109 protein-coding genes (2 of these 109 cut by a window edge) are annotated in these 111690 nt (G+C 73.2%); 68 read left to right on the top strand and 41 right to left on the bottom strand.

Annotated features, from left to right (window positions below; all coding sequences use genetic code 11):
- Positions 1-844 carry the 5' portion of a DegT/DnrJ/EryC1/StrS aminotransferase family protein gene (locus ACZ50K_RS17950; protein ID WP_468903751.1) on the bottom strand. 431 nt of this gene lie to the left of the window's left edge, so the window shows 844 of its 1275 coding nt (coding positions 1-844); its start codon is at positions 842-844; its stop codon lies beyond the left edge, outside the window.
- A 160-nt stretch (positions 845-1004) separates the two neighbouring features.
- Between ACZ50K_RS17950 and ACZ50K_RS17955 the strand changes: the two genes are divergently transcribed.
- Together ACZ50K_RS17955 and ACZ50K_RS17960 are read left to right on the top strand one after the other, a co-directional pair.
- Positions 1005-2513 carry a GMC family oxidoreductase gene (locus tag ACZ50K_RS17955; protein ID WP_468903754.1) on the top strand — a complete coding sequence of 503 codons (1509 nt, stop codon included), beginning with the start codon at positions 1005-1007 and terminating at the stop codon, positions 2511-2513.
- Positions 2514-2571: 58 nt separating this feature from the next.
- Positions 2572-3813 (top strand): DegT/DnrJ/EryC1/StrS aminotransferase family protein, encoded by a 1242-nt coding sequence (locus ACZ50K_RS17960; protein ID WP_468903756.1) that lies wholly within the window; start codon positions 2572-2574, stop codon positions 3811-3813.
- Positions 3814-3822: 9 nt separating this feature from the next.
- Here ACZ50K_RS17960 and ACZ50K_RS17965 read toward each other — a convergent pair whose 3' ends face one another.
- Complete coding sequence (locus ACZ50K_RS17965) at positions 3823-4650, bottom strand: inositol monophosphatase family protein (protein WP_468903759.1); 828 nt, start codon at positions 4648-4650, stop codon at positions 3823-3825.
- 62 nt (positions 4651-4712) lie between these two features.
- Here ACZ50K_RS17965 and ACZ50K_RS17970 point away from each other — a divergent pair, with 62 nt between their 5' ends.
- From ACZ50K_RS17970 to ACZ50K_RS17980, 3 genes are read left to right on the top strand one after another with little or no spacing between them, the layout of a single operon-like run.
- Entirely contained in the window at positions 4713-5687 is a 975-nt protein-coding gene (locus tag ACZ50K_RS17970) for an aminoglycoside phosphotransferase family protein (protein ID WP_468903762.1), read from the top strand.
- Entirely contained in the window at positions 5684-6736 is a 1053-nt protein-coding gene (locus tag ACZ50K_RS17975; RefSeq protein WP_468903765.1) for an inosamine-phosphate amidinotransferase 1, read from the top strand. Before ACZ50K_RS17970 ends, ACZ50K_RS17975 begins: the two co-directional genes overlap by 4 nt.
- A gap of 36 nt (positions 6737-6772) precedes the next feature.
- Positions 6773-7375, top strand: a complete 603-nt coding sequence (locus ACZ50K_RS17980) for a dTDP-4-dehydrorhamnose 3,5-epimerase family protein (RefSeq protein ID WP_468903766.1) — start codon at positions 6773-6775, stop codon at positions 7373-7375.
- Positions 7376-7447: 72 nt separating this feature from the next.
- Here the strand turns inward: ACZ50K_RS17980 and rfbD are convergent, their stop codons facing one another.
- From rfbD to ACZ50K_RS17995, 3 genes are all read right to left on the bottom strand, one after another.
- Complete coding sequence (gene rfbD, locus ACZ50K_RS17985) at positions 7448-8353, bottom strand: dTDP-4-dehydrorhamnose reductase (protein WP_468903769.1); 906 nt, start codon at positions 8351-8353, stop codon at positions 7448-7450.
- 64 nt (positions 8354-8417) lie between these two features.
- The gene (rfbB, locus tag ACZ50K_RS17990; RefSeq protein WP_468903770.1) at positions 8418-9407 is read right to left on the bottom strand and encodes a dTDP-glucose 4,6-dehydratase; all 990 of its coding nucleotides are present in this window, start codon (positions 9405-9407) and stop codon (positions 8418-8420) included.
- An 84-nt stretch (positions 9408-9491) separates the two neighbouring features.
- A complete protein-coding gene (locus ACZ50K_RS17995; protein ID WP_468903773.1) occupies positions 9492-10559 on the bottom strand; it encodes a glucose-1-phosphate thymidylyltransferase in 1068 nt (355 codons plus the stop codon).
- A 597-nt stretch (positions 10560-11156) separates the two neighbouring features.
- Here ACZ50K_RS17995 and ACZ50K_RS18000 point away from each other — a divergent pair.
- From ACZ50K_RS18000 to ACZ50K_RS18055, 12 genes are all read left to right on the top strand, one after another.
- Positions 11157-12098: a ParB/RepB/Spo0J family partition protein gene (locus ACZ50K_RS18000; protein ID WP_468903775.1), complete on the top strand. Its 942-nt coding sequence runs from the start codon at positions 11157-11159 to the stop codon at positions 12096-12098.
- 71 nt (positions 12099-12169) lie between these two features.
- Positions 12170-13093, top strand: a complete 924-nt coding sequence (locus ACZ50K_RS18005; RefSeq protein WP_468903777.1) for an APH(6)-I family aminoglycoside O-phosphotransferase — start codon at positions 12170-12172, stop codon at positions 13091-13093.
- A gap of 335 nt (positions 13094-13428) precedes the next feature.
- The gene (locus ACZ50K_RS18010; protein WP_468903780.1) at positions 13429-14475 is read left to right on the top strand and encodes an inosamine-phosphate amidinotransferase 1; all 1047 of its coding nucleotides are present in this window, start codon (positions 13429-13431) and stop codon (positions 14473-14475) included.
- A 44-nt stretch (positions 14476-14519) separates the two neighbouring features.
- Positions 14520-15365: a glycosyltransferase gene (locus tag ACZ50K_RS18015; protein WP_468903782.1), complete on the top strand. Its 846-nt coding sequence runs from the start codon at positions 14520-14522 to the stop codon at positions 15363-15365.
- Between the two features lie 10 nt (positions 15366-15375).
- The gene (locus tag ACZ50K_RS18020) at positions 15376-15975 is read left to right on the top strand and encodes a streptomycin biosynthesis protein StrG (protein ID WP_468903784.1); all 600 of its coding nucleotides are present in this window, start codon (positions 15376-15378) and stop codon (positions 15973-15975) included.
- Positions 15976-16099: 124 nt separating this feature from the next.
- The gene (locus tag ACZ50K_RS18025) at positions 16100-17218 is read left to right on the top strand and encodes a dTDP-dihydrostreptose--streptidine-6-phosphate dihydrostreptosyltransferase (RefSeq protein WP_468903786.1); all 1119 of its coding nucleotides are present in this window, start codon (positions 16100-16102) and stop codon (positions 17216-17218) included.
- A gap of 77 nt (positions 17219-17295) precedes the next feature.
- A complete protein-coding gene (locus tag ACZ50K_RS18030) occupies positions 17296-18360 on the top strand; it encodes a Gfo/Idh/MocA family protein (protein ID WP_468903789.1) in 1065 nt (354 codons plus the stop codon).
- The gene (locus ACZ50K_RS18035; RefSeq protein WP_468903792.1) at positions 18357-19730 is read left to right on the top strand and encodes an alkaline phosphatase; all 1374 of its coding nucleotides are present in this window, start codon (positions 18357-18359) and stop codon (positions 19728-19730) included. The genes ACZ50K_RS18030 and ACZ50K_RS18035 overlap by 4 nt, the downstream gene beginning before the upstream one ends.
- A 94-nt stretch (positions 19731-19824) precedes the next feature.
- Positions 19825-20967, top strand: a complete 1143-nt coding sequence (locus ACZ50K_RS18040) for a DegT/DnrJ/EryC1/StrS family aminotransferase (protein ID WP_468903794.1) — start codon at positions 19825-19827, stop codon at positions 20965-20967.
- Between the two features lie 103 nt (positions 20968-21070).
- Positions 21071-22021: an aldo/keto reductase gene (locus tag ACZ50K_RS18045; RefSeq protein ID WP_468903796.1), complete on the top strand. Its 951-nt coding sequence runs from the start codon at positions 21071-21073 to the stop codon at positions 22019-22021.
- Between the two features lie 9 nt (positions 22022-22030).
- A complete protein-coding gene (locus ACZ50K_RS18050; RefSeq protein WP_468903800.1) occupies positions 22031-23266 on the top strand; it encodes a glycosyltransferase 87 family protein in 1236 nt (411 codons plus the stop codon).
- Between the two features lie 140 nt (positions 23267-23406).
- Complete coding sequence (locus ACZ50K_RS18055; RefSeq protein ID WP_468903802.1) at positions 23407-25023, top strand: MFS transporter; 1617 nt, start codon at positions 23407-23409, stop codon at positions 25021-25023.
- Here the strand turns inward: ACZ50K_RS18055 and ACZ50K_RS18060 are convergent.
- Complete coding sequence (locus ACZ50K_RS18060) at positions 24995-25795, bottom strand: helix-turn-helix domain-containing protein (protein WP_468903804.1); 801 nt, start codon at positions 25793-25795, stop codon at positions 24995-24997. The two genes, ACZ50K_RS18055 and ACZ50K_RS18060, sit on opposite strands and share 29 nt — an antisense overlap.
- A 119-nt stretch (positions 25796-25914) precedes the next feature.
- On the opposite strand from ACZ50K_RS18060, the gene ACZ50K_RS18065 reads away from it, so the two are divergent.
- Genes ACZ50K_RS18065 through ACZ50K_RS18075 form a run of 3 tightly spaced genes read left to right on the top strand, consistent with a single transcriptional unit; the run spans position 25915 to position 28280 of the window.
- Positions 25915-26394, top strand: coding sequence for a GNAT family N-acetyltransferase (locus ACZ50K_RS18065; RefSeq protein ID WP_468903806.1), 480 nt, complete (start codon positions 25915-25917; stop codon positions 26392-26394).
- A 56-nt stretch (positions 26395-26450) separates the two neighbouring features.
- Positions 26451-26960 (top strand): SigE family RNA polymerase sigma factor, encoded by a 510-nt coding sequence (locus ACZ50K_RS18070; protein WP_468904002.1) that lies wholly within the window; start codon positions 26451-26453, stop codon positions 26958-26960.
- A gap of 54 nt (positions 26961-27014) precedes the next feature.
- On the top strand, positions 27015-28280 hold the full coding sequence (locus tag ACZ50K_RS18075; RefSeq protein WP_468903808.1) for a hypothetical protein: 1266 nt from the start codon (positions 27015-27017) through the stop codon (positions 28278-28280).
- An 18-nt stretch (positions 28281-28298) separates the two neighbouring features.
- On the opposite strand, the gene ACZ50K_RS18080 is transcribed toward ACZ50K_RS18075, so the two are convergent.
- Entirely contained in the window at positions 28299-30011 is a 1713-nt protein-coding gene (locus ACZ50K_RS18080) for a bifunctional 3'-5' exonuclease/DNA polymerase (protein WP_468903810.1), read from the bottom strand.
- Between the two features lie 49 nt (positions 30012-30060).
- Here ACZ50K_RS18080 and ACZ50K_RS18085 point away from each other — a divergent pair, with 49 nt between their 5' ends.
- The 3 genes from ACZ50K_RS18085 to ACZ50K_RS18095 all read left to right on the top strand — a co-directional run bounded on the left by ACZ50K_RS18085 (position 30061) and on the right by ACZ50K_RS18095 (position 33696).
- A complete protein-coding gene (locus ACZ50K_RS18085; RefSeq protein WP_468903813.1) occupies positions 30061-31254 on the top strand; it encodes a DUF2786 domain-containing protein in 1194 nt (397 codons plus the stop codon).
- Between the two features lie 55 nt (positions 31255-31309).
- Positions 31310-33349 (top strand): FUSC family protein, encoded by a 2040-nt coding sequence (locus tag ACZ50K_RS18090; protein ID WP_468903815.1) that lies wholly within the window; start codon positions 31310-31312, stop codon positions 33347-33349.
- A gap of 101 nt (positions 33350-33450) precedes the next feature.
- Positions 33451-33696 carry a DUF397 domain-containing protein gene (locus tag ACZ50K_RS18095; RefSeq protein WP_468903818.1) on the top strand — a complete coding sequence of 82 codons (246 nt, stop codon included), beginning with the start codon at positions 33451-33453 and terminating at the stop codon, positions 33694-33696.
- A 102-nt stretch (positions 33697-33798) separates the two neighbouring features.
- Here the strand turns inward: ACZ50K_RS18095 and ACZ50K_RS18100 are convergent, their stop codons facing one another.
- Positions 33799-34317 (bottom strand): ATP-binding protein, encoded by a 519-nt coding sequence (locus tag ACZ50K_RS18100; protein WP_468903820.1) that lies wholly within the window; start codon positions 34315-34317, stop codon positions 33799-33801.
- Positions 34318-34588: 271 nt separating this feature from the next.
- On the opposite strand from ACZ50K_RS18100, the gene ACZ50K_RS18105 reads away from it, so the two are divergent.
- The 6 genes from ACZ50K_RS18105 to ACZ50K_RS18130 all read left to right on the top strand — a co-directional run bounded on the left by ACZ50K_RS18105 (position 34589) and on the right by ACZ50K_RS18130 (position 40139).
- Positions 34589-35467, top strand: coding sequence for a helix-turn-helix domain-containing protein (locus ACZ50K_RS18105; RefSeq protein WP_468903822.1), 879 nt, complete (start codon positions 34589-34591; stop codon positions 35465-35467).
- 71 nt (positions 35468-35538) lie between these two features.
- A complete protein-coding gene (locus ACZ50K_RS18110; RefSeq protein ID WP_468903823.1) occupies positions 35539-36996 on the top strand; it encodes an aldehyde dehydrogenase family protein in 1458 nt (485 codons plus the stop codon).
- A 106-nt stretch (positions 36997-37102) separates the two neighbouring features.
- Entirely contained in the window at positions 37103-37615 is a 513-nt protein-coding gene (locus ACZ50K_RS18115) for a DinB family protein (RefSeq protein ID WP_468903825.1), read from the top strand.
- Between the two features lie 54 nt (positions 37616-37669).
- Positions 37670-38284, top strand: a complete 615-nt coding sequence (locus ACZ50K_RS18120) for a PadR family transcriptional regulator (protein WP_468903828.1) — start codon at positions 37670-37672, stop codon at positions 38282-38284.
- A gap of 98 nt (positions 38285-38382) precedes the next feature.
- On the top strand, positions 38383-39351 hold the full coding sequence (locus ACZ50K_RS18125) for an ATP-binding cassette domain-containing protein (protein WP_468903831.1): 969 nt from the start codon (positions 38383-38385) through the stop codon (positions 39349-39351).
- A gap of 41 nt (positions 39352-39392) precedes the next feature.
- A complete protein-coding gene (locus ACZ50K_RS18130; protein WP_468904004.1) occupies positions 39393-40139 on the top strand; it encodes an ABC transporter permease in 747 nt (248 codons plus the stop codon).
- A 15-nt stretch (positions 40140-40154) separates the two neighbouring features.
- Here the strand turns inward: ACZ50K_RS18130 and ACZ50K_RS18135 are convergent, their stop codons facing one another.
- Positions 40155-41408 (bottom strand): ion channel protein, encoded by a 1254-nt coding sequence (locus ACZ50K_RS18135; RefSeq protein WP_468903833.1) that lies wholly within the window; start codon positions 41406-41408, stop codon positions 40155-40157.
- A 111-nt stretch (positions 41409-41519) separates the two neighbouring features.
- On the opposite strand from ACZ50K_RS18135, the gene ACZ50K_RS18140 reads away from it, so the two are divergent.
- On the top strand, positions 41520-42278 hold the full coding sequence (locus ACZ50K_RS18140) for a MerR family transcriptional regulator (protein WP_468903835.1): 759 nt from the start codon (positions 41520-41522) through the stop codon (positions 42276-42278).
- Between the two features lie 102 nt (positions 42279-42380).
- Complete coding sequence (locus tag ACZ50K_RS18145) at positions 42381-43079, top strand: DedA family protein (RefSeq protein ID WP_468903837.1); 699 nt, start codon at positions 42381-42383, stop codon at positions 43077-43079.
- Between the two features lie 91 nt (positions 43080-43170).
- Here ACZ50K_RS18145 and ACZ50K_RS18150 read toward each other — a convergent pair whose 3' ends face one another.
- Together ACZ50K_RS18150 and ACZ50K_RS18155 are read right to left on the bottom strand one after the other, a co-directional pair.
- Positions 43171-44817, bottom strand: coding sequence for a threonine/serine exporter family protein (locus tag ACZ50K_RS18150; RefSeq protein ID WP_468903839.1), 1647 nt, complete (start codon positions 44815-44817; stop codon positions 43171-43173).
- Between the two features lie 177 nt (positions 44818-44994).
- Positions 44995-45489 (bottom strand): inorganic diphosphatase, encoded by a 495-nt coding sequence (locus ACZ50K_RS18155; RefSeq protein WP_468904006.1) that lies wholly within the window; start codon positions 45487-45489, stop codon positions 44995-44997.
- A 134-nt stretch (positions 45490-45623) separates the two neighbouring features.
- Between ACZ50K_RS18155 and dacB the strand changes: the two genes are divergently transcribed.
- The 6 genes from dacB (at position 45624) to folE (ending at position 53083) form a co-directional block, all read left to right on the top strand.
- The gene (dacB, locus tag ACZ50K_RS18160; RefSeq protein ID WP_468903841.1) at positions 45624-47111 is read left to right on the top strand and encodes a D-alanyl-D-alanine carboxypeptidase/D-alanyl-D-alanine endopeptidase; all 1488 of its coding nucleotides are present in this window, start codon (positions 45624-45626) and stop codon (positions 47109-47111) included.
- An 88-nt stretch (positions 47112-47199) separates the two neighbouring features.
- Positions 47200-48339 (top strand): zinc-dependent metalloprotease, encoded by a 1140-nt coding sequence (locus ACZ50K_RS18165; protein ID WP_468903844.1) that lies wholly within the window; start codon positions 47200-47202, stop codon positions 48337-48339.
- Positions 48340-48534: 195 nt separating this feature from the next.
- Positions 48535-49569, top strand: coding sequence for a tRNA lysidine(34) synthetase TilS (gene tilS, locus ACZ50K_RS18170; RefSeq protein WP_468903846.1), 1035 nt, complete (start codon positions 48535-48537; stop codon positions 49567-49569).
- A 40-nt stretch (positions 49570-49609) separates the two neighbouring features.
- Entirely contained in the window at positions 49610-50149 is a 540-nt protein-coding gene (gene hpt / locus ACZ50K_RS18175; protein ID WP_468904009.1) for a hypoxanthine phosphoribosyltransferase, read from the top strand.
- A gap of 183 nt (positions 50150-50332) precedes the next feature.
- Positions 50333-52360 carry an ATP-dependent zinc metalloprotease FtsH gene (ftsH, locus tag ACZ50K_RS18180; protein ID WP_468903848.1) on the top strand — a complete coding sequence of 676 codons (2028 nt, stop codon included), beginning with the start codon at positions 50333-50335 and terminating at the stop codon, positions 52358-52360.
- Positions 52361-52471: 111 nt separating this feature from the next.
- Complete coding sequence (gene folE, locus ACZ50K_RS18185; protein WP_468903849.1) at positions 52472-53083, top strand: GTP cyclohydrolase I FolE; 612 nt, start codon at positions 52472-52474, stop codon at positions 53081-53083.
- A gap of 52 nt (positions 53084-53135) precedes the next feature.
- On the opposite strand, the gene ACZ50K_RS18190 is transcribed toward folE, so the two are convergent.
- The 6 genes from ACZ50K_RS18190 to ACZ50K_RS18215 all read right to left on the bottom strand — a co-directional run bounded on the left by ACZ50K_RS18190 (position 53136) and on the right by ACZ50K_RS18215 (position 57989).
- Positions 53136-53627 (bottom strand): DUF3180 domain-containing protein, encoded by a 492-nt coding sequence (locus tag ACZ50K_RS18190; protein ID WP_468903851.1) that lies wholly within the window; start codon positions 53625-53627, stop codon positions 53136-53138.
- A gap of 49 nt (positions 53628-53676) precedes the next feature.
- Positions 53677-54276, bottom strand: coding sequence for a 2-amino-4-hydroxy-6-hydroxymethyldihydropteridine diphosphokinase (gene folK / locus ACZ50K_RS18195; protein ID WP_468903853.1), 600 nt, complete (start codon positions 54274-54276; stop codon positions 53677-53679).
- Positions 54273-54632 (bottom strand): dihydroneopterin aldolase, encoded by a 360-nt coding sequence (gene folB, locus ACZ50K_RS18200; protein WP_468903855.1) that lies wholly within the window; start codon positions 54630-54632, stop codon positions 54273-54275. Before folB ends, folK begins: the two co-directional genes overlap by 4 nt.
- A gap of 102 nt (positions 54633-54734) precedes the next feature.
- Complete coding sequence (locus tag ACZ50K_RS18205) at positions 54735-55178, bottom strand: nuclear transport factor 2 family protein (RefSeq protein WP_468903857.1); 444 nt, start codon at positions 55176-55178, stop codon at positions 54735-54737.
- Between the two features lie 25 nt (positions 55179-55203).
- Positions 55204-56076, bottom strand: coding sequence for a dihydropteroate synthase (folP, locus tag ACZ50K_RS18210; protein WP_468903859.1), 873 nt, complete (start codon positions 56074-56076; stop codon positions 55204-55206).
- A 17-nt stretch (positions 56077-56093) separates the two neighbouring features.
- Positions 56094-57989, bottom strand: a complete 1896-nt coding sequence (locus ACZ50K_RS18215) for a phosphatidylglycerol lysyltransferase domain-containing protein (protein ID WP_468903861.1) — start codon at positions 57987-57989, stop codon at positions 56094-56096.
- 151 nt (positions 57990-58140) lie between these two features.
- Here ACZ50K_RS18215 and ACZ50K_RS18220 point away from each other — a divergent pair, with 151 nt between their 5' ends.
- Positions 58141-59250: an alpha/beta hydrolase gene (locus ACZ50K_RS18220; RefSeq protein ID WP_468903863.1), complete on the top strand. Its 1110-nt coding sequence runs from the start codon at positions 58141-58143 to the stop codon at positions 59248-59250.
- 31 nt (positions 59251-59281) lie between these two features.
- On the opposite strand, the gene ACZ50K_RS18225 is transcribed toward ACZ50K_RS18220, so the two are convergent.
- Positions 59282-60262: an ABC transporter ATP-binding protein gene (locus tag ACZ50K_RS18225; protein ID WP_468903865.1), complete on the bottom strand. Its 981-nt coding sequence runs from the start codon at positions 60260-60262 to the stop codon at positions 59282-59284.
- Between the two features lie 147 nt (positions 60263-60409).
- Between ACZ50K_RS18225 and ACZ50K_RS18230 the strand changes: the two genes are divergently transcribed.
- From ACZ50K_RS18230 to ACZ50K_RS18245, 4 genes are all read left to right on the top strand, one after another.
- Entirely contained in the window at positions 60410-61102 is a 693-nt protein-coding gene (locus tag ACZ50K_RS18230; protein WP_468903867.1) for an ABC transporter permease, read from the top strand.
- 5 nt (positions 61103-61107) lie between these two features.
- Positions 61108-61791, top strand: a complete 684-nt coding sequence (locus tag ACZ50K_RS18235; protein ID WP_468903869.1) for an ABC transporter permease — start codon at positions 61108-61110, stop codon at positions 61789-61791.
- Positions 61792-61815: 24 nt separating this feature from the next.
- Positions 61816-62820 (top strand): ABC transporter substrate-binding protein, encoded by a 1005-nt coding sequence (locus ACZ50K_RS18240; protein ID WP_468903871.1) that lies wholly within the window; start codon positions 61816-61818, stop codon positions 62818-62820.
- A 104-nt stretch (positions 62821-62924) separates the two neighbouring features.
- Positions 62925-64055: a hypothetical protein gene (locus ACZ50K_RS18245; RefSeq protein WP_468903872.1), complete on the top strand. Its 1131-nt coding sequence runs from the start codon at positions 62925-62927 to the stop codon at positions 64053-64055.
- Here the strand turns inward: ACZ50K_RS18245 and ACZ50K_RS18250 are convergent.
- Positions 64052-64657 (bottom strand): TetR/AcrR family transcriptional regulator, encoded by a 606-nt coding sequence (locus ACZ50K_RS18250; protein WP_468903874.1) that lies wholly within the window; start codon positions 64655-64657, stop codon positions 64052-64054. The two genes, ACZ50K_RS18245 and ACZ50K_RS18250, sit on opposite strands and share 4 nt — an antisense overlap.
- 241 nt (positions 64658-64898) lie before the next feature.
- Between ACZ50K_RS18250 and ACZ50K_RS18255 the strand changes: the two genes are divergently transcribed.
- Complete coding sequence (locus ACZ50K_RS18255) at positions 64899-65213, top strand: imine reductase family protein (RefSeq protein ID WP_468903876.1); 315 nt, start codon at positions 64899-64901, stop codon at positions 65211-65213.
- 73 nt (positions 65214-65286) lie between these two features.
- On the opposite strand, the gene ACZ50K_RS18260 is transcribed toward ACZ50K_RS18255, so the two are convergent.
- From ACZ50K_RS18260 to ACZ50K_RS18270, 3 genes are all read right to left on the bottom strand, one after another.
- Positions 65287-65496, bottom strand: coding sequence for a hypothetical protein (locus ACZ50K_RS18260; protein ID WP_468903879.1), 210 nt, complete (start codon positions 65494-65496; stop codon positions 65287-65289).
- Between the two features lie 70 nt (positions 65497-65566).
- The gene (locus tag ACZ50K_RS18265) at positions 65567-66418 is read right to left on the bottom strand and encodes an arylamine N-acetyltransferase family protein (protein WP_468903881.1); all 852 of its coding nucleotides are present in this window, start codon (positions 66416-66418) and stop codon (positions 65567-65569) included.
- A 41-nt stretch (positions 66419-66459) separates the two neighbouring features.
- Positions 66460-67602: an NADH-quinone oxidoreductase subunit D gene (locus tag ACZ50K_RS18270; RefSeq protein ID WP_468903883.1), complete on the bottom strand. Its 1143-nt coding sequence runs from the start codon at positions 67600-67602 to the stop codon at positions 66460-66462.
- Between the two features lie 82 nt (positions 67603-67684).
- Here ACZ50K_RS18270 and ACZ50K_RS18275 point away from each other — a divergent pair, with 82 nt between their 5' ends.
- Entirely contained in the window at positions 67685-68167 is a 483-nt protein-coding gene (locus ACZ50K_RS18275) for a PH domain-containing protein (protein WP_468903886.1), read from the top strand.
- Positions 68164-69549: a PH domain-containing protein gene (locus ACZ50K_RS18280; protein ID WP_468903888.1), complete on the top strand. Its 1386-nt coding sequence runs from the start codon at positions 68164-68166 to the stop codon at positions 69547-69549. Before ACZ50K_RS18275 ends, ACZ50K_RS18280 begins: the two co-directional genes overlap by 4 nt.
- A gap of 31 nt (positions 69550-69580) precedes the next feature.
- Here ACZ50K_RS18280 and ACZ50K_RS18285 read toward each other — a convergent pair whose 3' ends face one another.
- A complete protein-coding gene (locus ACZ50K_RS18285) occupies positions 69581-70255 on the bottom strand; it encodes a response regulator transcription factor (protein ID WP_468903889.1) in 675 nt (224 codons plus the stop codon).
- 14 nt (positions 70256-70269) lie between these two features.
- Entirely contained in the window at positions 70270-71469 is a 1200-nt protein-coding gene (locus ACZ50K_RS18290; RefSeq protein ID WP_468903891.1) for a sensor histidine kinase, read from the bottom strand.
- A gap of 179 nt (positions 71470-71648) precedes the next feature.
- Here ACZ50K_RS18290 and ACZ50K_RS18295 point away from each other — a divergent pair, with 179 nt between their 5' ends.
- Positions 71649-72605, top strand: coding sequence for an SAM-dependent methyltransferase (locus tag ACZ50K_RS18295; protein ID WP_468904012.1), 957 nt, complete (start codon positions 71649-71651; stop codon positions 72603-72605).
- Between the two features lie 72 nt (positions 72606-72677).
- Here ACZ50K_RS18295 and ACZ50K_RS18300 read toward each other — a convergent pair whose 3' ends face one another.
- Positions 72678-74225 carry a M28 family metallopeptidase gene (locus ACZ50K_RS18300; protein ID WP_468903893.1) on the bottom strand — a complete coding sequence of 516 codons (1548 nt, stop codon included), beginning with the start codon at positions 74223-74225 and terminating at the stop codon, positions 72678-72680.
- Positions 74226-74355: 130 nt separating this feature from the next.
- Entirely contained in the window at positions 74356-75480 is a 1125-nt protein-coding gene (locus ACZ50K_RS18305; RefSeq protein WP_468903895.1) for a DUF5937 family protein, read from the bottom strand.
- 128 nt (positions 75481-75608) lie between these two features.
- Here ACZ50K_RS18305 and ACZ50K_RS18310 point away from each other — a divergent pair, with 128 nt between their 5' ends.
- Positions 75609-75806 carry a hypothetical protein gene (locus ACZ50K_RS18310; protein ID WP_468903897.1) on the top strand — a complete coding sequence of 66 codons (198 nt, stop codon included), beginning with the start codon at positions 75609-75611 and terminating at the stop codon, positions 75804-75806.
- An 87-nt stretch (positions 75807-75893) separates the two neighbouring features.
- Here ACZ50K_RS18310 and ACZ50K_RS18315 read toward each other — a convergent pair whose 3' ends face one another.
- Positions 75894-77033, bottom strand: coding sequence for a threonine aldolase family protein (locus ACZ50K_RS18315; RefSeq protein WP_468903899.1), 1140 nt, complete (start codon positions 77031-77033; stop codon positions 75894-75896).
- 146 nt (positions 77034-77179) lie between these two features.
- Here ACZ50K_RS18315 and ACZ50K_RS18320 point away from each other — a divergent pair, with 146 nt between their 5' ends.
- The 5 genes from ACZ50K_RS18320 to ACZ50K_RS18340 are packed head-to-tail and all read left to right on the top strand — an operon-like array spanning position 77180 to position 82828.
- Positions 77180-78202 (top strand): Rossmann-like and DUF2520 domain-containing protein, encoded by a 1023-nt coding sequence (locus ACZ50K_RS18320; RefSeq protein ID WP_468903901.1) that lies wholly within the window; start codon positions 77180-77182, stop codon positions 78200-78202.
- A complete protein-coding gene (panC, locus tag ACZ50K_RS18325) occupies positions 78199-79215 on the top strand; it encodes a pantoate--beta-alanine ligase (RefSeq protein WP_468903903.1) in 1017 nt (338 codons plus the stop codon). Before ACZ50K_RS18320 ends, panC begins: the two co-directional genes overlap by 4 nt.
- On the top strand, positions 79212-80996 hold the full coding sequence (locus ACZ50K_RS18330; protein ID WP_468903905.1) for an L-aspartate oxidase: 1785 nt from the start codon (positions 79212-79214) through the stop codon (positions 80994-80996). The genes panC and ACZ50K_RS18330 overlap by 4 nt, the downstream gene beginning before the upstream one ends.
- Before the next feature lie 44 nt (positions 80997-81040).
- Complete coding sequence (nadC, locus tag ACZ50K_RS18335) at positions 81041-82015, top strand: carboxylating nicotinate-nucleotide diphosphorylase (protein WP_468904015.1); 975 nt, start codon at positions 81041-81043, stop codon at positions 82013-82015.
- A 3-nt stretch (positions 82016-82018) separates the two neighbouring features.
- On the top strand, positions 82019-82828 hold the full coding sequence (locus ACZ50K_RS18340; protein ID WP_468903907.1) for a type III pantothenate kinase: 810 nt from the start codon (positions 82019-82021) through the stop codon (positions 82826-82828).
- A gap of 52 nt (positions 82829-82880) precedes the next feature.
- Here ACZ50K_RS18340 and ACZ50K_RS18345 read toward each other — a convergent pair whose 3' ends face one another.
- Positions 82881-83192, bottom strand: coding sequence for a hypothetical protein (locus tag ACZ50K_RS18345; protein WP_468903908.1), 312 nt, complete (start codon positions 83190-83192; stop codon positions 82881-82883).
- On the bottom strand, positions 83189-83440 hold the full coding sequence (locus ACZ50K_RS18350) for a hypothetical protein (RefSeq protein ID WP_468903910.1): 252 nt from the start codon (positions 83438-83440) through the stop codon (positions 83189-83191). The genes ACZ50K_RS18345 and ACZ50K_RS18350 overlap by 4 nt, the downstream gene beginning before the upstream one ends.
- A gap of 122 nt (positions 83441-83562) precedes the next feature.
- Between ACZ50K_RS18350 and ACZ50K_RS18355 the strand changes: the two genes are divergently transcribed.
- From ACZ50K_RS18355 to ACZ50K_RS18380, 6 genes are all read left to right on the top strand, one after another.
- Positions 83563-84315: a GntR family transcriptional regulator gene (locus ACZ50K_RS18355; RefSeq protein WP_468903912.1), complete on the top strand. Its 753-nt coding sequence runs from the start codon at positions 83563-83565 to the stop codon at positions 84313-84315.
- Positions 84316-84403: 88 nt separating this feature from the next.
- The gene (locus ACZ50K_RS18360; RefSeq protein WP_468903914.1) at positions 84404-85012 is read left to right on the top strand and encodes a hypothetical protein; all 609 of its coding nucleotides are present in this window, start codon (positions 84404-84406) and stop codon (positions 85010-85012) included.
- 13 nt (positions 85013-85025) lie between these two features.
- Positions 85026-85190 (top strand): hypothetical protein, encoded by a 165-nt coding sequence (locus ACZ50K_RS18365; protein WP_468903916.1) that lies wholly within the window; start codon positions 85026-85028, stop codon positions 85188-85190.
- Positions 85191-85318: 128 nt separating this feature from the next.
- Positions 85319-85798: a BlaI/MecI/CopY family transcriptional regulator gene (locus ACZ50K_RS18370; protein WP_468903918.1), complete on the top strand. Its 480-nt coding sequence runs from the start codon at positions 85319-85321 to the stop codon at positions 85796-85798.
- A gap of 9 nt (positions 85799-85807) precedes the next feature.
- Positions 85808-86356 carry an amino-acid N-acetyltransferase gene (locus ACZ50K_RS18375; protein WP_468903920.1) on the top strand — a complete coding sequence of 183 codons (549 nt, stop codon included), beginning with the start codon at positions 85808-85810 and terminating at the stop codon, positions 86354-86356.
- Between the two features lie 153 nt (positions 86357-86509).
- On the top strand, positions 86510-86851 hold the full coding sequence (locus ACZ50K_RS18380; RefSeq protein WP_468903922.1) for a histone-like nucleoid-structuring protein Lsr2: 342 nt from the start codon (positions 86510-86512) through the stop codon (positions 86849-86851).
- On the opposite strand, the gene ACZ50K_RS18385 is transcribed toward ACZ50K_RS18380, so the two are convergent.
- Positions 86833-87375: an SCO3374 family protein gene (locus ACZ50K_RS18385; RefSeq protein ID WP_468903924.1), complete on the bottom strand. Its 543-nt coding sequence runs from the start codon at positions 87373-87375 to the stop codon at positions 86833-86835. The two genes, ACZ50K_RS18380 and ACZ50K_RS18385, sit on opposite strands and share 19 nt — an antisense overlap.
- Positions 87376-87839: 464 nt before the next feature.
- Here ACZ50K_RS18385 and ACZ50K_RS18390 point away from each other — a divergent pair, with 464 nt between their 5' ends.
- A complete protein-coding gene (locus tag ACZ50K_RS18390) occupies positions 87840-90365 on the top strand; it encodes an ATP-dependent Clp protease ATP-binding subunit (protein WP_468903926.1) in 2526 nt (841 codons plus the stop codon).
- A 361-nt stretch (positions 90366-90726) separates the two neighbouring features.
- The gene (locus ACZ50K_RS18395) at positions 90727-91284 is read left to right on the top strand and encodes a M23 family metallopeptidase (protein ID WP_468903929.1); all 558 of its coding nucleotides are present in this window, start codon (positions 90727-90729) and stop codon (positions 91282-91284) included.
- 37 nt (positions 91285-91321) lie between these two features.
- Here ACZ50K_RS18395 and ACZ50K_RS18400 read toward each other — a convergent pair whose 3' ends face one another.
- The 7 genes from ACZ50K_RS18400 to ACZ50K_RS18430 all read right to left on the bottom strand — a co-directional run bounded on the left by ACZ50K_RS18400 (position 91322) and on the right by ACZ50K_RS18430 (position 97662).
- Positions 91322-92539 (bottom strand): LamG domain-containing protein, encoded by a 1218-nt coding sequence (locus ACZ50K_RS18400; protein WP_468903930.1) that lies wholly within the window; start codon positions 92537-92539, stop codon positions 91322-91324.
- 59 nt (positions 92540-92598) lie between these two features.
- Positions 92599-93912: a two-component system sensor histidine kinase CseC gene (cseC, locus tag ACZ50K_RS18405; protein WP_468903931.1), complete on the bottom strand. Its 1314-nt coding sequence runs from the start codon at positions 93910-93912 to the stop codon at positions 92599-92601.
- On the bottom strand, positions 93909-94610 hold the full coding sequence (gene cseB, locus ACZ50K_RS18410; protein ID WP_468903933.1) for a two-component system response regulator CseB: 702 nt from the start codon (positions 94608-94610) through the stop codon (positions 93909-93911). The genes cseC and cseB overlap by 4 nt, the downstream gene beginning before the upstream one ends.
- A gap of 15 nt (positions 94611-94625) precedes the next feature.
- Entirely contained in the window at positions 94626-95252 is a 627-nt protein-coding gene (locus ACZ50K_RS18415) for a hypothetical protein (protein WP_468903935.1), read from the bottom strand.
- A 23-nt stretch (positions 95253-95275) separates the two neighbouring features.
- Positions 95276-95833: a SigE family RNA polymerase sigma factor gene (locus tag ACZ50K_RS18420; protein ID WP_468903937.1), complete on the bottom strand. Its 558-nt coding sequence runs from the start codon at positions 95831-95833 to the stop codon at positions 95276-95278.
- 183 nt (positions 95834-96016) lie between these two features.
- Positions 96017-96958 (bottom strand): HhH-GPD family protein, encoded by a 942-nt coding sequence (locus tag ACZ50K_RS18425; RefSeq protein WP_468903939.1) that lies wholly within the window; start codon positions 96956-96958, stop codon positions 96017-96019.
- A 65-nt stretch (positions 96959-97023) separates the two neighbouring features.
- Positions 97024-97662, bottom strand: a complete 639-nt coding sequence (locus ACZ50K_RS18430) for a phosphatase PAP2 family protein (protein ID WP_468903941.1) — start codon at positions 97660-97662, stop codon at positions 97024-97026.
- A gap of 177 nt (positions 97663-97839) precedes the next feature.
- Between ACZ50K_RS18430 and ACZ50K_RS18435 the strand changes: the two genes are divergently transcribed.
- The 3 genes from ACZ50K_RS18435 to ACZ50K_RS18445 all read left to right on the top strand — a co-directional run bounded on the left by ACZ50K_RS18435 (position 97840) and on the right by ACZ50K_RS18445 (position 100261).
- Positions 97840-98628: a hypothetical protein gene (locus ACZ50K_RS18435; RefSeq protein ID WP_468903943.1), complete on the top strand. Its 789-nt coding sequence runs from the start codon at positions 97840-97842 to the stop codon at positions 98626-98628.
- Positions 98629-98801: 173 nt separating this feature from the next.
- Entirely contained in the window at positions 98802-99275 is a 474-nt protein-coding gene (locus ACZ50K_RS18440; RefSeq protein ID WP_468903944.1) for a hypothetical protein, read from the top strand.
- A gap of 54 nt (positions 99276-99329) precedes the next feature.
- A protein-coding gene (locus ACZ50K_RS18445) for an IS5 family transposase (RefSeq protein ID WP_468904017.1) occupies positions 99330-100261 on the top strand; the annotation gives its coding sequence in 2 pieces (ribosomal slippage) (positions 99330-99665 and positions 99668-100261; 930 coding nt in all).
- Between the two features lie 15 nt (positions 100262-100276).
- Here the strand turns inward: ACZ50K_RS18445 and disA are convergent.
- Both disA and radA read right to left on the bottom strand, forming a co-directional pair.
- Entirely contained in the window at positions 100277-101401 is a 1125-nt protein-coding gene (gene disA / locus ACZ50K_RS18450) for a DNA integrity scanning diadenylate cyclase DisA (RefSeq protein ID WP_468903946.1), read from the bottom strand.
- A gap of 235 nt (positions 101402-101636) precedes the next feature.
- Positions 101637-103046, bottom strand: coding sequence for a DNA repair protein RadA (gene radA, locus ACZ50K_RS18455; protein WP_468903949.1), 1410 nt, complete (start codon positions 103044-103046; stop codon positions 101637-101639).
- Between the two features lie 189 nt (positions 103047-103235).
- On the opposite strand from radA, the gene ACZ50K_RS18460 reads away from it, so the two are divergent.
- The gene (locus ACZ50K_RS18460) at positions 103236-105035 is read left to right on the top strand and encodes an RNA polymerase sigma factor (protein WP_468903952.1); all 1800 of its coding nucleotides are present in this window, start codon (positions 103236-103238) and stop codon (positions 105033-105035) included.
- A gap of 50 nt (positions 105036-105085) precedes the next feature.
- Here the strand turns inward: ACZ50K_RS18460 and ACZ50K_RS18465 are convergent, their stop codons facing one another.
- The gene (locus ACZ50K_RS18465; RefSeq protein ID WP_468903954.1) at positions 105086-105904 is read right to left on the bottom strand and encodes a DUF3109 family protein; all 819 of its coding nucleotides are present in this window, start codon (positions 105902-105904) and stop codon (positions 105086-105088) included.
- Between the two features lie 73 nt (positions 105905-105977).
- On the opposite strand from ACZ50K_RS18465, the gene ACZ50K_RS18470 reads away from it, so the two are divergent.
- From ACZ50K_RS18470 to ilvD, 4 genes are all read left to right on the top strand, one after another.
- On the top strand, positions 105978-106931 hold the full coding sequence (locus tag ACZ50K_RS18470; RefSeq protein WP_468903955.1) for a Ppx/GppA family phosphatase: 954 nt from the start codon (positions 105978-105980) through the stop codon (positions 106929-106931).
- A 130-nt stretch (positions 106932-107061) separates the two neighbouring features.
- On the top strand, positions 107062-107898 hold the full coding sequence (locus ACZ50K_RS18475) for a sugar phosphate isomerase/epimerase family protein (RefSeq protein ID WP_468903957.1): 837 nt from the start codon (positions 107062-107064) through the stop codon (positions 107896-107898).
- Entirely contained in the window at positions 107895-108551 is a 657-nt protein-coding gene (locus ACZ50K_RS18480; RefSeq protein ID WP_468903959.1) for a TetR/AcrR family transcriptional regulator, read from the top strand. Before ACZ50K_RS18475 ends, ACZ50K_RS18480 begins: the two co-directional genes overlap by 4 nt.
- 108 nt (positions 108552-108659) lie before the next feature.
- On the top strand, positions 108660-110513 hold the full coding sequence (ilvD, locus tag ACZ50K_RS18485) for a dihydroxy-acid dehydratase (protein WP_468903960.1): 1854 nt from the start codon (positions 108660-108662) through the stop codon (positions 110511-110513).
- Between the two features lie 55 nt (positions 110514-110568).
- Here ilvD and ACZ50K_RS18490 read toward each other — a convergent pair whose 3' ends face one another.
- On the bottom strand, positions 110569-111690 hold the 3' portion of the coding sequence (locus tag ACZ50K_RS18490) for a serine/threonine-protein kinase (RefSeq protein WP_468903962.1). The gene runs 1086 nt beyond the window's last position; 1122 of the gene's 2208 nt are visible here — the last part of the coding sequence; its start codon lies beyond the right edge, outside the window; it ends in the stop codon at positions 110569-110571.

The raw sequence follows: 111690 nt of genomic DNA on the forward strand, positions 1-111690 counted from the left end.
GGACCCGGCGGGCGTTCTGCTCGTCGAGCAGTTCCAACTGGTCGAGCAGCACGGCCGCGTGGAACTCCGAGAGGCAGTTGTTGCTGCCCATCAGCCGGCCGGTCTCCTCCAGTTCCATCTCGCCCACGGCCACCGGGTCCCGGCGGACCACCCGGCCGTCCGCGCGCAGGTGCTCGGCGCGGATCGCGATCTCCGTGTCCCCGGTGATCAGCGCACCGCCCTCGCCGCAGGTCAGCAGCTTGCTGCCCTGCATGCTGAACACCCCGGCGGTGCCGTGGGTGCCCACCGGGCGGTCGCGGTAGGCGGCGCCGTGGGCGTGCGCGCAGTCCTCGATCAGCGGGAGTCCGTGCCGCCGGGCGATCTCCAGCAGCGCGTCCAGGTCCGCGACCGCCGAGTAGGCGTGCACCAGCGTGATCGCCCGGGTCCGGTCGCCGATCGCGGCCTCCACGGCCGCCGGGTCCAGGCAGTACGTGTCCGGGTCGACGTCCACCAGCACGGGCACGGCGTTGACCCCGAGCACGGCCGAGGCGGAGGCCACCCAGCTGAGCCCGGGGACGATCACCTCGTCGCCGGCGCCGACCCCGCAGGCCTCCAGCGCGATGGCCAGCGAGGCGGTTCCCGTGGATATCGGCACGCACAGCGGCGAACCGCAGTAGTCCGCGAATGCGGAGGCGAATTGACGCTCGTACGAATCCCGGCCCTGATAGGCGCAGCTGATGGTCCAGCGGCCGCTCGTCAGGACGTCTTCGAGGCTTTTCAGCGCACGCTCACCCGGTTGTGGCCAGCGTGGCCATTCACGGTCGGACAGGCGGGGGCCACCGGAGATCGCAAGTGCATTACCCATGATTTCCCTCGATTTCGAGAACGCGGCGGATGAGACCGGAATTTACGCACTCCCGCCAGCCGTACGCCACAGCACCCGGAGGTGTTCGACCGAGGAACTCACCCAGTCGAACGGCTGGGTACGCTGCGGCGAACCGGCCGACTGGGCGAGGGAGTCAGTGATGTCCGGAAGTCCCCAAGCGCACGCCGACGGGCCCCGTCCGTCCCGCCCGTCCCCGCTGCCCCGGCACGCGGGCACCGTGATCGCCGGTGGCGGGCTCGCGGGCGTGGAACTCGCCGCCGCGCTCGCCGACCGGGGCGCCGAGGACGTCCTGCTGCTGGAGGAGGGCCCCGGCGAGGACCTGGCCCACATCCATCTGGCCCACCCCCAGGCCACCGCGACGGAGATCGTCTTCGCGCCGGAGCGGGACCCGCACTTCCACCGGCCGTGGCGGTCCGCGCACCCCCCGCACTACACCGGCATATCCGGGCTGCGCCGCCGGCTGGGCGGCCGCTCCCTCTACTGGCACGGGGTGGTGCTCCCGCTGGAGGACTGGGCGCTGCGGGCGCCCGACTGGCCCGCCGCCATCGTCGCGGAGCTGACCGCCGGCAGCGGCGGCGGGCCCTCCTGGTACGACCGGGTCACCGCGCAGCTCACCGCATGGAGCGGCGGCAGCCTGTGGGACCCGGCACAGCCCGACCGGACGCCGTTCGGCGGCCGGGAGTTCCGCCCGCTGCCCCGGGCCTGCCGGCGGCTGCCCGGCACCGACCGCTGGGAGGCGTACACCGCGCTGGACGCCTGGCGGCGGCCCGACGGATCCACCGCCCCGCCGCCCGGGGTCCGGGTCCGCTGCGGGACCGAGGTGCTCGCCGTGGACGTGCGCGAGGGCCGGGCCCGCGGGGTCCGGGTGCGTTCCGCCGACGGCTCGGTGGCCACCGTCGCCGCCGACCGGGTCGTGCTGTGCGCGGGGACCGTGGAGAGCACCCGGCTGGCCGCCCGCGCCCTCGGCGAGGCGGGGGCCCTGCCCGGCGGACGGCTCGGCGGGCTCGCCGACCACATCGTGCAGGGCTTCGTGGTGCGGCTGCCGGCGGACCGGCTGCCGCCGCCCGGTTCCTACCACCTGCCGGCCGACCCGGTGCTCCGCTCCTATCTGCGGATGGACGTGCACGCCGAGGGGGAGGGCCTGGCCCTGCTGGACGTACGGGTCACCGGGGAGCAACTGCCCAACGAGGACAGCGTGGTGGAGTGCCCGCCGGCCGGGGATCCCGAGCGGCGGGCCCGGGTCCGGACCGCGCTGCTGCCCGAGGACCACAAGATGATCGCCGGACAGCGGGAGCTGCTCGGCGAGTTCTGGGCGGCGGCGGCCGGTGAGCTGGGGGTGGCCGCGGCCCCGCTGGAGTTCACCGCCTTCGGCGACACCGACCGGGACAACACGCGGGTGCTGCCCGAGCGGACCCGCCGGCAGTCCGCCGGCCGGCCCGGCACCTGGTCCAGCCTGCTCGGCACCGAGGACCACGAGGGCGGCAGCCTGCCGCTGGGCCGGCTGCTGGACACCGGGCACGCCTTCACCGACCTGCCCGGCCTGTACGCCGCGGGCCCGGCCGTCTTCCCCCGGCTGGGCGCCGCCAATCCCTCCCTGACCACCATCGCGCTGTCCCGCCGGCTGGCCGGTCTGCTCCCCGGAGCCTGACCCGCGCCGAGCGCCCCCGGCCCTCTCGGGCCCACCGACCACCCTTGGAGGAACCACCGTGCCGGGTCCTGGATACCGCTTCTTCGGCGACGAGGAGCGCGCCAACGTGATGGCCGTGCTCGACCACTGGTACGCGGCCCGGGAGACGTTCGGCGACCCCGGTGAGGGGGAATGGGTGCGCCGGTTCGAGCGGGCCGCCGCCGAACGCTTCGGCGCCGCCCACTGCCTGGGCGTCAACAGCGGCACCTCGGCGCTGATCGCCGCCCTGGTGGGGCTCGGCATCGGACCGGGCGACGAGGTGATCGTGCCCGGCTACATGTTCGTCGCCTCCATCGCGGCGGTCCTGCACTGCGGGGCCGACGTGGTGCTTGCCGAGGTCGACGAGTCCCTCACCCTGGACGTGGCCGACGTCCGGGCCAGGATCACCTCCCGCACCCGGGCGGTCATGCCGGTGCACATGCTGGGCGCCCCCGCCGACATGACCGCGCTGCGGGCGCTGGCCGACGAGCACGGGCTGCTGCTGCTGGAGGACTGCGCGCAGAGCGCCGGCGGCAGCCACCTCGGCCGCCCGCTGGGCACCCTGGGCGACGCCGGGACGTTCTCCCTCAACCACTACAAGGTGCTCACCGCCCTGGAGGGCGGGTTCGTGCTCACCGGGGACCCGCTGGTCTTCCAGCGCGCCTACTCCTTCCACGACCAGGGCTGGTTCCCCTACCGCCGGGACCGCGGCGAGGGCGACGCGCTGCTCGGCATGAACCTGGGGCTCGGCGAGCTGAACGCGGCCGTGGCGCTCGCCCAGCTCGGCAAACTGGACCTGATCCTCGGCCGGGTCCGCTCGGTCAAACGCCGGCTGGTGGAGGCGATCGGCGACCTGCCCGGGGTGAGCCGCCGGACCCTGCACGATCCCGAGGGGGAGTGCGGCACGGTCGCCGTGTACGTCTTCGAGGACCCCGGGCACGCCCGGGAGGTGGCCGGACGGCTCGGCACCCGGGTGCTCCTCGACTCGCCCACGCACTACTACGGGGGGCTCCCGGCGCTGACCGCCTACGGCCGCGGGGACCACGCGGTGGTTCCGTCCCGGGCCCCGGGCCGGGCCCCGGGCGGTATCGCGGGCGGGCCCGCGGGCGCCTTCGAACCCGGGGCGCTGCCCCGTACCGACAGCGTCCTCGGCCGCTCGATCGCGCTGGCCACCGGGGTGTCCGACGACTACCTCGGCCCGGGCTACGGGGTCCATCCGGACTCCTCGCCCGCCGAGATCGAGCGCGCGGCGGACGGGTTCCGCCGCGCGGTCAAGGCCTAGCTGCCGGGCCTAGCTGCCGGGGGGCCGGGCCGGCTCCTCCGGGACGCCCGCCTCGCGGAGGAGGCGGGCCAGGGGGGTGGCCAGGTCCGGGGCCGCGTAGACCAGCCAGCGGGCGTCCAGCCGGCTCCGGCCGAGCAGGTCGTCGACGCTGCCGCCGGCCTCCCGGACCAGCAGGGCGGCCGGCGCCCGGTCCCAGACGTGGCCGCCCTCGTCGACCACCGCCTCCACCCGGCCCTCCAGCAGGTCCGCGACCAGGCAGACCGAGGACTCCACCCGGTGCGTCCGGCCGAGCACCGGCTCGGCGGGGGAGTCCGGCATCAGGAACCCGCCCACCCGGGCCCGCGCCAGGGGCACCTCCGCCCGCGGGACGCGCAGCCGGCGGGCCGCCGACAGCGGCTCGCCCCGCACGGAGGCGAAGGCGCCCCAGCCGCGGACCGCCCACCACAGGCTCCGTTCGGTGGGGCGGCTGAGCACGGCGGTGCTGAGCTCGCCGTCGACCTCCAGGGCCACATGGGTGCCCCAGCCGCGTTCCCCGGCCAGGAAGGGGATCGTGCCGTCGATGGGGTCCAGGATCCAGCGGCGGCGGGGCCCGGTGCCGTCGGAGGTGGCGGTGCCGCCGTCGAGCGCACCGCTCTCCTCCGTCAGGACCGCGTCCCCCGGGCGCTCCGCCGCCAGTACGGCCAGCAGGGCCCGTTCCACCGCGAGATCGGCCTCGCTGACCGGGCTGCCGTCGTCCTTGCGGCGGGTGGCCGGTTCGCGCCCGAAGAATTCCATCGACAATTCATCGGCTATTTCCGTGAGCCGGTGCGCGAGGCGTACATCGCTGTCATCCGTCATGGCCGCACCGTACGCCGTCGGACGTCCAATTGGCATTCCGGGCACCGGTGTTAGGCTTTGGCATGCTCTTGGAAAACAAGCTCGTGGAACGCCGGAGCATCCTCCGGCTCATTGAGGAAAACTTCCGTGATCATTTTCCGAGCGACCGGGAATTACCGGATCCGGAGTTCTTCCCGCTCGGCGAGGACAGTTGGTCGTACCGCTGCGGGCCGCTGTGGATCAGCGTCCGGCGCGATCTGGAGGGCCACTTCCCCGGAGCGTACGAAGTGTCCCTGCTGCTGCGCGAGAGCGGGAAGGACTACGTCCTCGCCCCGCTCGCCGGACGGAACGGCGGGGTGGTCCACCGGATCGCCGGACTCCCGGTCGTCGCCTTCCCCTACCTGGAGCGCGCCACCGCACCCCCCACCTCCCCCACCCCCGACCAACTCGACCTGCTCATCAGCCGGTTGCGCGAGGTGCACGCCTTCGAGCCGCCGGCCTCCCGGCCGGTGGACGTGCCCACCGAGGACTTCCGGTTCCCCTTCGGCAACGACCTCGACAAGGCGCTGCGGACCGCGCTGGACGGCGGCGCCGAGGAGTGCGGGCCCTACGGCCGCCGGCTGGCCGAACGGGTGCGCGACTGCCGGCCCGGCCTGGACGCGCTGCGCGAGGAGGCCGCCCGGGTCGCCGGGGAGTGCGCCGCCCACTGGCGCGGCGAGCGCCCCGCGCTCACCCACGGGGATCCCAGCCTGGCCAACGTCCTGTTCGGCTCCGGGGTGGACATCATCGACTGGGGCGGAGCGATGTGGGCCCCGCCGGAACGCGACTGGGCACCCCTCAGCCGGGTGTTCGGCACCGCCCCCGAGGGCCGCCCCGGGTTCCTCCGCTTCTACGAACTCCGCTGGCAGCTGGCCGAGATAGCCGAGTACGCCACCCGGTTCACCGGACCCCACGCCGGGGACGCCGACGACGACGCCATGTGGGGCCGGCTGCTGCGCTACCTCCCGGAACCCGGGCCGGGCACCGGGACCGGACCCGGGCCGGGGTCCCGGACGTGAGCCTGGTCGGCGTCCACACCGAATGGGACCCGCTGGAGGAGGTGGTCGTCGGCACCGCCCTCGGCGCCCGGGTCCCGGCCGCCGACCGGTCCCTGCTCGCCGTCGAGTACGCCGAATACGCCGGCCCCGACCGCTGGCGGGAGGTCCCCACCGGCCCCTACCCGGACCGGGCTCTCAAGGAGACCGAGGAGGAACTCGAAGAGCTCTGCGAGGAGTTGCGCGGACTCGGGGTGACCGTCCGGCGCCCCGCCGCCCGGGACAGCGCCGCCCCGGTCCGCACCCCCGACTGGGAGAGCGAGGGCTACCACGACTACTGCCCCCGGGACGGCCTGCTCACCGTCGGCGACACGGTCATCGAGACCCCGATGGCGCTGCGCGCCCGCTTCCTGGAGTCCCTGGCCTACAAGGACCTGCTGGTGGAGTACCTCGCCAGCGGCAGCCGCTGGATCTCCGCCCCCAAGCCCCGGCTGGACGAGACGATGTACGACCCGTCCGCGCCGCCCGGCGGCCGGCTCGGCGGCCGGGAGCCGGTGTTCGACGCGGCCAACGTGCTGAGGCTGGGCACCGACCTGCTGTACCTGGTCTCCGACAGCGGCAACGAACTCGGAGCCCGCTGGCTGCAGTCCGCCGTGGGCTCCGCCTACACCGTCCACCCGTGCCGCGGTCTGTACTCCTCCACCCACATCGACTCCACCCTGCTCCCGCTGGGTCCCGGCCTGCTGCTGGTCAACCCGTCCCGGGTGACCGGCGACAACCTGCCCGCCGTCCTGCACGGCTGGCGGCGGATCGCCTGCCCGGAGCTGGTCGGCCTCGGCTACGCGGGGGACGTCCCGCACTGCTCCCGCTGGATCGGGATGAGCCTGCTGGTGGTCCGGCCGGGGCTGGTCGTGGTCGACCGGCGGCAGCGGGCGCTGATGCGGGTGCTGGAGCGGCACGGGGTGGACGTGCTGCCGCTGCGGCTGACCCACTCCCGGATGCTCGGCGGCGGGTTCCACGGGGTCGCCCTCGACGTCCGCCGCACCGGAACCCTCCAGACCTACCGCTTCTGAAGCCCAGCAGTGAATCCCAGCAGAAAGGGGGCGCACGTGCGTCCGCTCAGTGTGCAAGGCGCCTGGCTGTCCGAGACCCACGCGCTCGACGACGACCGGGGCGAGTTCCACGAGCTGTACAGCGCCAGGGTGCTCAGCGGGGTGCTCGGCTACGACCCCGGGGTGCTCCAGGTGAACCGTTCCGTCTCCCGGCGCGGGGTGCTCCGCGGGGTGCACTTCGCGCAGCTCCCGCCCGGCCAGGCCAAGTACGTCACCTGTGTCAGCGGTGCCGTGCTGGACGTGGTGGTGGACATCAGGACCGGCTCCCCCACCTACCGGGCCTGGGAGGCCGTCCGGCTCGACGACCCGTGCCGCAGCCTGTACGTCGAGGCCGGTCTCGGGCACTCCTTCATGGCGCTCACCGACGACGCCGTGGTCGTCTACCTCACCTCGCAGGGCTACGCCCCCGGCCGGGAGCACGGGGTGAACCCGCTCGACCCGGACCTCGGCATCGTCTGGCCGGAGGACATCGAGCCGGTGCTCTCGGACAAGGACAGCAAGGCCCCCGGGATCGCCGAGCTGGAACGCCGCGGCCTGCTGCCGAGCCACGAGGAGTGCGAGGCCTTCCACCGGGGCCTGCGGGAACGCCGCCGGGGCTGAGTACGGGCCCGGGTGCGGGTGTCGGGCGCGGGGCCGGGCACGGCCGGGCGCGGGGCGGTCGGCGGGCGCCGGTCAGCGGGCCGGCCGGCCGGCGGCCGCGCGGAGCGCCGGGAAGGCCTCGGCCAGCGCGCCGCCCCAGTGCCGCAGCGGCTCCAGCCCCGCCTCCGCCCAGCGGGGCTGGGCCAGCACGCTGAACCCGGGCCGCAGGGCGGGCCGGGCCAGTGCCGCGCTGCTGGTGGGCCGGATCCGGTCCGGGTCGGCGCCCAGCATCCGGAAGGTCTCGCGGGCCAGCGCGTACCAGGTGGTGGCCCCGGTGTTGGTGGCGTGGTAGATCCCGGCCGGGGCCGCCCCCGCCAGCGCCGCCGAACCCAGCACGGCCAGCCGGTCCGCGAGGTCCGCGGTCCAGGTCGGCTGGCCGTGCTGGTCGTCCACCACGGCCACGGTGTCCCGCTCGGCCTCCAGCCGGATCATCTTCATCACGAAGTTGGGCCCGCCCGCCCCGTACAGCCAGGCCGTGCGGACCACGTAGCCGGTCTCCGGCAGCGCCTCCAGCACGGCCCGCTCCCCGGCCAGCTTGCCGCGCCCGTAGACGGTGTGCGGACCGGTGGGTCCGTCCTCCCGGTGCGGGCTCGCGCCGGTGCCGGCGAACACGTAGTCGGTGGACAGCTGGAGCAGGACGGCGCCCAGGGCGCGGCAGGCCCCGGCGAGGTGGAGCGGCCCGTCGGCGTTGACCGCCATGGCCGGGGCCGGATCCGACTCGGCCGCGTCCACCGCGGTCCACGCCGCGCAGTTGACCACCACGGCCGGCCGGTGGCGGGCCAGCGCGGACCGTACGGCCGGGCCGTCGGAGACGTCCAGGGCGCGGCGGCCGAGCGCGGTGACGGAGGCCCCCCGGCGTACCAGCAGGGAGGTGAGCTCGCGCCCCAGCATGCCGGACGCACCGGTCACGAGCCAACGCGGGCGGGGGTACGGGGACATGCTGTAGGTCTCCGAGGGGTGCGTGCCGGGCGGCCGGGCGGCGGACGGGAGGGGGGCGCCCCGCTCAGTCGGGCAGCGAACCGACCGGGATCAGCGGTTCCCACCAGGAACGGTGCGCGTGGTACCAGGCGACGGTGGCGGCCAGCCCGTCGGCCAGGCCGGTCCGCGGGGCGAAGCCCAGTTCCCGCCGGATGCGGGTGGAGTCCACGGCGTACCGCCGGTCGTGTCCCTTGCGGTCCTCGACGTACTCCACGCTGTCCCAGCCGGCGCCGCAGGCTTCGAGCAGCAGCCCGACCAACTCCTTGTTGCTCAGTGTGGCGCCCCCGCCGATGTTGTACACCCGGCCGGCCCGGCCGCGGGTGCGGACCGCCTCGATGCCGCGGACGTGGTCGTCGACGTGCAGCCACTCCCGGACGTGCAGCCCGTCCCCGTAGAGCGGGACCCGGTGCCCGTCCATCAGCAGGGTGATGAACCGGGGGATCAGCTTCTCCGGGAACTGGTGCGGGCCGTAGTTGTTGGAGCAGCGGGTGACCCGCACGTCCAGGCCGTGGCTGACGTGGTGGGCCAGGGCCAGCAGGTCGGCCGAGGCCTTGGAGGCGGAGTAGGGGCTGTTGGGGCGCAGCGGCTCGTCCTCGGTCCAGGAGCCCTGCTCCACGGAGCCGTAGACCTCGTCGGTGGACACCTGGACGAAGCGGCCGATCCCGTGCCGGGTGGCGGCGTCCAGCAGGGTCTGGGTGCCGTGCACATTGGTCCGCACGAAGACGGAGGCGTCCAGCAGGGAGCGGTCGACGTGGGACTCGGCGGCGAAGTGCACGACCTGGTCCTGGCCGGCCATCACCCGGTCGACCAGGGCGGCGTCGCAGATGTCCCCGTGCACGAAGCGGTAGCGGGGGTGTCCGCGCACGGCCGCCAGGTTGTCCGGGTTGCCGGCGTAGGTGAGGGCGTCCAGGACGGTCACCACCACGTCGGGCGGCCCGTCGGGACCGAGCAGGGTGCGGACGTACCGGGAGCCGATGAAACCGGCCCCGCCGGTGACGAGCAGATGGGTGGTCAAGGCGACGGGCTCCGCTTCTGGTCGGGATCGGGATCGGGATCGGGTTTGGTTCGGTTCGGTTCGGGCGGCGGTCGGGCGGTCGGGTCAGGAGGAGATCTGGGCCCTGCTGTGGTCGCCGAGCACCAGCCGGTGGGCGTACGGCACCGGGGGCGCGGAGGTCACCTGGACGTGCCGGCCGATCAGCGAGGCCTCGATCCGCCGCACCCCGGAGATGGACGCGCCGCGCAGCACGATGGAGAACTCCACCTCGCTGTCCTCGACCACGCAGTCCTCGGCGATGGAAGTGAACGGTCCCACGTACGAGTTGGCGACGACGGTGCCGGCGCCGATCACGGCGGGGCCCACCACGCGGGAGTTGCGGACCTCGGCGCCCTCCTCGATCCGGACCCGGCCGATCAGGTCGCTGTGCTCGTCCACCCGGCCGTCGCAGCGGGTCTCGACGCCCTCCAGCACGAGCCGGTTGACCTCCAGCATGTCGGCGACGTTGCCGGTGTCCTTCCAGTAGCCGGTGATCTGGGTGGACCGCACGTCCTGGCCGGCGTCGATCAGCCACTGGACGGCGTCGGTGATCTCCAGTTCCCCGCGCCAGGAGGGTTTGACGGCCGCCACCGCCTCGTGGATCGCGGGGGAGAAGAGGTAGACGCCGACCAGGGCCAGATCGCTCTTGGGGTGGGCGGGCTTCTCCTCCAGGCCGCGCACCCGCCCCGAGGGGCTGAGCTCGGCCACGCCGAACGCCTGCGGGTCGGGCACCCGGGTGAGCAGCAGGTGGGCGGCCGGGCGGGCCGCCCGGAATTCCCGCACCAGGTCCTCGACTCCGCCCACGACGAAGTTGTCGCCGAGATACATGATGAAATCCTCTTCGCCCAGGAAGTCCCGGGCCACCAGGACGGCGTGGGCGAGCCCCAGGGGTTTCGCCTGGGGAATGTAGCTCACGTTCAGACCGAATTTGGAGCCGTCTCCCACGGCGTCCATAATCTCGTCCGAAGTGTCGCCCACGACCATGCCCACGTCGGTGATGCCGGCCTCGGCGATCGCTTCCAGGCCGTAGAACAGCACGGGCTTGTTCGCGACCGGTACCAGTTGTTTGGCGGATGTGTGGGTGATGGGCCTGAGGCGTGTTCCGGTGCCTCCTGCCAATACCAGGGCTTTCATGTCGTTCTCCCCGCGTGGTCGTCCGTGGCGGATGGATCCGGCCACTGTGGCGTGATCACTTGGATGGGGTGCGCCGGTTGGGGGACGCGCCGAGTAATCGACGGATAGCGTCGGGATTCCGGTGCGTGGCCGAAAGAAAAGGGTTGCAATGGGTTGCGAGGGGCGCGAGGCGATGGCCGCGTGCCGCCTGGGGCCGCTCCCCGGGGTCTTCTTCGCTGGTGGCGGCCGGTAGACCCGGCTCCTGACCTTGCATTTTAAGGCTGCTTTTCGGCCATTTGACGTCCGCTTTACCCGGATGAACACCGCTATATGGATGCTAGGATACGAAGTGCAAATGACCGCTCTTTATTGCCGCGAATACCCGTAATTGAAGGGTGTGTAATGGAGCATATTTCAGGGAAGAGTCCCGAGCAAGCCCGTGAGCAGCCGGTGGGAAGCGTGGGCGCGCCCGACGAGGGGGAACTGAAATTATCTGACGTGGTGCTCGTTCCCATCGAATCCCTACGGCCTTCGGATTCCCCCCGGAGCGCCGGCGAGGACATCGAGCACATCCGCACTCTCGCAGCCTCGGGCGCGGAATTGCCGCCGATCGTGGTGATGCCCGGGACGCGGCGCGTCATCGACGGAATGCACCGGCTGCGGGCCAGCGAACTGCGCGGGGCCACCGAGATCGCGGTCCGGTATTTCGAGGGCGAGGAGAAGGAGGCCTTCGTCTTCGCGGTGAAGTCCAACGTCACCCACGGCCTGCCGCTCTCCCTCGACGACCGGAAGGCCGCGGCGGCCCGGGTCCTCGACAGCCACCCCTTCTGGTCCGACCGGGCCATCGGCCTGGCGACCGGGCTGTCGGCGAAGACGGTGGGGACCCTGCGGTCCTGTTCGAGTGTGGGGGTTCCGCAGTCGAACGTGCGGATCGGCAGGGACGGACGGGCCCGGCCGCTGGACCCCACCGAGGGCAGGAGGCTGGCGAGCCGGCTGATCCAGGAGAACCCCTCCGCCTCGCTCCGGCAGATCGCCGCCCAGGCCGGGGTGTCCCCGAGCACGGCCTCCGACGTCCGCAAGCGGCTGGCCCGCGGCGAGAGCCCGCTGCCCGAACGCGACCGCGACCAGGCCAAACAGGGGCCCGTCGAGGAGCCGCCGGCCCGTGCCGAGCGGGCCGAGGGGATCGGGCCCTCCCACGTCATGGTGCTGCGCCATCTCAGCCGTGACCCCTCCGTCCGGCTGACCGAGGACGGAAGGGCGCTGTTACGTTGGCTCAACGTGGTGGCCGTGCGCAACCAGGACTGGGAGCGCTTGTTAGGCAACGTGCCACCCCATTGCGTCAAGGTCATCGCCGAACTCGCCCGCGGCTGCGCCGACATCTGGCACCGGGTGGCGGAGGAGCTGGAGCAGGCCGAGGCCGAGGAGACGTCGGCCGGACCCGTGCGTGACGTGCCCGTACGCGACCCGGCGGTACGGCCGTCACTGGCCGCCGTGCGCCTGGGCCGGGCAGCTCCGCCGGCCTCCCGCACCCACGGCCTGCGCGCCATACCCGCGACGTAACCCGCGCGATGTCCGCGACGTAGCCCGCGCGCGCACGGCCCCCGACAGACCAGAACCGTAAGGATCCCCCCATGAGTTCATCCGACCCCATCCACGTCCCGGACGCCCTGGCCGAGGCGTACGAGAGAAGCGGCGGTGAGGAGGGACGCGCCTGGATCGCCGGGCTGCCCGCCCTCGTCGCCCGGTGTTCCGACCGCTGGGAGCTGAGGAGAGACGGCGCCATCGGCTCCGGAGAGGCCTCGGTGGTGGTGCCGGTGCTGCGCGCGGACGGCACCCGGGCCGCACTGAAGCTCCAGATGCCCCGCGAGGAGACCGCCGCCGCCACGATCGGGCTGCGCGCCTGGAACGGGAACGGCATCGTGCGGCTGCTCGACCACGACCCCGGGTCCAGCACCATGCTGCTGGAGCGGCTGGACGGTTCGCGCACCCTGGAGTCGCTGGAGGACGACGACTCCGCCCAGCGGGTCCTCGCCGGCCTGCTGGCCCGGCTGCACTCCGTCCCGGCACCCGCCGGGCTGCGCTCCCTCGGCGACATCGCGAGCGACATGGTGAAGGAAGTCCCCTCCGCTGTCGACTCCCTGACGGACCCGGCCGACCGGAAGCGGCTGCGCGACTGGGCCTCGGCCGTCGGCGAGCTGCTGGCCGATCCCGGCGACCGGATGCTGCACTGGGACCTGCACTACGGGAACGTGCTCGCCGCCGAGCGCGAGCCGTGGCTGGCCATCGACCCGGAGCCGCTGGTCGGCGACCCGGGCTTCGACCTGTGGCCGGCCCTGGACACCGGCTGGGAGCTGGTCGAGGCCACCGGCGACCCGCTGAGAGTGGTCCGGCGGCGCTTCGACCTGCTGACCGAGGCCCTGGAGCTGGACCGCGGCCGGGCGGCCGGCTGGACCCTGGCCAGGCTGCTGCAGAACACCCTGTGGGACATCGAGGACGGCCGGACCGCGATCGCCCCGTCCCAGACCGCGGTGGCGGACGCCCTGCTCGACCGCTGATCCCGGCCGGTCCCGCACCGACCCGTCCCGACCCCCACCGCCCACCGCCGGACCGTTCGACTGCCGACCGCCCGCAGTCGAACGGTCCGGCGTCGTTTCCGCACCGTGCCCGCGCCGCTGGACGCATGCCGGAGCGGAACCGCGCTGCTAGCCTTCGTCGAGTCCGGGGGAGCAGGCGACCACGGTGGACCGCAGATGTCGCCCCTCGCCCCACTCGCACCCACCCCCCACCCCACTCCCACCCCACGCGCACCCGCGCCCTGTCGGGCCGAGCCGGGCCGAGTCCTGCCCGCCGCCCCGCGTTTTCGTCATGTTTCGCCCGATTAAGGAGAGCCATGAGCCTTGTAAGCGTGCACAACGAATGGGACCCGCTGGAGGAGATCATCATCGGGACGGCGGTGGGCGCCCGGGTGCCCCGCGCCGACCGCAGCGTCTTCGCCGTGGAGTACGCGGGGGACTACGGCAGCCAGGACCAGATCCCCTCGGGGGCCTACCCGGACCGCGTGCTGAAGGAGACCGAGGAGGAGCTCCACGTCTTCGCGGAGGAACTGACCAAGCTGGGGATCAAGGTCCGGCGGCCCGGCCCCCGCGACAACTCCGCCCTGATCAAAACCCCCGACTGGGAGACCGACGGCTTCCACGACTACTGCCCGCGCGACGGCCTGCTGTCCGTCGGCGAGACCATCATCGAGACCCCGATGGCGCTGCGGGCCCGCTTCCTGGAGTCCCTGGCCTACAAGGACATCCTGCTGGAGTACTTCGACAGCGGCTCCCGCTGGCTGTCCGCCCCCAAGCCCCGGCTGACCGACGCCTCCTACGACCCGGCGGCGGCCGCCGGGGAGCGGCTCACCGACGTGGAGCCGGTGTTCGACGCCGCCAACGTCCTGCGCTTCGGCACCGACCTGCTCTACCTGGTCTCCGACAGCGGCAACGAACTGGGCGCCCGCTGGCTCCAGTCGGCGGTCGGAGACGCCTACACCGTCCACCCCTGCCGCAAGCTGTACGCCTCCACCCATGTGGACTCCACCATCGTGCCGCTGCGCCCCGGGCTGGTCCTCACGAACCCCTCGCGGGTGAACGACGAGAACATGCCGGACTTCCTGCGCTCCTGGGAGACCATCACCTGCCCGGAGCTGGTCGACATCGGCTTCACCGGCGACAAGCCGCACTGCTCGGTGTGGATCGGGATGAACCTGCTGGTCGTACGCCCCGACCTGGCCGTGGTGGACCGCCGGCAGACCGCGCTGATCAGCCTGCTGGAGAAGCACGGGATGAACGTGCTGCCGCTCCAGCTGACCCACTCGCGGACCCTCGGCGGCGGCTTCCACTGCGCCAGCCTCGACGTCCGGCGCAACGGCTCCCTGGAGACCTACCGCTTCTGAGGCTCGGCGATCGACTCCACTACGGCTAAGGGAGGTTGGCACACGTGATCGGCTACGGGGTCTGCGTCGGCCCGGGCAACCTGTTCGAGCGGACATGCCTGCCCGGCATCGAACGCGTCCGGACACCGGGCAGCCCGGTGTTCACCATGCGCAACCAGCGCTCGCTCTTCTCGGCCTACAACGCCATGTTCGACCAGGCGGCGGCCAATTCCGACATCACCGGGCTGGTGATGCTCCACGACGACGTCGAGCTGCGGAAGAACCCGGCCGACGTCGCCCAGTCGGTGTTCGAGGACGACTCCGTGGGCATGCTCGGCTCGGTCGGCGGCTCCGACACGGTCTCGCTGGCCTGGTGGAACGAGAAGGAGACCCGGCGCGGCCGGGTCACCGACTACGACAAGGTCCACGACTACGGCTCGGACCGCTACGAGGTCGACGCCGTGGACGACGTCATCCTCTGCGTCAACCGCTGGACCATCGAGAACGTCCGCTTCCCCGAAGGCCACTACCGCGGCTTCGAGGGTCTGGGGGTCATCCTCGCCACGCTGGTGCGCGCCGCCGGCAAACGCGTGATGGTCCAGGACCTCCAGGACGTCATGCACCACAACGACGGCCGCGCCTTCAACGGACTGAAGGACTGGCGGCACAACGAACTCCGCTGGCAGCGCGAGTTCTTCGACCTCAGCCCCGTCGAGCGGCTGGGCAACCACCTGGAACGCCTCACCATCCCCGCGGTGCCCCTGCGGCTCGCCGCCCGGAGGCTCGCCCTGCGTGCCGCCGGCCGGTCCCACGAGGTCAGCGACGGGGAGACGGGCGACCCGGTGATCGACGAACTGGTCGGCGGCTGGTACCGGAAGTGCACCCGGCTGCGCGGCCGCATGCAGGTCTGAGGAGGCCCCCATGGCGAAGTACACACGGCTTCGGTACGACGTGAGCAAGGTGCTCCTCGCCGACCTCGTCCGCGAGGTGATGGACGTGGACGACCTGGAGGGCCTGGCCGCCAGCGAATGGCTGGCCACCCGGGAGACCGACCAGAGCACGCCGTACCACAAGCGTTTCTACGACAACGCCGACATCATCCAGCCCGCCTACCGCACCCTGGCCCGGGAGCTGCTCGGCGACACCGTCGACGAGGTCTACCTCCAGCGGGTCCCCACCTTCCGGGTGCACCTGCGGAACTCCGTCGCCGTCGGCTCCTGGCACCGCGACCGCGACTTCGGGCACGACCCCGCCGAGGTCAACTACTGGGTGCCGCTGACCAGGGCGTACGGCAACAACACCCTGTGGATCGACGAGGAGCCGGTGCACGCCGAGTACGGCGACGTCATCCGCTTCGACGGGGCCAACTCCTGGCACGGGAACGTCGTCAACGACACCGAGATCAGCCGGGTCAGCATGGACTTCCGGATCCTGCCGCGGGCCGCCTACCAGCCCAGCGACCGGAAGTCGGTGTCCTACGGGCTGCCCTTCCGGCTCGGCGACTACTGGGACACCGTCTGACCCGTCCGAGCACCCGTCCGATCCGTCCGAGGCCGTCCGAGGACGGGCGGTGCGGCACGCCCCGCCGCACCGCCCGTGTGCCGGTACCGGTACCCGCCCCGGCAAGGAGAATGGGACCACCACGGTGACACCGACCGAAGAACCCCTGCACGAACTCGACCCGCGGTTCCGGGAACTCCTCGCGGACCTGCCGGCGGACCGGCCCCCCTGGTTCTGCTTCTTCTCGACCGGGCTGCTGCACGTCCTCCACCACTTCCTGCGCTTCGTCCCCGACAAGCTGAACTGCGTGTACATCTGCTCCGGACTCGACGCGGAGGAGACCGCCCTCCGCGACCGGATGACCGGCGGCGCACCCGTCTTCGACCTGACGGAACGGGTCGGCAGCCACGAGATCTTCGAACTGCTGCTGCGCAACCTGGACCGGCCCTTCGGCATCGTGGACGTGGACTGCTTCGTCACCGAGACCGACTGGTTCGACCGCTGCACGGACGGACTGGAACCGGGCACGGCCGTCAGCGGCCCGCTCAGCTACGGGCCGATCCCGCTGGCCGCCCCGCCGTTCCTGGCCATCGATCCCCGGGTGCGCCCCGAGATCGAGCGGGCCATCGGCGGCCCGGTCACCCCCGCCGCGTACTCCTACGTCCCGCCCGGCCCGGAGAAGGAGATCGACGGGGCCATGGTGCGGCGGATCGAACCGCACCACGAACGGGCGCTGGCGAAGGTCATGGCCCTGGAGGGGCCCCGGCTGCCGTTCCCGCAGGGCGGTCTCGTCGATGTGCTCGACGACGGCCGGGAGGTCCGCAGCCACGAGCGGTACCACCACCTCCACAACGGCCAGGAGGTGATCCGCGTGGTCTTCGACGGTCTGATGCTCTACCAGCTGATGGCCCTCGCGGCGGGGCAGCGCATCGCCCACTTCCACGCCTTCCCCGGCACCAAGGTCTTCGCCCCCGAACTCGTCCACGCGGGCGGCATCTCCTACTGGCACCGGCTGCGCCCCAGCGAGATCGCCGCCGGCATCCACGAACTGCCCTGGTCGGCGCATGTGGACGCGCTGCTGCTGGAGGACTTCAACCGCCGCCCGGACGCCCCCGCCGCCTACCGCACCCGCGGCACCCGGCTCGCCGCGAACCTGCGGCTGTCCAAGGCGGACCTGCCGGGGCTGCGCACCGAACTGCGCGCCAAGCTCGCGTCCAGCGGGGTGGACGTCACCGACCCCCGCTGGGCCGTCGTCCTCGACTGACGGACCGCCCGGGCACCCACCGCGTACCGCACCGCGCACCCCGCGCACGACCGCGCCCGACGTTACGGAGACCCCCGATGAGAGTGGGAATCGTCGGAGCCGGCCGCATGGGCCGACTCCACGCCCGCACACTGCTCGAACTACCGGACCCGCCCGCCCTGCTGGTGTACGACGCCGACCCCGCCGGAGCCCGCCGGCTGGCCCGGGAGCTGTCGGCCGGGGCGCTGTCCGAGGTGACCGCCGTGCCGGAGCTCGCCGACGCCGTCGCCGGGGCGGACGCCCTGGTCGTGGCCACCCCCGCCACCCAGCGGCGGGCCCCGCTGCTGGCAGCTGCCCGGGCCGGGCTGCCGGTGTTCTGCGAGAAGCCGCTGACCGCCGACGAGACCGAGGCCCGCGAACTGGCCGGGGCGCTCGGACACACCCTGCTGCACGTCGGCTTCCAGCGGCGCTGCGACCCCGAGTACCGGGAACTGCGCGCACGGATCACCGCCGGGGAACTCGGGCGGATCCTGCTGGTGCGGTGCACCGCCTTCGACCACCGGCCGCCGGCCGGCGGCTACGAGGAGACCGCGGGCGACATCTTCACCGACTGCCTGATCCACGACATCGACGCCGTGCACTGGCTGACCGGACAGCCCACCGCCGCCGTGCAGGCGGACGGGGCCCGGCTGCTCGGCGGCGCCGGCTACGACGTGGCCACCGCCGTCCTCACCCTCGCCGACGGGGCCCGCGCCGTGCTCAGCGCCTCCCGGCTGGACCCGCACGGATACGACCACCGGGTGGAGGTGCTGGGCACCAAGGGCTCGCTGTCGGTCGGCCTCGGCCCGCGGACCCCGCTGCGGCTGCTCGGCCAGGAAGGCACGGGCTGCCCGCCCGACTCCCGGTCCCGCCCCGCCTACCAGGACTTCACCGACCGCTTCGAGACCGCCTACCGGCAGGAGATCCACGCCTTCCTCGGCATGGTGACCCGCGGGGAGCCCAGCCCCTGCACCGGGGCGGACGCCCTGCGGGCGCAGCAGGTGGCGGCGGCCGCCGGCCGGGCCGCCCGGACCGGGACCCGGATCGCGCTGGACCCGGACCGCCGGGACGCCCCCGCCGGTTCACCGGCCGCCGGTGCGCTGGTCGCCGGGCAGTCCCGGTGAGGCGGCCGGACGGGCGGGCCCCGTACCGGCGCGGCGCCGTCCTGGGTGCGGCCCTGCTCCTCCTGGCCACCGCGCCCGGCGCGTCCACCGCCACCGCCACCCCCACCCCCGCCGGCGGGCCCGGCGGCGGAGGAGCCCCGGCGCGGAACGTCATCCTGCTGATCGGCGACGGCATGGGCGACCCGGAGATCACCGCGGCCCGCAACTACGCGGCGGGCGCGGCCGGCCGGCTGGCCATGGACACCCTGGACCACACCGGCCGGCGCACCACCTTCTCGGTGGACGAGCGGGGCCGGCCGGTCTACGTCACCGACTCCGCGGCCGGGGCCACCGCCTGGGCGACCGGGCGGCGCACCGTCAACGGCCGGGTCTCCAAGTCGCACGACACCAACCGGCCGCTGCCCACCCTGCTGGAACTCGCCCGCGACCGGGGCTACGCCACCGGCAGCGTCACCACCGCCTCGGTGGCCGACGCGACCCCGGCCGCGCTGACCGCGCACGTCACGGACCGGTCCTGCAAGGGCCCGGCCGACATGGCCGCCTGCCCGGCGGACACCCGGGCCCGCGGCGGCGCCGGCTCGGTGGCCGAGCAGACGGTCGCCGCCCGCCCCGACGTCCTGCTCGGCGGCGGATCCGCGCACTTCGCGCAGACCGTCACGGACGGCCCGTTCCGCGGCCGCACCGTCCTGGACCAGGCCCGGTCGGCCGGCTACCAGGTGGTGCGGGACCGGGCCCAGCTGGCGGCGGCCCGCCCCGGCCGGCCGGTGCTCGGGCTGTTCGCCCCCGAGTACGTACCGGTGGAGTGGACCGGGCCGGCCGCCGCCCCCGGCGGCACCGAGCCCCGGCGGTGCTCCGTCCGCAACCCCGCCCGGCCCGCCGGCACACCCACCCTGGCCGAGAGCACCCGGGCCGCCCTGGACCTGCTGACGGCCCGGCGCGACCACCGGGGCGGCCCCGGGAAGGGCTTCTTCCTCCAGGTGGAGGGCGCCTCGATCGACGACCGGGCCCATGACGCCGACCCGTGCGGACAGCTGGGGGAGACCCTGGCCTTCGACCGGGCGGTCGCGGCCGCCCTCGACCACGCCGGACGGCACCGGGACACCCTGGTGATCGTCACCGCCGACCACGGTCACGCGACCCAGATCCTGCCCGAGGACGCCCCTCCGGCCGGACTGTCCGCCACCCTCCTGACCGACGAGGGCGTCCCGATGCGGCTCGGATACGGCACCGCGGCGCCCGGCGAGCCGCAGGAGCACACCGGGGCGCCGGTCCCGGTCGCCGCCCGGGGGCCGCTCGCCCACCGGGTGACCGGCCTCCAGCAGAACACCGCACTGTTCGGCACGGTCCGGGCCGCCCTCGGCCTGCGCTGAACCGACACCCCCCGCGCGAACCAACCCCCGCGCGAACCAACCCCTGTGCAAACCAACCCCCCTGCAAACCAACCGAGTCGAAAGGTTCGAACCGTTGAGCTCTTTCCAGGAACTGCCGCGCTGGCCCCAGCTGACGGACGAAGACATCGAGGCGGCGGTGGCGGCCCTGCGCTCCAACCGCCTGGTGGGGCTGGGCAACAGCACGGTCGAGGAGTTCGAGGCGGTGCTGGCGGCCGGCCAGGGCGTGGAGCACGCCGTCGCGGTCTCCACCGGCACGGCCGCCGTCCACCTGGCCCTGCACGCCCTCGACGTGGGCCCCGGCGACGAGGTCATCGTGCCCACCCACACCTTCATCGGCTCCGCCAGCCCGGTGGTCTACCTCGGCGCCCGCCCGGTCTTCGCCGATGTCACCCCGGACACCCACTGCCTGGACCCGGTGTCGGTGAAGTCGCTGATCACCGAGCGCACCAAGGCCATCGTGGTGGTCCACATCAACGGTGTGGCCGCCGACATGGCCGGGCTGTCCGCCGTGGCCGCCGAGGCGGGCGTACCGCTCGTCGAGGACGCCGCGCAGGCCCTCGGCACCGAGATCGGCGGCCGTCCCGTCGGCGGCTTCGGCGACCTGGCCTGCGTCAGCCTCTTCGAGCAGAAGGTGATCACATCGGGCGGCGAGGGCGGGGCCGTGCTCACGAACAACCCGGTCTACGCGGAGCGGGTGCGCCGGCTGCGCAGCCACGGAGAGGGCCCGATCGTCGGCAGCCCCGGCATGATCTGGGCGCACGAGGTCGGCTACAACTACCGTCTGACCTCCGTGCAGGCCGCCGTCGGCCTCGCCCAGCACAAGCGGCTGGGCGAGATGGTCGAGGCCCGCCGCCGCAACGCCGCCCACCTGTCCGGCCGGCTGGCCGGCACCGAGGGGCTGGAAATGCCGGTGGAGCCGGAGGGCACCACCCACGCGTTCTGGAAGTACGCGGTGCGGGTGGCCCCGGGCGGCGGCCGCCGCCCGGCCGCCGACATCGCCGCCGACCTGCGCTCGCGCGGTGTCCCGGTGCTGCTGCGCTACCCCTACCCGCTGCACAGGCAGCCCGCGTTCGCCGACCACCACGCGGTGTCCCTGCCGGTGGCCGAGCGGCTCTCGCAGGAACTGCTGGCGCTGCCCTCGCACCCGGGCCTGGCCGAGGGCCATCTGGACCACATCGCCGACGAGGTCCGCAAGGCCGTCACCGCCACCGGCTGACCCGACCGCCGCACACCCCCGAACTCCCGGGTCCCGCGCACCGGCCGTCCGCGGCCGGTGCGCGGGACCCGCTCCGCCCGCCCACCCGACCAGGAGTGCCGCCATGTCCTCTGCCCCGCTGCCCGCATCCGCCCCGGCGCCCGGCCCCGACGGCCCGCCGCTGCTCCTCGGCACCTCCGCCTTCGGCCAGAACGAACGCGGCTTCCCCGTCTTCGACGCCTACTGGGAGGGCGGCGGCCGGGCCTTCGACACCGCCTGGCTCTACGGCCAGGCGTACGGCCCCGGCTGCTGCGAGCGCACCTTCGGCGCCTGGGTGGCCTCCCGCGGCCTCGACAAGGAGGTGTGGGTGCTCGCCAAGGGCGCGCACACCCCGGACTGCCTGCCGGACCGGATCGAGGGCCAGCTCACCGAGAGCTTCGACCGGATGGGCCGCGACCACGCCGACCTGTACATGCTGCACCGGGACAACCCCGAGGTCCCGGTGGGGGAGTTCGTCACCGTCCTCGCCGACCTGGTGGACCGCGGGGTGATCGGCTCGTACGGCATGTCCAACTGGCCGCTGGAGCGGGTGGCCGAGGCCGTCGCCCACGCCCGCGCGCACGGGCTGCCGCTGCCCGCCGGCATCAGCAACCAGTACAGCCTCATCGACATGGTCCACCCCATCTACCCGGGCACCGAGACCTCCAACACCCCGGCCTGGCGGGCCTGGCTGGCCGAGGGCTCCACCCGGCTCTACCCGTGGGCGAGCCAGGGCCGGGGCGCCCACGCGCTGGCCGACCCCGGGGAGCTGCGCACCGGTCCGCTCGCCGAGAGCTGGTACAGCGAGGCCAACGCGGCCCGACTGGAGCGCACCCGCCTGCTGGCCGAGCGCACCGGGGTCTCCGCCACCGGCATCGCCCTCGCCTGGACCCTGTCCCAGCCCTTCCCGGTCGTCGCCCTCATCGGGCCCCGGCTGCCGGAGGAGGTCCGCGACTCCCTGGCCGCCGCCGGGCACCGGCTCACCGACGCCGAACGCGACTGGCTGGAGACCGGGCAGGGCGACCTCCCGGTCTGAGGGATCGCGGTGACTGTGGCGTCACGGCTCCGGCGGCCGCGGGCCCGGACGGCGGGCTGGGTGCTCCTCGTCGCCGGGTTCGCCGTGTTCGGGCTGGTGAGCATGGTGCTCGCCTGGCGTGCCGATGCGGTGGACCTCCAGGTCTACCGGGCCGGCGGCCGGGCGCTGCTGGACGGCCGGGACCTCTACGACCGGCCGGTCCGGGAGGACTTCTTCTTCACCTATCCGCCGTTCGCGGCCCTTCTCCTCAGCCCGCTGGCCCTGCTGGGGACGGGGGCCGCCAAGGCGCTCGTGGTGCTGGCGAACGCCGGGCTGCTGGTGTTCGTGGTGGCCCGGTCCTGCCGGGCGCTGGGCTCCATGGAGACCCGGCTGTTCACCGCGGTGGTGGTGACGGTCTCCGGGGCCGCCTTCGCGCTGGGGGCGGTGCACGGCACCTTCCACGACGGCCAGATCAACCTGCTGCTGCTCGCCCTGGTGCTGGCCGATCTGACCGGCCGGGAGGAGCACTGGGCGCGGGGTGCCGGGGTGGGGATCGCGGCGGGGCTCAAGCTGACCCCGCTGTTCTTCGTGGCCTATCTGCTGGTGACCCGCAGGTTCCGGCAGGCCGCCACGGCCTCGGCGTGCGCGGCGGGCACGGTGGCGGTGAGCTTCCTGGCGGCCCCCGCGGCCTCGGCCGACTACTGGCTGCGGGGGGCGTTCGCCGATCTCGACCGGATCTTCGCCGACCCGGCGTCACGGCACAACCAGTCGCTGCGGGGGCTGCTGCTGAAGGGCGGGGTGCCGCAGGACGCCGCCCTGTGGCTGTGGCTGCTGCTCGCGGCCGCCACCGCCGCCGCGGCGCTGCTGCTGGCCGCCCGGGCGGCCCGGCGCGGCGAGGAGCTGCTGGCCGTCTCGGTGTGCGGGCTGTGCGCGGCCGCGGTGTCGCCCTGGTCCTGGGGCCACCACTGGGTGTGGCTGGTGCCGTTCGCGGTGTTCCTGGTGTGGGTGGCGGGCCGGCCGGGCCGCCGGACGCTGTGGCTGCCGGTGGCGCTGCTGGTGGCCGCCACCGTCCCGGCGGTGCCGGCCCTGGCCGATCCGCTGGAGGACGGCGCGGTGCCCGCCGTGCAGGGCGGACCGCTGGGGTTCGTGCTGACCAATCTCTACGTGCTCCTCTTCCTCGGGGTCCTGGCCACCCTCGCCGCGGACCTGGCCGGTGCACGCACCCGGTTGTCCGCTGCGCGCAACCGGGCAGGTCGGGTGGGCTGAAGTTGTCCGCTGCGCGATATCGGTCGTCCTGGGACGCCGTTCCGCGCGCCCTGGCGGGCCCCTAGCGTGAAGGTGCGGCGCCGACCGGCCATGGAGGTCCCCCGCACCCGACACCCGAGCGCCACCCCCAGGGAGTACTCATGTCCACGACCTCGAAGACGAGCGCCGCACCACCGCTCGGCCGGCCGCGCAGCCCCGGACTGGTGCTGTTCATGGTCTGCGTCGCGATCTTCATGCTGATGCTCGACGCCACGGTGGTCTCCGCCGCCCTCGCCGACATCCGGGTGGACTTCGACGCCTCCATCGACGGGCTCCAGTGGGTCATCGACGCCTACTCGATCCCGCTGGCCGGTGTGCTGCTCACCTTCGCCACGCTCGGCGACCGGTTCGGCCGCAGGCGGATGTTCATCATCGGCATGGGGGTGTTCACCGCCGCCTCCCTGGCGCTGGCGTTCGCCGGGACCATCGTGGTGCTGGACGTGCTGCGCGCGGTGCAGGGCGTCGGCGCGGCCATGCTGTTCGCCACCGCGCTGCCGCTGCTGTCGGTCGCGTTCCCGGAGACGGCGGCCCGGGCGAAGGCGATCGGCATCTACGGTGCGGTGATGGCCGGCGCCACCGTCGCGGGACCGGTCATCGGCGGTGCGCTGGTCACCCAGTTCGGCTGGCGCTCCATCTTCCTGATCAACGTGCCGATCGGCATCGGGATCGTGGTGCTCGCCGCCCTGAAGATGCCCGAGTCGGCGAGCATCCCGGACCGCCGCTCCGACTGGCTGGGCGCGACCCTGCTGACCGGCGGACTGGTGGCCGGTGTGTTCGCGCTGACCCGCAGCAACGCCCTCGGCTGGACCTCGGGCACGGTCGTCACCCTGGTGGCCGCCGCCGTGGTGCTGCTGGTGGCCTTCCTGGCCTGGCAGGTGCGCGCCCCGCACCCGCTGTTCGACCTGAAGATGGCGAAGAAGCCCGGCTTCTCGGGCACCGCGATCGTCTCGGTGGCGCACATGGCCACGCTGATGGCCGCGTCGAACTACCTGGCGCTGTTCCTCATCGGGACGCTGGGCTACACCCCGCTGGAGATGGGTCTGCGGCTCGTGCCGATCAGCGTGGGCGCGATGATCGCCGCCCCGCTGACCGCGATCTTCGCTCGGCGGGTGTCGATCGCGCTGTCCCTGCCGCTGGCGATGTCCCTGGTCACGGCGGGCATGTTCCTGATGGCCGGCTTCGGTTCGGACAGCGAGTGGACCCACTTCCTGCCGGGCATGCTGGTCGGCGGCCTGGGTCTGGGCGCGCTCACCGCGGTCACCCAGGCCGCCTCGCTGACCTTCGCCTCGCAGGAGAACGCGGGCATGGCCAGCGCCACCTTCGGCACCCTGCGGCAGATCGGCATGGCGATGGGCATCGCCGGCCTCGGCGCGATGTTCAGCCATGTCGCCGAGGACAAGGCGCAGTCGGGGCTGGCGGCGGTGCCCGGGGCGGCCGCGGTGCCGCAGGACCTCAAGGACCAGTTCGTGGAGCAGATCGGGTCCGGGGCCGGACACCAGGTGGTCGAGGGGGTGCCCGCGCAGTTCCACGACAGCCTGCCGGCCCTCACCGAGGTCGCCGACAGTGCCTCGATCGACGCGATGAACTCCCTGGCCACCCTGGGCGCCTGGATCGGCACGGTCTCGGTGGTCCTCGCGGTGATCGCCTTCGCGGTGGACCGGCGCCGGACCGTGAAGGCCGCCGAGCCGGTCAGGGAACCAGAGCCGGCATCGGTGTGAGGTCGGACCGGGCACCGCTCCCGCCGAAGTACGCGGCGGGGGTGGTGCCGATCTCGCGCCGGAACGCGGTGATGAAGGCACTGGAGGTCTTGTAGCCGACCGCCCGGGCGACCCGGGCGATCGGCTGTCCGGCGCCCAGCATGGGGAGGGCGGCGTTGAGCCGTTCGAAGGTCCGCCAGCTGGCGAAGCTGACCCCGGTCTCGGCCCGGAACCGGCGGGACAGGGTCCGGGTGGACGCGCCGAGTTCCCGGCCCCAGTCCTCCAGGTCCCGGGCGTCGGCGGGGTCCTGTTTGATGGCGAGGGCGATCCGCAGGGCCAGCGGGTCGGTGGGGAGGATGGTCGGGGTGGTGGACACCGACATGGGGGTCATCAGGTCCCAGAGCACGGCCGCGGCGCGGGCCCGCAGGCCCTCCGTGTCATGGCCGAGGTCCACCAGGTAGGACAGCAGCGGCCCGACCAGTCCGGTGGCGTCGATGACGGTGGGGGCGTCCCAGCGCAGCGGGCAGTCCTCGGGCTCGAAGTAGAGGGAGTGCATCGAGCAGGGCGAGCTGGGGACCACCGAGTGGTCCACCCCGCCGGGGATCCACAGGGCGCGGGAACGCTGCACCACCCAGCGGGAGTTGCCGACCGTCATGGTCAGCAGGCCGGTGGGCGCCCAGGTGAGCTGGTGCTGGGGGTGGTTGTGGGTGGGCACATCGGTTCCGGCTTCGAGCGGGATGACGATGCTCGAATAGCTCGAATAGTTGACCGTGGGGTGCTGCTCACTGATCACAGACTCCAATTCTACCGGCCCTCAAGCGTGTTGCGAGGGGCAGCGGGAAATCGGGCGGCTGGGAGAATGGCCACGGCGCGCACGGGCGCCCTCGGAGGACTAGGCGCGGGAAGACGGGTGTGGACGCTGTGGACACGGTGGTACGGGTGGCCGGGGAAGCGGATCTCGACGTGGCCGGGGAGCTGTTCGCCGGCTACCTGGACTTCTACGAGGTGAAGGTCGGGGACCCGGACCGGCCGCGGGCCTATCTGGCGGAGCGGATGCGGGCCGGGGAGTCCCTGGTCCTGCTGGCCGACTCGCCCGGCCGGGGCACCGTCGGCCTCGCCCAGGTCTACCGGACGTTCTCCTCGCTGGCGCTGCGCCCGATGTGGATCCTCAGCGATCTGTACGTGGCACCGGCCGGCCGCCGGACCGGCGCGGGCCGGGCCCTGCTGCGGGAGACGGTCCGCCGGGCCGCCGCGGAGGGGGTGTCCGGGGTGCAGCTGGAGACGGCGTACGACAACCGGATCGCCCAGGCCCTCTACGAGTCGGAGGGCTTCGTTCGGGACGAGTTCCACGTCTACTTCCACGAACTGGCGAAGGAACCGCGCGAGGGGTGAAACATTTCCCGGCCGTACCGCGTCGTTGGGGTGGGACCGACGGCGAGGGGGAGCGGATGCTGCGGCAGGGACAGCGGGAGGGCTTTCGCGAGTTCGCGGAGGGGCGGAGCGGGCAGTTGTACCGGTCGGCCTGTCTGCTGACCACCGGCGACACCCATCTGGCCGAGGACCTGGTGCAGGAGACCCTGGGCCGGATGTACCTGCTCTGGGGCCGGGTCTCCCGGATCGACAATCCGGCGGCGTACGCGCAGACCGTGCTGGTCCGGGCCTTCCTCACGCACCGGCGGCGCCGCTCCTCGGGGGAGCAGCCGGTGGGGGAGCTCCCGGAACCGGCCGGCGGCGGGCCCGATCCGGCCCTGCGGATGACCCTGCTGGAGGCGCTCGGGGGGCTGGCGCCGAAGGACCGCGCGGTGCTGGTGCTCCGGTACTGGGAGGACCGCAGCGTCGAGGAGACCGCCGACGTGATGAACGTCAGCTCGGCGGCCGTGCGGACCCGGAGTTCCCGTGCACTGGCCCGACTGAGGGAGCAACTCGGCGGCAGCATGTCCGAGTTCGTCTTCTTCTGACCCGCGTCCCCGCGGCTTCGATCACACCCCTTTTCGTGGAAGGTTTGGTTCCTCATGCCCTTCGAAGACGAACTCGGCGACGCCCTGCGGCGGACCGGCGAAGGCTTCAGCACCGACCGGCAGGCCCTGGTGGACGGCGGCGAGCGGCACGGCCGCCGGCTGGTGGCCCGGCGCCGGGCGGCGGTGGCCACCGGAGCGGTTCTCACGGTGGCCCTGCTGGGCGGTGTCGGCACCTGGGCCGGGGGACTGCTGACCGGGGACGACGGCAAGGGGTCCTGGGTGGCCGCCCAGCCGACACCGACGCCGACCCGACCGGGCGAGCCCACCGGCGGCACCGGCGGCGGGGCCGGATCCGAGCGGGCGGGCACCGGGGCGGTCAGCGGGCCGCAGATGGTCGAGAAGCTGAGGTCCCTGCTGCCCGGGGGCACCTTCACCGCCGAGCGGTCCGCCGGCACCGAGACCTCCGCCCCGCACGTCGGCGGGGTCTTCGACGACGGCAGGGGCAAGGCGGCCTTCTCCCTCAGCCTGACCCGCTTCCACCCGGAGGACGGCACCGCCACCACGATGACCGAATGCGGGGACAAGGAGCTGGAGGGCTATGACAGCTGCACCTCCAGCACCCTGCCCGACGGCTCCCGGCTGCTGCTCCACCAGGGCTACGAGTATCCCGACCGGCGGGTGGACACCCGGGTCTGGCGGGCCACCCTCGCCACCCGGCAGGGCTTCCTGGTCGACCTGTCGGAATGGAACGCCCCGAAGGAGAAGGGCGCCCCGGTGTCCCGCCCCGCCCCGCCCCTGACCCCGGCCCAGCTCAAGGCCCTGGTCACCTCGAAGGTCTGGCTGCCGGCCCTGGACGACCTGCCGGACGTCGACCCGACCGAGGTGTCCCCGCCCGCCACGGAGGGCCCCGACGCCGCGAAGATCCTCCCCGGCCTGCTCCCGAAGGACGGGGTCACGCTGGTCACCAGGGGCGGGGACCCCTCGTACGCGTTCGCCGTCCTCGACGACGGCAAGGGCAAGTCCCTGGTCCAGGTCAACGCCCAGCCGGACAGCGGCTCGCTGGCCGGCGACCTGTTCACCGGCCCCGGCGTGGTCACCCTGCCGGACGGCACCCTGGTGAAGCCGGAGCAGCGGCCCGGCGAGAAGCGCGGCGCCGGAGTGGTGTGGTGGAGCGTGGACACCCTGCGGACCGACGGTCTGCGGGTGGTGGTGTCCACCTTCAACACCGGCAGCCAGAACAAGCCGGCCACCCGCCCCGCCCCGCTGCTCACCATGGAGCAGCTGCGGGCGATCGCCCTCAGCCCCCGGTGGACGCGGTAGCGCCCGGCCGACCGGCCCCTACTTGGCGTCCGCGTAGCACTCCACGACCGCCGTGGTGAACGGGAACCGGACCGGGGTCTCGCCGAAGGCGATCAGCCCGGCCCGGTCCGCGGCCGCCCGGATCGCGGCGGCCACCGCCTCGGCCTCCTCCGCCGGGCAGTGCACGATCACCTCGTCGTGCTGGAAGAACACCAGCTCGGCCCGCAGCCCGGCGGCGGCGGTGGCCTGGCGGAGGGCCGCCATCATCAGCAGCGCCCAGTCGGCGGCGCTGCCCTGGACCACGAAGTTCCGGGTGAACCGGCCGCGGGCCCGGGAGTCGGTGGAGGCGTAGCCCGGGGTCCAGCCGTCCGCCGCGGCGGGGGCGGGGTCGGCGGCCTGCGGGAGTCCGGCCTCCTCCGGGTCCCCGGCGCCGACCGCCGGCGGGCAGGTGCGGCCCAGCCAGGTGCGGACCAGCCGGCCCTCCTCCCCGGCCCGGGCGGCCTCGTCCACGTACGCCACGGCGCGCGGGAAGCGGCGGCGCAGGGCGGCGAGGTTCTTCAGGCCGTCCCCCGAGGTCTGGCCGTAGACCGCGCCGAGCACGGCGAGTTTGGCCTTCTCACGGTCCCCGGAGAAGCCCTGGCGGGAGATGGCCGTGTAGAGGTCCTCGGGCCGGCCGGCCACCGCCATCAGCCCCGGGTCCCGGGAGATCGCGGCCAGCACCCGGGGCTCCATCTGGTCGGCGTCGGCCACCACCAGCCGCCAGCCCGGGTCGGCGACCACCGCCCGCCGGATCACCTTCGGGATCTGCAGGGCGCCGCCGCCGTTGGTGACCCACCGGCCGGTGACCGTGCCGCCGGGGACGTACTCGGGGCGGAAGCGGCCCTCGTGCACCCAGTCCTTGAGCCAGGCCCAGCCGTGCGCGGTGTAGATCCGGTACAGCTTCTTGTAGGCGATCAGCGGTTCCACGGCCGGGTGGTCGACTTCCTGGAGCTCCCAGCGCCGGGTGGACCGCACTTTGATCCCGGCCTCCGCGAAGGCCTTGACCACATCGGCCGGGAGGTCGGGGCGGACCCGGCGGCCGAAGGCGGCCGAGACCCGCTCGGCGAGCTCGGCGAGCCGGCGGGGCTCGCCGCCGCCCGCGTACCGCTCGCCGAGCAGCTCGGTGAGCACGGCCCGGTGCACGTCGGCGCGCCAGGGCAGTCCGGCGGCGTTCATCTCGGCGGCGATCAGGAACCCGGCCGACTCGGCGGCGGTCAGCAGGCTCATCCGGCCGGGGTGGGCGGTGGCCCGGTGCCGCCGCATCTGCTCGGCGTAGACGGCGAGCAGCGGGTCCAGCGGCAGCGGGGCGGCCGGCTGCGGCTCGAACAGCGAGGACTGGGTGCCGGGGGCGGCGGAGCGCTGCGGCGGGTCGGGGGGGACGGGTGCCCCGGTCAGCCGGGCCCAGGCGGCCGGCCCGGAGCGGGGTTCGCCGAGGCGGCCCTCGTGGCCCAGCAGCAGCAGTTCGGCGTCCTCCACGTCGTAGCAGCGGTCCACCCGGAGGCCGGCGGCCAGCAGACCGGGGTAGACGGCCTGGGTGGACTGCCAGATCCAGCGGACCCCGGGCGGGGCGGCCCGGACCGCCCCGGCGGCGTCGGCCGCGACGATCCGCCCGCCGGCGGCCGGGGCCCCCTCCGGACCGGGGGCGAGGGCAGCGGCATGCCATCGGCCGTCGCCGCTCTCGGCGAGGGCCCAACGCGGGGCAGGGTCGCTCATGAGTGCGAGTGTGGCAGCCGGCTCCGACAGCACGTGGCAGGGTGGTGGGGTGAGTGCGGACGGTGTCGAGGTGGTCGAGCGGGCCTGTGCGGTCGCGCTGTATTCGGTGGACGACGGGGCGCTGGACGCCGGGGCCTCGCTGCTCGCCGCCGATCCGGCGGCCTGGCCGGAGGTCGGCCGGGCGTGGATCGCCCGCGGCGAGGAGTACGTCCGGCAGGCCTGGGAGCGCGGCTGGCGGCCGGCCGACGTGCTGCGGCTGGTCCGCCGGGACCTCGGGGAGCGGGAGCTGCGGATCGCCGAGGACCTGATCGCGGCCGAGTCCCGCCGGTACGCCCGGACCCCGGAGGACTGGACGTCGGCCGAGGTCTGGTGGGACGGGGACCGGGGGTACGCCGAGGAGCTCGCCCGGCGCACCCGCTCGGACCGCTTCACCCTGGCCACTTCGGTGCTGGAGGTGCTGCGGCTGCTGATCCGGCTGCCCTCCGTCGAACCGGTCGGCCCGATACCCGGCGACCCCGCCGAGGCGCTGGAGACGGCGCACATCGAACCCCGGATGCTCGCCCGGATTCGGGCCCTGCTGGCCAAGGCCGAGGCCACCGGCTATCCGCAGGAGGCGGAGGCGCTCAGCGCCAAGGCACAGGAGCTGATGGCCCGGCACACCGTGGACGAGGCGCTGCTCGCCGAGCGCGGCGGAGCGTCCGGCCGGCGGCCGGGGGCCCGCCGGATCGGGGTGGAGCCGCCGTACGAGGAGGCCAAGGCGGTGCTGCTGGACGCGGTCGCGACCGCCAACCGCTGCCGGGCGGTGTGGAACAGCGCCTTCGAGTTCTCCACCGTGGTGGGCTTCGAGAGCGATCTGGAGGCCGTGGAGCTGCTCCACACCTCGCTGCTGGTGCAGGGCACGGCGGCGATGACCCGGGCGGAGGCCGGCCAGCGGGCCGGCGGCCGCAAGCGCACCAAGACCTTCCGGCAGTCCTTCCTGCTCGCCTACGCCAGCCGGCTCGGCCACCGGCTGGCCGAGACCGCCGAGCACGCCACGGCCGAGGCGGGCGGCTCGGACCACCTGCCCGCGCTGGTCGCCCGGGACGTGGCGGTCGGGGCCCGGGCCGAGGAGATGTTCCCGCGGACCACCACCACCCGGCTGCGCGGGGCCACCGACCACGCGGGCTGGACGGACGGCACCGCCGCGGCCGACGCGGCCCGGGTCGGCCGCGGCCGCACCCCGCTCCCGGAGACGCGCGACTGATCCCGCCCGGGGCGTCCAACCCGGGCAAAGCGGGACGGAAGTTACGCTCTGGGGCATGAGCTGGCTCCGGGCGCTGAAGGACACCGCCCGGTCCGGGCTGAGGGTCGAACGGACCAGGCTGGAGCCGCTGGCCGCGGTGCGGGCGGCGGCCGGACTGGCCCTCGTCATCGGGGCCGGACTGCTGCTGGCCGGCCCGGGCGCCGCGGCCAGTTCCGCCTTCGGCGCCTTCCAAGCCGCCATCGCCACCTTCCAGCGCAGCTGGCGGCCGCGGCCCGCGCTCGCCCTGGTCTCCGGGCTGACGCTCGCCGTCACCACCTTCCTCGGCTATCTGGTGGGCTCCTCGCACACCCCCGCCTTCCTGACCCTGCTGGCCCTGTGGACCTTCCTGGCCGGGCTGGCCTGGGCGGCCGGCCCCACCGCCGGGATCATCGCCTCCGGGAACGTGGCCGTCATGCTGGTCACGGTCACCCTGCCGAGCTCGGTCGCCCAGGCCGCCGGACACGCCGCGATGATCGCCTTCGGCGGCGCGGTGCAGGCCGGGCTGATCGTGCTGTTCCCGATCCGCCGCTGGGGGGCCCAGCGGGACGCGCTCGCCGACGCCCTGGCCGCCGTCGCCGACTACGCCCGCCGGCTGCGCCACGAGCCCGAGGCCCTCTTCGACCCGGCGCCGCTGATGACCGCCCGGGCCGCCGCCACCGTCACCCCCCGGCAGGCCCGGGCCCGCCCCGCCGAACTGCACGGGGCGCGCGGGCTGGCCGAGCGGATCCGCCCGGTGCTGGCCTCGCTGGCCCATCCGGCCCCCGGGGCCCCGGCCGACGGCCCGGCCCGGGACCGGGTGCGGGAACTGCTGGCCGCGGCCGGCACCGTACTGGACGCGGCGGCCCGGGCGATCCGGCACGGGCAGCCGGTCCGGACCCCCGGCCCGGCCCTCGCCGTGCTGCACGCCCCGGACACCCCCGACCTGCTGGACGGGGCGGCGCTGCGGGCCGCCCGCCGGCTGACCGCCCTGCTGCAGGACGTCCTGGAGACCGCGGCCCCCGGCTCCGGCCGCACCGCCGACCCCGGCGAGTCCCGGCTGCGGCCCACCCTGCCGGCCCTGGTGCCGCTGGTGCTGCGTGCCGTCCGGGCCGAGCTGCGCCCCGACTCGCCGGTGTTCCGGCACGCGGTGCGGACCGCGGTGGTGGCCCCGGCGGGCTATCTGGTCGGGCACGCGCTGCCGTTCGGGCACGCCTACTGGGCGCCGATGGCCGCGGTGATGGTGATGCGGCCGGACTTCGCCCAGACGTACGCGCGGGCGGTGGCCCGGTTCGGCGGCACCCTGCTGGGGGTGGCCGCGGCCACCGCGGTCGTACAGCTGGCGCACCCGGGGGTCTACCTGTCGGGGGCCCTGGCGGTGGTGAGCGCCGGGCTGATGTACGCGCTGATGCGCACCGGGTACGCGGTGGCGCAGGTCTTCGTGTCGGCGTACGTGGTGTTCCTGCTCGGCATGGGCGGCACCCGCTGGGACCAGACCGTGCCGGACCGGGTGGCGCTGACCCTGGTCGGCGGGCTGCTGGCGATGATCGGCTACGCGGTGTACCCGGCCTGGGAGACCCCGTGGCTGCGGGCCCGGCTGGCGGACTGGATCGCGGCGGACGGCCGCTACGCCGCCGCGGTGCTCGGGCAGTACGCCGATCCGGCCGGCGCCCGCCGGGCGGACGTGCGGGAGGCGCTGCTGGCGGCCCGGGAGGCGCGCGCCCGCTGGCAGGAGGCGGTGGCCCGGGCGGCGGGGGAGCCGGTCCGGCACCGGGGGCTGTCCCGGGCCGCGGCCGAGCAGGCGGCCGAGGCGCTGGTGGCCTTCGGCCGGAACGCCATGCTGCTGGAGGCGCACCTCCCGGACCGGGCGCGCGCACCGGTCCCCGCCGCGGCGGAACTGGCCCGGGTGCTGCGGGCGTCCACCGAGGAGGGGGCCCGGGCGGTGCGGGAGCGTCGGGTGCCGGACTGGGGCGGGGCGCGTGCGCTGGTGGCGCGCTGGGAGGAGCCGGGGATGCCGCGGAACGCCGTGGAGCCGCTGTTCGTCTCCTTGGACGAGGTCGCGGAGGCCCTCTCTCCGTGATCAAGGGAGCACCCCGCGTGCACGTGCATCTGCCCATGCATGCGGGTGTGAACACAGCTATGATCCGGTGCAGTTGACATCTGCACTATCGGGGGCTTCCTGTGGACCACGCGTACAACGGGATGGCAGCTGCAGAGCTCTCGTCCTTGTATCAGCTCACCTGGCAGAAGAGCCGGCACAGCAACTCGCAGGGCTCCTGCGTGGAGTTCGCCAAGCTGCCCGGCGGCGACGTCGCGGTGAGGAACTCCCGCTTCCCGGACGGGCCCGCGCTGGTCTACACGCCCGCCGAGATCGAGGCGCTGCTGCTCGGGGCGAAGGACGGGGAGTTCGACCACCTGATCGGCTGATCCGGCCATGCACGTGCACCGGCCGGGAATGATCGCAACGATCATTCCCGGCCGGTGGCGTGTCCGGATCGGTCGTGCCGGTCGGTCCCGGGGCGCGCCGGGTCAGTCCCGGAGCATGAAGAGCGCCCAGACCACCTTGCCGGTCAGCCGGCCGGCGAGCGGGTGCCAGCCCCAGTTGTCGCTGTAGGAGTCGACCAGGAACAGTCCGCGCCCCGACTCGGCGTCGCTGTTCTCGTCCGTCTTCTCCGGGGAGAAGCATCCGCCGGGGCTGTCCTCGCTGGGGTCCCGGACCGCGCACACCAGCCGGGTGCTCCAGCGCATCAGGTGCAGCCGGACCGGCGGCTCGCGGTCCGCGCCCCGGGCCTCGCCGCCCCGGTGGTCCTGGGGCAGGGCGTGCCGGAGCGCGTTGGTGACGAGTTCGGAGACGACCAGGGAGACGTCGTCGAAGCGGTCGTCGAGACCCCACTGGCCCAAGGTCGACCGGGTGAACGCGCGGGCGCCGCGCACCGCCTCGTACTGGGCGGGCAGCGCGCAGGAGGCGGATCCGGAGACGGCCGAGGGGTCGACCGGGGGCAGCCCCTGCCGTAACGGCTCGAGCATGGTCGATCCATTCATCCCCATGCGAGGCACTCCCGGATTCGCGGACGGAGCGGTGCGCGGGCACCATGGTTCCGAATGGCGCAGCCGGATGCAAGGGCAGATGCACGTGCACGCGCCGGACCTGTCCACTCCCGTGACGGTTCTTGCTCATTTCTTCCTACGCCGACTTACGGACTTCTTTTCCGAGAGCTCGGATTCCGTTACAGAACGAGTACGGCTGGATGCGTTTTGGTGGCAGACTTCGGGCCCAGAGGGGTGCGGGGGCCCCGCGACGCGCTTGGCACTCATCGCGATGGGGAGGGCAGGACTAGTGACCGCAGAAGCCAGCGGTTCTGTGGTGCGCCGCATCCTCCTGGGCTCGCAGCTCAGGAGGCTCCGTGAATCCCGCGGGATCACCCGTGAAGCGGCCGGTTACTCGATCCGTGCATCCGAGTCGAAGATCAGCCGCTTGGAGTTGGGAAGGGTGAGCTTCAAGGCAAGGGACGTGGAGGACCTCCTCACGCTGTACGGGGTCACGGACGGCGCGGAGCGCGAGTCGCTCCTCGGACTGGTCCGCGAGGCCAACGCGGCCGGCTGGTGGCACAGCTACGGAGACGTGCTGCCCGGCTGGTTCCAGACCTACATCGGCCTGGAGGGCGCGGCCTCCCTCATCCGTATCTACGAGGTGCAGTTCGTCCACGGCCTCCTCCAGACCGAGGCGTACGCGCACGCGGTGGTCAGCCGCGGCATGCCGGGCGCCACCCCCGCCGAGATCGACCGCCGGGTCGCCCTCCGGCTGGAGCGCCAGAAGGTCCTGGTCTCCGAGAACGCCCCCCTCTTCCACGCCGTCCTCGACGAGGCCGCCCTCCGCCGCCCCTACGGGGACCGGGAGGTGATGCGGGGCCAGCTGGAGCACCTGATCGAGATCTCCCAGCGCCCCAACGTCCGGCTCCAGGTGATGCCCTTCTCCTTCGGCGGGCACGCCGGCGAGAGCGGTGCCTTCACCATGCTCCGGTTCCCCGAGTCCGACCTCCAGGACATCGTCTATCTGGAACAGCTCACCAGCGCCCTCTACCTGGACAAGGACGAGGAAGTGGCGCAGTACGGCCGGGCGATGGAACGGCTCCAGCAGGACTGCCCCGACCCCGCCCAGACCAGGGATCTTCTCCGAGGTCTGCTCCAACTGTCTTGATTCGCACGTACTATGACGTCTGATCAGTCTCCGGTGCAGCGCACGGGTGCGCGCCTGCAGTAAGGGATGGCATGTCCATATTCGAGGACCTGGCTCACCAGTACATCGACGGCGAATGGCTGGCCGGCACCGGTTCGTGGGACATCATCGACGTCAATCCGTACAACGGCGAGAAGCTCGCGGCCATCACCGTGGCCACCGTGGACCAGGTCGACCGGGCCTACCGCGCGGCCGAGCGCGCCCAGGCCGAATGGGCCCGGACCAGCCCCTACGCGAGACGCGCCGTGCTGGAGCGCGCCCTGGCGATCACCGCCGAGCGCGAGAAGGAGATCGTCGAGGCGATGATCGACGAGCTCGGCGGGACCCGTCCCAAGGCCGAGTACGAGGTCCACCTGGCGATGGAGTTCCTCCGCGAGGCCATCCAGCTGGCGGTGCGCCCCGAGGGCCGGATCCTGCCCTCCCCGGTGGCCGGCAAGGAGAACCGGGTGCAGCGCCTCCCGGTCGGCGTGATCGCCGTGATCAGCCCCTTCAACTTCCCCTTCCTGGTGACCCTCAAGTCGGTGGCCCCGGCCCTCGCCCTCGGCAACGCCGTGGTGATCAAGCCCAACCAGAACGCTCCGGTGGTCGGCGGCGGAGTGATCGCCAAGATCTTCGAGGACGCCGGACTGCCCGCCGGACTGCTGAACGTCCTGGTCACCGACATAGCCGAGATAGGCGACGCGCTCCTCACCCACCCGGTGCCGAAGGTGATCTCCTTCGCCGGGTCCGACCGCGTCGGCCGGCACGTGGGCGCGGTGGCCGCCCGCCACTTCAAGCGGACCGTGCTGGAACTCAGCGGCAACAGCGCCCTGGTGGTCCTGGACGACGCGGACCTCGACTACGCGGTGGACGCGGCCGTCTTCAGCCGCTTCGTCTACCAGGGGCAGGTCTGCATGGCCGCCAACCGGATCCTGGTGGACGCCTCGGTGGCCGAGGAGTTCACCGAGAAGTTCACCGCCCGGGTCCGGTCCCTGCGCACCGGCGACCCGCACGAGGCCGACACCCACATCGGCCCGCTGATCAACTCCTTCCAGGCCGACGCGCTGACCGCCCTGGTGGACCGCGCCGTCGAGGAGGGCGCCCGGGCGCTCGTCCGCGGATCCACCCGCGGCAACCTGGTCGAGCCCACCGTGCTGGCCGGACTGCCCGAGGACTCCCCGCTGCTCGGCCAGGAGATCTTCGGCCCGGTGGCCCTGCTGGTGGTGTTCGACGGCGAGGAGGAGGCCGTCCGGCTGACCAACGCCACCCCGTACGGGCTCAGCGGCGCCGTGCACACCCGGGACGTCGAGCGCGGGGTGCGGTTCGCCGAGCGGATCGACACCGGCATGATCCATGTCAACGACTCCACCATCGGGGACGAGCCGCTGGCCGCCTTCGGCGGGGAGAAGGCCTCCGGGCTGGGCCGGCTGAACGGCGAGGCCACCGTCGAGGCCTTCACCACCCAGAAGTGGATCTCCGTCCAGCACGGCCGCAGCGAGTTCCCCTTCTAGGACAGCGGTTGACCGCAATGGTCCGTAGCGTGGTTCCCGTCGGAAAGGTTCGGCGAGAGGCACCCGGGCGCCACGGCGCCAGGTCTACGGAAAGAGGCGGTCGGTCATGGCTCAGCACACCGGTGAAGTGTTCGGCGACGAGCGGGGCACGCTCCTGACCTTCGTCGAGGCCCAGCGGGCGGCGATCCGCGAGGCCGCCGAGGGGCTGTCCGAGGAGCAGGCCGCGAGCCGCCCCAGCGCCAGCGAGCTCTCGCTGTCCGGCCTGCTCAAGCACGCGGCCGAGGTGGAGCTGAACTGGCTCCGGATGGCCCAGGGCCGGCCCAGCGAGCGGCAGCGGGACTACGCGAGCTACGCAGAGGGCTTCGCCCTCACCGGCGACGAGGACATCCCCTCGGCGCTGGCCTTCTGGTCCTCGGTCAGCGCCGAGCTGACCGCCTTCATCGAGGCCGCCCCTTCCCTGGACGAGTCCTTCCCGCTGCCCGAGGCCCCCTGGTTCCCCAAGGACACCAAGGTCTCGCTGCGCTGGCTGCTGCTGCACCTGATCGAGGAGTTCGCCCGGCACGCCGGTCACGCGGACATCGTCCGGGAGTCCCTGGACGGCACCAAGGCGATGGGCTGAGACCCGGGCCCGGGCCCGGGGCCCGGGCCCGGGGCCGCTCGATAGCCTGGGCCCATGTCAGCGATCCGGCTTCTCGTCCTCGGGGCGGTCCGCCAGCACGGGCGGGCCCACGGCTACCAGGTGCGCAACGACCTGGAGTACTGGGGCGCGCACGAGTGGTCGAACGCCAAGCCCGGCTCGATCTACCACGCGCTCAAGCAGATGGCCAAGCAGGGCGTGCTGCTGGCGCACGAGGTGGCCCCGAGCGCGGCCGGCGGTCCGCCCAGGACCGAGTACGAGGTGACGGAGCGGGGCCGGGAGGAGTACTTCCGGCTGCTGCGCGAGGCGCTGTCGGCGTACGGCCAGAACCGGGACGCGCTGTCGGCGGCGCTCGGGTTCATGGTGGACCTGCCGCGGGCCGAGGTGCTGGAGCTGCTCGGCCGCCGACTGGCGGGGCTGGCCGAATGGCGTGGCGCGGTGACCGGGTACTACGTCCCGGAGTCCGGCCCGGACCAACTGGGCCACATCGGCGAGATCATGCACATGTGGGTGCACTCGGCCGATGTGGAGGCGGACTGGACCCGGGGCCTGATGGCCCGGATCGAGGGCGGGGCGTACTCCTTCGCCGGTGAGGGCGGGGAGCCCTTCGTGGGTGTGCTGGCCGAGGGGCAGGAGAACCCCTTCAGCTGATCCAGCCTAATCAAGTTTGACTAGCCGAGGGATCGGGGATACTTTGGCCGACTCCACTAATCAAGTTTGACTAATGTTGATGCCGTGACGCATGGGAAGTGGTGCAGTTGATCGTTCTCGAAGGAGTCCGCAAGCGGTACGGCGGCAAGCTCGCCCTGGACGGGCTCGACCTGGAGGTGCCGGCCGGCACCGTCCAGGCCGTCCTCGGCCCCAACGGCGCCGGGAAGACCACCGCGGTCCGGGTGATGAGCACCCTGCTGCGGCACGACGAGGGGACCGCCCGGGTCGCCGGACACGACGTACGCACCGAGGCGGCGGCCGTCCGCTCCCGGATCGGACTGCTCGGCCAGCACGCGGCCCTGGACGAGGGACTGGACGGCCGGCAGAACCTGGAGATGTTCGGCCGGCTCCACCACCTCGGCGCCGCCCGGGCCCGGAGTCGGGCGGCCGAACTGCTGGAGCGGTTCGACCTGACCGGCACCGGCCGCAAACCCGTCAAGCAGTACAGCGGCGGGATGCGCCGCCGGCTGGACCTGGCGGCCTCGCTGCTCACCGGACCGGCGGTGCTCTTCCTGGACGAGCCGACCACCGGACTGGACCCGCGCGGCCGGGCCGAGGTCTGGGAGGCGGTCCGCTCGCTGGTGGGCGGCGGCACCACGGTGCTGCTCACCACCCAGTACCTGGAGGAGGCCGACCGGCTGGCGGACCGGATCTCCCTGATCGACGGCGGCAAGGTCGCCGCCGAGGGCACCGCCGACCAGCTCAAGGACCTGGTGGGCGGGGCGCGGGTGGAAGTGGCGCTGGCGGACGGCCCGGCACTGGCCGCGGCCGCCCGGGCGCTGCCGGGCGCCGAGGTCCGGGAGGCGGAGCTGCGCCTGAGCCTGCCGGCCCGGGGCCCCGCCGATCTGGCGGCCGCGGTCCGGGCGCTGGACGAGGCCGGGATCGAGGCGGCCGACATCGCCCTGCGCCGGCCCACCCTGGACGAGGTGTTCCTGCGGCTGACGGGCAGGACGACGGAGCGGCCGGACCGTCCGGCCGCGGCGGAGAAGAGCGGGGTGGCGGTTTGAGCACGGCGGCGATCGGCTGGGCGGTGCAGGACTCCTGGACGATGACCCGGCGGGAGCTCGCGCACTGGGCCCGGCAGCCGGTGCAGCTGATCGTCGGGCTGGTCTTCCCGGTGATGATGCTGCTGATGTTCGGCTTCCTGGTCGGCGGCGGCCGGGGGGTCGACGGGGAGTACGTGGAGTTCCTGGTCCCCGGGATGCTCGCGCTGACCATGGCCTTCGGCCTGGAGGCGACCATGACCGCGGTCACCGCCGACCTCGGCAAGGGGGTGATCGACCGGTTCCGGTCGATGCCGATGAACTCCTCGGCGGTGCTGGTCGGCCGGAGCGCGGCCGACATGCTCCAGTCCGCCCTGGGGCTGGTCGTGCTGGCCGGGGTCGGGCTGCTGCTGGGCTGGCGCTGGCACGGCTCCGCCGCGGCCGCGCTGGCCGCGTTCGGACTGCTGCTGCTGTTCCGGTTCGCGATGCTGTGGGCCGGGATCTGGCTGGGCATGGTCGCGGGCCGGCCGGAGCTGGTGCAGGCGGTCCAGATCCTGGTCTGGCCGGTGGGCTTCCTGTCCAACGCCTTCGCCACCCCGCAGTCCATGCCGGGCTGGCTGGGCGCGGTGGTCGAGTGGAACCCGATGTCGGCCACCGCCACCGCGGTGCGCGAGCTGTTCGGCAATCCGGCGGCGGCCGCCGACTCCTGGGCCTCGGACCACGCCACCGTGCTGGCGGTGCTGTGGCCGCTGGTGCTGCTGGCGGTGTTCTTCCCGCTGGCGGTGGGCCGCTACCGGGGGCTCAGCCGCTGACGGGTCCGGCACCCGCTAGCGCACCGACCGGCCGTCCCCGGTCAGCTGCATCTGGGGACGGCCGGTGACCAGCAGCCAGGCGGGCAGCACCGCCACGCACAGCAGCGGCAGCACCCCCACCGCGGGGGCGATGACCCCGGCGGTGAACAGGCTCAGCCAGCCCTGCCGGGTGGTGGCGAGCAGCAGCCCCAGCACCCCGCAGGTCATGCCCACCACCGGGTCCACGGCCGGGACCAGGGCGTGCGCGGCCAGTCCGAGGGAGAAGCCGACGAACACCGCGGGGAAGATCCGGCCGCCCCGGAAGCCGGAGGCGGCGGCGACCACCAGGGCGGCCAGCTTCACCAGGCAGAGCAGGATCAGGGTGCCCGCCCCCTGGGAGGGCTCCGCGAGCAGTTCGCGCATCTGGTCCACGCCCTTGAACAGGGTCAGCCGGCCGCCGATCGCGGCCAGCAGGCCGAGCACCACCCCGCCGGCGGTCAGCATCAGCACCGGGTGCGGAATGGTCCTGAACGCCCGGTGCACCCACGGGAAGGCGTAGACGGCGGCCAGGCCCAGCAGTGCGGCGACCGAGGCCACGCACACCGCGGCCACCAGATCGCCCCAGCTGGGTCCGGAGAACGGGGGCAGGGACATGTGGAAGGACTGTCGGGAGATCAGGGAGGTGGTGAGGCTGCCCGCGCCGGCCGCCACCAGCGGGGCGAACAGCCGGTCCCAGAGGTGGCCGGCGGATTTCTCGACCGGGCCGGCGGCCATGGTCTCGGTGAGCACCAGGGCCGCGGCCACCGGGGTGCCGAACAGGGCGCCGATGGTGCCGGCGACGGCCAGCCCCACCCACAGCGTGCCCGGCCACTGCGGGGCCATCCGGTGCCCCAGCCAGAAGGCGAGGGCCACGTTGGCCGCGACGATGGGGTTCTCCGGGCCCAGGCTGACCCCGCCGGCCAGGGTCAGACCGCCGGCCAGCAGCAGGCCGGGCACCCAGCGGGGGTCCATCGGGGCCTCGACCAGCCCGCTGGTGGCCGGGTCCGGGCCGGCGTGCCCGTAGACCTTCCACACCACCAGGCCGGAGAGCAGGCCGACCGAGACCAGGACGATCATCATCCAGGCCACCGAGTAGCGGCCCAGTCCGACCGCGTCCGGCAGGACCTCCCAGAACACGCCCTGGAGCTGTTCGGCCGCCACGCTGATCCCGACGAAGAGCAGGGCGGACCCCACTCCCACGGCCAGCGCGGGCAGGATCAACGGCAGCAGACCGCGGGCGGAAGGCGTCATTCCGTCAAGATAAGCGGACAAATATCAACAAACGCGGAGGCGCTCGGGCTTGCTCCTCACGTCACGTCAGGGCCCACAGTGAAGGGCGTACCGATCAGAGGAGCGGAAACGATGAGCTACTCCGTGGGCCAGGTCGCCGGTTTCGCCGGGGTCACGGTGCGCACCCTGCACCACTACGACGGGATCGGCCTGCTCTCCCCGAGCGGCCGCAGCCGTGCCGGCCACCGGCGTTACGAGGACGCCGACCTGGACCGGCTGCAGCGGATCCTGTTCTACCGGGAGCTCGGATTCCCGCTCGACGAGGTCGCGGCCCTGCTGGACGACCCGGACACCGACCCGCGCGCGCACCTGCGCCGGCAGCACGCGCTGCTGTCGGGACGGATCGCCCGGCTCCAGCGGATGGCCAAGGCCGTGGAGCACGCCATGGAGGCGACGAAGATGGGCATCAACCTCACCCCCGAGGAGCGGTTCGAGGTCTTCGGGGACCAGGACCCCGAGCAGTACGCGGCCGAGGCCGAGGAGCGCTGGGGCGACACCGACGCCTATGCGGAATCACAGCGCAGGGCCGCCTCCTACACCAAGGAGGACTGGCGGCGGATGCGGGAGGAGGCCGCCGACTGGGGGGCCCGCTACGCGGCGCTGATGGCCGAGGGCGAGCCGGCCGACGGGGAGCGGGCCATGGACCTGGCCGAGGAGCACCGGCAGCACATCCGCACCTGGTTCTACGACTGCCCGTACGAGATGCACCAGGGGCTGGGAGAGATGTACGTCGCCGACGAGCGCTTCACGGCCCACTACGACGCGGTGCGTCCGGGACTGGCGGTGCACCTGCGCGACGCGATCCTCGCGAACGCCATCCGCAAGGTGTAACTGGAACCCGGGGGTGGCGGTGTGCGTTGATACTGGAGGGCACGCCCCTCGCTCCACCCTGCCACCGCACCGCCATCACCCGAATCCAGGAGTCCGGATCTCGTGAACACGCTCGCCCTCGGCCCGGAGTGGCTGTCTCCGGACTATCTGATCTCGCATTTCGGTCTGATCGGGATCCTGGTCATCGTCTTCGCGGAATCCGGCCTGTTCGCCTTCCTCCCGGGTGACTCCCTGCTCTTCACCGCCGGCCTGCTGGTCGCCGACGGGAAGTACATCCAGCAGCCGCTGTGGCTGGTCTGCACCCTGATCGTGGCCGCGGCCATCATCGGTGACCAGGTCGGCTACATGATCGGCAAGTACTTCGGCCCGAAGCTGTTCAACCGGCCGAACTCCAAGCTGTTCAAGCGGGAGAACCTCGACAAGGCGCATGAGTTCATGGACCGGCACGGCCCCAAGGCCATCGTGCTGGCCCGGTTCGTCCCGATCATCCGGACCTTCGCCCCGATGGTGGCGGGCGCCGGAAAGATGAAGTACCGCACCTTCCTGACCTACAACATCATCGGCGGCATCAGCTGGGGCGCCGGTGTCACCATCGCGGGGTACTGGCTGGGCCAGATCGCCTTCATCAAGGAGAACGTCGAGCCCATCCTGGTCGGCATCGTCCTGATCTCCGTGATCCCGGTGGTCTTCGAGGTGCTCAAGGCCCGCAAGGAGTCCAGGGCGGCCGCCGCCGAGTCCGGCGGCGCCGCCGGACCGGAGGACACCCCGGCCGCCGGCCGCGGCCGGCACGCCAAGCGCTGACCCCTCCGGGGCGCGCGACACGAGGGGCCGGGACCGCCGACGGGCGGACCGGCCCCTCCGCCGTTCCCCGGCGGGATCCGGAGGGGAGCGCCTAGAACCCGCGGGTGCGCTTGGCGGCCCGGCGCTTGGCGGCGCTGGCGGCCCCCGGGAGCCGCATGAAGAGCCGGGAGGTCTCCGAGCCCAGGTTCACCCCGATGGCGATGGCCAGCGCGAGGGCCGCCGCGTTGACCAGCGAGGCCATCCCCGCGTCCAGCCGGTTCTCGGCGATGGACAGCAGCCCGTAGTACGTCGCCGAGCCCGGCAGCAGCGGCCCGATCGCCGCCGTGACGAACGGCAGGGCCGAGGCGAACCGGTAGCGCGAGAACAGCTGGCCGAACAGCCCCACCAGCCCGGCCGCCAGGGCGGTGGAGGGCACCGGCGGCACCTCGGCCGCCCGCAGTGCCCCGAAGACCACCCAGGCCACCCCGCCGTTCAGGGTCACGATCCACACGGTGGAACGTTCCTGCTGGAGCAGGATCGCGAAGGTGAACACCAGCACCATCGAGGCGGCGATCTGGATCAGCGGCCGGCTGGGGATCTGCAGGACGTCGTCCGGATTGGGCGCGGCCCCCAGCTGCAGCCCGATGTAGATCACCACCAGCACCCCGATGATGATCCCGATGAACAGGTACATCACCTCCAGCAGCCGGGCCGAGGCGGTGATGTAGTAGCCGGTCAGCCCGTCCTGCACGGCCGCCACCAGCGCTCTTCCGGGCAGCAGCGCGAACAGTCCGCCGGTGATCACCGCGGAGGACCGGACGTCGATCTCGGCGATCTTGATGGCCACGCCCATCGCGGCCGGCGGCATCGCCGCCATCACGAACTGGTAGAACTCCGGCAGCCCGCGGCCCGCGCAGAACCAGGCCAGCCGGTCACCGAGGACCGCGCCGATCGCGGCCGCGAAGAACACCAGCACCCCGCCGCCGACCAGGGTGGAGGCCGCCCCGGCGAGCAGTCCGGCGGCCCCGGTCAGCACCCAGCTGGGGTAGGGGTGCCGGTTGCGGCGGATCTCCGCGAGCCGCCGGTAGGCCTCCTCCAGGGAGACCTCGACCTCGGGCGCGCTGATGTCGTCCACCAGCCGGAAGACGGCGGCCAGCCGGGTGTAGTCGGTGCCCCGGCGGCGGACCGTCCGGTTCGCCGAGATCGGGTCGTCCACCAGCGAGGGCTGGTGGGTGATGGAGAGCATGGTGAAGGTGACGGTGGGCTCGCAGCGGTCCAGGCCGTAGTTGTGGGCCACCGCGAACATCGCGGCCTCCACGTCCTCCGCGCCCTCGCCGCCGGCCAGCAGCAGCTCGCCGATGCGCAGGGTGAGGTCGAGCACCCTGCCGACGGCCGGACCGGAGTCCTCGGAGGGCTTCTGGGTGGGTTCGGCGACCGGGCGGACGTCCAGCGGCATCCGGAGCATCGTCCGCATCCGGTCCTGCCAGGGGGACTCCTTCAGCCGGCTCGGCGGCAGGCCGTTGCCCGGGGTGAAGGCCGGCGGGGACTGCGAGGCCCGGTAGGTGTGCGGGGTGGCGAAGGCGGAGCCCTCCTCCACCTCCGGGCCCACCGGCTCGGCCCCCGCGGGCAGGGCGAACTCCGAGGTCGGGGCGTCGTCCAGCGGCACCCCCGACTGGGTCCCGGGTGGGGGCGCGAAGGCGCTCCGTGCCTCGTCGGAGCGCGGCTTGCGGTCCTCTGTCCCCTCGGCTTCCGCCGCCACGCGGCCTCCCCTTCCCGGTCGCGGACCGTTCCCCGGTCACCCGGGTATCAGTATGCGGAACCGTTTCGTCCCAGGCTGCCCCGGATAGGCCGCCCGCCTGGACGGCCGCCTGCCCGAAACGCCGCAGGGCACTCCCGGACGACCGGGAATGCCCTGCGGGACGTGAAGGGGGGGCGATCAGTGGTGGCCGCCCTGCGCCTGCAGGCGCTTGAAGGAGGCCTCGATCTCGACCTCGGCCTCGGCGCGGCCCACCCAGTTGGCGCCCTCGACCGACTTGCCCGGCTCCAGGTCCTTGTAGACCTCGAAGAAGTGCTGGATCTCCAGGCGGTCGAACTCGGAGACGTGGTGGATGTCCCGCAGGTGCTCCACGCGCGGGTCGGAGGCCGGGACGCAGAGCAGCTTGTCGTCCCCGCCCGCCTCGTCGGTCATCCGGAACATGCCGATCGCGCGGCACTTGATCAGGCAGCCCGGGAAGGTCGGCTCGTCCAGGATGACCAGCGCGTCCAGCGGGTCGCCGTCCTCGCCGAGGGTGTTCTCGACGAAGCCGTAGTCGGCCGGGTAGCTGGTCGAGGTGAAGAGGCGACGGTCCAGACGGATCCGGCCGGTCTCGTGGTCCACCTCGTACTTGTTCCGCGAACCCTTGGGGATCTCGATGGTGACGTCGAACTCCACGTCCTGCTCCTCCATGCTCCGAGTGATAGCGCGTCCGGCCCAGCCCTGCCGGGTGGGGTGCCATGCTCGCGGCAAGACGCAGTGGTTAAGTGTCCCTCACGCACACCAGTGATCGCGAAAGGGGCTGGTCCGAGATGCCCTTGGTCAGAACGTGGCAGCTCGTCACGGGTTCGGCCGCCGTCGGCCTGGCCCTGTCGGCCGTGGCGGTGGCCGCCGCGGGTCCGTGGGACTCCGGCCAGCGTAAGGCCGAGCGGGACCGGGTGGTCTCCCAGGGTCGGACGGGTGGCGCAGATCACGGGGAAGCCGCCCTTCCGCAGGCCGCCCCCAGCGCCCCCGGGGTCCTCCCGGGCGTCCCCACCGGCTCCGGCGAGGCCCCCGCCGGGGACGGCACCGCCACCGGCACCGGCCGGTCCGCCGACGGGGCCGGCGCCCTCCCGGCCGGCCCCGACCGGGCGGCCCTCGCCGCCGCCCTGAAACCCCTGCTGGCCGATCCGGCCCTCGGCGGCCTCCGCAGCGCCTCCGTGGTGGACACCGCCACCGGCGAGGTGCTCTACGCGGCCGAGCCCGCCCGGGCCATGACCCCCGCCTCCACCGTCAAGATCGTCACCGCGGCCGCGGCGCTGGCCGCCCTCGGACCCGAGCACCGCATCCTCACCACCGTGGTCCCCGGCCCCGGCCCCGGCCGGATCGTCCTGGTCGGCGGCGGGGACCCGTCCCTCACCGCCCGCAAGAAGGCCCCGGCGGGCTCCGGCGGCAGCCTGGTCGCACTGGCCGCCGACACCGCCCAGGCCCTCAAGGCGGCCGGCACCGCCGAGGTCTCCCTCGGCTACGACGACACCCTCTACTCCGGACCGGTCGACCACCCGATCGGCCCCCGCAACGGCAACATCGCCCCGGTCACCGCCCTGACCGCCGACGAGGGCCGCCCCGACGCCTCCGTCTCCGGCCCGGTCGCCCGCAGCGAGGACCCCTCTGGGGACACCGCCCGCGCCTTCGCCGGACTGCTCCGCGAACGCGGGGTCAAGGTCACCGGACAGCCCGCCCGGGCCAAGGCCCCGGCCGGCACCGCACCGCTGGCCACCACCCGCTCCACCCCGCTGTCCGGACTCGTCGAGCGGATGCTCACCTTCAGCGACAACGACATCGCCGAGGCCCTCGCCCGGCAGACCGCCCTCGCCGCCGGCCTGCCCGGCAGCTTCGCCGGGGCCGAGAAGGCCGTCGCCGCCAAGATCGGCGGCCTCGGGGTGCCGCTCGACGGCAGCCGCTTCGCCGACGGCAGCGGCCTGAACCGGGCCGACCGGGTCTCCACCCGGCTGCTCACCGCCCTGCTCGCCGAGGCCGCCGACCCGGCCCGCCTCGAACTCCGCCCGGTCCTCACCGGACTTCCGGTGGCCGGATTCACCGGCACCCTGAAGACCCGCAACGCCGGCACCTCCCCCGCCGCCGGACTGGTCCGCGCCAAGACCGGCACGCTCACCGGCATCAACGCCCTGGCCGGCACCGCGGTCACGCCCGGCGGCCGACTGGTGTCCTTCGCCTTCCTCGCCGCGGACACCCCGGGAGCCGGTCCCGCCGAGAAGGCACTGGACCGGCTGGCGGCGGCCGTCGCCTCCGCCCGGTAGCCGCCGGGCCGGTGACCGCCGGGCCGGCGGCGCATCCGCTCCGGTCCGCGGGGATCCGCCCGCGGCCCGGTCCACGTACGGTTGACGCATGACGAGCATCGGTGGTGTGGAGATGGTCGACTGGAACCTCGCGGTCGCGACCGCGACCCGACTGGTACGCCCGGGCCCGGAGGTCACCCGGGACGAGGCCCGGGCCGTGGTGGCCGAGCTCCGCGCGTACGCCCGGGACTCGGAACGACACGTCCGCGAGTTCACCGGGATGATCCCCGAGGGCACCCCGGTCGAGGACACCCCGGTCCTGGTCGTGGACCGGGCCGGCTGGGTCAAGGCCAACGTCGCCGGCTTCCGCGAACTCCTCGGACCGCTGCTCGGCACCCTCTCCGAACGCCGCGGACAGGCCCCCGGCGGCGCCGTGCTCGGCGCGGTCGGCGGCAAGGTCACCGGAGTGGAGCTGGGCATGCTCCTCGGCTTCCTCGCCTCCCGGGTGCTCGGCCAGTACGAGACCTTCGCCCCGGTCACCCGCGAACTGCCCGGCTCCCCGGCCGGCGGCGGCCGGCTGCTGCTGGTCGCCCCCAACATCGTCCACGTGGAGCGCGAGCTCGACGCCCACCCGCAGGACTTCCGGATGTGGGTCTGCCTGCACGAGGAGACCCACCGCACCCAGTTCACCGCCGTCCCCTGGCTCCGCGACCACCTCCAGGGCGAGATCCAGTCCTTCCTCGGCGCCACCGACATGGACCCCTCCACCGTCCTGGAACGGCTCCGCGAAGCCGCCCAGTCCCTGGCCGGGGCCCGGCCCGACGGAGAGCGCGGGGACGAGGGCCGCTCCCTGGTGGAACTCGTCCAGACCCCCGAACAGCGCGAGGTGCTCGGCCGGCTCACCGCCGTCATGTCCCTGCTCGAAGGGCACGCCGACTACGTCATGGACGGGGTCGGCCCCGCCGTGGTGCCCTCGGTCGCCGAGATCCGGGAGAAGTTCCAGCAGCGCCGGGCCAGCGGGGCCGGCCGGCTGGACGCCGCCCTGCGCCGGCTGCTGGGCCTGGACGCCAAGCTCCGGCAGTACCGGGACGGCGAACGCTTCGTCCGCGCCGTGGTCGGCCAGGTCGGCATGGACGGCTTCAACCGGGTCTGGACCTCCCCGAACACCCTCCCCACCAAATCGGAGATCGCCAAGCCCGCGGACTGGGTGGCCCGAGTGCACCGGAAGGCGGCCGGAGAACAGGCGTAAACATGTCCCACCGGGGGAAGCAGCGTCACCCGTCCGAGGGACCGTGTGCCGTGGAAGGGCGTGCGATGCTCAGGGAACGGCTCGGTTCTGTCACCATCGACGCACTCTGAGTGACATCTCGCGGCCCCGGCCGCGCAGAGCCACCCGAAGAGCTTTCCGACTCGGCATCCGAAATTCCACCGAAGGGCACCGGACATGGGTCCCCATCCTGCGGTCGCGGCGATACGCCTGGCGGTCCGCCGCGTACTCCACGACATCCTCACCGACCTCACCCCCCGACCGGACGGCCGACAGCCGCTGGTCCTCGTCGCCTGCTCCGGCGGCGCCGACTCCATGGCACTCGCCTCCGCCCTCGCCTTCGAGGCCCCCAAACTCGGCGTCCGGGCCGGCGGGGTCACCGTCGACCACGGCCTCCAGACCGGCTCCGACCTGCGCGCCGCCGAGGTGGTCAGCCGGATGACCGCGCTCCGGCTGGAGCCCGCGGAAGCCGTCGCCGTCCGCGTCGGCCGCGACGGCGGCCCCGAGGCCGCCGCCCGGGACGCCCGCTACGCCGCCCTCGACGCCGCCGCCGAACGCCACGGCGCGGTCGCCGTCCTGCTCGGCCACACCCGCGACGACCAGGCCGAGACCGTGCTCCTGGGCCTCGCCCGGGGCTCCGGCATCCGCTCCCTGTCCGGCATGCCCGCGGTCTCCGCCGGCCCCGGGGCCGGCTCCGGCGGCCCCCGTCGCGCCCGCTACCGCCGCCCCTTCCTCCAGATCGACCGGCAGACCGCCCGCAAGGCCTGCATGGTCCAGTCCCTGCCGGTCTGGGACGACCCGCACAACACCGACCCCGCCTACACCCGCTCCCGGCTCCGCCACGAGGGACTGCCCGCCCTGGAGAAGGCGCTCGGCAAGGGAGTGGTCGAGGCCCTCGCCCGCACCGCCCAGCTCTCCCGGGACGACGCCGACGCCCTCGACAGCTGGGCCGCCGACGCCGAGAGCTCCGTACGCGACGCCGACGGCCGACTGGAATGCGCCAAGTTGTACGCGCTGCCCCCCGCCGTGCGCCGCCGGGTGCTGCGCCGGGCCGTGGTCGCGGCCGGCTCCCCGGCCGGTTCCCTCTTCGCCCGCCACATCGAGGAAGTCGACCGCCTGATCACCGGCTGGCGCGGCCAGGGCGCCATCAACCTGCCCGGCCGGGTCGAGGCCCAGCGGCAGGGTGGCAGACTTGTCATCCGGCAGGGCTGATGGCTCAACGAAAGTGATGTTGCGGGTGGACGAGAAGGACATGGGCAGCGACCTCCAGTCGGTGCTCATCACCAAGGAAGAGATCGACGCGAAGCTGGCCGAGCTGGCCGCGCAGATCGACGCACAGTACGCGGGCAAGGACCTGCTCATCGTCGGGGTCCTCAAGGGCGCCGTGATGGTCATGGCGGACCTGGCGCGCGCCCTGTCCACCCCGCTCACCATGGACTGGATGGCGGTGTCCTCCTACGGCGCCGGAACCCAGTCCTCCGGTGTGGTCCGGATCCTCAAGGACCTGGACACCGACATCAAGGGCAAGCACGTCCTGATCGTCGAGGACATCATCGACTCGGGTCTGACACTTTCCTGGCTCCTGTCGAACCTCGGCTCGCGCGAACCGGCCTCCCTGGAGGTCGTCACGCTGCTCCGCAAGCCGGAGGCCGCCAAGGTCGCCATCGACGTCAAATGGGTCGGCTTCGACATTCCGAACGAGTTCGTCGTCGGATACGGCCTGGACTACGCCGAGAAGTACCGCAACCTGCCCTTCGTGGGCACCCTCGCCCCGCACGTCTACGGCGGCTGAACCCGCGCCCGGCCCCGGGGAACCCTGGGGCCGTTCCCGCCGTTGGAGGGTCGAAGGCGGGTCTGTCAGCCGTACCAGAGGGCGGCGGGTGACAATACAGGGGTACATTCCGAAGAACAGTCTTTACTCACAGCAGCATTTACCTACGGGCAGGAGGGACGGGGCGATCACCGCCCCGTATGGATGGACGTGAAGCGATACTTCCGTGGGCCGGTCATGTGGATCGTGCTGGCCGTCCTCGCCGTGGTCGTGTTGATGAACGTCGTCGGCTCCGGCGGCGGCTATAAGTCAGTGGAGACCAGCGAGGTCGTCCAGGCGATCAACCAGAACCAGGTGCAGACAGCAAAGCTCACCACTGGTGACAGCCAGATGATCAAGATCGAGCTGAAGGACGGCCAGCAGCTCGGCGACAACAAGGGCACCAAGTTCCAGGCCAACTACATCGGTGACCAGGGCGTCCAGCTGGCCCAGATCCTCGACACCAAGGTCAAGGACCAGCAGCTCCCCGACGGGTACACCGTCTCTCCCGACAAGACCAGCCCGTTCCTGAGCGTGCTGCTCTCCCTCCTGCCCTTCGTCCTCATCGTCGTGGTCTTCCTCTTCCTGATGAACCAGATGCAGGGCGGCGGCTCCCGGGTGATGAACTTCGGGAAGTCCAAGGCCAAGCTCATCACCAAGGACACCCCGAAGACGACCTTCGCCGACGTGGCGGGCTCGGACGAGGCGGTCGAGGAACTCCACGAGATCAAGGAGTTCCTCCAGGAGCCGGCCAAGTTCCAGGCCGTCGGGGCGAAGATCCCCAAGGGCGTGCTGCTCTACGGCCCGCCCGGCACCGGCAAGACCCTGCTCGCGCGCGCCGTCGCGGGCGAGGCCGGTGTCCCCTTCTACTCGATCTCCGGCTCCGACTTCGTCGAGATGTTCGTCGGTGTCGGTGCCTCCCGGGTCCGCGACCTCTTCGAGCAGGCCAAGGCGAACGCCCCGGCGATCGTCTTCGTCGACGAGATCGACGCCGTCGGCCGCCACCGCGGCGCCGGCCTCGGCGGCGGACACGACGAGCGCGAGCAGACCCTCAACCAGCTGCTGGTCGAGATGGACGGCTTCGACGTGAAGGGCGGGGTCATCCTGATCGCCGCCACCAACCGGCCCGACATCCTCGACCCGGCCCTGCTGCGCCCCGGCCGCTTCGACCGGCAGATCGCCGTCGACCGCCCGGACATGCAGGGCCGTCTGGAGATCCTCAAGGTCCACCAGAAGGGCAAGCCGGTTGCTCCGGACGTCGACCTCTCGGCCGTCGCCCGCCGCACCCCCGGCTTCACCGGTGCCGATCTCTCCAACGTCCTCAACGAGGCCGCGCTGCTCACGGCCCGTTCGGACCAGAAGCTGATCGACAACCACATGCTGGACGAGGCGATCGACCGGGTCGTGGCCGGACCGCAGAAGCGGACCCGGATCATGTCGGACCGGGAGAAGAAGATCACCGCCTACCACGAGGGCGGACACGCCCTGGTCGCGGCGGCCTCCCCGAACTCCGACCCGGTGCACAAGATCACCATCCTGTCCCGCGGCCGGGCCCTGGGCTACACCATGGTCCTGCCCGACGAGGACAAGTACTCGACCACGCGCAACGAGATGCTCGACCAGCTGGCGTACATGCTGGGCGGGCGCGCGGCCGAGGAACTCGTCTTCCACGACCCCACCACGGGCGCGGCCAACGACATCGAAAAGGCCACGGCCACCGCCCGCGCGATGGTCACGCAGTACGGCATGACCGAGCGTCTCGGCGCGATCAAGTTCGGCGGGGACAACACCGAGCCGTTCCTGGGCCGCGAGATGTCGCACCCGCGGGACTACTCGGAAGAGGTCGCGGCGCTGGTCGACGAAGAGGTCAAGAAGCTCATCGAGACCGCGCACAACGAGGCCTGGGAGATCCTGGTCGAGAACCGCGACGTGCTCGACAACCTGGTCCTGGCGCTCCTGGAGAAGGAGACGCTGAACAAGGAGCAGATCGCCGAGATCTTCTCGACCATCGTCAAGCGGCCGGCCCGCCCGGCGTGGACCGGATCCTCCCGGCGCACCCCGTCCACCCGTCCGCCGGTGCTCTCTCCCAAGGAGCTCCAGCTGACGAACTCGGCGAACGGCACCTCCGCCGCCGCCCCGGTGTCGACCGAGAAGGGCATCGAGGTGGCCCCGGAGGACCGCCCCGAGTCCTGACCTGCGCCACCTGGCCGGACGGGCCCGGAATGACTGCCGCACCCCCCAGGTTCTAGCCTGGGGGGTGCGGCAGTTTTGGCCTGCCGACCATGGATCAGGAACGAGGCACAGATGACCGACCCAGTGACCCTGGACGGCGAGGGCACGATCGGCGAGTTCGACGAGAAGCGGGCCGAGGCGGCCGTCCGGGAACTCCTCATCGCGGTCGGCGAGGACCCGGACCGGGAGGGCCTGCTGGAGACCCCGGCCCGGGTGGCCCGGGCGTACCGCGAGATCCTGGCCGGCCTCTGGCAGAAGCCCGAGGACGTCCTGACGACGACCTTCGACCTCGGCCACGACGAGATGGTGCTGGTCAAGGACATCGAGATCGTCAGCCTGTGCGAGCACCACCTGCTGCCGTTCCACGGGGTGGCGCACGTGGGCTACATACCGGCCGAGTCCGGCAAGATCACCGGCCTGTCGAAGCTGGCCCGGCTGGTGGAGGTGTTCGCCCGCCGCCCGCAGGTGCAGGAACGACTCACCACCCAGGTGGCGGACTCCCTGATGGAGATCCTCGACGCCCGCGGCGCGATCGTCGTGATCGAGGCCGAGCACATGTGCATGTCGGTCCGCGGGATCCGCAAGCCCGGCGCGAAGACCACCACCTCCGCCGTCCGCGGCCAGCTCCGGGACGTCGCGACCCGCAACGAGGCGATGAGCCTGATCCTGGCGCGCTCGCGCTAGACGGCCGCGCAGGGGCGCTCCCGGGTGCGCGAGGCGCGGCCCGGGGGCGCGGTCAGGAGGTGGCCGGGGCCGTGGGCGGGGCGGTGTCGTCCTCGGGGAGTTTGCAGACGTGTTCCAGGAAGAGGGCCGCGGCGATCACGGCGGCGCCGGCCAGGACCGAGGCGGCCGCGTAGACGGCCTGGTCGCGGCGGGCCGGGACCTGGGTGAGGTCGGCGAGGAACAGGAACAGGCCGGTGCCGCCGTACATCCCGGCGACCAGGGCCGCGACCAGCGCGCTGGCCTGGCCGAAGACCACCGCCCGGGCCGCCATCAGGGGTTCGACCCCCTTGGCTCCCGGGCGGCGTTCCCGCTGGGCCTTCAGCCGGGACCGCAGGGACAGCGCGGTGGCCAGCAGGACCGCCGCGATGACGGCCAGGACCACCGGGGCGGCCAGCGGAACGCCCGGCAGGGTGCCGTAGGCGTTCCACAGCCGGGCGCCCGCCCAGGAGAGCACTCCGGCGGCCAGGAAGATTCCGGCGAGGACTCCCACCCTCAATTGCTTCACGTGCCTGTTCCCCGTTCTCGTCCGATGGCGGTCCCAGGCTAACGAACGCTCAGTCGGGGAGGTGGAGTTCCAGGTCGGGGCGCGGGACCACCCCGGTGCGGTCGAGTCCGGACAGCAGGGCGGCGACCGGGCCGAGTCCGGGGAGCTGGGCCTCGGGGTCGATGTCCTGCCAGGGGGCGAGCACGAAGGCGCGCTGGTGGGCTCGCGGGTGCGGCAGGGTGAGGGCCGGGTCGGCCGAGACCTCGTCGGCGTAGGTGATGATGTCGACGTCGAGGGTGCGGGGGCCCCAGCGCTCCTCGCGGACCCGGTGGAAGGCCTCTTCCACGGCCTGTCCGCGCTCCAGCAGGGAGGACGGCGGCAGGGTGGTCTTGAGGGCCACCACGGCGTTGAAGTAGGAGGGCTGGGAGTCGGGGTCCACGCCCCAGGGCTCGGTCTCGTAGACCGGGGAGACGGCCTTGACCCGCAGGCCGGGGGTGTCTCCGAGGGCGTCGATGGCGCCCTGGAGGGTCTCCAGGCGGTTGCCGAGGTTGGCACCGAGCGCGATGATCGCCCATTTGGGGTTGGAGAGTGTCACGTCGGCCGCGTCGACCGCTTCCACCACGGAGGCGGGTACGGGCTGCACCGTGGGGTCGCTCTGGGGCTGTTTCATGCGCGGCTCCGGGTGATCGTGATGGTGACATCGTCGAAGGGGACGGTGATGGGGGCGTCCGGCTTGTGCACGACGACCTCGACCTGCGCCACCGCCTCGTGCTTCAGGCACTGCTGGGCGATCCGTTCGGCCAGCGTTTCGATCAGGTCGACGGGTTCGCCCTGGACCACGTCCACGACCTCCTCGGCCACGACCCCGTAGTGCACGGTCTTCGTGAGGTCGTCGTCGGCCGCCGCGGGGCGGGTGTCGATGTGCAGCACCAGGTCGACGATGAAGGTCTGGCCCTCTTCGCGCTCCCGGGGGAAGACGCCATGGTGCCCGCGGGCCTTGAGGCCGCGCAGCGCGACACGATCCACGCGAATCACTCCTGCTTTTCGTAGGTGCTTCCTCTGCCGAGTGCGGTCGGCGTCGTACTGCTCGAATTTACCTGCGACAAACAGCAAACCTTGCGCGAGGGGTCACGCGGGGTCCTCGTCGTCCTCCTCGTCGTCCTCGGTGAGCACCGGGGAACCGTGGTGGGACCAGAGCCGCCAGCCCTGTGATGTGCGTCGGAACACATTCGTGGCGACGACCAGCTGGCCGACCAGCGGGCCGAGGTCCTGGCCCGCCTCGGCGGGTCCGCCGCTGAGGATGTTCTCGGTGCAGGTGACCACGGCGGTGTCGCCGATCACGGCGACCTTGGTGTCGGTGAGGAAGAACTGGATGTAGTCCGTGTGGGACATGATCAGCGCGTAGGAGCGGAGCACCTCGCCGCGGCCGCCGAGCACCGGCCAGCCCGGGTGCACGCAGGAGATCTCGTCGTCCAGCCAGAGCCCCGACAGGGCGTCGAAGTCCCCCCGTTCCATGGCCTCGTAGAAGGCCGTGTTGACCTCTTCGACCGCCTCGATGTCGGTTCTGCTCACCTGGCTCCTCTCGTGCCTCTACGGATCACAGTGCTCCTTCCACGGCACGGGCGACCCGAACCGCGTCGGCGGTGGCGCGTACCTCGTGGACCCGGACCGCCCAGGCGCCCTCGTGGGCGGCGATGGCGGACACGGCGGCGGTGGCCGCGTCGCGTTCCCTGGCGGGCGGCGGGGTGTGGGTGTCGTCGCCGGCCAGCACCCGGCCCAGGAACCGCTTGCGGGAGGCGGCGACGAGCAGCGGGAAGCCCAGGGCGCGCAGCTCCCGCAGGTGGGCGACCAGGGCGAGGTCGTGTTCGGCCTGCTTGGCGAAGCCGAGGCCGGGGTCGACGACCAGCCGGTGCGGGGCGATGCCGCCGGCGACCACGGCGTCGATCCGGGTCCGGAGTTCCGCGGTGACCTCGGCGACCACGTCCTGGTAGACGGCCAGGGCGTTCATGCCCTCGCTGAAGCCGCGCCAGTGCATCACCACGAAGGGCACGTCGGCGGCGGCGACCGCGGGGATCATGGCGGGGTCGGCGAGACCGCCGCTGACGTCGTTGACGAGGACGGCGCCGGCCGTGACGGCCGCCTCGGCGACGGTGGCGCGCATGGTGTCCACGGAGACGGTGACCCCTTCGGAGACCAGGCCGCGGACCACGGGGACCACGCGGCGGAGCTCCTCGTCGGGGTCCACCCGGCTGGCGCCGGGGCGGGTGGACTCCCCGCCGACGTCGACCAGGTCGGCGCCCTGGGCGACCAGGTCGAGTCCGCGTTTGACGGCGGCGGTGGTGTCGAACCAGCGGCCGCCGTCGGAGAAGGAGTCGGGGGTCACGTTGACCACGCCCATGACCGCGCAGCGGTCCCAGTCGGGCAGCCCGTCGATCCGGCCCCGGACGGCGGGCCCGTGCATGGTGTTCATGTGTTCCAGGGTAGGGCTCAGGCGGCCCGGGGCCCGCGCTCCTGGTGGGCGGTGAGGCCGGTCAGCGGCTGCGCGGCGGCCTGGGCGCCGGCCGGTACGGGGGCCGGGGCGGTGTCGTGCGGGCAGACGCGGACGGGCTTGGGGCGGCGGCGGGCGGCGAACAGCCGGGGCAGGGCCAGCGTGACGAATCCCTCGGCCTGCATGGCGGCGAGCCCGATGCGGGGCAGGTCGCGGGTGGTGCGGAAGACCACGAAGCGGGGTTCCCAGCGGGGCCGGAACTTGGCGTTGAACTTGTACAGGGACTCGATCTGGAACCAGCGGGAGAGGAAGACCAGGAGTCCGCGCCAGGCGCGCAGCACCGGGCCGGCGCCGATCTTCTCGCCGCGGGCGAGGGCGGAGCGGAACATCGCGAAGTTGAGGGAGACCTTCTCGACCTTGAGGTCGGGGCAGGCGGTCAGGGCGGCGACGATCAGCAGTTCGTTCATGCCGGGGTCGGCGGCGCGGTCGCGGCGCATCAGGTCCAGGGACATGCCGTCGGGGCCCCAGGGGACGAAGTGCAGGACGGCCTTGAGGTCGCCGTAGGGGCTGGTGTCGCCCTCCTCGGTGCGGTGCGCGGTGGCGATCACGCAGTCCCCGTCGCCGGGGTCGCCGACCCGGCCCAGCGCCATGGAGAAGCCGCGCTCGGTGTCGGTGCCGCGCCAGGCGTCGGAGGCGCCCCGTACGGCCTTCAGCTCGGCCTCGGTCAGCTCGGAGACCCGGCGGACCTTGGTGGTGTAGCCGTTGCGCTCGATGCGCTTGACCATCTGGCGGACGTTGCGCATGGGGCGGCCGGCCAGGGAGAAGTCCCTGACGTCCACGATGGCCTCGTCGCCGAGCTCCAGGGCGTCCAGACCGGTCTCCCGGGTCCAGACCTCGCCGCCGGTCTCGCTGCAGCCCATCACGGCGGGGGTCCAGGAGTGGGCCTTGGCCTCCTCCATGAAGCGTTCGATGGCGCCGGGCCAGGCCTCGACGTCGCCGATGGGGTCGCCGGAGGCCAGCATCACCCCGGAGACCACCCGGTAGGTGACGGCGGCCTTGCCGCTGGGGGAGAAGACCACGGCCTTGTCGCGGCGGAGCGCGAAGTGGCCGAGGGAGTCACGGCCGCCGTGCCGGGCCAGCAGCTCGCGGAGCCGGCCCTCGTCCTCGTCGGTGAGCCGGGCGGCCGGGTGCTCGGGGCGGAAGGCCAGGTAGATGGTGGTGAGGGCGGTGAGCATGCCGAGGGCGCCGAGGGAGTAGCCGACGGTCCAGGACACCTTTCCGGCGTAGTCCACCGGGCCCTCGAAGCCGAAGAGCCCGTAGATCACGTGGGTGATCTGCTCGGAGATGCCGGGGTCGCCGATCACCCGGCGGGGGTGGATGTTCACGATGACCAGGCCGAGGCCGATGGAGCCGGCGCTCATCAGCACGAAGTTGGCGAGTGCCTTCCAGCGGCTGCGGGGGTCCGGCAGGGCCTTGAATTCACCCTGGTGGCGCAGGAGCAGGACGAGGAGTCCGGCGGCGATGATCACACCGATGACCGAGTGCCGGTAGGTGAACTGGGCCACGGCCCCGGCGGGCAGCAGGATGACGGCGGCCCGCCAGGCCCGCCGCTTGCGGCGCTTGAGGCCGTGGGCGAGGAGCAGCAGGAGGACGCCGGCGCTGATGGCGAGGGCCGCCGCGAAGGGGCCCACGGAGCCGGGCAGCACCTCGGTGACCGAGTGGATGCGGCTGTGCCGGAATCGCGGGAAGACCCCGGCGGCGATGTCGAGGAGGCCGACCAGGGCGACGGCGGTGCCGACGATCCCGGGGACCGACTCGGGGCGTGGGCCGCGGAAAAACCGCGGGCTGCGGTGGGCAACCTGTCCGGACTTATCGGCATCTATTCTGCTAGACATCGCTTCCCGTTGCTCCGCGAGAGATCATGTGGCCGGGAGGCAGTGCCCGCCTCCGGGGTGTGCGTCCACTAGGACGGCATCGGGGGGCGACGGGTTCACTCGGACTCCGGAAAAACTCGACCCGCCCTCCAGAAAGTCGGCATCACGCATCATGGGTCTCACCAGCAATACGGTTCTGGTCCTGGCCGTCGCCGTCGGCGTGCTGCTCTTCGCGGCGACCGTCTGGCTCTGGCCCCGGCTCGCGGGCCGCACCTGGCGCGCGGTCACCGGCCGTGTCGGGCTGCTGCTCGCGACCCAGCTCGCGCTGTTCTGTGCGGTGGGCCTGGCCGCCAACAAGTCCTTCCTGTTCTACGGCTCCTGGGACGACCTGTTCGGCCGGCAGACCGGTCTGGGCACGGTGGTCGACCACTCGATGAGCAGCCGGGACATCAAGGTGGTGGGCAAGCAGAAGCCGGACGTGCCGGGAGGCGCCCAGCCGGCCGTCGGAGGCCAGATCCTGAAGGTGGCCATATCCGGCCGGAAGTCGAAGATCGACAGCCCGGGTTACGTCTACCTGCCGCCGGAGTACTTCCAGCCGGCCTACGCCCAGCGGAACTTCCCGGCCTCGATCGTGCTGACCGGCTACCCGGGCACCGCGGAGAACCTGATCAAGGGGCTGAACTACCCGTCGACGGCCTTCAAGCAGGCCAAGGCCGGCCGGATGCAGCCGATGATCCTGGTGATGCTGCGGCCGACCGTGTCCGGGAACCGGGACACCGAGTGCGTGGACATACCGGGCGGACCGCAGACCGAGACCTTCTTCGGACAGGACCTGCCGCAGGCCGTCCGGGACACCTTCCGGGTCGGCGACCAGCCGCGGAACATGGGGTTCATCGGGAACTCCACCGGCGGCTACTGCGCCCTGAAGATGGCCCTGCACTACCCGCGGACCTTCGCCGCCGGGGCCGGACTGTCCGCCTACTACCGGGCGGCCCAGGACGCCACCACCGGCGACCTCTTCCACGGGGACAAGGCGCTCCAGCGGCGCGCCGACATCCTGGGGAGCCTGAGGTCCAAGGCGCCGACCGGCACGTCCTTCCTGGTGACCAGCAGCGAGGAGGGCGAGGGCAACCTCTCCGACACCAGGAAGTTCATCGCGGGGGTCAGGGGGCCCGACCGGGTCTCCTCGATCATCCTCGACAGCGGCGGCCACAACTTCAACACCTGGCGGCGGGAGATCCCGCCGATGCTGGAGTGGATGAGCGGCCGCATCCGGGCCTGAACCCGCGCCCGGGCCTGAACCCGCGCCCGGCCTATGCGGAGGCGGAGACCTCCTCCGTCCGGGCCCGGCGCAGCGCCCGGTGCACTCCCTCGGTGGTGAGCACCCCGGCGGTCCGGCCGGACTCCGGGTCGGTGACCGCGATCCGGCCGGAGTCCTCCTGGAGCAGCGCGGCGAGCGCCTCGCGCAGCGAGCCGCCGAGCGGCACCGAGGCGGCGGGCGCGGGCCCGCCGTCCTCCGCCGGGTCCAGGTCGGCGGCCTCCAGGGGGGTCACGGCGAGCCGCTTCAGCCCCCGGTCGGTGCCCACGAAGCGGGCCACGTACTCGTTGGCGGGGGCCGCCAGCACCCGGGCCGGGGCGGCGAACTGCTCGATCGTGCCCTGGCCGTAGACGGCGATCCGGTCGCCCAGCCGGACCGCCTCCTCCAGGTCGTGGGTGACCAGCAGGATGGTCTTGCGCACGGACTTCTGGAGCGCCAGGAACTCGTTCTGCAGGTGCTCGCGGACCACCGGGTCCACCGCCCCGAACGGCTCGTCCATCAGCAGCACCGGCGGGTCCGCGGCCAGGGCCCGGGCCACTCCGACCCGCTGGCGCTGTCCGCCGGACAGCTGCTCCGGGTAGCGGCCGCCGTGCACCGCCGGGTCCAGTCCGACCAGTTCGAGCAGCTCCGCGGCGCGCGCCCGGGCCTTGGCCTTCGGGGTGCCGAGCAGCTGCGGGACGGTGGCGGTGTTCTCCAGGACGGTCTTGTGCGGGAAGAGCCCGACCTGCTGGATGACGTAGCCGATGCGGCGGCGCAGCTCGACCGGGTCGGCGGCCGCGATGTCCTCGCCGCCCAGCAGGATCCGGCCGGAGGTGGGCTCGATCAGCCGGTTGACCATCTTCATGGTGGTGGTCTTGCCGCAGCCGGAGGGCCCGACCAGGGTGACCAGTTCGCCCTCCGCCACCTCGAAGGAGAGGTCGGCGACGGCGTTCGTCCCGTCGGCGTAGCGCTTGGTCACATGCTCGAATCGGATCACCCGTTCATCTTCTCGTACCGGTGCCGGGGGTTTGTGAAGGGAGTGTTGCCCGGTTGCGAAGGATTCCGGCCATCGTCGGTGCCGGGGGTTAGGGTCGCTCCTGTACTGGTGTTCGGTGGTGGTCGTCGAGGGGCGGGGGTGGGTGAGGTGTCCGGGCAGCCGGGACGGAACTGCCTGGTGGCGAACGACTGGATCTGCTGGGAGTACGTCCGCAGCCGCAGTCAGGAGCTGACCGACGCGACCCTCCAGCACATCGGCATCACCCTGCTGTCCGTCACCATCGGCGTCCTCGTCTCGGTGCCGCTGGCCCTGCTGGCCCGCCGTGGCCGGCGCTACGCCACCCCCGTGCTCGGGCTGTCCACCGTGCTCTACACGGTCCCCTCGCTCGCCATGTTCTCCCTGCTGCTCCCGGTGTTCGGGCTGTCCGGGGCCACCGCCCTGGTGGTGACCGGGCTGGTGCTCTACTCGCTGACCATCCTGGTCCGCAACGCCCTGGCCGGGCTGGAGGGCGTCCCGGAGGAGGTCCGGGAGGCCGCCCGGGGCATGGGGTACGGGCCGGTGCGGCTGTTCTGGCAGGTGGAACTGCCGCTGGCGCTGCCCACCCTGCTCGCCGGGGTGCGGATCGCCACCGTGTCCACCGTGGCGCTGACCACCGTCGGCTCCATCGTCGGCAAGGGCGGCCTCGGCAACCTGCTGGCCCCCGCCGTGGACAGCTCCTTCAAGGCGCAGGTGCTGACCGCCTCCGTGCTGTGCGTGCTGCTGGCGCTCGCCGCCGACCTGCTGCTGCTCGGGCTCCAGCGGCTGCTGACCCCGTGGACCCGGATCCGGAAGGGGGCCTGAGGGCCGTGGGCGGAGTGTGGGGCGGGACCTGGGACTGGCTGGCCGACGGGGCCAACTGGTCCGGGGAGAACGGGGTGTGGCACCGGCTGGCGGAGCACGCGTACGTGAGCGGGCTGGCCCTGCTGATCGCCTGCGCGGTGGCCCTGCCCACCGGCCTGCTGCTCGGCCACATCGGCCGGGGCGGCGCCCTGGCCGTCAACATCTCCAACGCCGGCCGGGCCGTCCCGGTCTTCGCCGTGCTCGCCCTCTTCATGGTCTCCCCGCTGCGCAACGCGGGCTATCTGCCCACCGTCACCGCCCTGGTGCTGTTCGCCGTCCCGCCACTGCTCACCAACGCCTACGTCGGCATGCGCGAGGTGGACCGCTCGGTGGTGGAGGCGGCCCGCGGCATGGGCATGTCCGGCGGGCAGCTGTTCCGCCGGGTGGAACTCCCGCTCGCCCGACCGCTGCTGATGACCGGACTGCGGACGGCCGCCGTCCAGGTGGTCGCCACCGCCACCATCGCCGCGATGGTCGGCCAGGGCGGCCTGGGCCGGATCATCACCGCCGGCTTCAACACGTACGACACCCCGCAGGTCATCGCCGGCGCCCTGCTGGTGGCCCTGCTCGCCCTGCTGGTGGAAGGCGTGCTGGTGGCCGTCGACAGGCTGCTGTCCCCCGCCCGCCGCAGACCTTCCCGAACGACCTGACCGCCCCGAAACGGAGCCCACGCAATGAAGTACGGCACTACGTCCGGCAAGACCCCGCGCACGCGCGCCCTCGGTGCCGCCCTCGGGGCGCTGGCCCTCGGTGTGTCGCTCGTGGCCTGCGGGGGCGGCGACAGCCTGGAGAAGTCCAAGGACGCCGGCTCCGGGGCCGGCTCGGGCGGGGACAAGGGCAAGCTGGTGATCGGCGCCGCCGGGTTCACCGAGTCCAACGTCCTGGCCGAGCTCTACTCCCAGCTGCTGAAGGACGCCGGCTACGGCACCTCGATCACCACGGTCAAGAGCCGCGAGCTCTACGAACCCGCCCTGGAGAAGGGCGAGATCGACGTCGTCCCCGAGTACGCGGCCACCCTCGCCGAGTTCCTCAACGCCAAGGTGAACGGCCCGAAGGCGCCCGAGGAGAAGCCGGTCGCCTCCAGCGACCCGGTGGCCACCGCCGCCGCGCTGGAGAAGCTGGCGGCCCCGCTGGGGCTGAAGGTGCTCCCGGTCGGGCAGGCCGTGGACCAGAACGCTTTCGCGGTGAGCAAGGAATTCGCCGCGAAGAACAACCTCAAGACCCTTTCCGACCTCGGGAAGTCCGGACTGAAGATCAAGATTGCCGCGGGTGACGAATGCGCCGTCCGCCCGTTCTGCGCACCCGGGTTGAAGAAGACGTACGGAATCGACGTCACCGGTGTCGACCCGAAGGGCGTCGGAACTCCCCAGGCCAAGCAGGCGGTCAAGGACGGGGTCGACCAGCTGGTCCTCACCACCTCCACCGACGCCACCCTGGAGAGCTTCGGTCTGGTGCTGCTGGAGGACGACAAGAAGCTCCAGAACGCCGACAACGTGCTGCCCGTGGTCAACGCCAAGGACGCCGGCGGCCCGGAGGTCGCGGCCGCGCTCGGCAAGCTCACCACCGCGCTGACCACCGCCGACCTGACGGAACTCAACCGCAAGGTGGACGCCGAACGGGCCAAGCCGGCCGATGTGGCGAAGGCCTGGCTCCAGTCCAAGGGCCTGCTGAAGAACTGAGATCCCACCCGAAAGGACTGAAACACACCCGAGGGGTAACCGCCTGGAAACAGATTGCCGGGCGGTTACCCCACGGGACTCCCACGCACTGTAAATTTCAGGCCATGCCCCGTGGACGCCACCGCAATCCCGAACCCCTGCACCGGCTGCTCACGCCCTCGACGGTCGCCGGTGTCTCCCTGATCAGCGCCGCCGCGGCCTGGCTGCCGGCCGAACCGCTGACGCTGAGACTGCTGGTGGCCCTCGCGGCCGCCGCCGGGATCGCCGGCGCGGTGCTCATGCGGGCCTGGGACCGGGCGGCCGGCCGCCGGGTCGCCGAACTCGCCCGCGACCGCGTCAAGGACGAGTGGCGGACCGAGGAACGAATAGCCGAACTGGAGTCCGACCTGGAGGAGTCCCGGGCGCTCCGGGCCCGCCTCGATGCCAAACTGCGGGCCAAGCGGGTCGAACTGGCCGGGCTCCGCGGCGAGCACGCGGCCCTGCTGCGGCGCTACGCCACCGCCGAGACCGAGCGGGCCAGCGCGCTGGAACGGCGCCGGCTGCTGGCCATCGAGGCCGCCGCGGCCGCACCGGCCGCCGCCCCCAGGGAACTTCCGGCCGTCTCCGAGGAGCGCACCTCCGCCGGTGCGCCGACCGCGGTCGGCTACGCCCGGGCGCACGCCGCCCTGTCCGCGCTGGCCCGCCGGGCCGAGCAGCACGCCGGCTCCGCCCCGGCGGCGATCGAGGCCCCGGCCGTGCAGCCCGCCCTGGAGGCCCCGGTGGCGGCACCCGCCCTGGAAGCCCCGGCCTCCGCCGCCTCCGCCGCCGCGGAGCACCGCCGGTCCGGGAGCGCGGCCTCGGCCGTGCCGGCCCGTCGGCTGGCCGCCACCGTGGCCCCGTACACCCCGCCCCGGCGGGCCTCCCGGGTCGAGGGCGGCTTCGACTTCTTCGGCACCAAGGCGGGGGACCCGGCGCAGGCGCGGGCCGCCATCGAGGCGGTGCAGCACGAGGACCTGGCGGACGTGGTGGGCGAGGAGGCCCTGGCCGCCCACAAGGCCGAGTCCCCGGCCCCGGCCTCCTCCGGTGAGGCCCCGGCCGCCGTCTCCGGTGAGGTCCCGGCTCCGGCCGCCGCCCCCGAGGAGGCTCCGGCCGCCGCCCCGGGCGAGGAGGCCGATCCCGCGCAGGTCATCGATCTGACGGAGCACGACGAGACCGAGCCCATCGACGTGGCCCGGCTCCGGACCGCCATCTCCTAGGAGACGGCCTCCCGGGCCGGGAGGTAGGTGCGGATCAGGCGGGCCAGATGGCTGCCCGCCGTCAGCAGCGGGGTCTCGGTGCGGCCCACCTGCGCGGCCATCTCGGCCCCTTCGAGGGTGCTGATCACGGTCAGCGCGAGGTCCCGCGCGTCCTCCGGGGTCACCCCGCCGGCCAGCAGCTTCTCCTCCACCAGCCGTCGCCAGGCGACGAACGCGGCCGCGCAGGCCGCCTCCAGGTCCGGCAGCCGTCCCACCGACTCCAGGGCCGTCACCGTCACCGGGCAGCCGTCCAGCCAGGTGGAGTCCCGCAGTGCCGCCGCCAGCCGGCCCGCCACCGCCTCCACCGCCTCGGCCGGGTCCGCCGCCGAGCCCAGCCCCTCGGCCAGCAGTTCGGCGAACTCCCGCTCGCCGAAGCCGATCGCGGCCACCGCCAGCTCCTGCTTGCCGCCCGGGAAGAAGTGGTAGAGCGAGCCGAGGGTGGCCTCCGCCTCCTTGGCCAGCTGCTTGACCGGGGTGCTCTCGTACCCGCCGTGCTGCATCAGCCGGGAGGCGGTGCGGATCAGCCGGTCGCGGGTGCCGGTGGCGGCGGATGAGGTCGTCATACCGAGGAGCGTAACCAGAAACTGAGTAGAGCGTTCGTTCCAGTCCCGTGCTGCGGTCGCCCCGAGCGCCGGATGCCGGGTCACCGTCTGGAACCGCAGCGCCGGAAAGGACGCCGAGCTGACCGCCCGGCGCGCGCGCTCCGCCGCCACCGCCGCCGAGGCCGTCGCGGCATCCGCGCTCACCGTCCTCAGCCTGATCGACGTCCCCGCCCTCCACACCGCCCTCGACGGGGGAGTCAACGTGAACCCGGACGGGGTGGGCAAGCCCGAGTCCCCGATCTTCGTCAGCGGCCCCCGGGAGGTGTACGAGGAGCACCGCGCGGCCCTCGACGTCCTCGGGACCACCGACTTCCGCGGCACGGAGGCCGGCCTGGCCCAGCTCTACCACCAGCTCAACATGACGGTCTTCCGGACCTCGCTGACCGGCTTCCACCAGGCGGTGGCGGTGGCGGTGGCCCGGGCCAACGGCCTCACGGCCCCCGGCACGAGGTGTTCCGCGCCGGCATCGAGGCCGGCTACGGCCCGGAGCGCAGCACCCGCGTCGTCGACGTACTGACCCGGGGCACCCGCGGCGGCAGCTGACGGCCGCGACAGCCGACGCCCGCGGCGGGCGGCGCCCGGAGCAGCGGCTAGAACAGCGGCAACTGCCCCGGCAGGGAGGGCAGGACGAACCCGTCCAGGGTCGGCGCCGAGGCACCCAGCACCACCCGGGCCCGCGAGCCGGGGCAGGACACCAGGTCCCCCCGGCTCGCGGGCGGGTCGTGCCGGGCGATCCGGCCGGAGGTGACGGCGCAGTCGCGCCCGCAGACCGGGCACGCGCGACGAGGCGAGGCTGACATGCCCCCATTCTGGGGCAGCCCGCCGACAGCGTCGGGCCGGCGCCGGCCCGGGCCGCGCCCGGCCACCGGCTCAGGAGGCCGCGGCCCGCTCCGCCAGCCAGGTCTCGTGGGCGCGGGTGACCCTGTCCCACAGCGCGGCCCGGTCCGCCGGGGTCAGATCGGCCAGGTCGCGGCCGAACACCGAGGCCATCACCCCGTAGAACTCCTCCGGCGAGGTCAGCTCCCGCTCGCTGGGCCCCTCGGTCCCGTCGACCCGGGTCAGCATCCGGCCGCGCAGCAGGTCGATCCCCCGGGCGTCCCGGCGCAGCAGCGTCAGGGTCCGGACGAAGGGGGAGTCGGGGGCGGTGGACAGCCGCAGGTGCTCCGCCTCGAAGTCCGCCATCCGGGCCGGCGCGTCCAGGAAGTTGGTCACCGGGAACGGGCCGCCCCCGTTGCGGCAGGTCCAGCCCGGCCCGGCCTCCCCGGCCAGCGGCTCGATCCGGTAGCCGAACCCGCCCTGCTCGTAGGAGCCTTCGACCAGCGGCAGCGGCTCGTGCGGGCCGTCGCCCAGCCCGGTGTCCACGAAGTAGCGGACCCCGTCCACGCGCACCGTCAGCGCCAGGTGGTTCCCGTTGACCCCGCGGGCCTCCGCATCCTCGTACACCCCGCCCACGTGCCGGACCACCTCGTAGCCCAGGGACTCCAGCAGGGCGGCGAACGCGCCGTTGAGATGGAAGCAGTAGCCGCCCCGCCCGGCCGCGAACCGGCGGGCGGACAGCTCCGGATCGATGCCCGGGGCGCGGCCGAGCTGGATGTCGATGTTCTCGTACGGAACGCGCTCCAGATGGGCGCGCTGAAGTGCGAACAGGCCCTCGGCGGAAGGCTTTCCGGGGTCCGGGATGCCGAGCCGGCGCAGGTAGCCGGCGAATATGCCAGTGATCATGGCGCAAGCCTAGGCATACCGGGCACCGGACTCGCCGGACATCACTTGTCGATGTCCCCGACCACGAAGAACAGCGAGCCGAGGATGGCCACCATGTCGGCGACCAGCTGACCGGGCAGCAGTTCGGTCAGCGCCTGGATGTTGTTGAAGGACGCGGACCGCAGCTTCAGCCGGTACGGGGTCTTCTCGCCCTTGGACACCAGGTAGTAGCCGTTGACCCCGAGCGGGTTCTCGGTCCAGGCGTAGGTGTGCCCCTCGGGGGCCTTCAGCACCTTGGGCAGCCGCTGGTTGACCGGGCCCGGCGGCAGCTCCCCCATCCGGTCCAGGCAGGCCACCGCCAGGTCCAGCGCGTTGTGGGTCTGCTCCAGCAGGCACTCGAAGCGGGCCAGACAGTCGCCCTCGGGGCGGGTGACCACCTTCAGGACGTCCTGGAGCTGCCCGTAGGCCAGGTAGGGCTCGTCCCGGCGCAGGTCGAAGTCCACCCCGGAGGCACGGGCGATCGGCCCGGACACCCCGTACGCGTGCACCGCGGCGGCCGACAGCACGCCCACCCCGCGGGTCCGGGCGCGGAAGATCTCGTTGCCCCGCACCAGGTCGTCGTAGACGTGCATCCGGGTGCGGACGTCGGCGACGGCGGCCCGGGCCCGGCCCAGCCAGCCGGCCGGCAGGTCCTCCTTGAGGCCGCCGACCCGGTTGAACATGTAGTGCATCCGGCCGCCGGAGATCTCCTCCATCACGGCCTGGAGCTCCTCGCGCTCCCGGAAGGCGTGGAAGATCGGGGTGATCCCGCCCAGTTCGAGGGGGTAGGAGCCGAGGAACATCAGATGGTTCAGCACCCGGTTCAGCTCGGCGAGCAGGGTGCGCATCCACACCGCCCGCTCGGGCACCTCCATGCCGAGCATCCGCTCGACCGCCATCACCACGCCCAGCTCGTTGGAGAACGCCGACAGCCAGTCGTGGCGGTTGGCGAGCATCACGATCTGCCGGTAGTCACGGGCCTCGAACAGCTTCTCCGCGCCCCGGTGCATGTACCCGACCACCGGTTCGGCGCTGACGATCCGCTCCCCGTCCAGGACGAGGCGCAGGCGCAGCACGCCGTGGGTGGAAGGGTGCTGGGGCCCGATGTTGAGCACCATGTCGGTGCTTTCCGCCGCGCCGCCGATGCCGACCGTGGTCTCCGTCATGGCGGCATTGTCGCAGCCCCCCGGCCGATCTCGTCCTCTGGTCCCACAGGACGGATCACCTCCGCGTCCTAGGGTGGAGGACATGGACACGGGGAAGATCGGCGAAACCGCCTGGGTGGGCCTCCAGAGCGGACTGCTCACACTGCGCAGGCTGCTGCTGGTGGTGTGGATGACCGGCCTGGCGGTGGTGACCGCGCTGCTCCTCGGGCTGTGGGCCGGGCCGGGCTGGGCGGCCGCCGGACTGTTCTGGCTGGCCCTGCTGGCCTGGGGCTGGGGGCTGATCGCCCGGAACTGGCGGTCCTGGCGGTACGCGGTACGGGCCGACGACCTGCTGATCAGCCGGGGCGTGCTCTGGCAGGAGCAGACGGTGGTGCCGTTCGGGCGGATGCAGCTGGTGGAGGTCACCTCGGGCCCGCTGGAGCGGCGGTTCGGCCTGGCCTCCGTACAGCTGCACACGGCCGCCGCGGCCACGGACGCGAAGATCCCCGGGCTGGACCCGGCCGAGGCCGAAAGGCTCCGCGACCGGCTCACCGCGCTCGGCGAGGCAAGGTCGGCGGGCCTGTGAGCACCGCACCCGCCCCCGCACCGGTCCCGGACCCCGCCTCCGACCCCGCGTCCGCCTCCGCCTCCGGCCCCGCGCCGGACCCGGCCGAGGCCCCGGCCCAGCGGCGGCTGCACCCGCTGACCCCGCTGCGCCGCGCCTGGGTGCCCATCGGCGGCATCGCCGGCATCGTCTTCCACCAGGGCGACCGGGCCGCCGAGTGGGCGGACCAGGCGCGCTCCCCGCTGGGCCTGCTGCTCTTCGCGGGCGTGGTGCTCGCCGCCTGCCTCTACGGGTTCCTCAGCTGGTGGTACACCTCCTACGCGGTCACCGACACCGAGATGCGGATCCGGACCGGACTCCTCTTCCGGCGCACCGCGCACATCCGGCTGGACCGCCTCCAGGCGGTGGACATCACCAGGCCGCTGCTCGCCCGGTTCGTCGGGGTCGCCAAGCTCAAGCTCGACGTGATCGGCACGGAGGACAAGGACGAGCTGGCCTACCTCGGCGAGGCCGAGGCCGGTGCGCTGCGCGCCGAACTGCTGGCCCGGGCCGCCGGCATGGCCCCGGCCGAGGCGGTGACCGTCGGCGAGGCCCCGGTACGGGAACTGCTGCGGGTCCCGGCCGGACAGCTGGTCCGCTCGCTGCTGCTCAGCCTGGGCGTGTGGGCGGCACTGCTGGGCGGGCTGCTCGCACCGGTGGTGGTGTGGTGGCTGAGCGCCAGCCTGTGGGCCTCCGTGGTCACCCTGCTGCCGGTGCTGGGCGGGGTGTGGGCGGCCACCGGGGGCCGGTTCCTCACCGAGTTCGACTGGACCGTCGCCGAGTCCCCGGACGGGCTGCGGCTGGACCACGGGCTGCTGGACAGGGCCCACGAGACGGTGCCCCCCGGCCGGGTGCAGATGGTCAGGATCGTGGAGCCGCTGCTGTGGCGGCGCCGGGGCTGGGTCCGGGTGGAGCTGGCGGTGGCCGGCTCCAAGAACGACCTGCTGGTGCCGGTGGCCTCCCGGGCCGCCGCCCACGAGGTGGTGTCCCGGGTGCTGCCCGGGGTGGACCTGGCGGCGCTCTCCTTCTCCCCGTCCCCGGGCCGGGGCTCCCCCTGGGTGGTCCCGGTGTGGTGGAAGGGATACGGGCTGGCCGTCTCCGACCAGGTGTTCGCGGCCCGGCACGGCAGGCTGTGCCGGCGGACCGAGGTCGTCCCGCACGCCAAGGTGCAGAGCGTCCGGCTGGGCCAGGGGCCCTGGGAGCGGGCCCGCGGGGTCGCCGACATCCGGGTGGACCACGGCGCCTCCGGCACGGTGACGGCCCGGCTCCGCCCGCGGGCGGAGGCGGACGCCCTGCTCCTGGAGCAGGCCGACCGCTCCCGCACCGGCCGGGCCGAGGCCCGCCCGGACCGCTGGCTCACCTGAGCCGGCGGGCCGGGGGCCCTCCGGTGGTGCGTCAGCCCGGGTTGCCGCCGGCCCGGACCAGCCCCGTCTCGTAGGCCAGCACGACGACCTGCACGCGGTCCCGCAGGCCCAGCTTGGTCAGGATCCGGCCCACATGGGTCTTCACGGTGGCCTCGGACAGCACCAGCCGGCCCGCGATCTCCCCGTTCGACAGGCCCTGCGCCACCAGCAGCATGACCTCCCGCTCCCGGTCGGTCAGCCGGTCCAGGTCCTTGTTCCGCGGCTCGGCCGTGGTGGTCGGCAGCATCGGGGCGAACCGGTCCAGCAGCCGGCGGGTGGTGGACGGGGCCACCACCGCGTCCCCGCTGTGCACGCTGCGGATCGCCGCCAGCAGCTCGCCCGGCGGCACGTCCTTCAGCATGAACCCGCTGGCCCCCGCCTTCAGCCCGGAGAAGGCGTACTCGTCCAGGTCGAAGGTGGTCAGGATGATCACCTTGGGGTGCTCCTCCGGCTCGCAGATCCGCCGGGTCGCCTCCACCCCGTCCAGCCTCGGCATCCGGACGTCCATCAGCACCACGTCCACCTTGGTGGCCCGCAGCACCTCCAGCGCCTCCAGACCGTCGCCCGCCTCGGCGACGACCTCCATGTCCGGCTGGGCGGCGAGCACCATCCGGAACCCGGTGCGCAGCAGCACCTGATCGTCGACCAGCATCACTCGGATGGACATCGGCTCCCTCGACCTCATCTCTTCTTCAGTGGCAGCAAAGCGCTGATCCGGAAGCCGCCGCCCGGACGCGGTCCGGCGTCCAGGGTCCCGCCGACCATACCGACCCGTTCGCGCATGCCGATCAGTCCGTGCCCGGCGCCGTCGGCGCCGCCGTCCTCGTACAGCTCGTGGGCCGCGCCCCGGCCGTCGTCCTCGATCAGCAGGCCCAGCCCGTCGTCGAAGTACAGGAGCCGGACGCTCGCCCGGGCCTCCGGCCCGCCGTGCTTGCGGGTGTTCGTCAGCGCCTCCTGCACGATCCGGTACGCCGTCAGCTCGACCCCGCTGGGCAGCTGCCGGGGGGCGCCCTCCACCTCGAACTCCACCGACAGGCCGGAACCGCGCACCTGCTCGACGAGCACCTCGATCTGCTCCACGTCCGGCTGCGGCACGTAGTCCTCGGACTCCTGCGGCTCACCGGTGCGCAGCACCCCGAGCAGCCGGCGCATCTCGGCGAGGGCCTGCCGGCCGGTGCCGGAGATGGTCTGGAGGGCCTCCTTGGCCATCTCGGGGGAGGAGTCCATGACATAGGCGGCGCCGTCGGCCTGGACCACCATCACCGACACGTTGTGCGCCACCACGTCGTGCAGCTCGCGGGCGATCCGGGCGCGCTCGGCGGCCACCGCCACCTGGGCCTGGGCGGCCCGCTCGTTCTCCAGCCGCTGGTTCCGCTCGACCAGCTGCGCGTAGTAGGCGCGCCGGGTGCGGAGGGAGTCGCCGAGCACCCAGGCCAGGGCGAACACCACCATCAGCATGGTGATGGTGAAGACGGTCTCGGCCTTGGAGTCGTTCCCGGTGACCCCCCAGCGCAGCTGGGCCAGCGCCGGGGCCGCCAGACCGATGGCCAGGGCGGTGCGGGACACCCAGCGGGGCACGTCGGAGGCGGCCGTCGTGTAGAGCAGGGCCAGCATCGCGAAGTTCGCCGGGGTCGGCTCCGAGCCGGTGGCCAGCTGGTAGACGCCGCTGCCGACGGTCAGCCAGAGCATCGGCACCGTCCACTTGCGGCGCAGGGCGACGGCGGTGGACAACGCGATCACGGCGGGCACGGCGGTCAGCCGCTCCCGGGTGGAACCGAATCCCTCGGAGACCTGCAGCATGCCCAACGCGAAGAGCAGGACAGCCCAGGAGCTGTCGACGCCCGTCGGGTGTCTGCGGAGGAAGTCGTAGAGGCGCTGCACGTAACCCAGAGTAGGGAAAGGAGACAGGTGCTGGAGTCAACCAGAGGGGCGATCCGTGGGGCGGGTGAGTACTCCCCAAGGTGGAGGGCCGCCTTAGCCTTGGTGCGGTGAGCACCGTGAGCACTGAGGGTGAGAGCGCGCGACGGCCGTCCGGCGGCCCTGCCGGCTGGCGCGCGGCGATGGAATCGGCGCTGTACGGGCCCGGCGGCTTCTACGTCCGGCCGGCGGACCCGACCGGTCCGGCCGGGCACTTCCGCACCTCCGTGCACGCCTCCCCGCTGTACGCGGGCGCGGTGGCGCGGCTGCTGTGCCGGGTGGACGCGGACTTGGGCCGGCCGGACCGGCTGGACCTGGTGGACGTGGGCGCCGGGCGGGCGGAACTGCTGACCGGGGTGCTGGCGGCGCTGCCGGCGGACACGGCGGCGCGGGTCCGGCCGTACGCGGTGGAACGCGCGGCCCGGCCGGCCGGGCTGGACCCGCGGATCGGCTGGGTGCCGGAGCCGCCCGAGGGGACCACCGGGCTGCTGTTCGCCAACGAGTGGCTGGACAACGTGCCGCTGGACGTGGCGGAGGACGGCCGCTACGTCACGGTGGCCGCCGACGGCACCGAGGGCCCGGGCGGGCCGGTGACCGGCCCGGACCGGGCCTGGCTGGACCGGTGGTGGCCGGGCGCCGGCCGGGCCGAGATCGGCCGCCCCCGGGACGAGGCCTGGGCCTCCGCCGTGGCCGCCCTGGACCGTGGGCTGGCGGTCGCGGTGGACTACGCCCACACGGCCGCCGCCCGCCCGCCCTGGGGCACCCTCACCGCCTTCCGCGAAGGCCGCGAGGTGCACCCCGTCCCCGACGGCAGCTGCGACCTGACGGCCCACGTGGCCCTCGACGCCTGCGCCGCCGCGGGCCGGGCGGCGGCCCCGGGCCGCGCCGCCGAGCCGGTGCTGGTGAGCCAGCGGGAGGCGCTGGCCGCCCTCGGGGTCTCGGGCGCCCGGCCGCCGCTGTCGCTGGCCTCGACGGACCCGGCCGCGTACGTCCGGGCCCTGGCCGGTGCCGGGGAGGCCGCCGAACTCACCGCCCGCGGCGGCCTCGGCGACTTCGGCTGGCTCGTCCAGGCGGTCGGCATCCCCGGCTGGCGCCCCTGACCTCCCCACGACAACGACACCGGCCCCCGGCGCGCGGGGCGCGCCGGGGGCCGGTCGGGGGCTCTGGGGCGGTTACTCGGCGGCCACGTCGTGGCCGTCGTGGAGGCCGCCGCCGCTGCCCGTGCCGTTGCTCGGCTTGGACACGACCGGGCGGCCCAGCGGGGCCAGGTCGTGCGCGTAGTGGCCGACCGCGTCCGCGATGACGTCCACGTTGATGTCGAGCGCCTTCTGGTTGATGTTGCGGATGTCGTCGCCCTCACCGTGGTAGTTGACGTCGTACGCCACCCCGGCCTGGCCGCCGAACTTCGCCGCCTGGGCTTCGGTCTTGATGCCCTCGGCGCCGGTGAAGGTGCCGCCGGAGGGGATGCCGACCTCGATGAACGGGCCGTAGTCGGAGCGGCCGCTGAAGTCGGTGCCCTCGTGCGGGATCCGCTTGGAGTCGAGGAAGTCGGTGATGCCCTTCTCCAGCTGCGCCGAGCCCTCGGGGCCGGGGCCCGCGCCGGTGGCGTCGGAGTCGTCGCCGTCGTAGACGAAGTACGCGGCGTTCGGCGAGGCGATCATGTCGAAGTTCAGGTAGAGCTTGATCTGCTTCTTCTGGGCCTCGGTCAGCGAGCCGACGTAGGCCTCCGAGCCGAGCAGCCCGAACTCCTCGGCCGACCACCAGCCGAACTTCACCTTGTTCTTGACCTTGTACTGGCTGGAGGCGAGCCGCTGGGCGACCTGCAGGATGCCGGCCGAGCCGGAACCGTTGTCGTTGATGCCCGCGCCGGCGGCGACCGAGTCGAGGTGGGCGCCGAGGAACACGGTGTTGTTCGCGTCGCCGCCGCGGGTCTCCGCGATCACGTTGTACGTCTTGCGGTTCTCCCGCAGCTCGCGGATGTCCAGGGTCAGGCTGACCGGACCGGCCGCGGCCTCCGCGACGAGGCGCTCGCCCTCCTCCTGGGTGATGCCGCCGGTCGGCACCTTGCCCAGGGTCGGGTCGCCGATGGTGCCGTTCAGGGCGCCCGCGGTGTTGTTGTAGATGATCGCGCCGACCGCGCCGGCCGCCGCCGCGTTCTCCTGCTTCACGGCGAAGGTGCAGCCGCCCCGCTTGACCAGGGCGACCTTGCCGGTGAAGGCGCCGGCGGCGAAGTCGCCCGGCTCGCAGCCGTTGGTGCCGTCGGCGTCCACCGGGGCCACGGCCACCGGGGCGGTGACCCCGCCCTCCGGGCTGTTCGCGGTGTAGGTCATCAGGTGGATCGGGACGTCGCGGCCGGCCGCCCCGTTCACGGTCAGCTTCTCCGCGACGGTCTCCACGTACACGAAGTCGAACTCGTGCTTGGTGACCTTGTAGCCGGAGGCCCGCAGGACCAGCTCGACGTACTTCGCGGACTGCTCGTGGCCCTTGGACCCGGCGACCCGGTTGCCCTTGTTGTAGTCCGCGATCGCCTGGAAGACCTTCAGGTGGTTGTTGGCACCCTTGCCCGTCGAGTCCTTCACCAGCTTCCGCGCGAGCGCGTCGCCCCGGGCGGCGTCGCTCTGCGGGCTCGTCGCACCCGCGGTCCCGGCGAACAGCAGCGGGGAGACGAGGGCGGCGGCAGCCAGAGTGGCGGTGGCTACGGCTATACGGCGTGAGGGCATGGAAGTCCTTTCACACGACAGCGGGTCAGCGGTGGACGCACGGTAGACAGCAACAGGCCGCTCTGGCCAGACTTTTCGCTGTTTCCGGTTCATGAATTCCGTATACCGGTGCCGGACGGGCGGCGGAGCGTCAGCGGAGGATGCCCTCGATGAAGTCCGAGCCGATCCGCGCCACTATGGACAGATCCAACTGATGTTGGGCATAACGGCCTTGACGCCGGGTGTGCAGCAGCCCGGCCTTCTTCAGCACCGACAGGTGCCGGGACACCTCGGGCGCCGTGATCCCGTGCACCGTGGCGAGCTCCCCGGTGGTGTAGGGGGCCCGGGCCAGGCTCCGGCACAGCATCATCCGCATCGGATGCGCCAGGGCCTCCATCCGGTGCTGCAGGACCTCCACCGACGGCCGTACGGCGGCCAGTTCGGGGGAGTCCAGCGGATAGTGCACCACCGGCCGCCAGCCCGGCGCGTGCAGCACCAGCAGGTGCGGCCAGCCGAAGTGGGTGGGGAGGAACACCAGCCCGTCCCCGACCAGCGGATCGGTCGCGGTGGCCGAGCCGTGCACCATCTTGTCCACGGTGATCGTGGTGCCCGCCTCGTCCACGGAGAGCGCCGCCGAGACCTCCCGCAGCGCCGCCGCCAGCCCCTTCCGCTGGAGCAGCCGGGTCTTGTGCCGGGCGTCGGCGGTCTGCTGCGGCTCGATCCGCGCCCAGGTCTGGGCGAAGAAGGCCTCCTCGCACTCCTCCAGCAGCCGCCGCAGCCAGCCCCGGACCGCCACCGTGTCGTCCAGCAGCCGTACGGAGAAGTCCAGCTGCCGGGGGCCGCGCGCGGCGGCCGTCTCCAGGGCCCTGGCCCGGGCCCCGGCGTCCTTCAGCGGGGAGGGCCCGCCGCCCTCGTCGTAGCGGCCCAGCCAGCAGTGCTCCAGGGCGGCCATCACGAACCGCTCGTCGTCCAGCCGGTCGAGGGCGTCGAGCTCCTCGGCGAGGGTGGCGCCGGGCAGTCCGGTGCCGCCCGGGATCCCGGCGAAGGGCATGAAGATGTCGGCGAAGGAGCTCCGCCACATGAACTCCGCCTCCAGCAGCCGGTCCGCCAGGCACGGGTCCAGGGCGGCGGCGGTGGCGGCGGTCCAGGACGCCAGCCGGGGGTGGTGGGCGGGCTGGGAGAGCGTGTGCAGCGCCATGCAGAGCTCCGCGAGCGGCGAGGTCGCGAAGGAGATCCGGTCGGCGGGCAGTCCCGTGATGTCGATGGTCACGCTCATCGCACCATTGTGTCCGCAGCGGTGCCGACCGGGCCCGGCCGGTACGCCCGACCGGGTCCCGGCCCCGTCGATTGACGGCAGCCGTCAATCGACGGGCGGGCCCGGACGGCCGGGTCCAGGGTGGAGGCATGACCGCGATCGAGCAGTACCTCCTCGACACCTACCGGGCCTCCCGGCACGGGGACCCGATGCCGCCGCCACCGGGCCGCGAGGACCTCGCGGTGCTGCGGGGCGCCCGCGAGTGGGCCCGCTTCCGGGCCGTCCTGGACGGCCGCCCCGCCGCCCACCCCTGGCTGGCCGCCCTGCACCGCCTCCGCCCCCGCTGACGGGACCCCCGACCGGCTCCCGCCGGGGCCTCCGCAGCGGTATCCGGCCTACGGGGCCTCCGCCGGGGCTCCGCAGCGCCTTCCGGGCTACGGGGCGTCCGCCGGGCCGATGCGGGCCGTGAACTCCGCGACCGCCTCCCGGACCTCCTCCGCCGTCCAGGACAGGCCCGGCCCGGTCACCGTCAGCTCCGTCATCGAGATCCCCGGCGGCCCGGCCGGGTCCCAGTGCCGGAACAGCGCGGTCCCGGTCTCCTCGGCCTGCCGCAGCCCCGCCTCCACCAGCCGCTCCGCCGGATACGGCAGCCACACCCGGAACTGGTGGGTGTGCGGCACCTCCGGATGGATCCGGAACCAGGGCACCCCGGCCCCGGCGAACCCCTCCGCCAGCGCCGCCGCCACCCGCTTCGCCCCCGCCACGTACGAGGGCAGCCGCGGCAGTTCCTCCGCCAGCCCGGCCAGCGCCGACAGCGCCTGCGGGAACTGCCGGAACACCTGGCCGCCGTACCGGTGGCGCCAGACCCGGGCCTCCTCCACGAGGGCCCGCGACCCCGCCAGCGCGGCCCCGCTGAGCCCGCCCAGCGACTTGTAGAAGGACACGTACACGCTGTCCGCGAGACCGGCGATCTCCGGCAGCGTCCGGCCGAAGTGCACCGTGGTCTCCCACAGCCGCGCCCCGTCGAAGTGGACCACCGCGTCCCGCTCCCGGGCGGCCTCCACCAGCTCCTCCAGCTCCTCCCAGGACGGCAGCAGGAAACCGGCGTCGCGCAGCGGCAGCTCCAGCATCAGCGTCCCGAACGGCTCCGCGACCTCCCGGACCTCCGCCGCCGTCGGCTGCCGGGGCTCCCGGGTCGGGTGCACGGTCCGCAGACCCGACACCACCGACAGCGCGGAGTTCTCCCACACCTCCGGATGGCCCAGCGGATGCATCGCGACCACCGGGTTCCCGGTCCGGCCCGCCCAGCAGCGCAGCGCCACCTGCTGGGCCATCGTCCCGGACGGGAAGAACGCCGCGTCCTCCGTGCCGAGCAGCTCCGCCACCCGCCGCTCCAACTCGGCGACCACCCCGTCGCCGTACACGTCGGCCGGCCGGTCCGGGTCGTGGCCCGCACCGGTCAGCCGCTCCATCAACTCGCCGACCGTGTGCTCCCGCACGCTCCGGCCCAGGGTCCGCCGCGCCCCGCGCCAGGCCGCCGCCAACCGCTCCTGCCGTGCTTCCTCGTCCGTCATGGCGCCGATCATGCCCCCGCCGCCGCCCCGGGCGCCCGCGGGTTTCCGCCCCCCGGCACCCGGCCGCCCCCCGGGCCCGGAGAGGACTAGCATGGCGACGTATCGTCCGGTACCCCTCGCGGACTGGAACGGAAGGCCCTCCCCGCGTGAACGCAACACAGCAGGCCCGCCCTGCCCGACTCACCGTCGGTGTCGTCGGCGCGGGCCGCGTCGGCCCCGCCCTGGCCAGTGCGCTGCGACTGGCCGGCCACCGGCCCGTCGCCGTGTCCGGAGTCTCCGACGCCTCCCGGCGGCGCGCCGCCGACCTGCTCCCCGAGGTCCCGCTGGTGCCGCCCGCCGAGGTGCTGGCCCGCGCCGACCTGGTGCTGCTCACCGTCCCCGACGACGCCCTGCCCCCGCTGGTCGCCGGCCTCGCCGAGACCGGGGCGGTCCGGCCCGGCCAGCTGATCGTGCACACCTCCGGCCGCTACGGCACCGCCGTCCTCGACCCGGCCCGCCGGGCCGGCGCGCTGCCGCTGGCCCTGCACCCGGCGATGACCTTCACCGGAACCACCGTGGACGTGGACCGGCTGGCCGGCTGCTCCTTCGGGGTCACCGCCCCCGAGGAACTCCGGCTGGCCGCCGAGGCCCTGGTCATCGAGATGGGCGGGGAGCCCGAGTGGATCGCGGAGGAGTCCCGTCCGCTCTATCACGCGGCCCTCGCCCTCGGCGCCAACCACCTGGTCACCCTGGTCGCCCAGGCCATGGAACTGCTGCGCACCGCCGGGGTGGAGCATCCCGACCGGATGCTCGGCCCGCTGCTGGGCGCGGCCCTGGACAACGCCCTGCGCTCCGGGGACGCGGCGCTCACCGGGCCGGTGGCCCGGGGCGACGCCGGAACCGTCGCCGCCCATGTGGGCGAACTCCGCAAGCACGCCCCCGCCACCGTCTCCGGCTATCTGGCGATGGCCCGCAGCACCGCGGACCGGGCCCTCGCCCACGGGCTCCTCAAGCCGGAACTCGCCGCCGACCTGCTGGAGGTCCTGGCGGAGGGCCGCGAGGCCCGTACCGGCGGCCGCCCGCCCCGCCCGGCCGACGGCCCCGGCAGCACGGACGGCCCTTCCGGAGGCCCGGACGGCTCCGAGGGCCCCGACGCCGCGGACGGATCCGGCGGGAGGGACGGCCGATGACCGCGACCACCGCCCCCGAGCCCATCCGCACCGGCAGCGCCCTCGCCGCCCTGCCCCGCCGCGGCCGCCGCGCCGTGGTGATGACCATGGGCGCCCTGCACGAGGGCCACGCCTCCCTGGTCCGCGCCGCCCGCGCCCATGTCGGCCCCGAGGGCCAGGTCGTGGTCACCGTCTTCGTCAACCCGCTCCAGTTCGGGGCCGGCGAGGACCTGGACCGCTACCCCCGCACCCTGGACGCCGACATCGCGATCGCCGCCGCGGCCGGGGCCGACGCCGTCTTCGCCCCCGCCACCGAGGAGGTCTACCCCGGCGGCGAACCGCAGGTCCGGATCACCGCCGGGCCCATGGGCGGCCGGCTGGAGGGCGCCACCCGCCCGGGCCACTTCGACGGCATGCTCACCGTGGTCGCCAAACTGCTCCACCTGACCGCCCCGGACACCGCGTTCTTCGGGCGCAAGGACGCCCAGCAGCTCGCGCTGATCCGCCGGATGGCCACCGACCTCAACTTCCCGGTGGAGATCGTGGGCGTGCCCACCGTCCGGGAGACCGACGGCCTCGCCCTCTCCAGCCGCAACCGCTACCTCTCCACCGCCGAGCGCGGCACCGCGCTGGCCCTCTCCCGCGCCCTCTTCGCGGGCCGCGACCGGCTCGCCGCCCAGGCGGCCCTGGCCGCCCGCGCCGAGGCCGCCGGCTCCAACGGGTCCGGCGACGGCTCCCGGGCCGGGGCCCTCGCCCGGCTCGGCGAGGCCCGCGCCTCCGCCGACGCGCACGCCGTGTCCGCGGCCGGCGCCGCCCTCCCCGAGGCCGTACGGACCGCCGCCCGCCAGGTCCTGGCCGAGGCCGCCCGGGCCGAGGTACCGCTGGTCCTCGACTACCTGGCCCTGGTCGACCCGGCAGACTTCACCGAGATCCCGGCCGACTTCACCGGCGAGGCCGTCCTGGCCGTGGCCGCGAAGGTCGGGACCACCCGGCTGATCGACAACATCCCATTGGAATTCGGAGCACACGCGTGAGCACCTCGTCAGGCAGAGCCAGCACCGGCGACGGCCACGGCACCGGCATACGGCTGCCCGCCCCGGCACCCGGCTGGGCCCTCGAAGCCGACGTGGTCGTCGTCGGCTCCGGTGTCGCCGGGCTGACGGCCGCACTGCGCTGCGCGGCCGCCGGCCGCCGCACCGTCGTGGTCACCAAGGCCCGGCTGGACGACGGGTCCACCCGCTGGGCCCAGGGCGGCATCGCGGCCGCCCTCGGCGACGGGGACACCCCCGAACAGCACCTCGCGGACACCCTGGTCGCCGGTGCCGGACTCTGCGACGAGGCGGCCGTCCGCCTGCTGGTCACCGAGGGCCCGGACGCCGTCCGCCGGCTGATCGCCACCGGGGCCGTCTTCGACACCTCCGCCGAGACCGGCGAGATCGAACTGACCCGGGAGGGCGGCCACCACCGGCGCCGCATCGCGCACGCCGGCGGGGACGCCACCGGCGCCGAGATCTCCCGCGCCCTGGTCGAGGCCGTCCACGCGGCCGGTATCGAGACCGTGGAGAACGCCCTGGTCCTGGACCTCCTCCAGGACGCCGAGGGCCGCACCGCGGGCGTCACCCTGCACGTGATGGGCGAGGGCCAGCACGACGGCGTCGGCGCCGTCCACGCCCCCGCCGTGATCCTCGCGACCGGCGGCATGGGCCAGGTCTTCTCCGCCACCACCAACCCCTCGGTGTCCACCGGCGACGGGGTCGCGCTCGCCCTGCGGGCCGGCGCCGAGGTCTCCGACCTGGAGTTCGTCCAGTTCCACCCCACCGTGCTCTTCCTCGGCCCGGACGCCGAGGGCCAGCAGCCGCTGGTCTCCGAGGCCGTCCGCGGCGAGGGCGCCCACCTGGTCGACGCCGACGGGGTCCGCTTCATGGTCGGCCAGCACGAGCTCGCCGAACTCGCCCCCCGCGACATCGTCGCCAAGGGCATCATGCGCCGGATGCGGGAGCAGGACGCCCGGCACATGTACCTGGACGCCCGGCACTTCGGCCGCGAGATGTGGGAGCAGCGGTTCCCCACCATCCTCGCCGCCTGCCGCGCCCACGGCATCGACCCGGTCACCGAACCCATCCCGGTGGCCCCGGCCGCGCACTACGCCAGCGGCGGGGTCCGCACCGACCTGGACGGCCGCACCACCGTCCCCGGGCTGTACGCCTGCGGGGAGGTCGCCTGCACCGGCGTGCACGGCGCCAACCGGCTGGCCTCCAACTCCCTGCTGGAGGGCCTGGTCTTCGCCGAGCGGATCGCCGACCACATCGTCACCCACCGTCCCGCCTCGGCCGGCCCCGGTGTCCCGGTGCCCTTCCGGGGCCCGCTGCTGCCCGCGCAGGCCCGTCTGGACATCCAGCGGATCATGACCGGGGGTGCGGGTGTGCTGCGCTCCGCCGAGTCCCTGCGGTCCGCCGCCGAGGGTCTGGACGCGCTGTACGCGGCCGCCCTCGCCGACCTTGAGGTCCACGGCAAGACCGCCGAACCGGGCGTGGACAGCTGGGAGTCCACCAACCTGCTCTGCGTGGCCCGGGTGCTGGTCGCCGCCGCCCGGCGGCGCGAGGAGACCCGCGGCTGCCACTGGCGCGAGGACCACCCCGACCGTGACGACCGGGACTGGCGCCGCCATCTGGTGGTGCGCCTGTCCCGGACCGAGAAGCGGGCCCTGGTCGTGACCGAGACCGACACCGCGGACCTCCCGTCCGTGGACACCCCCGTCCGTACGCCGGCCCGTACGCCCGTACGCCCCACCCCGAGCCAGGAGTCCTCACCGTGAGCACCACCGACCACGCGCACCAGCACGAGCACGAGCACCCCGAGCTGGAACTGCTCGACCAGGACGCCGCGGGCGGCTGCGGCGAAGGCTGTGGCTGCGGCGGCGAGGAGACCGGCCTGGACCCGGCCCTGGCCGAGCTCCTCGCGGACGCCGGCCTGGACCCGTACGAGGTGGAGGCCATCGCCGAGATGGCCCTCTCCGAGGACCTGGACGGCGGGGTGGACGTCACCACCGTCGCCACCGTCCCCGAGGACGCCACCGCCACCGCCGACTTCACCGCCCGGGAGGCCGGGGTGGTGGCCGGGCTGCGGATCGCCGAGGCCGTGTTCTCGGTGGTCTGCACCGACACCTTCGAGGTCGAACGGCATGTGGAGGACGGCGACCGGGTCGAGGCCGGCCAGGTCCTGCTGTCCGTCACCGGCCTGACCCGCGACCTGCTCACCGGTGAGCGCAGCGCCCTGAACATCGTCTGCCGGCTGTCCGGCATCGCCACCGCCACCCGCCGCTGGGCGGACGCGCTGGAGGGCACCGGGGCGAAGGTCCGCGACACCCGCAAGACCACCCCGGGGCTGCGCTCCCTGGAGAAGTACGCGGTGCGCTGCGGCGGCGGGGTCAACCACCGGATGTCGCTGTCCGACGCGGCCCTGGTGAAGGACAACCACGTGGTGGCGGCCGGCGGGGTCGCCGAGGCCTTCAAGGCCGTCCGGGACGCCTTCCCGGACCTGGCGGTGGAGGTCGAGGTGGACACCCTGCACCAGTGCCGTGAGGCGATGGACGCGGGCGCCGACCTGATCCTCCTCGACAACTTCACCGTCCCGGAGACCGAGGAGGCCGTCAGCCTCAACCGCGGCCACAACCAGGGCCGGGCCGCCCTGGAGTCCTCGGGCCGGCTCACCCTGGAGAACGCCCGGGCGTACGCGGAGACCGGCGTGGACTACCTGGCCGTGGGCGGTCTGACCCACTCCTCGCCCATCCTGGACATCGGCCTGGACCTGCGCGAACCCCGCGAGGCGGTGTAACCCATGCTGTTGACCATCGACGTCGGCAACTCGCACACCGTGCTGGGGCTGTTCGACGGGGACGAGATCATCGAGCACTGGCGGATCTCGACCGACCCGCGGCGCACCGCCGACGAGCTCGCCGTCCTGATGCAGGGCCTGATGGGCATGCACCCGATGCTCGGCAGCGAACTCGGCGACGGCATCCACGGGATCGCGATCTGCTCCACCGTGCCGGCCGTGCTCCACGAACTGCGCGAGGTCACCCGCCGGTACTACGGGGACGTGCCCGCGGTGCTGGTGGAGCCCGGCATCAAGACCGGGGTGCCGATCCTGACGGACAACCCCAAGGAGGTCGGCGCCGACCGGATCATCAACGCCTGCGCGGCCGTGGAGCTGTACGGCGGCCCGGCCATCGTCGTGGACTTCGGCACCGCCACCACCTTCGACGCGGTGTCGGCGCGCGGCGAGTACGTGGGCGGGGTGATCGCCCCCGGCATCGAGATCTCCATGGAGGCGCTGGGGGTGCGCGGGGCCCAGCTGCGCAAGATCGAGCTGGCCCGGCCGCGGAACGTGATCGGCAAGTCCACGGTCGAGGCCATGCAGTCCGGTGTGGTCTACGGGTTCGCCGGACAGGTCGACGGGGTCGTCACCCGGATGGCCAGGGAGCTGGCCGGCCCGAACGGCGACCCCGACGACGTCCGGGTGATCGCCACCGGCGGTCTGGCCCCGATGGTGCTGGGCGAGGCCGCGGTCATCGACGACCACGAGCCCTGGCTCACCCTGATCGGGCTCCGCCTGGTCTACGAGCGGAACGCCCCGAACTTCACCTGAGGGCGCGGCGCGCGGCGGGGGCGGCACGGACCGGCCCCCGCCGCCCGCCGGATCAGACCGGCGGCCGTCCCGGGGTGGGCGCGGGCGGCGGGCTGGGCAGCGGCGGGCCGGGGTCGGGCTGCGGCTCGGGATAGCCGGGGTTGCGGTGCTTCTCCATGGTGACCCGTTCCCAGGTCAGCCGGTACACGCCCAGCGGCGGGAACAGCTCCGTGCGCACCGGGTAGCCCTGCTCGGCGCAGGACAGGCACAGCAGGTCCCGATGGGCGGCCGACGGGCTGGTGCGGACCGCCTGGACCGGGTCGCGCCAGCAGGCTTCGCAGGTCACGACGTCGGTGGGACTCGTGACGAACTCGGCGGTGATCACCGGGTCACCTCGTTTCCGTTGTCGATCTCCACCCACACGGTGTCGCCGCCGTGCGTGCGCAGATGTCCGTAGCGGGCCCCCTGGGCGAGCGCCCCGAGGATCGCCGCGTGTGTGTGGGGTGCCAGGTCCTCGGGGAGGTCCGCCTCGATCCGGATGCCGTCGCAGGTCGTGCGCAGCCGGGGCTCGGCGCCGGTGGCGGCGGCGAGCTGGGCGGCCACGGCCGCGGCTCGGGTCTCGACGGAACGCACTGGGCCCCCTCGACGTGAGCGAATGGTCGCTCATCGTAATGCTGAACGTTCAGCTTCAACCTGATGGGTTAGCTTGTCAACGTCCGTATAGACCCGGATGAACAGGGACAGGACGGCCCAAATTGCCCCGGGAAACCGCGTATGTGCAGGTGGCCGACGCGCTACGGGAGCGCATTCAGGCCGGAGAGTGGCCGGTCGGGGCGAAGCTGCCCTCCCGGGCCCGGTTCGCCCGCGAGTACGCCGTCGGGCAGAGCGTGGCGCAGCGCGCCATGGAGCGGCTGATCATCGAGGGCTTCCTGGAGGGCCGGGCCGGCTCGGGGACGTACGTCCGGCAGCCGCGCCGGAGGCTGCGGCTGGTCCGCTCGCGGGCCCGGGCGGGACGCTCCGGAAGCCCCTTCCACGCCGAGGTGCTGGTCTCCGGCGGGACGGGCAGCTGGGAGTCCCGGTCCGCGGCCCGGGTCCCCGCGCCCGAGGCGATCGCGGCCCGGCTCGGCCTCGCGGCCGGCGAGCCCTGTGTGATGACCGACTACGAGTTCCTGGCCGACGGCCGTCCCGTGCAGCTGTCCACCTCCTGGGAGCCGATGGCCCTCACGGACCGCACCCCGGTGGTGCTGCCGGAGATGGGGCCGAAGGCCGGACTGGGCGTGGTCGAGCGGATGCGGTCGATCGGGGTCACCGTGGTCAAGGCCGTCGAGGTGCCGCGCCCGGCCCGGGCCACCCAGCGGCAGGCCAATCTGCTGGGGATCAGCATCGGCGACCTGATCACCGAGATCGAGCGGACCTACTACGCCGAGGACGGGCGGCCCGTGGAGACCGCGGACATCGTGGTCGCCGACATCCGCTCGGAGATCGTCTACGAGGTCCCGGTCGACTGACCGGAGCGGCTCCGCCGAACGGCCGCGCGGCCGCCGCGCCGCAGCCCGATATAGGGGAATTTTGTCCGATTAGGCGTATCTTCGGGCCATGCCCACGCCCTTCGGATCCCGCGGCGGTATGGCGTTCAGCACTGCTGAACTGCGCGTGCTGCGGCGGTCTCTCGCCCATGCCCTCCAGACCTCCGCCGGCCCCCTGACGGCCACCGAGGCGCAGGCCTGCCTGCGGCTCGCGCAGGCCGTCGACGACGCCGCAGACGAGGCCGGGCGGCTCAGAGCGTTCCTGCTGGCGGACCTCCGGCGCTACCGCGAGGCCCTGCCCGGCAGCCTCACGGGCTACCTGGCGCTCCTCCAGGACGCCCTGGCCGGAGGATACGAACCGGTCCCCGACGACCTGGCCGCGCTCCGCGCGCTCCGCGGCAACCCGACGGCCCGAGCCCTGCTGGAACGGGCCCGGGTGGTGGCCGGGCGGTCGGTCCGGCGCCGGCTGGCCGCCCCCGCCCCGCGGACCCGGCTGCTGGCCCTGGCCGGCGGCAAGGACCCGGCCCCGGGCGGCGAGGGGGCCCCGGAGCCGGCCCCCGAGCCCGGCCCCGACCGCCGCCCCGCCCCGCCGGAGCGGCCGATCCCCACCCCCGGAGAGGTGTTCCCGCCGCGCCGCAAGCCTTCGCCGCCCCCGGCGGCGAGCCGGGCCGCCGGGTAGCTACGCTGAGGGCATGGACTACGTTTCCGCGCTCGTGCCCCCGTTCGTGATGGCCGCGTTCTTCATCGCCCTCATCGTGGTGATCGTGAAGAGCCAGGGCGGCGCCAACAAGACCAAGGAAGACGCGGCGGTCGACGCCGTGATCGCCCGGGCCGAGGCGACCCAGCAGCAGAAGTAGCGGACCCGGCGGAATCCGGTCCGAAGAAATGACGGGCGCGCCACCCGCCGGGGTGGCGCGCCCGTTTTTCTCGGCATTGCCGAGCGAATAGCCGGGCAATCCCGGACATGCAGGACTATCGTGCTGCTGTGCCTCGCCCCCTGGGAGATCTCGAAGACGCCGTCATGACGCGGGTGTGGCAGTGGAACCGCCCGGTCACCGTTCGGGAAGTGCTGGAGGACCTCCAGCAGGAACGCTCCATCGCCTATACGACGGTCATGACCGTCATGGACAACCTCCATCAGAAGGGCTGGGTCCGCCGTGAGGCGGAAGGCCGGGCCTATCGCTATACGGCGGTCTCCACCCGGGCCGCCTACTCCGCGGCGCTGATGAACGAGGCCTGGTCCACCAGCGACAACCCGGCGGCCGCTCTGGTCGCCTTCTTCGGGATGATGTCCGCCGAGCAGCGCGAGGCCCTGCGGGACGCCGTACGGATCGTCCAGCACGACGACGACGCCCCCCAGGACACCGGGACTCCACCGGACACCGGGGCTCCGCAGGACGGGCCGGACGGGCCGCCGGAGGGCACGGACGGGACGGACGAGCGGGACGGGGAGCCGGGGCGATAGCGTCCGGGCATGGAAGAAGATTCGGCCGGACCCTCGGCCAACGGTGCAAATGCAAAAGCAGTGACGATCCGCCGCGCCCGTACCGGTGATGTTCCCGCCCTGCGCCGCCTCCTCGACCAGTACGTACAGCAGAGGATCCTGCTCGACAAAGCGCCGGTCACGCTTTACGAGTCCATCCAGGAGTTCTGGGTGGCCGAACGCGAGGCGGACCGGATGGTGGTCGGCTGCGGCGCCCTTCATGTGATGTGGGAGGACTTGGCGGAAGTCCGAACCCTTGCCGTGGACCGGGAGTTGAAGGGTGGTGGGGTCGGTCACCAGGTGCTCGCGCGCTTGTTGCGGGCGGCCCGCGAGGTGGGTGTGAGCCGGGTATTCTGCCTCACCTTCGAAGTCGACTTCTTCGCGAAGCACGGCTTCGTGGAGATCGGTGAGACTCCGGTGGAGACCGATGTCTACCGTGAGCTCCTGCGTTCCTATGACGAGGGTGTCGCGGAGTTCCTGGGTCTCGAACGAGTGAAGCCGAACACCTTGGGCAACAGCCGGATGCTTCTGCACCTGTGAACGATCAGCGCGCGAACTCCGGGGCGATCCCTATGTCCGAATCGCGCACGTTTCCCGTCCTGTTGAGGTCCTGAACCTCTCCCGGGGGTTTGTGTTTTCCCCGCAAAAGCGGTTTCCTTTCCGCGTACTGCATTTTCGATGAAAGGAAATCCGGTGGCGCAGAAGGTTCAGGTCCTTCTTGTCGACGACCTCGACGGTGGCACGGCGGACGAGACCGTCACGTTCGCGCTGGATGGCAAGACCTACGAGATCGACCTCACCAGCGCCAACGCGGACAAGCTCCGTGGCGCGCTGGAGGAGTTCGTGAAGGCCGGACGCCGTACCGGCGGCCGCGCCGCCGCGGGCCGCGCCAAGGGCGGCCGTGCGGCCGCCGCTTCCGCGGGCAGCCCGGACACCGCGGAAATCCGCGCCTGGGCGAAGGCGCAGGGTCTCAGCGTGAACGACCGCGGGCGCGTTCCCGCCGATATCCGCGAGGCCTACGAGAACAGGGGCTGACGCCCGGGCCCGGTCAGCCGGGCCCGGTGGCACTCCGTGGCCGCCGCCCCGACCAGCCGCACCAGGTCGGGCCCCGCGTTCCGGCCCAGGGCGGGCAGCGAGGGCAGACGGGCCTCCCAGTCGGGGCCCGGCGGCCGCAGCCAGCCCGCCGCCCCGCGGGAGCGGTCCCCGGGCCGTTCCGGTGGCACGGGCGCCGTGATCCGGCCGCCCGGCCCCAGCCCGGTCAGCTCCAGGGGCACCCCGCCCCAGTCCAGCCAGTCGAGCAGGCCGGCCAGCTCGTCGGCACCGCCCGGGGCCACCAGGAACCGGGCGCGCCGCCCGGTGAGGGCCACCGGTCCGGTCTCGACCGGCCGCCGCAGCACGGCCGCCCCGGCCTCCGCCGGCAGCTCCAGCACGTCGAAGAGCTCGCCGGTGACCAGCAGGGCGGGCGGGCCCCCGGCGACCGGCCAGCCGAGCACCCGCTCGTACCAGCGGGCATGCTCGGTGGTCTCGGTGGTCTCCGGGGCGGGGGCGGCAGGAGTCATGACAGGGCAACCGTCCGGCCCCCCGCCGGGTTACGGAACGCTCCGACCCGACAGCGGAGCGTAAACGTATGGTGGTCCCCGTCGGCCCCCCGTCTCACATTCGGGACGCAACTCTGTTCGCCCTTAGCGGAGGCGACCGGTGCCGGGGGCATGGAGTGTCGGTGCTTACGGGTAAGACATTCCTAGTGGATCGGGGCGACACGCTGATTTGACCGGCTCCCGTTCGCCATCGGCGTACTCATGTGACGGGTATCTGCCTGGCCTGCGGGAACATCGTCTCGCACCATCGGGTTGGAGCAGTTGTCGGCTGTTCAAGACGGGGAATCCTCGCTGAGATGTGGGGGTGAGCCTGGGACGGATGTCGGCAGTTGGAATGAGCTGTCCCGCCCCGCGGGACTAGCATGCGGAAGGACAGGGAGGGGACCGCCCCCTTACTGCCCGACCGCTCTGAGGAGCGATTAACGATGTTCGAGAGGTTCACCGACCGCGCGCGGCGGGTTGTCGTCCTGGCTCAGGAAGAAGCCCGGATGCTCAACCACAACTACATCGGCACCGAGCACATCCTTCTGGGCCTGATCCACGAGGGTGAGGGTGTCGCCGCTAAGGCCCTGGAGAGCCTCGGGATTTCGCTCGAGGCGGTCCGCCAGCAGGTGGAGGAGATCATCGGCCAGGGCCAGCAGGCCCCGTCCGGGCACATTCCCTTCACCCCTCGCGCCAAGAAGGTCCTGGAGCTTTCCCTCCGCGAGGCTCTTCAGCTCGGCCACAACTACATCGGCACCGAGCACATCCTGCTCGGCCTGATCCGCGAGGGCGAGGGTGTCGCCGCCCAGGTCCTCGTGAAGCTCGGCGCCGACCTCAACCGGGTCCGGCAGCAGGTCATCCAGCTGCTCTCCGGCTACTCGGGCGGCGGCAAGGAGTCGGCCACGGCCGGCGGCCCGGCCGAGGGCACGCCCTCGACCTCGCTGGTCCTGGACCAGTTCGGCCGCAACCTCACCCAGGCGGCCCGCGAATCCAAGCTCGACCCGGTCATCGGGCGCGAGAAGGAGATCGAGCGGGTCATGCAGGTGCTCTCCCGCCGGACCAAGAACAACCCGGTCCTCATCGGCGAGCCCGGCGTCGGCAAGACCGCCGTGGTCGAGGGACTGGCGCAGGCCATCGTCAAGGGCGAGGTGCCCGAGACCCTCAAGGACAAGCACCTCTACACCCTGGACCTCGGCGCGCTGGTCGCCGGCTCCCGCTACCGCGGTGACTTCGAGGAGCGCCTGAAGAAGGTCCTCAAGGAGATCCGCACCCGCGGCGACATCATCCTGTTCATCGACGAGCTCCACACCCTGGTGGGTGCGGGTGCCGCCGAGGGCGCGATCGACGCCGCCAGCATCCTGAAGCCGATGCTGGCCCGCGGTGAGCTCCAGACCATCGGTGCCACCACGCTCGACGAGTACCGCAAGCACCTGGAGAAGGACGCCGCCCTGGAGCGGCGCTTCCAGCCCATCCAGGTCGCCGAGCCCTCGCTGCCGCACACCATCGAGATCCTCAAGGGTCTCCGGGACCGGTACGAGGCGCACCACCGCGTCTCCATCACGGACGAGGCCCTCGTGCAGGCGGCCACCCTGGCCGACCGGTACATCTCGGACCGCTTCCTCCCGGACAAGGCGATCGACCTGATCGACGAGGCCGGCTCCCGGATGCGCATCCGCCGGATGACCGCGCCGCCGGACCTCCGCGAGTTCGACGAGAAGATCGCCGGTGTCCGCCGGGACAAGGAGTCCGCGATCGACTCCCAGGACTTCGAGAAGGCGGCCTCGCTCCGTGACACGGAGAAGCAGCTGCTGACCGCGAAGGCCAAGCGGGAGAAGGAGTGGAAGGCCGGCGACATGGACGTCGTCGCCGAGGTCGACGGCGATCTGATCGCCGAGGTCCTGGCGACCGCGACCGGCATTCCGGTCTTCAAGCTGACCGAGGAGGAGTCCTCGCGACTGCTCCGCATGGAGGACGAGCTGCACAAGCGCGTCATCGGTCAGAAGGACGCCATCAAGGCCCTTTCCCAGGCCATCCGCCGTACGCGGGCCGGTCTGAAGGACCCGAAGCGCCCCGGTGGCTCGTTCATCTTCGCCGGCCCGTCCGGTGTCGGTAAGACCGAGCTCTCCAAGACGCTCGCCGAGTTCCTCTTCGGCGACGAGGACGCGCTGATCTCCCTCGACATGTCGGAGTTCAGCGAGAAGCACACGGTTTCCCGTCTCTTCGGTTCGCCCCCCGGCTACGTGGGCTACGAAGAGGGCGGCCAGCTCACCGAGAAGGTGCGCCGGAAGCCGTTCTCCGTCGTCCTCTTCGACGAGGTCGAGAAGGCCCACCCGGATATCTTCAATTCCCTTCTCCAGATCCTGGAGGACGGTCGTCTGACCGACTCCCAGGGCCGGGTCGTGGACTTCAAGAACACGGTCATCATCATGACCACCAACCTGGGTACCCGGGACATCTCGAAGGGCTTCAACCTGGGCTTCGCCGCCCAGGGTGACGTCAAGACCGGATACGACCGGATGAAGGCCAAGGTCAACGAGGAGCTGAAGCAGCACTTCCGCCCCGAGTTCCTGAACCGCGTCGACGACACGGTGGTGTTCCACCAGCTGTCGCAGGAAGACATCATCCAGATCGTCGACCTGATGGTCGCCAAGGTGGACGAGCGCCTCAAGGACCGTGACATGGGCATCGAGCTCAGCACGGAGGCGAAGCTGCTGCTGGCCAAGCGCGGCTACGACCCGATCCTGGGTGCCCGCCCGCTGCGCCGCACCATCCAGCGCGAGATCGAGGACATCCTCTCGGAGAAGATCCTCTTCGGCGAGCTGCGGCCGGGCCACATCGTGGTCGTCGGCAAGGAGGGTGAGGGCGAGGAAGCCAAGTTCACCTTCCGCGGCGAGGAGAAGTCGGCTCTGCCGGACGTCCCCCCGATCGAGGCCACGGGCTCCGGCCCGGACCTGACCAAGGGCGCGTGAGCGCGTAGGGCCCTGCTGCCCGACCGCTGAAGCGGCCCCCGGTGCCTGAGAAGGCACCGGGGGCCGCTTCGTGTGTGCGGGGGTGCCCCGGGCGGTGTGGCGCCGTGCACATCGGGGGGTCCCCGCCGGTGACAAGCCGCACAGGGCAAATCGGACCTACTAGGTCAAGCCGTAGATCGAATCGGGGTGCGGATCCGGGCTTCACCCCAGCAAACGGGCCGTCAACAGGGCGCATAGCACTGGCGGCCGCTACGAGCTTCGCTAGTATTCGCGGCTTTTGGGCACCAGGCAGCGTCCGGGTTACCAATGAGCGTGCCGGTTCACCCGGCATCTCCCATACCCGTTCCCGGAGGACTTACACATGTCTGCGAAGCCCGCCCGTACCGCCCGTATCCGCACCGCCGTCGCCGCCACCGGTCTCGGTGCCGCCCTGGCCCTCGGAGCCGCCACCGGTACCGCCTTCGCCGACACCGCCGCCAAGCCCGCCGCGGGTGCCGCCGCCTCCTGGAAGAAGCCGGTCGAGGCCTACACGCTGTCCGCGACCTTCGGCAAGGGCGGCAGCATGTGGACCGCCAAGCACTCCGGCCAGGACTTCGCGGTGCCGGTCGGCACCCCGGTCAAGGCCGTGCACTCCGGCACCGTGGTCAAGGCCGGCCCCAACGGCGGCGGCGACGGCCCGGCCTACGGCAACGCCATCGTGATCAAGCACGCGAACAACACGTACTCCCAGTACGCGCACCTCTCGAAGATCCAGGTCAAGATCGGCCAGAAGGTCTCCGCCAACCAGCGGATCGCGCTGTCCGGCAACACCGGGAACTCCAGCGGCCCGCACCTGCACTTCGAGATCCGCACCACCGCGAACTACGGCTCCGCCATCAACCCGGTCGCCTTCCTGCGCAACGCCGGCGTCACCGTCTGACCCGCTCCCGCGGCCGCTCCCGCGGCCGGGTCCCGGCTCAGAGCCAGGAGTGCGAGGGCTTCAGCTTCTTGTCGAGCCTGTTGTTCCGCAGGTCCGCCACCTGCTCCGGGGCCAGCGCCTGCTGCCACACCCGGACGTGGTCCAGCGGCCCGATCCAGGAACCGCTCCAGATGCCGTGGTGCCGGGCCCGCCCCAGCTGCACCGGACCAGGACCGGACCAGATCCCCTCGGGCACCGCGGCGGTCCCCACCGGCCGGTCGTCCACGTACAGGGCGATCTTCTTCGCCTCCGCGTCGTAGGTGCCGGTCAGCAGGGTCCACTCCTTGATCCCCTTCTCGGCGTCCCCGAGGACCTGCACGGCCGTGGACGCCGCGCCCTGGTCACCGGTCTGCACCCGGAACACCCAGGACTTCTTCCCGCCCGACTCCTCGAAGCCCAGCTCGAAGGTGTACGAGATGCCGTCGCCCTGGCTGACCGCGATCCGCGAGCCGCGCTGGGACACGTTGAACACACGGGCCGAGACGGTGAAGTCCCGGGTGATGTCCACGGCGGGCTCGGCGCCCTGCCCGTAGGAGTTCGCGCTCCCCTTGAACCGGACCTCGCTGCGCTTCTCCAGCTTGGCGACCGTCGCGTCGGTGCCGAGCGCCACGTGCAGCCGGCCGTTGCGGTCGCGCAGCAGATTGGGCTCGCCCTCCACCGTGGCGCTGTTCCCGCCGCCCGGCTTGTTCCCGCCGGAGGCCGAGCCGCTCGGGCTGGGGCTCGGGCTGCCGGAGACGGCGGCCGAAGGGGAGCCGCCCTGGTCGTCCTGGGTGCCGAAGAGCCACCAGCCGCCGCCCGCCGCCAGCGCGAACACCAGCACCCCCGAGCCGATGACCAGCGCCCGGCGCCGGCCCCGCCGGGAGTCGTTCCGGTCGGCGAGCGCCTGCCAGTCCGGCTGCTCGGCGGCCGGCGGCGGGAAGCCCTGCCGCGCATGGTCCGGCTGCGGGAAGTCGGGCTGCGGCTGCCAGCCCTGCTGCGGGGGCTGCTGCTGCCAGTCCTGGGCCCCGGCGGGCGGGAAGGCCGACGGTTCGGTGGGCAGACCGGCCGCCCAGGGCTGCGGGCCGGGCTCCGGCTGCTGGTACGGATTGGGCTGTCCGGACTGCGGGTACCCGTAGCCGCCGGGCGTCCCCCCAGCCGGGTATCCGTAGCCGCCGCTGCCCGGGTCCTGCCCCGGCTCCGGCTGCGGGCTGTTCGTACGATCCGTACCGTCAGTCATGGCACGGATGCTAGAACATGCGACCGGTGCGATGAACCGCCAGCCCCGTCACAGCCCCGTCACTGCGGCAGCCGCAGGATCGGGAAGCTCCCGGTGGCGGTCGGCGCGTGCTCCGGCAGCCACAGCACCGCCACCGCGCCCCCCGCCCGCCCCTGCTGGTCCGCCCCGCCCGGGGCGGCCACGTTGCGGAAGGTCAGCCGGGCGCCCAGCACCCGGGCCTGGCCCTCGGCGATCGTCAGCCCCAGCCCGTGGCCCACGCCCGCCCGGTCGGTCGAACCGGTGCGGAACCGGCTCGGCCCGTCCCGCAGCAGCGCCTCCGGGAACCCGGGCCCGTGGTCCCGCACCCGGACCACCCGGCCCTCCACGTCCACCTCGATCGGCCCCTTGCCGTAGCGGGCCGCGTTGGCGAGCAGATTGCCCAGGATCCGCTCCAGCCGCCGCGGATCGGTGCTGACGATCTCCGGGGCGACGATCCGGATGGCAGCCCCCGGCATCAGCGAGGCCACCCGCCGGCTGACGAAGTCGCCCAGGGCCACCTCCTGGAGCTCGGCCCGCTCGGACGCGCTGTCCAGCCGGGCCACCTCCAGTACGTCCTCCACCAGCGCCCGCATGGCCTGCGCCCGGTCCCGGACCAGCTCGGTGGGACGGCCCGGCGGCAGCAGCTCCGCCGCGGTCAGCAGACCGGTCACCGGGGTGCGCAGCTCGTGCGCGATGTCCGCGGTGACCCGGCGCTCGGCCTCCAGACGCTCCTGGAGGGCGTCCGCCATCGCGTCCACGGCCCGCGCCAGATCGTCGGTCTCGTCCCGGACCACCCCGCCGACCGCGTCCCGGACCCGGACGTCGGGATCGCCGTGCGCCACCCGGGTGGCGGCGGCCGCCGCCTTGCGCAGCCGCCGGGAGATCTGGCCGCCGATCAGCACCCCGAGGGCGGAGCCGCCGATGACCACCGCGAGGGAGCCGATCACCAGGGCCCGGTCGAGGTCGCGCATCATGTTGGCGCTCTCCCGGAACTGGCTGTGGATCGACAGCACCTGCCCGTTGCCCAGCGGTACGGCCGCCCACACCTCGGGGAGCCCGTTCGGGTTCTCCACCACATAGGTGCCGCGGCGCCCGCCGCGGGCCTTGTCGCGGAGCGCGGAGGGCAGCTCGGGGTCGTTGAGCTTGGCGCCCATCACCGGTTTGCGGCCGACCTCGGCGTTGCGCGAGATGAACTGCACGCGGTCCAGCTGGACCTCGCGCTGGTTGTCGAGCATCGAGACCCGGGCGGCGCTGTGCACCACCAGGCTGAGCGCCAGCGTGATCAGGGCGCCCACGGCGGCGATGGCCAGCGTGATCTTCCAGCGGATTCCCGTGCGGAGGGTGAACCGCTTCATCCCTTGAGCTTGTATCCGAAACCGCGGACCGTCTCGATCCGGTCCTGCCCGATCTTGGTGCGGAGCCGCTGGACGTGCACGTCCACGACCCGGGTGTCGCCGCCCCAGTCGTAGTCCCAGACCCGCTCCAGCAGCCGGTCCCGGGAGAGCACGGTGCCGGGCGCGGAGGAGAACTCCAGCAGCAGCCGCATCTCGGTCGGGGTGAGGGCCACGGCGGCGCCGTCCTTGCGGACCTCCATGCCCTCGGTGTCCACCTCCAGGTCGCCGAAGGACAGCACCCCGCGCTCCCCGGCCGGCCCCTCGTCCGTCCCGCCGCCGGGGCCGCCCGCGTGCCCGAAACGGCGCAGCACGGCCCGGATCCGGGCCACCAGCACGGAGCCGTCGAAGGGCTTGGTGACGTAGTCGTCGGCGCCCGCCTCCAGGCCGAGGACCACGTCGATGGAGTCCGCGCGGGCGGACAGCATGATGACCGGCACGGTGGACTCGTCGCGGATCCGCCGGCAGAGGCTGACCCCGTCCATGCCGGGGACCATCACGTCCAGCAGGGCGATGTCGGGCCGGTTCGCCCGGAAGGACTCCAGGCCCAGCAGCCCGTCGGGCATGGCGGTGACCACGAACCCGTCGCGTTCCAGCGCCAGGGTCGTGGCCTCGCGGATGACGTCGTCGTCCTCGACGAACAGGACATGGGTGTCGGCCATTGCGGGAGCCTCGCCTCAGTTCTTCTCTGTGACGGCCGGGGCGGGCTGGCCCCCGCCGTCGACCACGTTGCTGTAGTCCGTGTGCACCCGGTCGTGCTCGGTGAACTTCCCGCCGGCCCAGCGGTAGGTGACGACGTCCTCCCCGGAGGGGTAGGCGAGGGCGTCGCTCTTGGCGTAGACCGGCTTGGTGAGCACCAGGTCGCCGCGGTCGATCTCGGCGTAGACGGGCGGCTGCTCGTCGGCGAAGACGTTCTCGTACCGGCCCTCGTCCTCGCGGTAGACGTACGAGCCCAGGCCGACGGCGTCGGCGCAGGACAGCACGTTGACCACCACGTCGTCGACCTCGTTGCCGGTGACCTTCCCGTAGCTGACGTCGATCGGGTACTCCTTGCCCGCGCAGGGCTTGAGGTCCCGTTTGATCTCGGAGCTGACCTTGGGATCGGCCTTGAGCAGGGCCACCGGGTCGACGGCCGAGAAGGCGGACTCGGCGGAGCCGATCCCGGGGGAGTGCGCGGGGGTGGGCGCGTTCTTGGCCACGGCCTCGGTACGGGCCGGGCCACCGTCCTTCAGACCGGTGCCGCCGGAGGAGCAGCCGACCACGAACAGCACGGAGCCGACGAGGACCACGGTCCCCGTCGACACCAGTACCAGCGAACCTCTGCCACTCAGGCCGCGCACCGCTCCCGCCCCTCGTCACGTACGTGGTCACCGCGCTCCAGCGCGCGCAGGTCCAGGTCCCGGCTCTCCAGCTCCTGCCGGAGGCGGGCCAGGGCCCGGTGCAGCGTGCTCTTCACGGTTCCCGCCGACATCCCGAGCGCCGCGGCCGTCTCCTCGGTGCTCATCTGCTCCCAGTGTCGCAGCACCACCACGCTGCGCTGCTTGGGCGCGAGCACCTTGAGGATGTCCATCAGCAGGGCGCGGTCGGCGCGCTGGTCCGAGCCGTCCTCGACGCTGGCGTCGGGGAGCTGCTCGGTGGGGACCTCTTCGAGCTTGCGGGCCCGCCACCACTCGGTCCGCGTGTTGATCATGACGCGGCGGAGGTAGGCGTCGGCGAGGGACTTGTCGGCGATGCCGTCCCAGCGGCCGTAGGTGCGCACCAGGGCGGTCTGGAGGAGGTCCTGGGCGTCGGTCGGGTCCGGGACCAGGCGCCGGGCGCTGCGCAGCAGCGCGTCCTGCCGGGTGCGGACGTACTCTTCGAATTCGAGTACCTCGCCGTGCGCCATCTCAGACCGCCTCCGTTCCGTTACCGCTCCGCTTCCCTGCCTGTGGATCCGAAGGTACGGAGGGCTTGTCACGGGGCTGTGCGGTCCTGACTTCGGTGGACGCACGGCTGGCCATAGGTTGTGTAACAGCGGTGCTGTGACACCCGGCCGGGTCGGCCGGGCCGGGTCGGCCGGGCGGCCGGATCAGGTCAGCGGGAGCCGGTACTCGCCGCCGTCCAGGGGTTCCACCAGGCCGTCGGAGACCAGTCCGTCCAGGGCGCGGGCCCGCTGCACCGGTTCCTCCCAGACGGTGTCCAGGACGGCCCGCGGCACCGGGCCGACGGCCTCCCGCAGGACCGCGAGGAGCTTTCCGCGGACCTGGCGGTCGGTGCCCGCGTAGGTCTGGCCGCGGCGGGCCGGTCCCTCGTGCGGGGGCTTGCCGGCCAGCCGCCAGGCGCACAGCCGGGCGACCGGGCAGCGCTCGCAGTCGGGGGTGCGGGCGGTGCAGACCAGGGCGCCGAGCTCCATGGAGGCGGCCGCCCAGCGGGCCGCGGTGGCCTCGTCCCCGGGCAGCAGTTCGCGGGCGAGGCGGCGCTCCGCCGCGGTGGTGGCGTTCGGCGGGTACTCCACCCCGGTGGTGGTCCGGGCGAAGACCCGCCGGACGTTGGTGTCGAGGACCGGGTGCCGCTGTCCGTACGCGAAGGAGGCCACGGCGGCCGCCGTGTACTCGCCGATGCCGGGCAGCGAGAGCAGCTGCGCGTGGTCGCTGGGGACGTCCCCGCCGTGCCGTTCCGTTATGGCGACGGCGGCGCCGTGCAGCCGCAGGGCCCGGCGCGGGTAGCCGAGCCGGCCCCAGGCGCGGACGGCCTCGCCGGGCGGTTCGGCGGCCAGGTCGGCGGGGCGGGGCCAGCGGGCCAGCCACTGCTCGTACACCGGCAGCACCCGTTTGACCGGGGTCTGCTGGAGCATGAACTCGCTGACCATGACCCCCCAGGGGCCGGCTTCCGGGCGGCGCCAGGGCAGGTCGCGGGCGTGCTGGTCGAACCAGGCGATGACGGGGGTGTGCAGCGGGTGCGCGCCCTCGGCGGGGAAGGTGCCGGGGGCGGGGCGCGGGCTGGTCGCGGTGGTCTCGGGAGTCGCAGTCATGGCAGTCCGCATCCTGGCACGGATCGGGGGTGCGGCGCCGGGTGACCCCGGGGGCGGCGGCTCGATCAGGGCCCGTGGACCAGGGCCGGGCGGTCGGTCCGGTAGGTCGGTCCGGCGCCGGCGAACCAGCGGGCCGCACCGTTGCCGCTGTGCCGGGCGGTGGTGACCAGGGCGGCGACCGGACCGGTGAGCAGCACGGTCAGCAGGGCGGCCAGCGAGCCGCCGAGCAGCAGGCCCATGGCCACGTCGTGCGGGTAGTGCACGCCGACGAACACCCGGGAGAAGGCCATCAGCAGGGACATCGGCACGGTCAGCCAGACGAGTCGCGGCAGGGCCATGGCCAGGGCGATGGCGGCCGCGCCGGCTATCGCGGAGTGGTTGCTGGGGAAGGACCAGTCCCCGGTGGGCGGGCATTCGACCAGGGAGCGGACGGCTCCGGCCACCGCTCTGCACGGCCGCTCCTCCTGGACCGTGGACTTCACGCTCTCCGAGGCCACGTATCCCAGCGCGGTGACCAGCGGGGCCAGTACGGCGAGGGCGGTGGTGCGCGCGTCCAGGGAGCGGGAGCGCCACCACACGGCGATGAACAGCCCACCGAAAAGGAGGAGTCCGAGTTCGGTCCACACCTCCGCGGTGAACTGCGCCCAACCGGGGGTGGTCCGCGCGTAGTCGGTGATGTCACGGTAGAGGTGCGAGCTGTCCATGGTCACGGAACGTACGCAAAGCGGAGGGAGTTCCGGGATGATCATCGGCAAAACTCGACGATCACCGGCATGGGGGGCGCGGTTCGGGCCGCGGATTCTCGTAAAGTTCCCTCCGTGGGATCACTGCGCAATCCGGTCGGGCCGCTTCCCTCCTCCATCTACTGGCGACGGAGGGCTGTGCTGGCGTCCGTCGCCGCGCTCATGGCGCTCCTCGCCGTATGGACCGTCACCTCCGGCGGAGGCGGGGTGAACGACAACGGCAAGGGGTCCGGCGGGCCGGATCCGATGGCCTCGATCACGCCCGGCGGGCCCGGCAAGGGTCCGGCGATCAGTCAGGCCCCGGGCGGCCGCGAGGAGTCGGCGTCCGGCGGCTCCGGATCGGGACCGGGCTCCGGCGCGGGCGGAAGCAGAACCGGAACGGACGCCACCGCGGGGACCGGCAGCGGCACCGGCACCGGGAAGAACGGTGAACCGGGCGGCGGGGACCCCACCGGACCCGGCTCCGGGACCGCGGCCGGCTCGGCCGGCGGCCCCGACCAGGTCCCGGCCGGCTCCAGCCTGCCCACCTGCCCCCCGAACGCCCTCCAGTGGGAGGTCAGGAGCGCGAAGAACGAGTACGAGGCCGACGAGCGCCCCAAGCTGGAACTGGTCACCCGGAACACCTCCGGCACCACCTGCAAGGTCGACCTCGGTCCGGACCAGGCCGTGCTGACGATCCTTCAGGCCACCAGCACCAAGGCCGTCTGGTCCTCCGACCACTGCCCGGCCGGCCCCGGCAGCGCCTTCTACCGGGTGTCCGCCAAGGGCCAGACCAGCCGGACCCTGGAATGGGACCGCAAGTTCAGCGCCGCCGACTCCTGCGCCACCCCGCCGCCCGGCAGCGCCGCACCGGACACCTATGTGGTCGAGGTGAAGTCCCCGGGGATGCCGGTGGCCCGCACCTCGTTCGTCCTCAAGCGGGACTAGGGACCGGCTGGAGCGCAGCGCCTAGGGCCTGTCCGGGCGATCTCCGTAACGCGGTCGACGGGCCTGGCCACCTCAATCCGGGACGTCGAGCAGAGCCCGACGCCAGGCAGCGGCGTTGTCAGTCCCCGCCGCTATCGTTCGCGCGTTCACGATCATCAGGGAGGGGTGGCTCGATGGGTGCCAGCGGATGGGACTACGTCACCAGGTACGACGGCGATGCAGAGGCGGCCTTGGCGACACTGCAGGCCAGGGTGTTCCAGGAGGAGTACGGCAGTGATGCCCGATACCGAAGCCTGGAGGACCTCTACGAGGACGAGGAGTTCATGGGGACCGAGGGCACCCATACGATCCTCGACATCGACAGGGTTGTTGCCACGGATGACCCGCCGACGAGGTCCGGTATCGCTGACTACGGCACCCTGCGCCCTCTGGCTCTCAACCGCGTGATGCACCACTTCGGCACAAACCGACCGTCGGTCGAGCAGTATGAGGAACTCGCCGCTGCTGCCAATGAGGCTGCGAGCCACGAGGAGCACGAGCAAAGCCTGCTCGGCGAGTGTCAGATGCGGTGGACCGGTTACTACATCGTCCTCTACTCCAGCGACAGGCCGACTCACCTGGGAATCTTCGGATTCTCAGGAGACTAGGACTGATCCGGCAGAGCATGCGACTGACTCTTGCTGCTGATCGTTCCTATGGACATGGGGCGGGGCGATCTGACGGATGCCGAGTGGGAACGACTGCGGCCGTTCCTGCCGGTCAGCAACGGGCGTTGCGGCAGGTGGCGGGATCACCGGCAGGTGATCGACGGGATTCTGCACCGGGTGCGAACCGGAGTTCAGTGGCGTGACCTGCCCGAACGGTTCGGTCCGTGGAAGACGGTCTACGAACGCCACCGCCTGTGGTCGGCCGACGGCACCTGGGAACGGCTGCTCCAGCAGGTGCAGGCCGCGGCCGACGCGGCCGGTGAGATCGACTGGGACATCTCGGTCGACTCCACCATCGCGCGGGCACATCAGCACGCGGCCGGCGCCCGCACCGAACCGCCGCCAACCCCCGCCTCAAAAGGGGACGCAGCGGCAGAACACCAGCACGAGACGCCGTGGTGGGGTCTCGCCGCCCGCCTGGTGGAGGTGGTGCAGGAGGTGAGGGCCTGGGCCGCTCGCGCGGCGGGTTCACCACCAAGCTCCACCTGGGCGCGGACGGCCGCTGCCGCCCGCTGTCTCTGATTGTTACCCCAGGTCAGCGGGCGGACTGCACGCAGTTCATCGCCGTGATGGAGAAGATCCGAGTGCCGAGACTCGGGCCGGGCAGACCACGCGTGAAGCCGGAAAGCCTCGCTGCCGACAAGGCATACAGCAACGGGCCCGTCCGTGAATACCTTCGGCGCCGAGGAATCCGCCACGCGATCCCGGAGAAGACCGACAGCCAGGCCGCCCGCCTACGCAAAGGATCACGCGGAGGACGGCCACCCGGCTTCGACGAGGAGCGGTACAAGAAGCGCAACACCGTCGAGCGGACCATCAACCGCCTGAAACAGTCCCGGGCGGTCGCCACCCGCTACGACAAGCGCGGCTACGTCTACCTCGGCACCGTGACCGCCGCAGCAATCGTCATCTGGCTTCGAACATGATCGACCGGACAGGTCCTAGACGTAGCGCTCCAGGATCGAGGACTCGGCGAGCCGGGACAGCCCCTCACGGACGCTGCGCGCCCGGGCCTCGCCGACCCCGTCCACCGTCTGGAGGTCGTCCACGCTGGCGGCCAACAGCTTCTGCAGCCCGCCGAAGTGCTCCACCAGCCGCTCGATGATCGCCCCGGGCAGCCGGGGCACCTTCGCCAGCAGCCGGTAGCCGCGCGGCGAGACCGCCGAGTCCAGCGTCTCCGGGGAGCCGGTGTAGCCCAGCGCCCGGGCCACGATGGCCAGTTCGAGCAGCTCCGGGTGGGTCAGCGCGTCCAGTTCGGCCAGCGCCTCGTCCACCGTGCGGGAACGCTTCGCCGTCGGCTCCGGCACGTAGTCCCGGATCACCAGCTCGCGCTCCTGCTCGATGCCCACGGTCAGCTCGTCCAGCTGGAGCGACAGCAGCCGGCCGTCGGTGCCGAGCTCCACCACGTACTCGGCGATCTCGGTGGCGATCCGGCGGACCATTTCCAGCCGCTGCGCGACCGCCGTCACGTCGCGGACGGTGACCAGGTCCTCGATCTCCAGCGCGGACAGGGTGCCCGCCACCTCGTCCAGCCGGAGCTTGTAGCGCTCCAGGGTGGCCAGCGCCTGGTTCGCCCGGGACAGGATCGCCCCCGACTCCTCCAGCACCCGGCGCTCCCCGTCCACGTACAGGGCGATCAGCCGCATCGACTGGGACACCGACACCACCGGGAACCCGCACTGCTTGGACACCCGGTCCGCGGTCCGGTGCCGGGTGCCGGTCTCTTCGGTGGGGATGGAGGCGTCCGGGACCAGCTGCACACCGGCCCGCAGGATCTTCGTCAGGTCCTTGTCCAGGATCAGCGCGCCGTCCAGCTTGCACAGCTCGCGCAGCCGGGTCGCGGTGAACTCCACGTCGAGGACGAACCCGCCGGTGCACATGGCCTCGACGGCCTTGTCCATGCCCAGGACGATCAGCCCGCCGGTGTTGCCGCGGACGATCCTCTCCAGGCCGTCACGCAGGGGCTGACCAGGGGCGACGGCGGAGAGCGAGGCCCGCATCAGGGCATCGTGCTTGGAGCTCGCGCCGGGCTTCCCGGGGGCTGATGCCCCGTCCTTGGCTGCCACTGCACTCCTCCGGTCGCGGGTTGCGCCGCCGCACCCCGGGTGGGCGTGGAGCGGGCGGACCAGCACAAAGTCTACCGGCGCGGGCCCCCGCCCTGCCGGTGGTTACCGCGCAGCGCCCGGACGGGGCCGCACCGGGGGGCCCGCCGGGGTGCGCCGGGAGCACCCGCCGGCACCCCTCCGGCACCTCTCCGGAGCCGCTCCGCCGCCCCCGCCCCGCCCCGCCGGCACCCCGCCGTCAGCCCTCCTTCGGCTCCTTCGCGGCCCGGCGGCCGCGCGGCAGCACCCGCAGCGCCTCGCCCATGTCCGCGACCTCGGTCACCTTCATCCCGGCCGGCACCTTGCCCGGATCGGCCGGGACCAGGGCGTGGGTGAACCCCAGCCGGTGCGCCTCGGCCAGCCGCCGCTGCACCCCGGTGACCCGCCGGACCTCGCCCGCCAGCCCGACCTCGCCGATGGCGACCAGGTTCTTCGGCAGCGGGACGTCGCTGGCCGCCGAGGCCAGGGCCAGCGCGATCGCCAGGTCGGCGGCCGGCTCCGTCAGCTTCACCCCGCCCACCGTGGCGCTGTAGATGTCGCGCTTGCCCAGCGCGGTGATCCGCCCGCGCTGCTCCAGCACCGCCAGCATCATCGAGACCCGGGAGGTCTCCAGACCCGAGGTGGTGCGCCGGGGGGACGGGATCTGCGAGTCCACCGTCAGCGCCTGCACCTCCGCGACCAGCGGGCGCTTCCCCTCCAGGGTCACCGTCAGACAGGTCCCCGGCACGGCCTCCGCCCGCCGGGTCAGGAACAGCCCGCTGGGGTCGGCGAGTCCGGTGATCCCCTCGTCGTGCAGCTCGAAGCAGCCGACCTCGTCGGTGGCGCCGTACCGGTTCTTCACCCCGCGCACCAGCCGCAGCCGCGCGTGCCGGTCCCCCTCGAAGGAGAGGACCACGTCGACCAGGTGCTCCAGCAGCCGGGGGCCGGCGATCGCCCCGTCCTTGGTGACATGGCCGACCAGCAGGGTGGCCATGCCGCGCTCCTTGGAGGCCCGGATCAGCGCCCCGGCCACCTCCCGGACCTGCGCCATCCCGCCTGGCGCCCCGTCGATCTCGGGGGAGGCCACGGTCTGCACGGAGTCCAGCACCAGCAGCGAGGGCTGCACGGCGTCCAGATGCCCGAGCACCGCCGACAGATCGGTCTCGGCGGCCAGGAAGAGATGGTCGTTGAGGGCCTTGATCCGGTCCGCCCGCAGCCGCACCTGACTGGCCGACTCCTCACCCGTCACATAGAGGGTGCGGTGCCGGTCGCTCGCCGCCTTGGCGGCCACGTCCAGCAGCAGGGTGGACTTGCCCACGCCCGGCTCCCCGGCCAGCAGCACCACGGCCCCCGGCACCAGACCCCCGCCGAGCACCCGGTCCAGCTCGTCCACCCCGGTGCTCCGGGCCGTCGCCTGCCGCCCGTCGACCTGGGCGATCGGCAGCGCCGGGGCCGACACCCGGCCGGCCGCCGTGGTCCGCACGGCGGGCGCCCCGCCCTGCTCCTCCACGGTGCCCCAGGCCTGGCATTCGGGGCACCGCCCGAGCCACTTCGCGGTGGTCCAGCCGCACTCGGTGCAGCGGTAGGACGGCCGGTCCTTGGCGGATGAGCGGGATGTACGGGCAGCCATGCGCCCCACCGTAGCCGCAGCCACCGACACCACCCGGCGCGCGCCCGGACGGCGGCCGGACGGCGGCCGTCCCGCCGGAGCGTGCGACGTCAGCACAGCTGTCCTGTTTCAGGCGATCTGTTCACCCGTAAGGATTAAAACTCCCGAAGGCTTCCGGGGGGTCACCGGCGCGCCGCCTACGGTCACCGGGTGAGCAGCAGCAGTCAGGCACAATCCGCCCCGCGCACCGGCGCGCACCGGGCGCACGGACGCGCGCTCCCCGAGGGGGAGCAGCCGCCCGCCTCCCGCCACGAGCCCTATCTGGACGGGCTGTTCACCTACTGCCTCTCGGTGCTGTGCGACCACGGCGCCGCCGTGGAGGTGCTGGCCGAGGTCCTCGCGGTGGCCGAGCGCCATCCCGGGCGCTGCCCCGGCGAGGGCGAGCGGCGGTCCTGGCTGTACGCGCTGGCCCGCTGGGCCTGTCTGCGCCGGCTGGCCGAACAGCGCCGGATCCGCCAGGGGCGCGGTACGCACACCGGCGCGCACGCCCCGGAGCGGCCGGCGGGCGCACCGGCCGCGGGCAGCGGAGAACCGGAGGCGGACCACGCCGACCCGGCGCCCGGGGCCCTGGCCGAGCGGGCCGAGCGGGCCGCCGCCAAGGAGGCCGAGACCGCCCGCCGGAGATCCGAACTGGCCCGGCTGGCCTGGCCGGAGGCCGCCGGCACCACCCCCGAGCAGCGGGAGGCGCTGGAGCTGGCCGTCCGGCACCGGCTCGGGGTGCCCGAACTCGCGGCCGTTCTGGGCACGGCCCCGGCCACCGCCCGCGACCTGCTGTCCGGCGCCGCCTGCGAGGTGGAGCGGACCCGGGCCGCCCTCGCCGTGGTCGAGACGGGCAACTGCCCGGCCGTCGCCCGGCTGACCGGGGACAGCCAGGTGCTGCTGTCCACCACCCTGCGGGCCGAGCTGGTCCGGCACGTGGACGACTGCCCGCGCTGCCGCCGGGTCGCCGAGCGGGTCGGGGCCGGCGGCCCCTGGCCCGGCTCCGGCGGCACCCGGACCACCGCCCTGCCGCTGGTCCCGGCCCCCCGGGGCGCCGTGCACGCTGCGGTCCCGGGCGCCGCCCGGTCGGCCGGCCCCCGGTTCACCCGGACCGGGTTCCCGATGGACCCCAAGGACCGGGCGGCCCGCCGCGACCGGATCCGGGCCCGCGCCCTCACCACCACCGTGGTCGCCACCGTGGTCGCCGCGCCCGTACTGGCCCTCTGGGCCTCCTACCGGGGAGCCCCGGACACCGACGGGCCGGCCGCCGGAGCCACCCGGATCTCGGCGAGCGAGTCGGAGATCCCGCTGCGGGAGGAGGTCCCGGACTCCGGGTACCACGACGCGGGGGACCCGGACCGGGCCGGCACCGGCACCGGCGGGGACCCGGGGTTCGGGACGGCCGGCCGGACCCCCGACGTCTCCGTGGAGGTGATCAGCACCGGCGCCCCGGCCACCCCGGCCGGCCCCGGCGCCCCCGCCCGGATCCACATCGAGGCGGCCTCCCGCGGCGGTGTCACCTATCTACGGCTCACCGCCGCCGGCCGCGGCCCGGCCCACTGGCGGCTCTGGTCGGACGCCCCCTGGCTGCGGGCCGAGCGGACCGAGGGCACCCTGGCCTCCGGAGAATCGGTCACTCTGCGGATCACCGTGGACCCGCACGCCGAGCCGGTCGGGGCCTGGACCGGCCGGGTGGGAGTGGAACCGGGGGACGCGGTGATCGCCATCCAGGGCCGGGGCCGTCCGGCCCTGCCCACCCCCGGGCACCCGGACCCGACCCGGCCGCCGGCGACCCAGCGTCCGGAACCGACGCCGACCCCGACGCCCACCCCGGAACCGACGCCCACGCCCACGCCGACCCCGGAACCGACGCCCACGCCGACCCCGGAACCCACCCCGAGCTCCACCGGTTCACCGGACCCCGGGCCCACCGGCGGCCCGGCCTCCCCGGAGCCCTCCCCGGCCGGCTGACCGGGGAAGCCGACCGGGGAGGGCTCCGGGGCCCGGTACGCGGCCGGGGGTCAGCCGGCCGGAGCCGCCGGGACCACGGGGTCCGCCGGATGCGGGGCCATCGGCAGCAGCGAGGCCAGCCGGGCCTCGCACAGCTCGACCAGCGCGTCGTAGCCCGCCTTGCCCATCAGCTCGGTCAACTCCGCCCGGTACGACACGTACACCGGCTTCCCGGCGCCGTGCGCCGAGGTCGCCGAGGTGCACCACCAGTGCAGGTCGTGGCCGCCCGGACCCCAGCCGCGCCGGTCGTACTCGCCGATCGACACCTGGAGCACCCGGGTGTCGTCCGGCCGCTCGATCCAGTCGTACGTCCGCCGGATCGGCAGCTGCCAGCACACGTCCGGCTTGGTCTCCAACGGCTCCTTGCCCTCCCGCACGGCGAGGATGTGCAGGGAGCAGCCGGCCCCGGCCGGGAACCCGGGCCGGTTCAGGAACACGCAGGCGCCCTTCCACCGGCGGGTCTGCTTGTCCCCGTCCTCGTCGAGCTGGGTCCAGCCCGTCTCGCTGCCCACGTCGTGGAACTCCCACAGCTCCGGGGTCAGCCGTGCCACGTGCTGCGCGACGCGCTTCTCGTCGTCCTCGTCGGAGAAGTGCGCGCCGAGGGTGCAGCAGCCGTCGGACGCCCGCCCGGCCTTGATCCCCTGGCAGCCGCTGCCGAAGACACAGGTCCAGCGGGAGGTCAGCCAGGTCAGGTCGCAGCGGAAGACCTGTTCCTCGTCGCCCGGATCGGGGAACTCCACCCATGCCCGGGGGAAGTCGAGGCCCTTCTCATCGGCCTCGACGGCCTCAGCGGGGTTCTTCTTGGTCTTGGCCTTCTTCGTATTTGGCACGAAACCAAGCGTAAGCGCGCTCCACGCTCGTCTTACGTCACCCATACGCGTGGATGCCAGTAGCGTTTCGCGTATGAGACTCGGTGTCCTTGACGTGGGTTCGAACACGATCCACCTGCTGGTGGTGGACGCGCACCCCGGCGCGCGCCCGCTGCCCGCGCATTCGCACAAGGTGGAACTGCGGCTGGCGGAGCTGCTCGACGAGCACGGGGCGGTGAGCCCCGAAGGCGTCGAGCGGCTGGTCTCGTTCCTCGCCGGCGCGGTGCAGGCCGCCGAGGACAAGGGCTGCGAGGAGGTCCTCCCGTTCGCGACCTCCGCGATCCGCGAGGCCACCAACGCGGACGAGGTGCTCGCCCGGGTGAAGGCCGAGACCGGAGTGGACCTCCAGGTGCTCAGCGGGGAGGACGAGTCCCGGCTCACCTTCCTCGCCGTCCGCCGCTGGTTCGGCTGGTCCGCCGGCAAGCTGCTGGTCCTCGACATCGGCGGCGGCTCCCTGGAGATCGCCTACGGCATGGACGAGGACCCGGACACCGCCGTCTCGCTCCCGCTGGGCGCCGGCCGGCTCACCTCGGGCTGGCTGCCCGGGGACCCGGCGGACCCGGCCGACGTGAAGGCGCTGCGCCGGCACGTCCGGGCGCAGATCGCCCGTACGGTCGGGGAGTTCAGCCGGTCCGGGACGCCCGACCACGTGGTGGGCACCTCCAAGACCTTCAAGCAGCTGGCCCGGATCGCCGGGGCCGCCCGCTCGGCGGAGGGGGTCTACACCCAGCGGGCCCTCAGCCGGAAGTCCCTGGAGGAGTGGGTGCCCCGGCTGGCCGCGATGACCGCCGGGCAGCGGGCCGCCCTGCCCGGGGTCTCGGAGGGCCGGGCCGGGCAGCTGCTGGCCGGGGCGCTCGTCGCGGAGGGCGCCATGGACCTGTTGGGGGTGGAGGAACTGGAGATCTGCCCCTGGGCGCTGCGCGAGGGCGTGATCCTGCGCCGGCTGGACCACCTCCCCGCGCCGAGCCCGGAGCCGGTCGCCCCCTGACCCGCGCCGGCCGCCCGTGATCCGGGCCGGTCGCCCGTACGCCCGCGTCGGTCGCCCGTACGCCCGGGCCGGCCGTCCGTGCACCCGGAGCCGGTCACCCGGTAGAGGGCTTACCCGTACCCTGTTGCCCGTGGCAGAACCAGTCCGGATCCCCGACGCGAAGGTCGCGTTGTCCACCGCCTCGGTCTATCCCGAGTCCACGGCGACCGCCTTCGAGATCGCCGCGCGCCTCGGCTACGACGGCGTGGAGGTGATGGTCTGGACGGACCCGGTGAGCCAGGACGTGGACGCGCTGCGCCGGCTCTCCGACATCCACGGGGTGCCGGTCCTCGCCGTGCACGCCCCCTGTCTGCTGATCACCCAGCGGGTGTGGTCCACCGACCCGTGGACCAAGCTCCAGCGGGCCCGGTCGGCGGCCGAGCGGCTGGGCGCGAGCACCGTGGTCGTCCATCCGCCGTTCCGCTGGCAGCGCCAGTACAGCCGGGACTTCGTCTCCGGGATCTGGCGGATGGCCGAGGAGACCGAGGTCCGGTTCGCCGTGGAGAACATGTACCCCTGGCGCTACCGGGACCGGGAGGTCCTCGCCTACGCCCCCGAGTGGGACGTCACCAAGGACGACTACCGGCACTTCACCGTCGACCTGTCGCACACCGCCACCGCCCGCACCGACGCCACCGCGATGGTGGACCGGATGGGCGACCGGCTCGCCCACGTCCACCTCGCCGACGGCAACGGCTCCGCCAAGGACGAGCACCTGGTGCCCGGCCGCGGCACCCAGCCCTGCGCGGAGCTCCTGGAGCGCCTCGCCCGCGGTGGTTTCGACGGCCATGTGGTGATCGAGGTCAACACCCGGCGCGCCATGTCCTCCGCCGAGCGCGAGGCGGATCTCGCCGAGGCGCTGGCCTTCACCCGGCTGCACCTGGCGAGCGCCGGCGCCCCGGACCCGCACCGGATCCCCCGCCCGTGACCGGCGCACCCGACATCTCCGCGGGATCCGGCGACGCCGTCCCGGCCAAGCGCCCGCGCCGCGGCCCCGGCCGCCCGCCCCGGGACGAGGCGGACGCCGGCCCGAGCACCCAGGAGCGGATCCGGCTGGCCGCCCGCGAGGTCTTCGCCGAACGCGGCTACGACAAGACCTCGGTCCGCGGCGTCGCCAAGACCGCCGGGGTGGACCCGGCCCTGGTCCACCACTACTTCGGCACCAAGGACGACCTGTTCGCCGCCGCCGTCGAGATGAGCATGGAGCCCGCCCTGGTCGTCCCCGCCCTCCTCGGCGGGGGACCGGACGGCATCGGCGAGCGGCTGGCCCGCTACTTCCTGGGCGTCTGGGAGAACCCGGTCACCCGGGAGCCGCTGCTCGCCGTCATCCGCTCCGCCCTCACCCACGAGGCCGCGGCGACGGTGCTGCGCCGGCTGGTGCTCCGCCGGCTGCTGGAACGCGTCGCGGCCGACCTGGACGTCCCCGACCCCACCTTCCGCGCCGAGCTCGCCGCCTCGCACATGGTGGGCATCGCGATCCTGCGGTACGTGCTGAAGGTGGAGCCGCTGGCCTCCGCCGAACCGGAGGCGATCGTGGAGCTGGTGGCCCCCACCCTGCAGCGCTACCTCACCGCCGTATGACCGCCTGATGAGCCCGCCGTCCCGGCATGCGGACACCCTGTCCGCATCCTGAAGGCGGGGGCGTAATCTCGTAATCAGCCGTACACCGCTCTATGGGGAGTGAACCCGATGCCCGAGTTGAGGTCCCGAACCGTCACCCACGGCCGCAATATGGCGGGCGCCCGCGCCCTGATGCGCGCTTCGGGGGTAGCGAGCGAGGACATCGGGAAGCCGATCATCGCGGTCGCGAACTCCTTCACCGAGTTCGTCCCCGGCCACACCCACCTGGCCCCGGTCGGCCGGATCGTCTCCGAGGCCATCCGTGCCGCCGGCGCGATCCCCCGCGAGTTCAACACCATCGCGGTCGACGACGGCATCGCCATGGGCCACGGCGGCATGCTGTACTCCCTGCCCTCCCGCGACCTGATCGCGGACTCGGTGGAGTACATGGTCGAGGCGCACTGCGCCGACGCCCTGATCTGCATCTCCAACTGCGACAAGATCACCCCCGGCATGCTGATGGCCGCCATGCGCCTCAACATCCCGGTGGTCTTCGTCTCCGGCGGCCCGATGGAGGCCGGCCAGGCCACCCTGGTCGACGGCACCGTCCGCAAGCTCGACCTGATCAACGCGATCGTCGACGCGGTCAACGAGAACGTCTCCGACGAGGACGTCCTCCGCATCGAGGAGAACGCCTGTCCGACCTGCGGGTCCTGTTCCGGCATGTTCACCGCCAACTCGATGAACTGCCTCGCCGAGGCCATCGGCCTGGCCCTCCCCGGCAACGGCTCGGTGCTCGCCACCCACACCGCCCGCCGCGCCCTCTACGAGGACGCCGGCCGCACGGTCGTGGAGATCACCAAGCGGTACTACGAGCAGGGCGACGAGTCGGTGCTGCCCCGCAGCATCGCCACCCGCGAGGCCTTCGAGAACGCCATGGCCCTGGACATCGCCATGGGCGGCTCCACCAACACGATCCTGCACCTCCTCGCCGCCGCGCAGGAAGCCGGCCTGGACTACGACCTCAAGGACATCGACGAGGTCTCCCGCCGGGTCCCCTGCCTCGCCAAGGTCGCGCCGAACGTGGCCCCCGGCGGCACCTACTACATGGAGGACATCCACCGGGCCGGCGGCATCCCCGCCATCCTCGGCGAACTGCACCGCGGCGGACTCCTCAACAAGGAGGTCACCACCGTGCACTCCGAGGGCCTGGAGGACTGGCTCGCCGAGTGGGACGCCCGCTCCGGTACCGCCTCGGAGACGGCCATGGAGCTGTGGCACGCCGCCCCCGGCTGCAAGCGCTCCGCGACCGCCTTCTCCCAGTCCGAGCGCTGGGACACCCTGGACCTCGACGCCGAGGGCGGCTGCATCCGCTCCGTCGAGCACGCCTACTCCAAGGACGGCGGCCTCGCCGTGCTCCGCGGCAACATCGCCGTCGACGGCTGCGTGGTCAAGACGGCCGGCGTGGACGAGTCCATCTGGACCTTCGAGGGCCCGGCCGTGGTCTGCGAGTCCCAGGACGAGGCCGTGGACAAGATCCTCACCAAGCAGATCAAGGAAGGCGACGTGGTCGTCATCCGCTACGAGGGCCCGCGCGGCGGCCCCGGCATGCAGGAGATGCTCTACCCCACCTCCTTCCTGAAGGGCCGCGGCCTCGGCAAGGCCTGCGCCCTGGTCACCGACGGCCGGTTCTCCGGCGGCACCTCCGGCCTCTCCATCGGCCACGCCTCCCCGGAGGCCGCCTCCGGCGGCACCATCGCCCTGGTCGAGGACGGGGACCGGATCCGCATCGACATCCCCAACCGCTCCATCGACCTGCTGGTCTCCGACGAGACCCTGGCCGCCCGCCGCGAGGCCCTCGGCGGGGTGTACGCCCCGAAGAACCGCGAACGCAAGGTCTCCGCGGCCCTCCGCGCCTACGCGGCCATGGCCACCAGCGCCGACAAGGGCGCCGTCCGGGACTTCACCCTTCTGAACGGCTGACCCGCCACCCGCACGCGAACGGCCCCCGGCCCCTCAGGCCGGGGGCCGACGCGTCTCACCAGGAGGCGGGGCCGGCCGTGGGGACCGCGAACACGGTGCCGTCCGGGGCGGTGGCGAAGGCCCGGCCGGCGGCGGCCACCGGGGCCGGGCGGGTGCCCGCGTAGGTGTCCCGGCCGGTACCCATCCGCGGATCGGTCTGGCCGACCAGCCGGCCCGCGGCCGCGTCCACGGCCAGCAGCCGGCCGTCCCCGGCCGCGAGCAGCACCAGACCGTCGGCGGCCACCGGCCGGGAGGCCACGCTCACCCCGGTCTCCAGCCGCCAGCCCCCGCCGCCGGGCCGGACCGCCGCCAGCGACCCGGACGTCCCGAACAGGTACACCGTCCCGTCCCGCCCCACCGAGCCCTGCGCCTGGAGCAACGGCACGGAGAGCGGCAGCCTGCGCACCGTACGGCTGCGCAGGTCCACCCGGAGCACCGCCCCGGTCCGCTCCCGCAGATCGCCCACCATCAGGTACAGCCCGCCGTCGGCCACCCCGACCGGCCGCAGCAGACCCTCCGCGCGCAGCCGCCACCGCACACCGCCGTCCGCCGGATCCACCGCGGCCACCCGGCTGCCGGAACCGTCCGCGTCGGGGGTCGCCAGATACACCGAGTCCTCGCCCGGCCACCACACCGAACCGGTCCCGCCCACCTTCGCCGACCACCGCTCGCGCCCGTCGGCCGCGTCCAGCGCGGTCACCCGGCCGTCCACCCCCGCGAGCAGCACCCGCGATCCGGCGGGCACCACCTGCGCGCCGGACGGCAGCGGCCTGCTCCAGCGCTGCGCCCCGGTCGCCGGGTCCAGCGCCCGCAGCGGACCGCCGCCGTCCGGCGGCACCAGCACCAGACCGCCGGCCGACAGCGGCGCCCCCGGCCGCCCCGTCCCGGTACCGCCCTTGCCGCTCCCGGATCCACCCGCCGCGGGCACGCTCCACCGCACCGTCCCGTCCGCCGGGTCCAGCCGGGCCGCCGCCACCCCCGCGCCCGAGCAGTACAGACCGCCCGCCGCCCAGGAACAGGCCGGCGCCCGGCTCGACTCCGACGCGGTCGCCGATGCCGACGGCCCGCCCAACCGCGCGGTCCAGGGCGTGAACGCCGCCGCCGATCGCGGCTCGCCGGAGGCCTTCGACCCCGGCCC

It is taken from the genome of Streptomyces sp. NPDC033845, from assembly GCF_055576225.1.

Excerpts from the sequence above, each read along its gene's own strand:
- ACZ50K_RS17955 (WP_468903754.1), top strand. The coding sequence starts at position 1,005 with ATGTCCGGAAGTCCCCAAGCGCACGCCGACGGGCCCCGTCCGTCCCGC.
- ACZ50K_RS17965 (WP_468903759.1), bottom strand. The coding sequence starts at position 4,650 with ATGACGGATGACAGCGATGTACGCCTCGCGCACCGGCTCACGGAAATA.
- ACZ50K_RS17970 (WP_468903762.1), top strand. The coding sequence starts at position 4,713 with ATGCTCTTGGAAAACAAGCTCGTGGAACGCCGGAGCATCCTCCGGCTC.
- rfbD (WP_468903769.1), bottom strand. The coding sequence starts at position 8,353 with ATGTCCCCGTACCCCCGCCCGCGTTGGCTCGTGACCGGTGCGTCCGGC.
- ACZ50K_RS17995 (WP_468903773.1), bottom strand. The coding sequence starts at position 10,559 with ATGAAAGCCCTGGTATTGGCAGGAGGCACCGGAACACGCCTCAGGCCC.
- ACZ50K_RS18000 (WP_468903775.1), top strand. The coding sequence starts at position 11,157 with ATGCCCGGGACGCGGCGCGTCATCGACGGAATGCACCGGCTGCGGGCC.
- ACZ50K_RS18005 (WP_468903777.1), top strand. The coding sequence starts at position 12,170 with ATGAGTTCATCCGACCCCATCCACGTCCCGGACGCCCTGGCCGAGGCG.
- ACZ50K_RS18010 (WP_468903780.1), top strand. The coding sequence starts at position 13,429 with ATGAGCCTTGTAAGCGTGCACAACGAATGGGACCCGCTGGAGGAGATC.
- ACZ50K_RS18020 (WP_468903784.1), top strand. The coding sequence starts at position 15,376 with ATGGCGAAGTACACACGGCTTCGGTACGACGTGAGCAAGGTGCTCCTC.
- ACZ50K_RS18030 (WP_468903789.1), top strand. The coding sequence starts at position 17,296 with ATGAGAGTGGGAATCGTCGGAGCCGGCCGCATGGGCCGACTCCACGCC.
- ACZ50K_RS18045 (WP_468903796.1), top strand. The coding sequence starts at position 21,071 with ATGTCCTCTGCCCCGCTGCCCGCATCCGCCCCGGCGCCCGGCCCCGAC.
- ACZ50K_RS18055 (WP_468903802.1), top strand. The coding sequence starts at position 23,407 with ATGTCCACGACCTCGAAGACGAGCGCCGCACCACCGCTCGGCCGGCCG.
- ACZ50K_RS18070 (WP_468904002.1), top strand. The coding sequence starts at position 26,451 with ATGCTGCGGCAGGGACAGCGGGAGGGCTTTCGCGAGTTCGCGGAGGGG.
- ACZ50K_RS18075 (WP_468903808.1), top strand. The coding sequence starts at position 27,015 with ATGCCCTTCGAAGACGAACTCGGCGACGCCCTGCGGCGGACCGGCGAA.
- ACZ50K_RS18080 (WP_468903810.1), bottom strand. The coding sequence starts at position 30,011 with ATGAGCGACCCTGCCCCGCGTTGGGCCCTCGCCGAGAGCGGCGACGGC.
- ACZ50K_RS18090 (WP_468903815.1), top strand. The coding sequence starts at position 31,310 with ATGAGCTGGCTCCGGGCGCTGAAGGACACCGCCCGGTCCGGGCTGAGG.
- ACZ50K_RS18100 (WP_468903820.1), bottom strand. The coding sequence starts at position 34,317 with ATGGGGATGAATGGATCGACCATGCTCGAGCCGTTACGGCAGGGGCTG.
- ACZ50K_RS18105 (WP_468903822.1), top strand. The coding sequence starts at position 34,589 with ATGGGGAGGGCAGGACTAGTGACCGCAGAAGCCAGCGGTTCTGTGGTG.
- ACZ50K_RS18110 (WP_468903823.1), top strand. The coding sequence starts at position 35,539 with ATGTCCATATTCGAGGACCTGGCTCACCAGTACATCGACGGCGAATGG.
- ACZ50K_RS18115 (WP_468903825.1), top strand. The coding sequence starts at position 37,103 with ATGGCTCAGCACACCGGTGAAGTGTTCGGCGACGAGCGGGGCACGCTC.
- ACZ50K_RS18120 (WP_468903828.1), top strand. The coding sequence starts at position 37,670 with ATGTCAGCGATCCGGCTTCTCGTCCTCGGGGCGGTCCGCCAGCACGGG.
- ACZ50K_RS18130 (WP_468904004.1), top strand. The coding sequence starts at position 39,393 with ATGACCCGGCGGGAGCTCGCGCACTGGGCCCGGCAGCCGGTGCAGCTG.
- ACZ50K_RS18135 (WP_468903833.1), bottom strand. The coding sequence starts at position 41,408 with ATGACGCCTTCCGCCCGCGGTCTGCTGCCGTTGATCCTGCCCGCGCTG.
- ACZ50K_RS18140 (WP_468903835.1), top strand. The coding sequence starts at position 41,520 with ATGAGCTACTCCGTGGGCCAGGTCGCCGGTTTCGCCGGGGTCACGGTG.
- dacB (WP_468903841.1), top strand. The coding sequence starts at position 45,624 with ATGCCCTTGGTCAGAACGTGGCAGCTCGTCACGGGTTCGGCCGCCGTC.
- ACZ50K_RS18165 (WP_468903844.1), top strand. The coding sequence starts at position 47,200 with ATGACGAGCATCGGTGGTGTGGAGATGGTCGACTGGAACCTCGCGGTC.
- tilS (WP_468903846.1), top strand. The coding sequence starts at position 48,535 with ATGGGTCCCCATCCTGCGGTCGCGGCGATACGCCTGGCGGTCCGCCGC.
- hpt (WP_468904009.1), top strand. The coding sequence starts at position 49,610 with ATGGGCAGCGACCTCCAGTCGGTGCTCATCACCAAGGAAGAGATCGAC.
- ftsH (WP_468903848.1), top strand. The coding sequence starts at position 50,333 with ATGGACGTGAAGCGATACTTCCGTGGGCCGGTCATGTGGATCGTGCTG.
- folE (WP_468903849.1), top strand. The coding sequence starts at position 52,472 with ATGACCGACCCAGTGACCCTGGACGGCGAGGGCACGATCGGCGAGTTC.
- folK (WP_468903853.1), bottom strand. The coding sequence starts at position 54,276 with ATGAAACAGCCCCAGAGCGACCCCACGGTGCAGCCCGTACCCGCCTCC.
- folP (WP_468903859.1), bottom strand. The coding sequence starts at position 56,076 with ATGAACACCATGCACGGGCCCGCCGTCCGGGGCCGGATCGACGGGCTG.
- ACZ50K_RS18215 (WP_468903861.1), bottom strand. The coding sequence starts at position 57,989 with ATGTCTAGCAGAATAGATGCCGATAAGTCCGGACAGGTTGCCCACCGC.
- ACZ50K_RS18220 (WP_468903863.1), top strand. The coding sequence starts at position 58,141 with ATGGGTCTCACCAGCAATACGGTTCTGGTCCTGGCCGTCGCCGTCGGC.
- ACZ50K_RS18240 (WP_468903871.1), top strand. The coding sequence starts at position 61,816 with ATGAAGTACGGCACTACGTCCGGCAAGACCCCGCGCACGCGCGCCCTC.
- ACZ50K_RS18245 (WP_468903872.1), top strand. The coding sequence starts at position 62,925 with ATGCCCCGTGGACGCCACCGCAATCCCGAACCCCTGCACCGGCTGCTC.
- ACZ50K_RS18250 (WP_468903874.1), bottom strand. The coding sequence starts at position 64,657 with ATGACGACCTCATCCGCCGCCACCGGCACCCGCGACCGGCTGATCCGC.
- ACZ50K_RS18260 (WP_468903879.1), bottom strand. The coding sequence starts at position 65,496 with ATGTCAGCCTCGCCTCGTCGCGCGTGCCCGGTCTGCGGGCGCGACTGC.
- ACZ50K_RS18265 (WP_468903881.1), bottom strand. The coding sequence starts at position 66,418 with ATGATCACTGGCATATTCGCCGGCTACCTGCGCCGGCTCGGCATCCCG.
- ACZ50K_RS18270 (WP_468903883.1), bottom strand. The coding sequence starts at position 67,602 with ATGACGGAGACCACGGTCGGCATCGGCGGCGCGGCGGAAAGCACCGAC.
- ACZ50K_RS18275 (WP_468903886.1), top strand. The coding sequence starts at position 67,685 with ATGGACACGGGGAAGATCGGCGAAACCGCCTGGGTGGGCCTCCAGAGC.
- ACZ50K_RS18285 (WP_468903889.1), bottom strand. The coding sequence starts at position 70,255 with ATGTCCATCCGAGTGATGCTGGTCGACGATCAGGTGCTGCTGCGCACC.
- ACZ50K_RS18295 (WP_468904012.1), top strand. The coding sequence starts at position 71,649 with ATGGAATCGGCGCTGTACGGGCCCGGCGGCTTCTACGTCCGGCCGGCG.
- ACZ50K_RS18300 (WP_468903893.1), bottom strand. The coding sequence starts at position 74,225 with ATGCCCTCACGCCGTATAGCCGTAGCCACCGCCACTCTGGCTGCCGCC.
- ACZ50K_RS18305 (WP_468903895.1), bottom strand. The coding sequence starts at position 75,480 with ATGAGCGTGACCATCGACATCACGGGACTGCCCGCCGACCGGATCTCC.
- ACZ50K_RS18310 (WP_468903897.1), top strand. The coding sequence starts at position 75,609 with ATGACCGCGATCGAGCAGTACCTCCTCGACACCTACCGGGCCTCCCGG.
- ACZ50K_RS18315 (WP_468903899.1), bottom strand. The coding sequence starts at position 77,033 with ATGACGGACGAGGAAGCACGGCAGGAGCGGTTGGCGGCGGCCTGGCGC.
- panC (WP_468903903.1), top strand. The coding sequence starts at position 78,199 with ATGACCGCGACCACCGCCCCCGAGCCCATCCGCACCGGCAGCGCCCTC.
- ACZ50K_RS18340 (WP_468903907.1), top strand. The coding sequence starts at position 82,019 with ATGCTGTTGACCATCGACGTCGGCAACTCGCACACCGTGCTGGGGCTG.
- ACZ50K_RS18360 (WP_468903914.1), top strand. The coding sequence starts at position 84,404 with ATGCCCACGCCCTTCGGATCCCGCGGCGGTATGGCGTTCAGCACTGCT.
- ACZ50K_RS18365 (WP_468903916.1), top strand. The coding sequence starts at position 85,026 with ATGGACTACGTTTCCGCGCTCGTGCCCCCGTTCGTGATGGCCGCGTTC.
- ACZ50K_RS18375 (WP_468903920.1), top strand. The coding sequence starts at position 85,808 with ATGGAAGAAGATTCGGCCGGACCCTCGGCCAACGGTGCAAATGCAAAA.
- ACZ50K_RS18385 (WP_468903924.1), bottom strand. The coding sequence starts at position 87,375 with ATGACTCCTGCCGCCCCCGCCCCGGAGACCACCGAGACCACCGAGCAT.
- ACZ50K_RS18390 (WP_468903926.1), top strand. The coding sequence starts at position 87,840 with ATGTTCGAGAGGTTCACCGACCGCGCGCGGCGGGTTGTCGTCCTGGCT.
- ACZ50K_RS18395 (WP_468903929.1), top strand. The coding sequence starts at position 90,727 with ATGTCTGCGAAGCCCGCCCGTACCGCCCGTATCCGCACCGCCGTCGCC.
- ACZ50K_RS18400 (WP_468903930.1), bottom strand. The coding sequence starts at position 92,539 with ATGACTGACGGTACGGATCGTACGAACAGCCCGCAGCCGGAGCCGGGG.
- cseC (WP_468903931.1), bottom strand. The coding sequence starts at position 93,912 with ATGAAGCGGTTCACCCTCCGCACGGGAATCCGCTGGAAGATCACGCTG.
- cseB (WP_468903933.1), bottom strand. The coding sequence starts at position 94,610 with ATGGCCGACACCCATGTCCTGTTCGTCGAGGACGACGACGTCATCCGC.
- ACZ50K_RS18420 (WP_468903937.1), bottom strand. The coding sequence starts at position 95,833 with ATGGCGCACGGCGAGGTACTCGAATTCGAAGAGTACGTCCGCACCCGG.
- ACZ50K_RS18425 (WP_468903939.1), bottom strand. The coding sequence starts at position 96,958 with ATGACTGCGACTCCCGAGACCACCGCGACCAGCCCGCGCCCCGCCCCC.
- ACZ50K_RS18430 (WP_468903941.1), bottom strand. The coding sequence starts at position 97,662 with ATGGACAGCTCGCACCTCTACCGTGACATCACCGACTACGCGCGGACC.
- ACZ50K_RS18440 (WP_468903944.1), top strand. The coding sequence starts at position 98,802 with ATGGGTGCCAGCGGATGGGACTACGTCACCAGGTACGACGGCGATGCA.
- radA (WP_468903949.1), bottom strand. The coding sequence starts at position 103,046 with ATGGCTGCCCGTACATCCCGCTCATCCGCCAAGGACCGGCCGTCCTAC.
- ACZ50K_RS18470 (WP_468903955.1), top strand. The coding sequence starts at position 105,978 with ATGAGACTCGGTGTCCTTGACGTGGGTTCGAACACGATCCACCTGCTG.
- ilvD (WP_468903960.1), top strand. The coding sequence starts at position 108,660 with ATGCCCGAGTTGAGGTCCCGAACCGTCACCCACGGCCGCAATATGGCG.